This is a genomic window from Pseudomonas sp. AU11447 (genome assembly GCF_001672555.2).
Lineage (GTDB): Bacteria > Pseudomonadota > Gammaproteobacteria > Pseudomonadales > Pseudomonadaceae > Pseudomonas > Pseudomonas nitroreducens.
In genome coordinates, this window is record NZ_LZDG02000018.1 from 115,344 (window position 1) to 226,785 (window position 111,442).

104 protein-coding genes and 1 pseudogene (1 of these 105 running past the window's edge) are annotated in these 111,442 nt (G+C 64.9%); 42 read left to right on the forward strand and 63 right to left on the reverse strand.

Annotated features, from left to right (window positions below; translation table 11 throughout):
* Positions 1-803, forward strand: the 3' portion of a protein-coding gene (locus A6723_RS04105) for a histone deacetylase family protein (RefSeq protein ID WP_045215578.1). The gene continues 229 nt to the left of window position 1, outside the view; the window shows 803 of its 1,032 coding nt (coding positions 230-1,032); the start codon falls outside the window, past its left edge; it ends in the stop codon at positions 801-803.
* A 164-nt stretch (positions 804-967) separates the two neighbouring features.
* Here the strand turns inward: A6723_RS04105 and A6723_RS04110 are convergent, their stop codons facing one another.
* The 4 genes from A6723_RS04110 to A6723_RS04125 form a co-directional block, all read right to left on the reverse strand.
* Positions 968-1,348 (reverse strand): NirD/YgiW/YdeI family stress tolerance protein, encoded by a 381-nt coding sequence (locus A6723_RS04110; protein WP_054908120.1) that lies wholly within the window; start codon positions 1,346-1,348, stop codon positions 968-970.
* A gap of 119 nt (positions 1,349-1,467) precedes the next feature.
* The gene (locus A6723_RS04115) at positions 1,468-2,385 is read right to left on the reverse strand and encodes an SdiA-regulated domain-containing protein (protein ID WP_054908121.1); all 918 of its coding nucleotides are present in this window, start codon (positions 2,383-2,385) and stop codon (positions 1,468-1,470) included.
* Positions 2,386-2,470: 85 nt separating this feature from the next.
* A complete protein-coding gene (locus A6723_RS04120; protein ID WP_054908122.1) occupies positions 2,471-3,136 on the reverse strand; it encodes a fumarylacetoacetate hydrolase family protein in 666 nt (221 codons plus the stop codon).
* A 160-nt stretch (positions 3,137-3,296) separates the two neighbouring features.
* The gene (locus A6723_RS04125; protein WP_139092891.1) at positions 3,297-4,691 is read right to left on the reverse strand and encodes an FAD-binding oxidoreductase; all 1,395 of its coding nucleotides are present in this window, start codon (positions 4,689-4,691) and stop codon (positions 3,297-3,299) included.
* 190 nt (positions 4,692-4,881) lie between these two features.
* Between A6723_RS04125 and serA the strand changes: the two genes are divergently transcribed.
* Positions 4,882-6,111, forward strand: coding sequence for a phosphoglycerate dehydrogenase (gene serA, locus A6723_RS04130; protein ID WP_045215566.1), 1,230 nt, complete (start codon positions 4,882-4,884; stop codon positions 6,109-6,111).
* Between the two features lie 103 nt (positions 6,112-6,214).
* Here the strand turns inward: serA and A6723_RS04135 are convergent, their stop codons facing one another.
* On the reverse strand, positions 6,215-6,646 hold the full coding sequence (locus A6723_RS04135) for a DUF4399 domain-containing protein (protein ID WP_054908124.1): 432 nt from the start codon (positions 6,644-6,646) through the stop codon (positions 6,215-6,217).
* Positions 6,647-6,786: 140 nt separating this feature from the next.
* A complete protein-coding gene (locus tag A6723_RS04140) occupies positions 6,787-7,281 on the reverse strand; it encodes a DUF523 domain-containing protein (RefSeq protein ID WP_045215561.1) in 495 nt (164 codons plus the stop codon).
* A 256-nt stretch (positions 7,282-7,537) separates the two neighbouring features.
* On the opposite strand from A6723_RS04140, the gene A6723_RS04145 reads away from it, so the two are divergent.
* On the forward strand, positions 7,538-8,086 hold the full coding sequence (locus tag A6723_RS04145; protein WP_054908125.1) for a DUF6160 family protein: 549 nt from the start codon (positions 7,538-7,540) through the stop codon (positions 8,084-8,086).
* 12 nt (positions 8,087-8,098) lie between these two features.
* On the opposite strand, the gene A6723_RS04150 is transcribed toward A6723_RS04145, so the two are convergent.
* Positions 8,099-8,710 carry a 2OG-Fe(II) oxygenase gene (locus A6723_RS04150; RefSeq protein ID WP_371914039.1) on the reverse strand — a complete coding sequence of 204 codons (612 nt, stop codon included), beginning with the start codon at positions 8,708-8,710 and terminating at the stop codon, positions 8,099-8,101.
* 127 nt (positions 8,711-8,837) lie between these two features.
* Here A6723_RS04150 and A6723_RS04155 point away from each other — a divergent pair, with 127 nt between their 5' ends.
* The gene (locus tag A6723_RS04155; RefSeq protein ID WP_054908127.1) at positions 8,838-9,578 is read left to right on the forward strand and encodes a hypothetical protein; all 741 of its coding nucleotides are present in this window, start codon (positions 8,838-8,840) and stop codon (positions 9,576-9,578) included.
* Positions 9,579-9,731: 153 nt separating this feature from the next.
* Here A6723_RS04155 and A6723_RS04160 read toward each other — a convergent pair whose 3' ends face one another.
* Positions 9,732-10,670 carry an alpha/beta hydrolase gene (locus A6723_RS04160; RefSeq protein ID WP_054908128.1) on the reverse strand — a complete coding sequence of 313 codons (939 nt, stop codon included), beginning with the start codon at positions 10,668-10,670 and terminating at the stop codon, positions 9,732-9,734.
* Positions 10,671-10,793: 123 nt separating this feature from the next.
* Between A6723_RS04160 and A6723_RS04165 the strand changes: the two genes are divergently transcribed.
* The gene (locus A6723_RS04165; protein WP_054908129.1) at positions 10,794-11,369 is read left to right on the forward strand and encodes a DUF6436 domain-containing protein; all 576 of its coding nucleotides are present in this window, start codon (positions 10,794-10,796) and stop codon (positions 11,367-11,369) included.
* Positions 11,370-11,457: 88 nt separating this feature from the next.
* A complete protein-coding gene (locus tag A6723_RS31620) occupies positions 11,458-11,970 on the forward strand; it encodes a transcriptional regulator (protein ID WP_024762149.1) in 513 nt (170 codons plus the stop codon).
* A 3-nt stretch (positions 11,971-11,973) separates the two neighbouring features.
* Here the strand turns inward: A6723_RS31620 and A6723_RS04175 are convergent, their stop codons facing one another.
* Complete coding sequence (locus A6723_RS04175; protein WP_054908130.1) at positions 11,974-13,023, reverse strand: AraC family transcriptional regulator; 1,050 nt, start codon at positions 13,021-13,023, stop codon at positions 11,974-11,976.
* 107 nt (positions 13,024-13,130) lie between these two features.
* Between A6723_RS04175 and A6723_RS04180 the strand changes: the two genes are divergently transcribed.
* A complete protein-coding gene (locus A6723_RS04180) occupies positions 13,131-15,518 on the forward strand; it encodes a penicillin acylase family protein (RefSeq protein ID WP_054908131.1) in 2,388 nt (795 codons plus the stop codon).
* A gap of 411 nt (positions 15,519-15,929) precedes the next feature.
* Here A6723_RS04180 and A6723_RS04185 read toward each other — a convergent pair whose 3' ends face one another.
* The 8 genes from A6723_RS04185 to A6723_RS04220 form a co-directional block, all read right to left on the reverse strand.
* The gene (locus A6723_RS04185) at positions 15,930-16,802 is read right to left on the reverse strand and encodes an ABC transporter permease subunit (protein ID WP_024762146.1); all 873 of its coding nucleotides are present in this window, start codon (positions 16,800-16,802) and stop codon (positions 15,930-15,932) included.
* A complete protein-coding gene (locus tag A6723_RS04190; RefSeq protein ID WP_139092896.1) occupies positions 16,799-17,680 on the reverse strand; it encodes an ABC transporter permease subunit in 882 nt (293 codons plus the stop codon). The genes A6723_RS04185 and A6723_RS04190 overlap by 4 nt, the downstream gene beginning before the upstream one ends.
* 26 nt (positions 17,681-17,706) lie before the next feature.
* The gene (locus A6723_RS04195) at positions 17,707-18,861 is read right to left on the reverse strand and encodes an ABC transporter ATP-binding protein (protein WP_054908133.1); all 1,155 of its coding nucleotides are present in this window, start codon (positions 18,859-18,861) and stop codon (positions 17,707-17,709) included.
* Between the two features lie 151 nt (positions 18,862-19,012).
* Complete coding sequence (locus tag A6723_RS04200) at positions 19,013-20,080, reverse strand: polyamine ABC transporter substrate-binding protein (protein ID WP_139092897.1); 1,068 nt, start codon at positions 20,078-20,080, stop codon at positions 19,013-19,015.
* A gap of 255 nt (positions 20,081-20,335) precedes the next feature.
* On the reverse strand, positions 20,336-21,436 hold the full coding sequence (locus tag A6723_RS04205) for a polyamine ABC transporter substrate-binding protein (protein WP_054908135.1): 1,101 nt from the start codon (positions 21,434-21,436) through the stop codon (positions 20,336-20,338).
* 117 nt (positions 21,437-21,553) lie between these two features.
* Positions 21,554-22,921 carry an aspartate aminotransferase family protein gene (locus A6723_RS04210; RefSeq protein WP_054908136.1) on the reverse strand — a complete coding sequence of 456 codons (1,368 nt, stop codon included), beginning with the start codon at positions 22,919-22,921 and terminating at the stop codon, positions 21,554-21,556.
* A gap of 61 nt (positions 22,922-22,982) precedes the next feature.
* On the reverse strand, positions 22,983-24,341 hold the full coding sequence (locus A6723_RS04215) for a glutamine synthetase family protein (protein ID WP_024762141.1): 1,359 nt from the start codon (positions 24,339-24,341) through the stop codon (positions 22,983-22,985).
* A gap of 40 nt (positions 24,342-24,381) precedes the next feature.
* Positions 24,382-25,131 carry a gamma-glutamyl-gamma-aminobutyrate hydrolase family protein gene (locus A6723_RS04220; protein ID WP_054908137.1) on the reverse strand — a complete coding sequence of 250 codons (750 nt, stop codon included), beginning with the start codon at positions 25,129-25,131 and terminating at the stop codon, positions 24,382-24,384.
* 278 nt (positions 25,132-25,409) lie between these two features.
* On the opposite strand from A6723_RS04220, the gene A6723_RS04225 reads away from it, so the two are divergent.
* The 4 genes from A6723_RS04225 (at position 25,410) to aguA (ending at position 30,114) form a co-directional block, all read left to right on the forward strand.
* Positions 25,410-26,789 (forward strand): glutamine synthetase family protein, encoded by a 1,380-nt coding sequence (locus A6723_RS04225; RefSeq protein WP_054908138.1) that lies wholly within the window; start codon positions 25,410-25,412, stop codon positions 26,787-26,789.
* Between the two features lie 244 nt (positions 26,790-27,033).
* A complete protein-coding gene (locus A6723_RS04230) occupies positions 27,034-28,095 on the forward strand; it encodes a polyamine ABC transporter substrate-binding protein (RefSeq protein ID WP_024762138.1) in 1,062 nt (353 codons plus the stop codon).
* 55 nt (positions 28,096-28,150) lie between these two features.
* Positions 28,151-28,786 carry a TetR/AcrR family transcriptional regulator gene (locus A6723_RS04235; protein WP_054908139.1) on the forward strand — a complete coding sequence of 212 codons (636 nt, stop codon included), beginning with the start codon at positions 28,151-28,153 and terminating at the stop codon, positions 28,784-28,786.
* A 218-nt stretch (positions 28,787-29,004) separates the two neighbouring features.
* Positions 29,005-30,114 carry an agmatine deiminase gene (gene aguA, locus A6723_RS04240; protein ID WP_054908140.1) on the forward strand — a complete coding sequence of 370 codons (1,110 nt, stop codon included), beginning with the start codon at positions 29,005-29,007 and terminating at the stop codon, positions 30,112-30,114.
* A gap of 215 nt (positions 30,115-30,329) precedes the next feature.
* Here aguA and A6723_RS04245 read toward each other — a convergent pair whose 3' ends face one another.
* The 17 genes from A6723_RS04245 to desA form a co-directional block, all read right to left on the reverse strand.
* Entirely contained in the window at positions 30,330-31,709 is a 1,380-nt protein-coding gene (locus A6723_RS04245) for an OprD family porin (protein WP_054908141.1), read from the reverse strand.
* Between the two features lie 853 nt (positions 31,710-32,562).
* Positions 32,563-33,681: a polysaccharide biosynthesis/export family protein gene (locus A6723_RS04250; protein ID WP_024762136.1), complete on the reverse strand. Its 1,119-nt coding sequence runs from the start codon at positions 33,679-33,681 to the stop codon at positions 32,563-32,565.
* Positions 33,682-33,712: 31 nt separating this feature from the next.
* Complete coding sequence (locus A6723_RS04255) at positions 33,713-35,113, reverse strand: undecaprenyl-phosphate glucose phosphotransferase (RefSeq protein ID WP_054908142.1); 1,401 nt, start codon at positions 35,111-35,113, stop codon at positions 33,713-33,715.
* A gap of 108 nt (positions 35,114-35,221) precedes the next feature.
* Entirely contained in the window at positions 35,222-36,097 is an 876-nt protein-coding gene (gene rfbA, locus A6723_RS04260; RefSeq protein WP_054908143.1) for a glucose-1-phosphate thymidylyltransferase RfbA, read from the reverse strand.
* Positions 36,094-37,212 (reverse strand): glycosyltransferase family 1 protein, encoded by a 1,119-nt coding sequence (locus tag A6723_RS04265; protein ID WP_054908144.1) that lies wholly within the window; start codon positions 37,210-37,212, stop codon positions 36,094-36,096. The genes rfbA and A6723_RS04265 overlap by 4 nt, the downstream gene beginning before the upstream one ends.
* A gap of 20 nt (positions 37,213-37,232) precedes the next feature.
* Complete coding sequence (locus A6723_RS31085; RefSeq protein WP_054908145.1) at positions 37,233-39,848, reverse strand: hypothetical protein; 2,616 nt, start codon at positions 39,846-39,848, stop codon at positions 37,233-37,235.
* Positions 39,817-41,049: a glycosyltransferase family 4 protein gene (locus A6723_RS04275; RefSeq protein WP_054908146.1), complete on the reverse strand. Its 1,233-nt coding sequence runs from the start codon at positions 41,047-41,049 to the stop codon at positions 39,817-39,819. Before A6723_RS04275 ends, A6723_RS31085 begins: the two co-directional genes overlap by 32 nt.
* Positions 41,046-42,044: a glycosyltransferase gene (locus tag A6723_RS04280; RefSeq protein ID WP_054908147.1), complete on the reverse strand. Its 999-nt coding sequence runs from the start codon at positions 42,042-42,044 to the stop codon at positions 41,046-41,048. The genes A6723_RS04275 and A6723_RS04280 overlap by 4 nt, the downstream gene beginning before the upstream one ends.
* A gap of 29 nt (positions 42,045-42,073) precedes the next feature.
* Positions 42,074-42,601 carry a transcription/translation regulatory transformer protein RfaH gene (gene rfaH, locus A6723_RS04285; protein WP_054908148.1) on the reverse strand — a complete coding sequence of 176 codons (528 nt, stop codon included), beginning with the start codon at positions 42,599-42,601 and terminating at the stop codon, positions 42,074-42,076.
* Positions 42,598-43,347, reverse strand: a complete 750-nt coding sequence (locus A6723_RS04290; protein ID WP_024762129.1) for a WbqC family protein — start codon at positions 43,345-43,347, stop codon at positions 42,598-42,600. Before A6723_RS04290 ends, rfaH begins: the two co-directional genes overlap by 4 nt.
* Before the next feature lie 27 nt (positions 43,348-43,374).
* Complete coding sequence (locus A6723_RS04295) at positions 43,375-45,588, reverse strand: polysaccharide biosynthesis tyrosine autokinase (RefSeq protein WP_054908149.1); 2,214 nt, start codon at positions 45,586-45,588, stop codon at positions 43,375-43,377.
* A 31-nt stretch (positions 45,589-45,619) separates the two neighbouring features.
* Positions 45,620-46,549 carry a glycosyltransferase gene (locus tag A6723_RS04300; protein ID WP_024762127.1) on the reverse strand — a complete coding sequence of 310 codons (930 nt, stop codon included), beginning with the start codon at positions 46,547-46,549 and terminating at the stop codon, positions 45,620-45,622.
* A gap of 2 nt (positions 46,550-46,551) precedes the next feature.
* Positions 46,552-48,072, reverse strand: coding sequence for a lipopolysaccharide biosynthesis protein (locus tag A6723_RS04305; protein ID WP_054908152.1), 1,521 nt, complete (start codon positions 48,070-48,072; stop codon positions 46,552-46,554).
* A 10-nt stretch (positions 48,073-48,082) separates the two neighbouring features.
* A complete protein-coding gene (locus A6723_RS04310; RefSeq protein ID WP_024762125.1) occupies positions 48,083-49,177 on the reverse strand; it encodes a DegT/DnrJ/EryC1/StrS aminotransferase family protein in 1,095 nt (364 codons plus the stop codon).
* A 58-nt stretch (positions 49,178-49,235) separates the two neighbouring features.
* A complete protein-coding gene (locus tag A6723_RS04315) occupies positions 49,236-50,645 on the reverse strand; it encodes a hypothetical protein (protein WP_065348184.1) in 1,410 nt (469 codons plus the stop codon).
* 1,045 nt (positions 50,646-51,690) lie between these two features.
* Positions 51,691-52,659, reverse strand: coding sequence for a sensor domain-containing diguanylate cyclase (locus A6723_RS04320; RefSeq protein ID WP_024762123.1), 969 nt, complete (start codon positions 52,657-52,659; stop codon positions 51,691-51,693).
* Positions 52,660-52,797: 138 nt separating this feature from the next.
* Positions 52,798-53,979, reverse strand: coding sequence for a delta-9 fatty acid desaturase DesA (gene desA, locus A6723_RS04325; protein WP_024762122.1), 1,182 nt, complete (start codon positions 53,977-53,979; stop codon positions 52,798-52,800).
* Between the two features lie 179 nt (positions 53,980-54,158).
* On the opposite strand from desA, the gene A6723_RS04330 reads away from it, so the two are divergent.
* From A6723_RS04330 to A6723_RS04360, 7 genes are all read left to right on the forward strand, one after another.
* Positions 54,159-56,432, forward strand: coding sequence for a bifunctional diguanylate cyclase/phosphodiesterase (locus A6723_RS04330; protein ID WP_054908150.1), 2,274 nt, complete (start codon positions 54,159-54,161; stop codon positions 56,430-56,432).
* 140 nt (positions 56,433-56,572) lie between these two features.
* Positions 56,573-56,755 (forward strand): sulfur starvation response protein OscA, encoded by a 183-nt coding sequence (gene oscA, locus A6723_RS04335; RefSeq protein WP_017520779.1) that lies wholly within the window; start codon positions 56,573-56,575, stop codon positions 56,753-56,755.
* A 155-nt stretch (positions 56,756-56,910) separates the two neighbouring features.
* Positions 56,911-57,909: a sulfate ABC transporter substrate-binding protein gene (locus A6723_RS04340; protein WP_024762120.1), complete on the forward strand. Its 999-nt coding sequence runs from the start codon at positions 56,911-56,913 to the stop codon at positions 57,907-57,909.
* A gap of 120 nt (positions 57,910-58,029) precedes the next feature.
* Positions 58,030-58,848 (forward strand): sulfate ABC transporter permease subunit CysT, encoded by an 819-nt coding sequence (gene cysT, locus A6723_RS04345; protein ID WP_017520777.1) that lies wholly within the window; start codon positions 58,030-58,032, stop codon positions 58,846-58,848.
* Between the two features lie 10 nt (positions 58,849-58,858).
* Positions 58,859-59,731 carry a sulfate ABC transporter permease subunit CysW gene (gene cysW / locus A6723_RS04350; RefSeq protein WP_045215472.1) on the forward strand — a complete coding sequence of 291 codons (873 nt, stop codon included), beginning with the start codon at positions 58,859-58,861 and terminating at the stop codon, positions 59,729-59,731.
* Between the two features lie 14 nt (positions 59,732-59,745).
* Positions 59,746-60,735 carry a sulfate/molybdate ABC transporter ATP-binding protein gene (locus A6723_RS04355; RefSeq protein WP_065348185.1) on the forward strand — a complete coding sequence of 330 codons (990 nt, stop codon included), beginning with the start codon at positions 59,746-59,748 and terminating at the stop codon, positions 60,733-60,735.
* 132 nt (positions 60,736-60,867) lie between these two features.
* Complete coding sequence (locus A6723_RS04360) at positions 60,868-61,617, forward strand: sulfite exporter TauE/SafE family protein (protein ID WP_054911330.1); 750 nt, start codon at positions 60,868-60,870, stop codon at positions 61,615-61,617.
* 210 nt (positions 61,618-61,827) lie between these two features.
* On the opposite strand, the gene A6723_RS04365 is transcribed toward A6723_RS04360, so the two are convergent.
* Positions 61,828-62,391: a TetR/AcrR family transcriptional regulator gene (locus tag A6723_RS04365; RefSeq protein ID WP_065348186.1), complete on the reverse strand. Its 564-nt coding sequence runs from the start codon at positions 62,389-62,391 to the stop codon at positions 61,828-61,830.
* A gap of 104 nt (positions 62,392-62,495) precedes the next feature.
* Between A6723_RS04365 and A6723_RS04370 the strand changes: the two genes are divergently transcribed.
* On the forward strand, positions 62,496-63,224 hold the full coding sequence (locus A6723_RS04370; RefSeq protein ID WP_054910817.1) for an SDR family oxidoreductase: 729 nt from the start codon (positions 62,496-62,498) through the stop codon (positions 63,222-63,224).
* A gap of 34 nt (positions 63,225-63,258) precedes the next feature.
* Entirely contained in the window at positions 63,259-63,849 is a 591-nt protein-coding gene (locus A6723_RS04375) for a 2-hydroxychromene-2-carboxylate isomerase (RefSeq protein WP_054910818.1), read from the forward strand.
* Between the two features lie 147 nt (positions 63,850-63,996).
* Here A6723_RS04375 and A6723_RS04380 read toward each other — a convergent pair whose 3' ends face one another.
* Positions 63,997-64,398 carry a hypothetical protein gene (locus A6723_RS04380; RefSeq protein WP_054910819.1) on the reverse strand — a complete coding sequence of 134 codons (402 nt, stop codon included), beginning with the start codon at positions 64,396-64,398 and terminating at the stop codon, positions 63,997-63,999.
* A gap of 143 nt (positions 64,399-64,541) precedes the next feature.
* Here A6723_RS04380 and A6723_RS04385 point away from each other — a divergent pair, with 143 nt between their 5' ends.
* Positions 64,542-65,330 (forward strand): helix-turn-helix domain-containing protein, encoded by a 789-nt coding sequence (locus tag A6723_RS04385; protein WP_054910820.1) that lies wholly within the window; start codon positions 64,542-64,544, stop codon positions 65,328-65,330.
* Positions 65,331-65,336: 6 nt separating this feature from the next.
* Here A6723_RS04385 and A6723_RS04390 read toward each other — a convergent pair whose 3' ends face one another.
* Entirely contained in the window at positions 65,337-65,861 is a 525-nt protein-coding gene (locus A6723_RS04390) for a DUF962 domain-containing protein (RefSeq protein ID WP_054910821.1), read from the reverse strand.
* 74 nt (positions 65,862-65,935) lie between these two features.
* Here A6723_RS04390 and A6723_RS04395 point away from each other — a divergent pair, with 74 nt between their 5' ends.
* From A6723_RS04395 to A6723_RS04405, 3 genes are all read left to right on the forward strand, one after another.
* On the forward strand, positions 65,936-66,625 hold the full coding sequence (locus A6723_RS04395; protein WP_054910822.1) for a Crp/Fnr family transcriptional regulator: 690 nt from the start codon (positions 65,936-65,938) through the stop codon (positions 66,623-66,625).
* 189 nt (positions 66,626-66,814) lie between these two features.
* Positions 66,815-67,312: an outer membrane beta-barrel protein gene (locus A6723_RS04400; protein WP_054910823.1), complete on the forward strand. Its 498-nt coding sequence runs from the start codon at positions 66,815-66,817 to the stop codon at positions 67,310-67,312.
* 225 nt (positions 67,313-67,537) lie between these two features.
* Positions 67,538-68,305: a hypothetical protein gene (locus A6723_RS04405; RefSeq protein WP_054910824.1), complete on the forward strand. Its 768-nt coding sequence runs from the start codon at positions 67,538-67,540 to the stop codon at positions 68,303-68,305.
* A 4-nt stretch (positions 68,306-68,309) separates the two neighbouring features.
* Here A6723_RS04405 and ppk2 read toward each other — a convergent pair whose 3' ends face one another.
* The gene (gene ppk2, locus A6723_RS04410; protein ID WP_175405523.1) at positions 68,310-69,203 is read right to left on the reverse strand and encodes a polyphosphate kinase 2; all 894 of its coding nucleotides are present in this window, start codon (positions 69,201-69,203) and stop codon (positions 68,310-68,312) included.
* Positions 69,204-69,476: 273 nt separating this feature from the next.
* Positions 69,477-70,442 (reverse strand): magnesium transporter CorA family protein, encoded by a 966-nt coding sequence (locus A6723_RS04415; protein WP_054910826.1) that lies wholly within the window; start codon positions 70,440-70,442, stop codon positions 69,477-69,479.
* An 87-nt stretch (positions 70,443-70,529) separates the two neighbouring features.
* On the opposite strand from A6723_RS04415, the gene A6723_RS04420 reads away from it, so the two are divergent.
* From A6723_RS04420 to A6723_RS04430, 3 genes are all read left to right on the forward strand, one after another.
* Complete coding sequence (locus tag A6723_RS04420) at positions 70,530-70,811, forward strand: hypothetical protein (RefSeq protein WP_054910827.1); 282 nt, start codon at positions 70,530-70,532, stop codon at positions 70,809-70,811.
* Between the two features lie 81 nt (positions 70,812-70,892).
* Entirely contained in the window at positions 70,893-71,126 is a 234-nt protein-coding gene (locus A6723_RS04425; protein ID WP_054910828.1) for a TIGR02647 family protein, read from the forward strand.
* Between the two features lie 92 nt (positions 71,127-71,218).
* On the forward strand, positions 71,219-74,068 hold the full coding sequence (locus A6723_RS04430) for a class I adenylate cyclase (protein ID WP_054910829.1): 2,850 nt from the start codon (positions 71,219-71,221) through the stop codon (positions 74,066-74,068).
* 45 nt (positions 74,069-74,113) lie between these two features.
* Here the strand turns inward: A6723_RS04430 and rnk are convergent, their stop codons facing one another.
* From rnk to A6723_RS04450, 4 genes are all read right to left on the reverse strand, one after another.
* Positions 74,114-74,518 (reverse strand): nucleoside diphosphate kinase regulator, encoded by a 405-nt coding sequence (rnk, locus tag A6723_RS04435; RefSeq protein WP_045215433.1) that lies wholly within the window; start codon positions 74,516-74,518, stop codon positions 74,114-74,116.
* Between the two features lie 183 nt (positions 74,519-74,701).
* Positions 74,702-74,908 (reverse strand): DUF1289 domain-containing protein, encoded by a 207-nt coding sequence (locus A6723_RS04440; RefSeq protein WP_045215430.1) that lies wholly within the window; start codon positions 74,906-74,908, stop codon positions 74,702-74,704.
* Complete coding sequence (gene cyaY / locus A6723_RS04445) at positions 74,886-75,221, reverse strand: iron donor protein CyaY (RefSeq protein WP_024762102.1); 336 nt, start codon at positions 75,219-75,221, stop codon at positions 74,886-74,888. Before cyaY ends, A6723_RS04440 begins: the two co-directional genes overlap by 23 nt.
* Positions 75,218-76,279: an AraC family transcriptional regulator gene (locus A6723_RS04450; protein ID WP_054910830.1), complete on the reverse strand. Its 1,062-nt coding sequence runs from the start codon at positions 76,277-76,279 to the stop codon at positions 75,218-75,220. Before A6723_RS04450 ends, cyaY begins: the two co-directional genes overlap by 4 nt.
* A 153-nt stretch (positions 76,280-76,432) precedes the next feature.
* Between A6723_RS04450 and A6723_RS04455 the strand changes: the two genes are divergently transcribed.
* The 6 genes and pseudogenes from A6723_RS04455 (at position 76,433) to A6723_RS04480 (ending at position 80,096) form a co-directional block, all read left to right on the forward strand.
* Positions 76,433-76,573, forward strand: a complete 141-nt coding sequence (locus tag A6723_RS04455) for a lipoprotein (RefSeq protein WP_017520757.1) — start codon at positions 76,433-76,435, stop codon at positions 76,571-76,573.
* 91 nt (positions 76,574-76,664) lie between these two features.
* Positions 76,665-76,891, forward strand: a pseudogene (locus A6723_RS31090) (diaminopimelate decarboxylase); the annotation flags it as partial.
* 13 nt (positions 76,892-76,904) lie between these two features.
* Positions 76,905-77,735: a diaminopimelate epimerase gene (gene dapF / locus A6723_RS04465; RefSeq protein WP_054910832.1), complete on the forward strand. Its 831-nt coding sequence runs from the start codon at positions 76,905-76,907 to the stop codon at positions 77,733-77,735.
* Between the two features lie 11 nt (positions 77,736-77,746).
* Entirely contained in the window at positions 77,747-78,448 is a 702-nt protein-coding gene (locus A6723_RS04470; RefSeq protein ID WP_045215418.1) for a DUF484 family protein, read from the forward strand.
* Positions 78,449-78,501: 53 nt separating this feature from the next.
* Entirely contained in the window at positions 78,502-79,407 is a 906-nt protein-coding gene (gene xerC, locus A6723_RS04475) for a tyrosine recombinase XerC (RefSeq protein ID WP_024762097.1), read from the forward strand.
* Entirely contained in the window at positions 79,404-80,096 is a 693-nt protein-coding gene (locus A6723_RS04480; RefSeq protein WP_024762096.1) for an HAD family hydrolase, read from the forward strand. The genes xerC and A6723_RS04480 overlap by 4 nt, the downstream gene beginning before the upstream one ends.
* A 177-nt stretch (positions 80,097-80,273) precedes the next feature.
* Here A6723_RS04480 and sutA read toward each other — a convergent pair whose 3' ends face one another.
* The 4 genes from sutA to glnK form a co-directional block, all read right to left on the reverse strand.
* Positions 80,274-80,606 carry a transcriptional regulator SutA gene (gene sutA, locus A6723_RS04485; protein ID WP_054910833.1) on the reverse strand — a complete coding sequence of 111 codons (333 nt, stop codon included), beginning with the start codon at positions 80,604-80,606 and terminating at the stop codon, positions 80,274-80,276.
* Between the two features lie 78 nt (positions 80,607-80,684).
* Entirely contained in the window at positions 80,685-81,110 is a 426-nt protein-coding gene (locus A6723_RS04490; RefSeq protein ID WP_054910834.1) for a secondary thiamine-phosphate synthase enzyme YjbQ, read from the reverse strand.
* 106 nt (positions 81,111-81,216) lie between these two features.
* Entirely contained in the window at positions 81,217-82,551 is a 1,335-nt protein-coding gene (locus A6723_RS04495) for an ammonium transporter (protein ID WP_045215404.1), read from the reverse strand.
* A 41-nt stretch (positions 82,552-82,592) separates the two neighbouring features.
* On the reverse strand, positions 82,593-82,931 hold the full coding sequence (gene glnK, locus A6723_RS04500; RefSeq protein WP_003457590.1) for a P-II family nitrogen regulator: 339 nt from the start codon (positions 82,929-82,931) through the stop codon (positions 82,593-82,595).
* A 403-nt stretch (positions 82,932-83,334) separates the two neighbouring features.
* On the opposite strand from glnK, the gene A6723_RS04505 reads away from it, so the two are divergent.
* On the forward strand, positions 83,335-83,616 hold the full coding sequence (locus tag A6723_RS04505) for an accessory factor UbiK family protein (protein ID WP_054910835.1): 282 nt from the start codon (positions 83,335-83,337) through the stop codon (positions 83,614-83,616).
* A 39-nt stretch (positions 83,617-83,655) separates the two neighbouring features.
* Positions 83,656-85,146 carry a YifB family Mg chelatase-like AAA ATPase gene (locus tag A6723_RS04510; RefSeq protein WP_065348187.1) on the forward strand — a complete coding sequence of 497 codons (1,491 nt, stop codon included), beginning with the start codon at positions 83,656-83,658 and terminating at the stop codon, positions 85,144-85,146.
* Here the strand turns inward: A6723_RS04510 and A6723_RS04515 are convergent.
* Positions 85,143-85,631 carry a RidA family protein gene (locus A6723_RS04515; RefSeq protein WP_054910840.1) on the reverse strand — a complete coding sequence of 163 codons (489 nt, stop codon included), beginning with the start codon at positions 85,629-85,631 and terminating at the stop codon, positions 85,143-85,145. The two genes, A6723_RS04510 and A6723_RS04515, sit on opposite strands and share 4 nt — an antisense overlap.
* A 28-nt stretch (positions 85,632-85,659) precedes the next feature.
* A complete protein-coding gene (locus A6723_RS04520; RefSeq protein WP_024762090.1) occupies positions 85,660-85,890 on the reverse strand; it encodes a DUF1127 domain-containing protein in 231 nt (76 codons plus the stop codon).
* Positions 85,891-86,074: 184 nt separating this feature from the next.
* Here A6723_RS04520 and A6723_RS04525 point away from each other — a divergent pair, with 184 nt between their 5' ends.
* The 3 genes from A6723_RS04525 (at position 86,075) to A6723_RS04535 (ending at position 90,020) form a co-directional block, all read left to right on the forward strand.
* Positions 86,075-87,523: a PLP-dependent aminotransferase family protein gene (locus tag A6723_RS04525; RefSeq protein WP_054910841.1), complete on the forward strand. Its 1,449-nt coding sequence runs from the start codon at positions 86,075-86,077 to the stop codon at positions 87,521-87,523.
* An 82-nt stretch (positions 87,524-87,605) separates the two neighbouring features.
* Complete coding sequence (locus A6723_RS04530; RefSeq protein WP_054910842.1) at positions 87,606-88,409, forward strand: TlpA disulfide reductase family protein; 804 nt, start codon at positions 87,606-87,608, stop codon at positions 88,407-88,409.
* A 534-nt stretch (positions 88,410-88,943) separates the two neighbouring features.
* Complete coding sequence (locus tag A6723_RS04535) at positions 88,944-90,020, forward strand: hypothetical protein (protein WP_139092893.1); 1,077 nt, start codon at positions 88,944-88,946, stop codon at positions 90,018-90,020.
* Between the two features lie 118 nt (positions 90,021-90,138).
* On the opposite strand, the gene A6723_RS04540 is transcribed toward A6723_RS04535, so the two are convergent.
* The 4 genes from A6723_RS04540 to A6723_RS04555 all read right to left on the reverse strand — a co-directional run bounded on the left by A6723_RS04540 (position 90,139) and on the right by A6723_RS04555 (position 94,431).
* On the reverse strand, positions 90,139-90,579 hold the full coding sequence (locus tag A6723_RS04540; protein WP_054910081.1) for a hypothetical protein: 441 nt from the start codon (positions 90,577-90,579) through the stop codon (positions 90,139-90,141).
* Positions 90,580-91,316: 737 nt separating this feature from the next.
* Positions 91,317-92,369, reverse strand: a complete 1,053-nt coding sequence (locus tag A6723_RS04545) for a hypothetical protein (RefSeq protein ID WP_054910080.1) — start codon at positions 92,367-92,369, stop codon at positions 91,317-91,319.
* 184 nt (positions 92,370-92,553) lie between these two features.
* Positions 92,554-93,462, reverse strand: coding sequence for an AraC family transcriptional regulator (locus A6723_RS04550; protein ID WP_054910079.1), 909 nt, complete (start codon positions 93,460-93,462; stop codon positions 92,554-92,556).
* A 48-nt stretch (positions 93,463-93,510) separates the two neighbouring features.
* Positions 93,511-94,431, reverse strand: a complete 921-nt coding sequence (locus A6723_RS04555; protein ID WP_054910078.1) for a LysR substrate-binding domain-containing protein — start codon at positions 94,429-94,431, stop codon at positions 93,511-93,513.
* A 137-nt stretch (positions 94,432-94,568) separates the two neighbouring features.
* On the opposite strand from A6723_RS04555, the gene A6723_RS04560 reads away from it, so the two are divergent.
* Entirely contained in the window at positions 94,569-95,963 is a 1,395-nt protein-coding gene (locus A6723_RS04560) for a NorM family multidrug efflux MATE transporter (RefSeq protein ID WP_054910077.1), read from the forward strand.
* Here the strand turns inward: A6723_RS04560 and A6723_RS04565 are convergent.
* A complete protein-coding gene (locus A6723_RS04565) occupies positions 95,960-97,636 on the reverse strand; it encodes a bifunctional diguanylate cyclase/phosphodiesterase (RefSeq protein ID WP_054910076.1) in 1,677 nt (558 codons plus the stop codon). The genes A6723_RS04560 and A6723_RS04565 overlap by 4 nt on opposite strands.
* Before the next feature lie 292 nt (positions 97,637-97,928).
* Between A6723_RS04565 and rep the strand changes: the two genes are divergently transcribed.
* Positions 97,929-99,938, forward strand: a complete 2,010-nt coding sequence (gene rep / locus A6723_RS04570; RefSeq protein ID WP_054910075.1) for a DNA helicase Rep — start codon at positions 97,929-97,931, stop codon at positions 99,936-99,938.
* Positions 99,939-100,282: 344 nt separating this feature from the next.
* Positions 100,283-100,858 carry a xanthine phosphoribosyltransferase gene (locus A6723_RS04575; RefSeq protein WP_024762083.1) on the forward strand — a complete coding sequence of 192 codons (576 nt, stop codon included), beginning with the start codon at positions 100,283-100,285 and terminating at the stop codon, positions 100,856-100,858.
* A gap of 151 nt (positions 100,859-101,009) precedes the next feature.
* On the opposite strand, the gene A6723_RS04580 is transcribed toward A6723_RS04575, so the two are convergent.
* The 9 genes from A6723_RS04580 to A6723_RS04620 form a co-directional block, all read right to left on the reverse strand.
* A complete protein-coding gene (locus tag A6723_RS04580) occupies positions 101,010-102,785 on the reverse strand; it encodes an acetyl-CoA hydrolase/transferase C-terminal domain-containing protein (protein ID WP_139092898.1) in 1,776 nt (591 codons plus the stop codon).
* A gap of 265 nt (positions 102,786-103,050) precedes the next feature.
* On the reverse strand, positions 103,051-103,479 hold the full coding sequence (locus A6723_RS04585; RefSeq protein WP_054910073.1) for a cytochrome c5 family protein: 429 nt from the start codon (positions 103,477-103,479) through the stop codon (positions 103,051-103,053).
* Between the two features lie 172 nt (positions 103,480-103,651).
* Positions 103,652-104,200 (reverse strand): cupin domain-containing protein, encoded by a 549-nt coding sequence (locus A6723_RS04590; protein WP_037009703.1) that lies wholly within the window; start codon positions 104,198-104,200, stop codon positions 103,652-103,654.
* 303 nt (positions 104,201-104,503) lie between these two features.
* Positions 104,504-105,583: an alanine racemase gene (alr, locus tag A6723_RS04595; protein ID WP_054910072.1), complete on the reverse strand. Its 1,080-nt coding sequence runs from the start codon at positions 105,581-105,583 to the stop codon at positions 104,504-104,506.
* 82 nt (positions 105,584-105,665) lie between these two features.
* Positions 105,666-106,019, reverse strand: a complete 354-nt coding sequence (locus tag A6723_RS04600) for a RidA family protein (RefSeq protein ID WP_024762078.1) — start codon at positions 106,017-106,019, stop codon at positions 105,666-105,668.
* A complete protein-coding gene (dadA, locus tag A6723_RS04605; RefSeq protein ID WP_024762077.1) occupies positions 105,994-107,289 on the reverse strand; it encodes a D-amino acid dehydrogenase in 1,296 nt (431 codons plus the stop codon). Before dadA ends, A6723_RS04600 begins: the two co-directional genes overlap by 26 nt.
* Positions 107,290-107,650: 361 nt before the next feature.
* Positions 107,651-107,995 (reverse strand): YdbL family protein, encoded by a 345-nt coding sequence (locus A6723_RS04610; protein ID WP_024762076.1) that lies wholly within the window; start codon positions 107,993-107,995, stop codon positions 107,651-107,653.
* Positions 107,996-108,009: 14 nt separating this feature from the next.
* The gene (locus A6723_RS04615) at positions 108,010-108,201 is read right to left on the reverse strand and encodes a YnbE family lipoprotein (protein WP_024762075.1); all 192 of its coding nucleotides are present in this window, start codon (positions 108,199-108,201) and stop codon (positions 108,010-108,012) included.
* Positions 108,202-108,218: 17 nt separating this feature from the next.
* Complete coding sequence (locus A6723_RS04620) at positions 108,219-110,783, reverse strand: YdbH domain-containing protein (protein WP_054910071.1); 2,565 nt, start codon at positions 110,781-110,783, stop codon at positions 108,219-108,221.
* Between the two features lie 163 nt (positions 110,784-110,946).
* Here A6723_RS04620 and dadR point away from each other — a divergent pair, with 163 nt between their 5' ends.
* Positions 110,947-111,435 (forward strand): transcriptional regulator DadR, encoded by a 489-nt coding sequence (dadR, locus tag A6723_RS04625; RefSeq protein ID WP_015479539.1) that lies wholly within the window; start codon positions 110,947-110,949, stop codon positions 111,433-111,435.
* Positions 111,436-111,442: the final 7 nt, after the last annotated feature.

Here is a 111,442-nt window from a genome sequence, read left to right on the forward strand (position 1 = left end):
ACTGGCTGGCCACCGGCCGGACCCACGACATGCTGCCGATCTGCTGGCCGACCCGCCGCCTGCGGCAGAAGGAGCCGGACAGCATCGACGGCCGCCTGGGCTACTACAGCCTGGACGCGGGCGCACCGATCACCGCCGGCACCTGGCAGGCGGTACTCAGCTCGGTGAACGTGGCGATGACTGGCCAGGCCGAGCTGGCCAAGGGCGCGCGCTCGGTGTTCTCGCTCTGCCGTCCGCCGGGCCACCACGCCTCGGCGGACTTCATGGGTGGCTACTGCTTCTTCAACAACGCGGCTATCGCTGCCCAGTCGATCCTCGACCAGGGCGCCAACCGCGTGGCCATCCTCGACGTCGACTACCACCACGGCAACGGTACCCAGGACATCTTCTACGACCGTGCCGACGTGCTGTTCACCTCGATCCACGGCGACCCGCGCTTCGAGTATCCCTACTTCCTCGGCTACGCCGACGAGAAGGGCCAGGGCGTGGGCGAGGGTTTCAACTTCAACTACCCGCTGGCCTCGGGCAGCGACTGGTCAGTGTGGAGCCTGGCGCTACAGGCGGCGATCCGGCAGATCTCGGCGTACAAGCCAGACGTGCTGATCGTGTCGCTGGGCGTGGACACCTACAAGGAAGACCCGATCTCCCAGTTCAAGCTGGACAGCCCGGACTACCTGCGCATGGGCGAGGCCATTGGCAAGCTCGGCCTGCCGACCCTGTTCGTCATGGAAGGGGGTTACGCGGTGGAAGAGATCGGCATCAATGCGATCAACGTGCTGCAGGGCTTCGAAAGCATCGGTTGAGGGCTGTTCTGTAGGAGCGAGCTTGCTCGCGAAAATCCGACCGAGCACGCCGGGAAAATCGGCGAAACGCCAGGGTTCGCGAGCAAGCTCGCTCCTACAGTAGAGCCACAAAAAAGCCGCGCCGGGGATGAGGTTCCCGGCGCGGCTTTTTTATCGAGAGTGGATTACTGGAGGATTTCCACGCGATCCACATCGATGTCCGTGGGCTTCTGCTTGTGGTGGTCAACCTCACCGGTCAGGCGCACCTTGGTGTTCTCGGAGACCGAAGTACCCGCCGGCCAATCGTCGTGGTCGATCTCGACCTGGATGCTGCCGGTGGCGTCCTTGAACTCGTAGTGCTCGCTGCTGATGCGCTTGGTGATGGTGCCTTCGAGCACGACCTTGGTGTCATCGGCGGCGGCCTGGGCCTGCTTCACCGTAGTGATCTGGCCGGCAGCGGCGGCGGGTTGGGCATCGCTGCCCGGGCCGGTGTAGCCGCCAGCGGCCAGGGTAACGGTGGAGAACAGGCCAACGGCAGCGATCAGGGGGAGATGACGGAGTTTCATGGAAGTGCCTCCTTGGGCGTTTTCGATGGATTCAGCTTAGTGTCCACGGCTGAAACCAGCCTGAATCAGGACTTAACCCAAGCTTAAGACCCCAGAGCCGCCATTTACTCCGAGCTGAATCAATCCTTGGCCGGCTGCGCCTCACGCTTGAACACGTAGAACAGGTCCGGCTCGCTGACCATGTAGATGGTGCCCTGCTCATCGATGGCCACGCCTTCGGCGCGCGGAATCCGGTCGTGCAAGCCGTTCAGGCCACCGAGCAGGCTGATGAAGCTGACCGGCTCGCCCTTCTCGTCCAGCTCCAGCAGCAGGTGCGACTCCGCCGACAACACCAGGGTATGGCCGGTGCGCGGGTCGATGCTCAGTGCCGAGACGTTGGTCATCAGCAGGTCGCTGGACATGGGCTGGAGTGCGCCACTCAGGCTCACCCCGCCATCGCTGGCCAGGCTGAACAGCGCCATCGGGTCACGCTCCTGCCCCAGCACCAGGCGATGCTGGCGGGGATCCCAGGCGATGCCCTCGATGCCCTTGTTCTTCTTGCCGCGCGGCCCGAGGTCGAAGCTGGACAGCTTCGCGGTGCTCAGCTCGCGGGTTTGCGGATCGACGTGGAAGATGGTCAGGGAATTCTTGCGCTCGTCAGTCACGGCAATATTGCCGTTCTCCAGCACCGCCACGCCTTCCGGGTTCGACATGCCCAGCAACGGAATCACCCGCAGCACATCGCCGGTGAGCGACAGTTCGGCCAGCAGCGGCTTCTTGCCGGTCACGGTGAACAGGGTGCGGGTCACCGGGTTGTAGGCCAGGTCGGAGGTCTCCTGCCCCTCGATGCCGCCCTTGAGCGGCTTGGCCTGGATGACCGCCCGGTAACCGGGCAACCAGATGCTTTCCGAGCGCGCCTGAGTGCTGGTGTCCTGCTCGCGCAACCAGAGACGCGCACGGTCATCCCAGTGGAAGCGGGATGTCAGGTAGCCGAGCACAATCAGAATGAACAGCAAGGCCAGCAGCAGCCAGCGAGGACGAAGGACGGACATGGTCATGGCGACTCTTGTTGATCAGCACGGGCAAGGCATCCCGCAACAAGCGAAGGCCGCACAATCGGCGGCCTTCGGCGGGACAACGGTGTTAAAGCACGCGGCTTTCGAAGCGACTGGCGCCGGGAAGTTCCAGCACCACCTCGCTACCGCTCGTGAGCGGACCGACGCCGACCGGCGTGCCGGTGGACACCACGTCGCCCGGCTGCAGCGAGAAATGCCCGCAGATGTGCTGGATCAGCGGCACGATGGGGTTGAGCATGTCGCAGCTGTTGCCATCCTGGCGGACTTCGCCGTCGATGGTCAGGCGGATGCCGATGTCGGTCGGGTCCGGGAAGTGGTCAGCGCTGACGAAGGGCGCCAGCACGAAGGCGCCGTCGAAGGACTTGGCCAGTTCCCACGGCAGGCCCTTTTCCTTCAGCTTCGCCTGCACGTCGCGCAGGGTCAGGTCCAGGGCCGGAGCGTAGCCGGAAATGGCGTCCAGTACTTCCTCGGCACTCGGCTTGCGCGACAGCGGCTTGCCGATCAGCACGGCGATTTCCGCCTCGTAATGCACCGAGCCGCGATCCTCGGGAATGGAGAAACCGCCAGCCTGGGAAACCGTGCAGGAACCGGGCTTGATGAACAGCAGCGGCTCGGTCGGCACCGGGTTGTTCAGCTCCTTGGCGTGCTCCGCGTAATTGCGGCCGACGCACACCACCTTGCCCAGGGTGAAATGGATCGGGGTGCCATCGACATACTGATGCTGGTAACTCATGACCGACTCCTGCAACGGATGGAAGAGATGATCCGCGCGGGGCTCGTGATCCCGCACAGTTGCCCGCATCCTGCCGGCGTACGCGCCATTTCCCGTGACGCTGACGTGCAAAGGGCCGGCCCCTCTATCCCAAAGAGCCGGCCCTTCTGGATACCGCAGCTTATTCGGCGAAGATCTTGCCGGGGTTCATGATCCCGTTCGGGTCGAACACCGCCTTGACCGCCTTCATGTAGCCGATTTCAGCCTCGGAGCGAGAGTAACCCAGGTAATCGCGCTTGGTCATGCCCACGCCGTGTTCGGCCGAGATCGAGCCGTTGTACTTCTGCACGGTCTCGAACACCCACTTGTTGACGGTCGCGCACTTGGCGAAGAACTCGTCCTTGCTCAGGTTCTCGGGCTTGAGGATGTTCAGGTGCAGGTTGCCGTCGCCGATGTGGCCGAACCACACCACTTCGAAGTCGGGGTAGTTGGCTTCGACGATGGTATCGATGTCCTTGAGGAAGGCCGGGACCTTGCTCACGGTGACCGAGATGTCGTTCTTGTACGGCGTCCAGTGGGAGATGGTCTCGGAGATGTACTCGCGCAGCTTCCACAGGTTCTGCAGCTGCTGCTCGCTCTGGCTCATCACGCCGTCCAGCACCCAACCCTGCTCTACACAATGTTCGAAAGTCGCCAGCGCCTCGTTGGCCACTTCCTCGGTAGTCGCTTCGAATTCCAGCAGCGCGTAGAACGGGCAATCGGTCTCGAAGGCCGGCGGCACGTCGCCGCGGGCCATGATCTTGGCCAGGGCCTTGTCGGAGAAGAACTCGAAGGCGGTCAGGTCCAGCTTGCTCTGGAAGGCATGCAGCACCGGCATGATCGAATCGAAGTCCGGGGTGCCGAGGACCATCGCGGTGAGGTTCTTCGGCTGGCGCTCCAGGCGCATGGTCGCCTCGACCACGAAGCCCAGGGTGCCTTCGGCGCCGATGAACAGCTGGCGAAGGTCGTAGCCGGTGGCGTTCTTGATCAGGTCCTTGTTCAGCTCCAGCAGGTCGCCCTTGCCGGTGACGACCTTCATGCCGGCCACCCAGTTGCGGGTCATGCCGTAGCGAATGACCTTGATCCCGCCGGCATTGGTGCCGATGTTGCCGCCGATCTGGCTGGAACCCGACGAAGCGAAGTCCACCGGGTAATAGAGGCCGTGCTCTTCGGCGAAGGTCTGCAGCTGCTTGGTGATCACGCCCGGCTGGCAGACCGCGGTACGGTCGAATTCGTTGAACTCGACGATCTTGTTCATGTAGTCGAAGGCCACGACCACTTCGCCATTGGCGGCGACGGCGGCGGCGGAGAGCCCGGTACGGCCGCCCGAGGGGACCAGCGCGACCTTGTGCTCGTTAGCCCAGCGGACGACGGCCTGGACCTGCTCGGTGCTCTTGGGGAAGGCGATCGCCAGGGGTGCCGGGGCGAAATGCTTGGTCCAGTCCTTGCCATAGGTGTCGAGGGAATCGGCGTCTGTCAGCAGCTTCCCGGCATCCAGCAGGGGCTTGAGCGATTCGATCAGGGCGTCGCGGGTCATTGGAGGAACTCTCAAATGGTTCATGGTCGTCCTGAGAACAGCTCAGGTCGCAACCGGGCAAGGAAAAGGGAGAACATGCTAGCATACGCACCCCACGCAGATCGCCACCTGGCGCCAAGCTTGGCACCGGCCGGTCCGGCCTGAGCTGTTCAATTTCTCGCCACATCCCGGGACTACAGGTTCAAAGCAGATGAGCAAGACTTCTCTCGACAAGAGCAAGATCAAATTCCTTCTCCTTGAAGGCGTGCACCAGAACGCCGTCGACACCCTCAAGGCGGCCGGCTACTCCAACATCGAGTACCTCAAGACCGCACTGTCCGGTGACGAGCTGAAGGAAAAGATTGCCGATGCACACTTCATCGGTATCCGCTCCCGCACCCAGCTGACCGAAGAAGTCTTCGACGCTGCCAAGAAGCTGATCGCCGTTGGCTGCTTCTGCATCGGCACCAACCAGGTCGACCTGAACGCAGCCCGCGAGCGCGGTATCGCCGTGTTCAACGCGCCCTACTCCAACACCCGCTCGGTCGCCGAACTGGTGCTGGCCGAAGCCATCCTGCTGCTGCGCGGCATTCCGGAGAAGAACGCCTCCTGCCACCGCGGCGGCTGGATCAAGTCCGCAGCCAACTCCTTCGAGATCCGCGGCAAGAAGCTGGGCATCGTCGGCTACGGCTCGATCGGCACCCAGCTCTCGGTCCTGGCCGAGGCCCTGGGCATGCAGGTGTTCTTCTACGACACCGTGACCAAGCTGCCGCTGGGTAACGCCCAGCAGGTGGGCAACCTGCACGAGCTGCTCGGCATGTCCGACATCGTCTCGCTGCACGTGCCGGAGCTGCCGTCCACCCAGTGGATGATCGGCGAGAAGGAAATCCGCGCCATCAAGAAAGGCGGCATCCTGATCAACGCCGCCCGTGGCACCGTGGTCGAGCTGGACCACCTGGCCGCCGCGATCAAGGACGAGCACCTGATCGGCGCCGCCATCGACGTGTTCCCGGTCGAACCCAAGTCCAACGACGACGAGTTCGAAAGCCCGCTGCGCGGCCTGGATCGCGTGATCCTGACCCCGCACATCGGCGGCTCCACCGCCGAAGCCCAAGCCAACATCGGCCTGGAAGTGGCCGAGAAGCTGGTCAAGTACAGCGACAACGGTACCTCGGTATCTTCCGTCAACTTCCCGGAAGTCGCCCTGCCGTCGCACCCGGGCAAGCACCGCCTGCTGCACATCCACGAGAACATTCCGGGTGTGATGAGCGAGATCAACAAGGTGTTCGCCGACAACGGCATCAACATCTCCGGCCAGTACCTGCAGACCAACGACAAGGTCGGCTACGTGGTGATCGACGTCGACGCCGAGTACTCGGACCTGGCGCTGGAGAAGCTGCAGCACGTCAACGGCACCATCCGCAGCCGCGTTCTGTTCTAAGCGCTGATTGCGGTAAAGAAAAAGGAGGCCTTCGGGCCTCCTTTTTTGTTTCTGCGGTTTGGAATCTCGGCGCGGTTGAAAGCCCCACTCCCGAGCTCAGCCATCACTTCACATTGACGGTGATCTGCTGCGACTCCACCGGCGGGTCGAACGGCACGTGGTTCTTGTCGCCCACCAGCAGTTGCAGGGTGTGCTTGCCTGGCGGCAGGGTCACCTGGGTTTCGGTCTGGCCCTTGCCGAAGTGCTTGATATTGTCGGTCATCGGCAGCGGCAGGTTCATCGCCGGCTGCTCCTTGAGGTCGATCAGCAGGTGGTGGTGGCCGGTGGCCGGCGAGTCCACGCCAGCGGGCGCGACGCCCATGCCCTTGAGGCCGAATTTGACGGTGAAGGTCTTGTCCACCGTGGCGCCGTCGGCCGGCTCGATGAAGTACACCTTGGCACCTTCCGGAGCCGGGGTGCGCGGGATATCGGCGGCGACTGCGGAAGTGCCGGCGAGCAGCGCGGCAAGGCCCAGGCAAGGCAGCAGGGTTCTCATGTTCTTCTCCTTCTACTTGGATGACGAAAAGGCGAAGGACCGCTCAGGCCGCCTTCGCCTCCCGCATGGAACGCACAAGCATAGGCGCCCAGGCGCGAGGCTCAAGGAAAATAGTGCGTCTTCGAGTGTCGCCGGGCGCTCTAGCCTCCGGCTTCCAGCCCGGCCAGGCAGACGGCCGCGGCGTCCAGTTCTTCCTCGCTGAACACCAGCACGCCCATGCGCTTGAGCGCGGCGGCGGTCACACCTTCACCGGCGACCTTCTGCCCGCTGAAGCTGCCGTCGTAGTTCTCACGATTGCCGCAGGAGGGGCTGCGCGCCTTGAGCACCGCCAGGCGGATATCGTGGCGACGGACCAGCGCCATGGCTTCCTCGGCGCCGAGCAGGAAGGCGTCACTGACGTCCTCGCCTTCCACCGTCATCACTGGGCGCGCCCGTTCCAGCACGGCCATGCCCTGGCCTCCCGGGATCTCCGCCGGGGCACGGGGCGTCGGCAGGCCGCCGGCGACTTCCGGGCACAGCGCCACCACCCGCCCCTGGTCCAGCCAGCGCGATAGCAGGTCGAACGGCCCGTGCGCGCCGCCGTCGTAGCGGACGCGATGGCCAAGCAGGCAGCGGCTGACGAGAACCTTCTGCATGGGCGAATCACTCCCTTTTGGAAGGGGACAGACTAGCCGCTCGCTGTTTGGCGGTCACGCCGGGTAACGCAACTTTCATCGGACCGTATGTCGCAACAGGTTTCCGCCCCGCCGAAAGTCGGGTCCTTGAGCGGCTCGCCGGCCGTCGGCACAGCGCTGAAACACAACCTTCGACGGGAACAGCCGCCCGGCACTGGCTGCCCGGCAGGCCGCCGCCCAGACTCGCGCATCGGCCAATCGCCATGGAGCCTCCCTCATGCCTCGCCTCTTGCTCTGCACCGCCACCTTCGCCGCGCTGTCCTACCTGCCCTTGGCCTTCGCCGAGCTCCAGGCTCTGGACAATGAACACCTGGGCGCCGTCACCGGCCAGGACGGCATCAGCATCCGCGCCGACGTGCTGGCGCACATGGACAGCGTGGCGTGGAAGGACGACGGCGGCAGCGTCTCGCTGCGCAACGTGTTCATCGACAACGGTTGCGTGAATGCCGGCGACTGCCCCGATGGCCGCGGCGGCAGCCTGCCGTACGGGGCCGCGCAGCTGGGCCTGAGCCTGCCGATCTTCGGCGTCGAGCAGCCGACCCTGCAGGTGGATGTGGTGCAAGGCGCCGGCGGCCAGCAGCAATTGGCGCTGACCCTGCCCGACCTCACCACCATCAACCAGCAGCTGAACGCCAGCGGGCTGCCGTCGCAGACCATCCGCCTGCGCGTGGCCGGCGATCTCTACGTGGGCGGCGGAAAGCTGGGGAGCATCGAAGTGCGTGACATTCAGGACATCAGCGGCACCCTGAAGATCTGGGGGCACTGACGCCTTACGGGCTCAGAGCAGCGCATCACCGCGGCGGCGGAACCAGCCGGTGAGCGACAGGCGCTCGTGGCTGGCCGGCAGCACTTCGTGGGGGAAGTCACCGGAGAGGAACACCACCAGCCGGCCGGCCAGCGGCGGCAGGTCCAGTGTCCGTTCGTCGGGGAGGTACATCCGTAGTTCGCCGCCCTGCGCCACTGGCCAGTCGCGATTGAGGTAGAAAACCACCGAGACGGTGCGGCGATCATCGTCGCGGAAGCGGTCCAGGTGCTTCTGGTAGAAAGCCCCCGGCGGGTAGAGCGCGAAGTGCCCTTCGAAGTCTTCCAGACCGAGGAAAAGCGCGCGGTTGATCTGCCGGCGCAGCGCATCCAACGCGCCCAGGTACAGGTCGCAGGCCTCGGACTGGCCGGGCTCGAGCCACTGAATGCGGTCGCCGCGGATAGCTTCGCGCACGGCCTGCCCCTCTCGCCGCCCGATGGCCGCGGCGGCCAGCTTGCCGGCCGCGTCACGGGCACGGCATTCCGCCGCCAGCTGGGCGATCAGGGCATCGGGAAGGAAGGCGTCCTGCTGCGACCAGCCCTTGTCGGCGAGGCCGTCAACGATGCTTTGCAGAAGGGGGCCTTGCATGAATGGCGAAAGGGCGTCGAAATGCATGGCGTATTGTAACGTCCGGCGCCAGTGTCTCGACAAGCAGGGCAAGCCTTGCCGACAATAGCCCCCGGCGAGCGAACCCTGCCGCCCAAAAGGAGTTGCAATGCGCGTACTGCTGGCCCTCACCCTTCTTGTACTGGGCATGCCTGCCCTGGCCGACGACTACCAGCGCCTGTACCAGGCTGCGGGCTGGCCGGAGCAGCGAGCGCACTTCAATGACGCCCTGCACGCCGCGCAGAAGCGCTACCAGGGCAACCTGCCGCCAGCGCTGTACCAGACGCTGGTGGACAACAGCAACCAGCGCTTCGCCCCTGCCGATATCGACCAGCGCGCCCTGAATGGCCTGCGCCAGAACCTGCCGGACAGCGCGGCGGCGGTGAACTTCTTCGAATCCCCGCTGGGCCGCAAGGTGGCCGGCGCCGAGACCCTGGCTACCCGCAGCGACCAGCTGCAGAAATACGCCAACGGCCTGCCGCGCCAGCAGGCCAGCGATGCGCGCAAGCAGATTGCCCACCGCCTGAGCCAGGTGCTGCCGGCCCGCGAAGCCGGCGCCGAAGTGAGCCTGGCGCTGGCCAGCGTGGCCGCCGACAGCCTCAGCCAGATGCTCCCCGGCCTGCTCGGCGGCGGCACTACCCAAGGCATGCTCGAAGGCCAGCGACAGAAGCTGATGGGACAGATCGGCGCCGATCTCGACAACACTCTGCTGTACGTCTATCGCGGCCTGAGCGATGCCGAGCTGGGCCAGTTCGCCGATTTCAGCGAGTCGCCAGCCGGGCGCGATTATTACCGCGCCGCGCTGGCCGCCCTTAAAGCCGGATTAAGTGTTCCCTCCAGCGGGCAATGATAGGAATAACCTTACCGTCCTAGCGGACCACTCCGAGAGGCCCTCACCCTAGAATTGCGCCCGCTGTACAGAGGGTGGCGCCTGAGGATCATGGCGCATGGAGTGAAGGACACACCCTCGACTACAGCGGCTCCCATCCCCGCATCTCCCCTGCTATGCCATCCGCTCACTGAGAAAATCGAAGTAACGTCTGCGCAGCGCCTCGCTCTCGTTCGCCAGATGGTGGCGCGCGCCGGTCAGCAGCAGGCATTCGATCTTCTCGAACTTCTCCTCCAGTACCTTCAGGTTGTAGCGCCAGTCCACCGTCTCGTCGGCGTCGCCCTGTACCACCAGCAGGCTCTGCGCGCCGTGGCCGGCGGCCTCGATGCGCGGAATCCAGCGCGACAGTGCGCCCACCCAGGCCGTCGGCAGGATCTTCGGCTGCAGCGGATCGCGATCACGCAGGAAGGCGAGGAATTCGGCGTCGCTGGAGTTCTCGCTGAACCGTCGCGGAATCGAGTCCACGAACGGCCGCAGCAGTTGGTAGCTGAATTTCGACCAGCCCCAGGCCCGTGGCCGCACCAGTGGCGCCAGCAGGATGGTCCGTCCGAGTTCCGGACGGGGCGCGCCAGTGAGCAGGTAGTCCAGCAGGATCGCCCCGCCGGTGCTCTGCCCACAGAGGTGCCAGGGTTGCGGCAGGTCCAGCGCCTGCGCCTGATTAAGCAGTGCGCCCAGCACTATCTGGTACTCGGCGAAGTCGCCGATGCTGGCAGCGGCGCCGCCGGACAGGCCGTGGCCCGGCAGGTCGCAGGCCAGCACCGCGAAGCCCATGCCCAGCGCCCAGTCGATCACATGGCGGTACAGCCCCATGTGATCGTAATAGCCATGCAGCAGCACCACCGTCCCGCGCGCCAGCACCGGCCGCCAGTACTGCGCGGCGATCTGGTAGCCCCCGGCCTCGAAGGTGCCCAGGCGGCTCTGCAGCCCCGGGTGGCGCCCATGCAGGTCCAGGCCATAGAAATGCTGGTACAGCGCGATGCCGACCTCGTTCGCCTCTGCGGTCAGTGGTCGCAGCAGGGTACGCAGCAGATCGGGCTGGAAGGCTTCAGGCATGGGCGTTTCGCTTCTGGCAGGCAGGTAACGGAAGGAGCGCACGGAGCAGCGGGATATTCTGCCGCGCCCGCCCCCGTGGCAAGCTTGTCGGCTATCTTACCGACTCTGTCACTGGTCGCTGCCATGTCCTCACGCCAAAAGTCGCTGCTCACCTGGCTGATTGCCGCGCTCTGCCTGGGCGCGCTGCTCGCCACCTACTGGTGGTACGAGAACCGCTTCATCCGCCCCTTCAGCCATCAGCCGCAGCTGTTTTCCGGCGACCACCTGATGCTGCCCGCGCAACTGGCCGGTCCTGGGAAGATCCGCCTGGTGCATTTCTGGGATCCGGCCTGCCCCTGTAACGTCGGCAACCAGCAGCACCTCGCCGAGCTGATCCAGCGCTTCGGCCCGCAGGGCGTGGAGTTCTTCGCCGTGCAGAAGCCCGGCACCCGCGGCCACCTGCCCGACACCCTCAGCGCCATGCGCGCGCTGGACTCCCTGCCCGGCGCCGGGCAATTGCCGGCGAGCCCTGCCGTGGCGATCTGGGACGCCCAGGGCAAACTGGCCTATTTCGGCCCCTACAGCGAGGGCGCGGTGTGTACCTCGGGCAACAGCTTCATCGAGCCGATCCTCGACGCGCTGGTGCAGGGGCGCCAGGTGAATGCGACCCACACCCTGGCCGTGGGTTGCTATTGCCCGTGGGACGAAACGAAGCACTGAGCCGCATCAACGAAGACGATGGCCAATCCGTGACTACACTTGGTTCGCCGGCCCATGAAGGGCTGATCGTCACCAAGGAGCTTTTCGCATGCGTCTTCATTCCGCCCTCGCCTTCTGCGCCGCTCTCTCCACCGGGTTCGTCCTGCCCCTGGCCGCCCACGCCGAAGATACCCCCAGCAGCAGCCAGGTCATGGAGCAACACAAGCAGGCCATCAACAACCGCATCGCCGACATCGACTACAAGCGCAAGCGCATCGTCGAAGCCAACATGAAGCTCACCCCGCAGGAGACCGAGAAGTTCTGGCCGATCTACAACAGCTACCGCACCGAGGCGGATAAGCTGAGCAAGCAGACGCTGGCGATCATCATCGACTACGCCAACAGCTATAACACCGGCTCGGTGAGCAACGACGAGGCAGCGAAACTGCAGAAACAGGTGCTGGAGTTGCAGGACGACCGCCAGGATCTCAAGGAGAAATACCTCAAGCGCATCGCCAAGGAAGTCTCGCCGCAGCGCGCGCTGCGCTTCCTGCAGATCGAAGACCAGCTGGACGCCATGGCGCTGCTGGAAGTCAGCCGCGAAATCCCGCTGGCCGAGTAGCCTTCAGCCTTCGGTGCCGCCTCGCAGGCGCTGGCGATAGCGCTCGGGCGGCACCGAATACCAGCGCCTGAAGGCACGATAGAACGGCGACACCTCGGCAAACCCACAGGCCCGCGCCACCTCGCGAATCGCCACTCCCTGCTCCAGCAACTGCGCCGCACGCTGCCGGCGCACTTCCTCTCGCACCTCCCTGAACGTCTGCGCCCGGCTCGCCAGGTTGCGCTGCAGCAGCCCTGCGCGCACGCCCAGTTCGCGAGCACAACTTTGCAGGGTGCACTCCCCCTCCCCCAGGCGGATGCCGATCAGGTAGCGCAGGCGATTGAGCAGGTCGTTCTCGTCCAGCGTGCCCAGTTGTTCGCGCGCATGCTCGGTGAGCAGGCGGTGCAGCACCGGGTTGCCGGTACGCGATGGCCTCGCCAGCAGGGCCCGGTCGAAGAGCAGTGCGTCATTGGGTTTGCCGAAGCTGGGCGTCAGGCCAAACAGCCGCCGGTGCTCGCTCAGGCGGCGCGGCTGGGGGTGGCGGAACTCCACGGCCTGGACGCGGAACTCATCGTCGGTGATCAGCGCCAGCTGCTTGAGGAACAGCAGCATCAGGCACTCCATCTGCTGCCGCAGGTTGCTGATGCCCAGGTAGTTGAGGTCGAGGATCAGCCGTACCCGGTCGCCTTCTTCATGCATCTGTGCGGCGAAGCCACCGGAGAGGATGTGCTGGAAACGCAGGAAGCTGTGCAGCGCCTCGCGCAGGTCGCTGCTGGCCATCTGCAGGTAGCCGACCACATCGAGCAGACGCGGCTTCATCGCCTCCCCCAGGTGCAGGCCGATGTCGGGATCGCCGGTGATGTCGTCGAGGGTCGTCCAGAACAGCGGGGCATCGTCATGTACCAGCCGGCCACTCTGCGCTGGTGGCGGCAGGCGGACCTTCTGCAAGGCCTGGCGATAGATGTCGGTCGGATCGAAGCCCAGCACGGACAGCGCCTCGTACAACTGGCGGCGCAGGGTGGCGGACTGGGTCATGGCTGGCGCTGCCGGGAAATTCAGCTCTGGGGCGGACATGCTTCCTCCTGGAATTGACCAAAGAGTTCCAGCCATGAGGCATTTGGTCAATGAACGCAATGCAACTTCCTTTGCAGAATCGCCGCATAACAACAAGGAGTTGCCCCATGAAACGCACTTTGACTGTCCTCGCTGTCGTTGTCGCCGCTACCGCGGCGGGCGCTGGCTGGTACCTGCACGGCAAGCAGCCGGTACGCGACGGACAACTGTCGCTGGCCGGCCTCGCCAGCGAAGTCACGGTTCGCTACGACGAGCGTGGCGTGCCGCACATCAAGGCCGGCAGCGAGGAGGACATGTACCGGGCGATCGGTTACGTGCATGCCCAGGACCGGCTGTTCCAGATGGAAATGCTCCGGCGCCTGTCCCGCGGCGAGCTCGCCGAAGTGCTCGGGCCCAAGCTGGTGGACACCGACCGCATGTTCCGCAGCCTGCGCATCCGCGACCACGCGGCGGAGTATGTGAAGACGCAGGACAAGAATTCCCCGGCCTGGAAGGCCCTGGTCGCCTACCTCGATGGCGTCAACCAGTTCCAGGACAGCCACCCGCGCCCAGTGGAATTCGACATCCTCGGCATACCCAAGCGCCCCTTCACGCCCGAGGACACCGTCAGCGTTGCCGGCTACATGGCCTACAGCTTCGCCGCCGCCTTCCGTACCGAACCGGTGCTGACCTACGTGCGCGACCAACTGGGCGCGGATTACCTGAAAGTCTTCGACCTCGACTGGCACCCCAACGGCGTACTCACGCCGTCCCCGTTGGCCGCCGCCGACTGGCAGGACATGAGCGCCATCGCCCAGCTCAGCCACGCGGCCCTGGAGAAGGCCGGCCTGCCGCAGTTCGAAGGCAGCAACGCCTGGGCCGTTTCCGGCAGCCGCACCAAGAGCGGCAAGCCGCTGCTGGCGGGCGACCCGCACATCCGCTTCGCCGTGCCGGCGGTGTGGTACGAGATGCAGGCCAGCGCGCCGGGCTTCGAGCTGTACGGCCACTACCAGGCGCTCAACCCGTTCGCCTCGCTGGGCCACAACCTGCAGTTCGGCTGGAGCCTGACCATGTTCCAGAACGACGACGTCGATCTGGTCGCCGAGAAGGTCAACCCGGACAACCCCAACCAGGTCTGGTACCACGGCCAGTGGGTGGACCTGAAGAACGAGGAGCAGAGCATCGCCGTGAAGGGCGAGGCGCCGGTGAAGATCACCCTGCGCAGCTCGCCCCACGGTCCGCTGGTCAACGACGCGCTGGGCACCGCCGCGGGCAAGACGCCCGTGGCCATGTGGTGGGCCTTCCTGGAAACCCAGAACCCGATCCTCGATGCCTTCTACGAGCTGAACCGCGCCGACACCCTGGCCAAGGCGCGCACCGCGGCTTCGAAGATCCAGTCGCCGGGCCTCAACGTGGTATGGGCCAACGCCCGCGGCGACATCGGCTGGTGGGCCTCGGCGCAATTGCCGGTACGCCCGGACGGGGTCAACCCGAACTTCCTGCTCGACGGCGCCAGCGGCCAGGCCGACAAGACCGGCTTCTACCCCTTCAGCGAGAACCCGCAGGAAGAAAACCCGGCGCGCGGCTACATCGTCTCCGCCAACTTCCAGCCGGTGCCGGCCAACGGTCGCCCAGTGCCGGGCTACTACAACCTGCCCGATCGCGGTCAGCAACTGAACAAGCGCCTGTCCGACGATTCGGTGAAATGGGACCTGCAGAACAGCCAGCCGCTGCAACTGGATACCGCCACCGGCTACGGCCCACGTTTCCTAAAGCCGTTGCTGCCGATCCTGCGCGAAGCCGCCGCAACCGACGAAGAAAAGGCACTGGTGGAAAACCTGGCCAACTGGCAGGGCGACCATCCGCTGGATTCGGTGACAGCCACGGTGTTCAACCAGCTGATCTACCAGGTGGCAGACGGCGCCATGCGCGACGAGATGGGCGACGCCTTCTTCGACAACCTGCTGTCCACCCGTGTGCTCGACGTGGCCCTGCCACGCCTGGCCGCCGACGAGAACTCGCCCTGGTGGGACAACCGCAAGACGCCGCAGAAGGAAACCCGCACGGATATTGTCAAGGCGGCCTGGAAGGACAGCCTGGCACACCTGCGCGCCATCCTCGGCCAGGACTCGAAGCAATGGCAGTGGGGCAAGGTGCACACCCTGACCCACGGCCACCCGCTGGGTATGCAGAAGCCGCTGGACCGCATCTTCAACGTCGGCCCGTTCGCCGCGCCCGGCGGCCACGAGGTGCCGAACAACCTCTCCGCTCGCGTCGGCCCTGCGCCGTGGCAGGTGGTCTACGGCCCGTCCACGCGCCGCCTGATCGACTTCGCCGACCCCGCCCACAGCCTGGGCATCAACCCGGTGGGCCAGAGCGGCGTGCCCTTCGACAAGCACTACGACGACCAGGCCGAAGCCTACATCGAAGGCCAGTACCTGCCGCAGCACTACGATGACAACGAGGTGAAGGCCAACACCAAGGGCATTCTGCGGCTGATCCCCGTCCGTCGCTGAATAGCCCTGCCGGAAATGAAAAACCCCGCTCCTGCGGGGTTTTTCATGGGTGCATGGTAGAGAGTGTTGCGGGAGATGCCGAAGCTCCCTGGCGCGTTATTTCCCCAAGGGATAACGATCGGGGTGTTGTATTGGGCGCCGTCTCCCGCACGGAGTGCCATAAGGCGTCACTGGAAGTTTGCCGGCTACGCGGCCCGGTCCTGGTTCGGGGGGGTGACCGGACAACGCATCCGAACACTTCAAGCGTAGTTGGCAATCGGCCGGGAGCGAGCCTTTGCGACCCACGGATTTTTCCGATAAATCCCGATTTTCCAAGCACTTCGGAATAACGTGTGAGCAAAAAAACACGGGCCACCCGAAGGTGGCCCGTGGTTCGACAATCGCCGGATACTACCGGCCGACAAGACGGCGTCAGGCGGTGGCTGTCGAACCCTTCTGCCAATCGGTCGCGTTGGACTCCATGGCTTCCTGGATCGCGCGCTTGCGACGCTCCTCGGCCTGGCGGGTGAAGTACCAGGCGAAGAAGGTGAACAGCGAAACGGTCAGCAGGATCAGGCTGGCTACGGCGTTGATCTCCGGCTTCACGCCCAGGCGCACGGCGGAGAACACTTCCATCGGCAGGGTGGTGGAGCCAGGCCCGGACACGAAGCTGGCCAGTACCAGGTCATCCAGCGACAAGGCGAAGGACATCATGCCGCCCGCCGCCAGCGACGGAGCGATCATCGGGATGGTGATCAGCATGAACACTTTCCAGGGCTTGGCGCCCAGGTCCATGGCCGCTTCCTCGATGGACAGGTCCAGCTCGCGCAGGCGCGCCGACACCACGACCGCTACGTAGGACGAGCAGAAGCTGGTGTGGGCGATCCAGATGGTCACGATGCCGCGTTCCTGTGGCCAGCCGATCAGCTGGGCCATGGCAACGAACAGCAGCAGCAGCGACAGACCGGTGATTACCTCGGGCATGACCAGCGGCGCAGTGACCATGCCGCCGAACAGCGTACGGCCACGGAAGCGCGGGATGCGGGTCAGCACGAAGGCGGCCAGGGTACCCAGGGCTACCGAGGAGATCGCGGTGTAGCAGGCAATCTCCAGCGAGCGGAACACCGAGCCAACGAGCTGCTGGTTGTCCAGCAGGCCGACGTACCACTTCACCGACCAGCCACCCCACACGGTCACCAGCTTGGAGCCGTTGAACGAGTAGATGACCAGGATGATCATCGGCACGTAGATGAAGAGCAGGCCCAACACCAGCATGATGTTGGAGAACGACCAACGCTTGTTCATACCTTGCCCTCCAGCTCTTTAGCCTGGTTCTTGTTAAAGAGGATGATGGGAATGATCAGGATCGCCAGCATCACGACGGCGAGGGCGGAAGCCACCGGCCAGTCACGGTTGTTGAAGAACTCCTGCCACAGCACCTTGCCGATCATCAGCGTCTCGGGGCCGCCCAGCAGTTCCGGGATCACGAACTCGCCCACCGCCGGGATGAACACCAGCATGCAGCCGGCGATGATGCCGTTCTTGGACAGCGGCACGGTGATCTTCCAGAAGCTGGTGAAGCTGCGCGCGCCGAGGTCGGACGCGGCTTCGAGCAGGCTCATGTCGTGCTTCACCAGGTTGGCGTAGAGCGGCATGACCATGAACGGCAGGTAGGAGTAGACGATACCGATGTACACCGCGAAGTTGGTGTTCAGGATCGTCAGCGGCTCGTTGATGATGCCCAGCCACATCAGGAAGCTGTTGAGCAGGCCGTTGTTGGACAGGATGCCCATCCAGGCGTACACGCGGATCAGGATCGCCGTCCAGGTCGGCATCATGATCAGCAGCAGCAGGACGGTCTGCATTTCCTTGCTGGCGCGAGCGATGGCGTAGGCCATCGGATAACCGATCACAAGGCAGAGGAACGTGCTGATCGCCGCCATCTTCAGCGAGCCCAGGTAGGCGTCGATGTAGAGCGGGTCGTCCGTCAGCATCAGGTAGTTGCCCAGGTTCAGCACGACCTGAAGGGTCTGGTCGGCGTACTGGAATACTTCGGTGTACGGCGGAATGGCCACGTCCGCTGCCGCCAGACTGATCTTCAGCACGATGGCGAAGGGCAGCAGGAAGAACAGGAACAGCCAGAAGAACGGCACACCGATCACGGCATGCCGGCCGTTCGGCAGGCGTTTCATGAGCGATTTGCTGATGTTCATGATTGCAGTACCACACCGCTGTCGTCGTACCAGCTGATGTAAACCGGCTGGTCCCAGGTCGGGCGCGCCACGTGGCGCTCGGCGTTGGCCATGAAGGCCTGGACGATGAAGCCCGAAGCCAGCTTGATGTAGTACACCGAGTGGCCGCCCAGGTAGGCGATGTCATGCACGGTGCCCTGGGCAACGTTGAAGCCTTCGTGCTCGAGGTTTTCCGGCTTCTGCGCGCTGACCATGACCTTTTCCGGACGCAGCGCGTAGGTGATGCGCTTGTTCTCGGCACGGGTACTGATGCCGTGGCCGATGTAGATCGGGTTTTCCAGGTGCGGGCAGGCGATCACGGCGTGATCCTGCAGGTCCTCTACCAGCTCGCCATCGAACATGTTGACGTTGCCGATGAACTCGCAGATCAGGCGGCTGGCCGGGGTCTCGTAGATGTCCATCGGGCTGCCGATCTGCTCGATGCAGCCCAGGTGCATGATGGCGATGCGCTGGGCCATGGTCATGGCCTCTTCCTGGTCGTGGGTCACCATCACGCAGGTCACGCCCACGCGCTCGATGATCTCCACCAGTTCCAGCTGCATCTGCGAACGCAGCTTCTTGTCCAGCGCGCCCATGGGCTCGTCGAGCAGCAGCAGCTTCGGACGCTTGGCCAGGGAGCGGGCCAGGGCCACGCGCTGACGCTGGCCGCCGGAGAGCTGGTGCGGCTTGCGCTTGGCGTACTGGGTCATCTGTACGAGCTTGAGCATCTCGTCGACGATCTTGTCGATCTCTGCCTTGGGCAGGCCGTCCTGCTTGAGGCCGAAAGCGATGTTCTGCGCCACGCTCATGTGGGGGAACAGGGCGTACGACTGGAACATCATGTTGATCGGCCGCTCATAGGGCGGCAGGTCGGTAATGTCCTGGCCATCGAGGAAGATGCGACCTTCAGTGGGACGCTCGAAACCAGCCAGCATACGCAGCAGGGTCGACTTGCCCGAACCCGAGCCACCCAGCAGGGCGAAGATCTCACCCTTCTTGATGTCCAGGGACACGCTGTCCACAGCCAGCGTTTCATCGAACTGCTTGCTGACCCGGTCGATTTTTACCAGAACCTCTTTGGGTTTCTGGTCGCCACTCAAGGCTTTCTTGTAGGCACCGGAGGCTATTGCCATTACCACAACTCCCAAATCATAGAGGCCCGGCCCCCGCGGCCGGGCATGCTTGGTATTACTCAGGGCTGGCGCAGTTTACGTGCGTCGGAAAACCTTTCGAGAGGCTCTCCGACGCTCCGTGCCCGCGCGGACGAATTCCGTAGGAACCGTCTTACTTGCCCGACTTGATCTTGGTCCAGGAACGGGTCATGAGGCGCAGGATCTTCGGCGGCAGCTCATGCTGCACGAAGAGTTTGTCGAGAACCTCCTGGGATGGGTACACCTCAGGATTGTTGCGCACGGACTCATCCATGAATTCGCCAGCCTTGGGGTTCGGGTTGGCGTAGCCGACGTAATCGCTGACCTTGGCGATCACTTCGGGTTTGAGCAGGTAGTTGATGAACGCGTGGGCCGCCTTCGGGTTGGAGGCATCCTTCGGAATGGCGAGGATGTCGAACCAGAGGTTGGCGCCTTCCTTGGGAATGGCGTAGGCGATGTTCACGCCCTTGCCGGCTTCCTTGGCGCGGTTGGCGGCCTGGAATACGTCACCGGAGAAACCGGCCGCGACGCAGATGTTGCCGTTGGCCAGGTCGGAGATGTACTTGGAGGAGTGGAAGTAGGTGACGTACGGACGCACCGCCATCAGCTTCTCTTCCACCTTCTTGTAGTCGTCCGGGTTGGTGCTGTTGGGGTCCAGCCCCATGTACTTGAGCACAGCCGGCATCATCTCGTCGCCCGAATCGAGGAAGGCGACGCCACACTGGCTGAGCTTCTTCATGTTCTCGGGCTCGAACAGCATGGCCCACGAATCGATCTTGTCGACACCCAGCACGGCCTTGACCTTGTCGACGTTGTAGCCGATGCCGTTGGTGCCCCACAGGTACGGCACGCCGTACTCGTTGCCCGGGTCGTTGGCCTCGAGCTGTTTCATCAGGTGCGGGTCGAGGTTCGACCAGTTCGGCAACTGGCTCTTGTCCAGCTTCTGGAACGCACCGGCCTTGATCTGGCGACCGAGGAAGTGGTTGGACGGCACGACCACGTCATAGCCGGTGCGACCGGCCAGGAGCTTGCCTTCCAGGGTTTCGTTGGAGTCGAAGACGTCGTACACCGGCTTGATACCGGTTTCCTTCTCGAAATCGGCGAGGGTGGTTTCACCGATGTAGTCCGACCAGTTGTAGATGTGGACGGTCTGTTCCGCCTGGGCCAGCGAAGTCAGGCCGAGGAGGGAGACTGCAGCGATCAGGGTTCTGCGGAAGGGAATGCGCACACGTGAGTCCTCTCGTTGTTTTTTACTACTTCAGTCGGTTGCTGCCGGGGTTTCGACGGCCGGTCCGTGGGTAGCGCCGAACCCTTCATCAGCACGAGAGCGCCAGGGCTTGCGCAGCCATTCCACCGATGGAAGCTGTTTGTTGCTGCCGGTAGCGGCGAGGGAGGGCACTCCCCCGCCGCAGTCCCGGACCATCCGCTGCCGCGTCAGGCGGCAGCGACTACCCGATTACTTGCCGGACTTGATGGTGGTCCAGCTGCGGGTCATCAGACGCTGGGTCTTCGCCGGCAGATCCGGGAAGGCGTACAGCTTCTTCATGGTTTCCGGAGTCGGATACACGCCCGGGTCGTTGCGGATCGCATCGTTCACCATCGGAGTGGCCGCGGCGTTGCCGTTCGGGAACTGCACGACGTTGGTGATCTCGGACATGACCGCCGGCTCAAGCAGGAAGTTGATCCACTTCAGCGCGGCTTCCTGGTTCTCGGCATCTTTCGGAATGGCGACGGTGTCGAAGAACGCGCCAGCACCTTCCTTCGGAATGTTGTACTTCACAGTGACCTTGTTCTTGGCTTCTTCAGCGCGGGACTTGGCCTGGTACACGTCACCCGAGTAACCGATGGCCACGCAGATGTTGCCGTTGGCGATATCGGAAATGTACTTGGAGGAGTGGAAGTAGGAGATGTACGGACGAATCTTCAGGAACAGCGCTTCGGCTTCCTTCAGCTCTTTCGGGTCCTGGCTATCCGGCTTGTAACCCAGGTAGTGCAGGGCCGCCGGGAGCATTTCGGTCGGCGAGTCGAGGAAGCTCACGCCGCAGGCCTTCAGCTTCTGGATGTTTTCCGGCTTGAACACCAGGTCCCAGGAGTCCACCGGGGCGTTGTCGCCCAGCGCGGCCTTGACCTTGTCCGGGTTGTAGCCGATGCCGATGGTGCCCCACATGTAGGGGATCGCGTACTGGTTGCCCGGGTCGCTGATCTCCAGGGTCTTCATGATGTCCGGATTCAGGTTCTTCCAGTTCGGCAGCTTGGACTTGTCCAGCGGCTGGTAGACGCCCGCCTTGATCTGCTTGGCCAGGAAGGAGTTGGACGGCACCACGATGTCGTAGCCCGACTTGCCGGCCAGCAGCTTGGCTTCCAGCACTTCGTTGCTGTCGTAGACGTCGTAGACGACCTTGATACCGGTTTCCTTGGTGAACTTGTCGACCGTGTCCGGCGCGATGTAGTCCGACCAGTTGTAGACGTGCAGCACCTTGTCATCAGCCTGCGCCATACCAGCCACAGCGCCTGCCAGCGTTACAGCGAGCAGGGATTTGCCGAAGGTCTTGAACATGCGGGTAGCTCCGTTTGTTTTTTTGATGTTCCGGGTGGCGTGGACATCTCCTTCCGTCACCACCCGGTGAGCCTGGCCAACGCACAGGCGCAGTCTGTCAAAGGTCTGGTGAAAGACTCAAGACAGAACGGCTGCGGCGGTTTGATCGAGGCACTTGCGCGCCAGAGTGATCAGGTCATCGATCTGCGATTTCTCGATCACCAGCGGCGGCGAGATAATCATAGTGTCTCCCACCGCGCGCATGATCAGACCGTTGCGGAAGCAGTGCTCGCGGCACAGCATCCCGAGACCCTTGCCTTCGAAGCGCTCGCGGGTCTTCTTGTTCTTCACCAGCTCCAGTGCTGCCACCAGGCCTACCCCGCGGGCTTCGCCTACCAGGGGATGGTCGGCCAGCTCTTGCCAGCGTTGTTGCAAATACGGTGCCGTTTCGTTCTTCACTCGCTCGACGATCTTCTCTTCGCGCAGGATGCGGATGTTTTCCAGCGCCACCGCAGCGGCTACCGGGTGACCAGAGTAAGTGAAGCCGTGGTAGAACTCGCCACCCTCATTCAGGGTATGGACGATCTCGTCGCGAACGATCACACCGCCCATGGGGATGTAACCGCTGGTCAGGCCCTTGGCGATCGGCATCAGGTCCGGGGCGTTGCCGAAGTACTGGCTGCCGAACCATTCGCCGGTACGGCCGAAACCACAGATCACTTCGTCAGCGATGAACAGGATGTCGTACTTGGCGAGGATCTCGCGGATCTTCGGCCAGTAGGTTTTCGGCGGAACGATCACGCCACCCGCGCCCTGCAGGGGCTCGGCGATGAAGGCAGCGACCTTGTCTTCGCCGACTTCGAGAATCTTCTTCTCCAGCTGCTCGGCAGCCCAGACGCCGAACTCTTCCGGGTCCATGTCGCCGCCTTCGCCGAACCAGTAAGGCTGGGCGATGTGCTCGATACCCGGGATCGGCAGGTCACCCTGCTCGTGCAGCGCCTTCATACCGCCCAGGCTGACGCCGGCGACGGTGGAGCCGTGGTAGCCGTTCCAGCGGCCGATGACCACTTTCTTCTGCGGCTGACCCTTGATCGACCAGTAGTGGCGGACCATGCGCAGCACGGTGTCGTTGGACTCCGAGCCCGAGCCGGTGAAGAACACGTGGTTCATGCCTTCGGGAGCGATGTCGGCGATGGCCTTGGACAGCTCCAGTACCGGCGGGTGTGCGGTTTGGAAGAACAGGTTGTAGTAGGGCAGTTCCTGCATCTGCTTGTAGGCGGCTTCAGCAAGTTCCTTGCGACCGTAACCGACGTTCACGCACCACAGGCCAGCCATGCCGTCGAGGATCTTGTTGCCCTCGCTGTCCCACAGGTACACGCCTTCGGCCTTGGTGATGATGCGCGCACCCTTCTCGTTCAGCTGCTTGTAATCGGTGAACGGAGCCAGGTGGTGATCGCGGCTGAGCGCCTGCCAGTGTTGGGTGTTGGCGCTGGTCTGGTTAGTCATCTTGATAAAACCTCTTCTCTAAGAAACACGGGGCCCGGCCACGCGCCGGACCCCACGCCGATCAGACAGAAAGCAGGAGGAACTCGCGCTCCCAGGAACTGATTACTCGCTTGAAGTTCTCGTGCTCGGCGCGCTTCACCGCGACGTAGCCTCGAATGAACTTGTCACCCAGGTATTTCTCCAGGGTCTTGCTGCCTTCCATGCACTCCAGTGCAGCCTCGATGGTCAGCGGCAGGCGCAGGTTACGCCGTTCATAGCCGCGGCCCTTGACCTGCGCACTGGGTTTGAGGCCTTCGACCATGCCGATGTAGCCACACAGCAGGCTGGCGGCGAGGGCCAGGTAGGGGTTGGCATCGGCGCCGGCCAGGCGGTTTTCCACGCGGCGGTTGTCCGGGGTGGAATCCGGTACGCGCAGGCCCACGGTGCGGTTCTCTTCGCCCCATTCCACGTTCACCGGCGCCGAGGTGTCGGGCAGGAAGCGGCGGAACGAGTTGACGTTCGGCGCGAACAGCGGCAGCGCCTCGGGGATCAGCTTCTGCAGGCCGCCGATGTGATGCAGGAACAGCTCGCTCATGCTGCCGTCGGCGTTGGAGAAGATGTTCTTGCCGGTCTTGATGTCGACGATGCTCTGGTGCAGGTGCATGGCACTGCCCGGCTCGCCGGTCATCGGCTTGGCCATGAAGGTCGCGGCCACGTTGTGCTTGAGGGCGGCCTCGCGCATGGTGCGCTTGAACACCACGATCTGGTCGGCCAGGTCCAGGGCATCGCCGTGACGGAAGTTGATCTCCATCTGCGCGGTGCCTTCTTCATGGATCAGGGTGTCCAGATCCAGGCCCTGCAGTTCGCACCAGTCGTACATATCTTCGAACAGCGGGTCGAATTCGTTCGCCGCGTCGATGGAGAAGGACTGGCGACCTGTCTCCTGGCGGCCGGAACGGCCCACCGGAGCCTGCAGCGGGTAGTCGGGGTCGTCGCTGCGCTTGGTAAGGTAGAACTCCATCTCCGGAGCCACGATCGGCCTCCAGCCCTTTTCGGCGTAAAGCTGGAGGACGCGCTTGAGGACGTTGCGCGGCGACAGCTCGATGGGGTTGCCCAGCTTGTCGTAGGTATCGTGGATGACCATCGCGGTCGGCTCGATGGCCCAGGGGACGAGGAACACGGCATTCTCGTCCGGGCGGCAGACCATATCGATGTCGGCCGGGTCCAGCAGATCGTAATAGATGTCATCCTCGACGTAGTCACCGGTCACGGTCTGCAGGAGAACGCTCTCCGGCAGGCGCATGCCCTTCTCGTTGAGGAATTTCGCAGTCGGCGCGATCTTGCCCCGGGCGATCCCGGTCAGGTCGGCGATCATGCATTCCACTTCAGTGATCTTGCGTTCCTTCAACCAGCCACTGAGCTGGTCTAACTTGCTAGTCATAAAGACCTCAGGGTTTGAGAGCCCGGCCCCAACGCCGGACTCAGCGGTTCCCCGCCCTCTTGCTGCAGGCTTTGCCGAATGCCTGGAAGATAGCGAGATAGTTGGGGTTCGTTTCGACCTGCCATTCCGGGTGCCACTGCACCCCGACGGCGAAGGCCGTGCCTTCGACGGAGAAGGCTTCAACCAACCCGTCAGGCGCCAGAGCTTCTACACGAAGGCCGGGCGCCAGACGATCAACGCCCTGGCCGTGAATAGAGTTGACCTGGAACTGCGAGGGTAGCCCGATACCGGCGAAAACGCCGCCCGGCTGCACGTCAACGACGTGCCGCAGACCATATTGGATTTCGATCGGCTCACCGGCAGGTTCGCGGTGATCCATGAAGCCCGGGGCCTCGTGCACCTTCTGGTGCAGCGAACCGCCGAAGGCGACGTTCATTTCCTGGAAGCCGCGGCAGATGCCCAGCACCGGAATCCCGGCCGCGACGGCGCGGCGGATCAGCGGCAGCGTCGTACTGTCGCGCTCGGGATCATGAGGGGTGCCTGCAATGCTGGCGGAGCCACTATAATGATGGGGCTCGACGTTCGACGCCGAGCCTGTGAAGAGCAGGCCGTCGAACGCGGCCAACATGTCTTCCTGGTCGATGGCATCGCCCAGGGAGGGAATGATCAAAGGAATGCCCGAGGCCCCGGAGATCAGCGCTCTGAGGTATTTGTCGCCAGCAACATGGTAGGGTTTGGAACCGATCTGCTTGATGCAGGCGGACACGCCGATTAACGGCAGGCGAGACATGGGACACCCGTGTTTGTAAGTGTTATGGGCTTGAGGCCGAGCTTAGCCTTGTTCATTTTTTTACACAATAGCCATGTAAAAAATCAAACACGCCCCACTGAACAGCCCGCCAGCAAAGGCTCTCCGCGAATCAAAAGCGGCTCGAAACGCCCCAAAAACGGCCCATCAGGACTGATGCGCCCCACTTTGGTGCGACATTGACAACCCTTGCCAATTCGGATTGACTCACACCTCAGCTTTCGAATGATTGAAATTTTTAACAATAAAGGTGTGACATCATGTCGGTACCCCAGAGTGCCGTGTCGCTCGAAGAAGCGAGTGAGTTCCTGAAGGAACACCCCGAGGTCCAGTTCGTCGACCTCCTTATTGCAGACATGAATGGTGTGGTCCGCGGCAAGCGCATCGAACGCACCAACCTGCCCAAAGTCTATGAGAAGGGCATCAACCTCCCCGCCTCTCTCTTCGCTCTCGACATCACCGGCTCCACCGTGGAAAGCACAGGCCTCGGCCTGGACATTGGCGACGCGGACCGCGTCTGTTTCCCGATCCCCAACACTCTCTCCATGGAACCCTGGCAGAAGCGCCCGACCGCGCAGCTGCTGATGACCATGCACGAAATGGAAGAGCGCCAGCCGTTCTTCGCCGACCCTCGTGAAGTACTGCGTCAGGTCGTACAGAAATTCACCGATATCGGCCTCACCATCGTCGCGGCCTTCGAACTCGAGTTCTACCTGATCGACCAGGAGAACGTGAACGGCCGTCCGCAACCGCCGCGCTCGCCGATCTCCGGCAAGCGTCCGCAGTCCGTTCAGGTCTACTCCATCGATGACCTCGACGAATACGCCGATTGCCTACAGGACATCATCGACGGCGCCCGCGCCCAGGGCATCCCGGCCGACGCCATCGTCAAGGAAAGCGCCCCGGCCCAGTTCGAAGTCAACATGCACCACGTTGACGACGCCCTGAAGGCCTGCGATTACGCAGTCCTGCTCAAGCGCCTGATCAAGAACGTCGCCTACGACCACGAGATGGACTCGACCTTCATGGCCAAGCCCTACCCGGGTCAGGCTGGCAACGGTCTGCACGTCCACGTCTCGCTGCTCGACAAGGACGGCAGGAACATCTTCACCAGCGAGGATCCCGAGCAGAACGCCGCGTTGCGCCACGCAATCGGCGGTGTGCTCGAGACCCTGCCGGCGTCGATGGCGTTCCTCTGCCCGAACGTCAACTCGTACCGCCGTTTCGGTTCGGCCTTCTTCGTGCCGAACGCACCGAGCTGGGGCCTGGACAACCGTACCGTCGCCCTGCGCGTACCTACCGGAGCACCGGAAGCGGTGCGCCTGGAACATCGCGTCGCCGGTGCCGACGCCAACCCGTACCTGCTGCTCTCGGCTGTACTGGCTGGCGTCCACCACGGCCTGACCAACAAGGTCGAGCCGGGCGCGCCGATCGAAGGCAACGCCTACGAGCAGTTGGAACAGAGCCTGCCGAACAACTTGCGCGATGCCCTGCGCGAGCTGGACGACAGCGACGTGATGAACAAGTACATCAGCCCCGAGTACATCGACATCTTCGTCGCGTGCAAGGAGCATGAGATGCAGGAGTTCGAGTATTCGATTTCCGATCTCGAGTACAACTGGTACTTGCACACCGTATAAGTGGTAAACGAAACGCCGGCCCTCGTGCCGGCGTTTCCTTGTGCCTCTGGCACACCCGGGGAACTGCGACATCGCAACGGCGAGGAGGGGCGCCAGGGCGAGTCACATCCGTCGTTCCTTCCTGCTCGCGATGTCTCCATCCGCCCGCCCGGGCGCCATCGCGTCTGTCGTGTCTTTGCTGTCGCGCTATCGAGCGGCGAATGCCGCATCCGCTGATTACGTGGTTCATTCAGGGAGATCGCCAATGCCACGCCTGTACGCCTTGATTCTGATGCTGTTGTGTCCGCTTTCCGCCTGGGCGGAGCAAGTCATCCATGTCTACAACTGGAACGACTACATCGCTCCCGAAGTGCTCAAGGACTTCGAGAAGGACACCGGCATCCGTGTCGACTACAAGACCTACAGCACCGCCGAAGAGGTCAAGAAGGCCCTGGAGAGCGGTGAGAAGATCGACGTCGCCGTGCCTTCGCACAACGACCTGCCGGCACTGATCCGCGACAAGCGCATCCAGGCCCTGGACTTCAGCAAGCTGCCCAACCGCAGCCACCTCGACACCCAGTTGCTGAGCAAGCTGGCCGCCGTCGACCCCAACAACCAGCACGCCATACCTTATCTGTGGGGTGCCGTGGGCCTGGCAATCAACGAACCCGAAGCGGAGAAGGCCTACGGCGGCAAGCTGCCCGACAGCTGGAGCGTGATGTTCGACCCGCAGCAGAGCCAGCGCCTGAAGGCCTGCGGCATGAGCCTGCTGGACGCTCCGGACGAGGCCTTCTCGGTGCTGATGAACTACCAGGGCCGCAACTTCGCCCGCAGCGCGCCGTCGCAGATCCGCCGTGCCGGCGAGGTGCTCGCACAGCTGCGCCCGAACCTGCGCTACATCGACAGCGAGCGCTACATCCAGGACCTCAACGCCGGCAAGCTGTGCGTCGCCATGGCCTGGGTCGGCGATGCCCTGGGCGCCGCCAACGCCGGCCAGCCGGTGCGCTTCGTGGTGCCGCAGGAAGGCTCGGTGCTGTTCATCGACAACCTGGTGATCCCCAGCGCCTCCGAGCATCCGGACCTGGCCCTGAAGTTCATCGACTACCTCATGCAGCCCAAGGTCGCCGCGCAGATCACCGCCGCCACCCTCTACCCCAACGGCAACAAGGACTCCGCGCAGTTCCTCGATGCCGCCCTGCGCGACCAGCCGGGCCTGTACCCGGACCAGGAAACCAAGCGCCGCCTGTTTGCCCTGGAAACCGCGCCGGAGAAGACCGCCCCGGTGATCACCGAAGTCTGGGCCAAGCTGCGCGACGGCGGCAGCTGACTTGCCGAGCGCACCGGAGCTGGCGTCCAATAGCCGCCCAGCTCCGGAGACAGCCATGCCCGCTCCCACCCGCAAACCTCGCGCCAGCAGCCAGGCAAGAATCGCCGTGATCCTCGACGCGGCCCGCGCCCTGCTGGCCGAAAGCGGCGCAGCGGGGCTGTCGATCTACGCGGTGGCCGAACGCGCGGACATTCCCCCCTCTTCCATCTATCACTTTTTCCCCAGCGTCCCGGCGTTGCTGCAGGGCCTGACCAATGACGTCCACGCCGCCTTCCGCGCTTGCCTGGAACAACCCGTCGATCACGCTGCCCTACGCGACTGGCGCGACCTCGCACGACTGGTCGAACAACGCACCCTGGCCGTGTACGCCGAAGACGCCGCCGCACGCCAGCTGATCCTCGCCAGCCACGGCCTTGCCGAAGTCACCCAGGCCGACAGCCAGCATGACGTGCAACTCGGCCAGGCCATGCGCGCCCTGTTCGAGCGGCATTTCGAGCTGCCACCGTTGCCGCAGGATATCGAGGTGTTCAGCCTCGCCATCGAACTGGGTGATCGCGTTTACGCCCTCTCCGTGCAGCGTCACGGGCTGATTACCGAACGCCTGGCTGAAGAAGGCATGCGGGTGATCGATGCCTACCTCTCGCTGTACCTGCCGCCCTGCCTGCCGAAGCGCCCCTCACCCCTTAAATAAATCGATTTATATCCGATTAAAATCCGGATATACGGGCATTTCCTGAGAATAATTCACTTCATAAATCGATTTTTATCGGATATAAAATCAGACACTGCCCGCGGCGACCTATACTGGCCGCTCGTGACGCACTCTCGAATGACACAACCCAAAGCGCAGGATGGGGCGACGCGCATAGCGCCCTACGTCCCCAACTGAGCAGCCCCCAGGATCGCCCCATGACTACGTTGACCAGCACTCCCCGCGCCGATGGCTTCCGCATGCCGGCGGAATGGGAACCCCACACCCAGACCTGGATGGTCTGGCCCGAGCGGCCGGACAACTGGCGCCTGGGCGGCAAGCCGGCGCAGGCCGCCTTCAGCGCCGTGGCCCGCGCCATCGCCCGCTTCGAGCCGGTGACCATCGGCGTCTCCGCCGGCCAGTACGAAAACGCCCGCGCGCAGTTGGCCGACGCGGCCAACATCCGCGTGGTGGAAATCAGCAACGACGACGCCTGGGTGCGCGACACCGGCCCGACCTTCGTCACCAATAACGACGGCGAAGTACGCGGTGTGGACTGGACCTTCAATGCCTGGGGCGGCCTGGAAGGCGGCCTGTACTTCCCGTGGCACCGCGACGACCAGGTGGCAAGCAAGATCCTCGGCATCGAGCGCAGCGACGGCTACCGCACCGAAGGCTTCGTGCTGGAAGGCGGCTCGATCCATGTGGACGGCGAAGGCACGGTGATCACCACCGAAGAGTGCCTGCTCAACCACAACCGCAACCCGCACATGAGCCGCGAAGAGATCGAGGCCGTGCTGCGTGAGCACCTGGCCATCGACACCGTGATCTGGCTGCCGGACGGCCTGTTCAACGACGAGACCGATGGCCACGTCGATAACTTCTGCTGCTACGTGCGCCCCGGCGAAGTCCTGCTGGCCTGGACCGACGATCAGAATGACCCGAACTACGAGCGCTGCCAGGCCGCCATGCGCGTGCTGGAAACCGCCCGCGACGCCAAGGGCCGCCAGCTCACCGTGCACAAGATCGTCATCCCCGGCCCGATCCACGCGACCGAAGCCGAGTGCGAAGGCATCGACCTGGTGATCGGCACCCAACCGCGCGATCCGTCGATCCGCCTGGCCGGCTCCTACGTCAACTTCCTGATCGTCAACGGCGGCATCATTGCGCCGCGCTTCGACGATCCGGCGGATGCCGAGGCCGAAGCCACCCTCAAGCGCATCTTCCCCGAACACGAAGTGGTGATGGTGCCGGGCCGCGAGATCCTCCTGGGTGGCGGCAACATCCACTGCATCACCCAGCAGCAGCCGGCGCCGCAGAAGCGCTGAGTCGCTGAGTAATGAAAAGGCCGTCGCCCCTAACGGAGCGACGGCCTTTTTCATTGGCAGAGAGATGAGTCCGTAGGAGCGAGCTTGCTCGCGAACGACTTCGCGACGGGACTTGTTCGCGAGCAGGCTCGCTCCTGCTAAGAGCCCTCGTGCGCACCCATGAAAAAGCCGCCGCCTCTTGCGAGGTCGGCGGCTTTTTCGTTATCCCACGAGAATTACAGCAGCGGGATGGTGTAGCTGACGATCAGGCGGTTTTCGTCCTGGTCGCGCTGGGTCGCGGTGCCCGGCTGGCTGGCGGCCGGCAGGCCACTGCGCAAGGCAGCATTCTTCCAGGTGAAGCCCAGGCCCTTGAAGGTGCCATCCGGAATAACGTAGGCCAGGGAGATATCACGCTCCCATTCGCTTTGGTTACCCTGCTTGGTGTCGATGCTGTCGCCGTGCAGGTAGATGGTCTGGAAGGTCAGACCCGGAACACCAGCCTTGGCGAAGTCGTAGCCATAACGGACCTGCCAGGTACGTTCGCCAGCGCGCTGGAACTTACCGATCTGCACATCGGTGATCAGGTAGGCGGTGGAGCCTTCGCCGTCGCCACGGTTGAGGAACGGGAAGTCACTGTCGCCGTTGAGCACCTGGTAGCCGGCACCGAAGCTGTGGCCACTGACGGAGTAGGTGAACAGGCCGCTGAAGGCGCGGTTATCCACTTCCCCCTTGAGGGTATTGCCACCGTAGTAGCCGCTGCTGACAAAGCCATCGGCACGGCCGGAGGCGCTGCCGTTCTTGCCGTCGGAGCTGCTGTCGAAGGCACGCAGGTCGGTTTTCAGCACGCCCGGACCGATCGCCCAGTTGTGCTGCAGGCCGAGGAAATGCTGCTGGTAGAAGTCGGTGAGCTGACCGTAGTAGTACTGCAGGGTCAGGTCTTTGTTCAGTTTGTAGTCACCACCGGCGTAGTAGAACTTGTTGCTGTCGCGGGAGCTAATGCTCGAACCGTTGGCGCCAGCGATGCTCAGACTGCGGTTGTCGGTGGAGTTGCGGCCTTTGGAATGCTCCAGTTGACCGGCCACCAAGGTGAAGTCCTTGAGGTCGGTGGAGGTAACTTGGCCACCCTCGAAGGTCACGGGCAACAGACGGCCATCGTTATAGGTCACGACTGGCAGCTTGGGCTGCAAAGTGCCGTAGCGGAACTCGGTATTGGAAACCTTGGCCTTAGCAGTCAGGCCCAGGCTGCTGAAGTCATTCACCGCATCGCCGTTGCTCTTAGACGGGAACACGGTACCGCCCTGCTGCGAGGCCGACTCATAGTGCGTGCCGCCACCGCTGTCCAGGCGCACACCCAGCAGACCAAGAGCGTCAACACCAAAGCCTACGGTGCCTTGAGTAAAACCGGAGGTGTAGTTGAGCAGGAAGCCCTGGCCCCACTCTTCCTGCTTGCTCGGCTCGGCGGTGCCGTTGCGGTTGTCCGTGTTGATGTAGAAGTTGCGCAGGGTCAGGCTGGCCTTGCTGTCTTCGACGAAACCACCGGCGAAGGCCGACTGGGCCAGGCCCGCGGCGGCGATGGCGAGCGCGAGGCTCGATTGCGTGAGAGTGCGGCTTTTCATTGGAATTTCCCCATTTTATTGATCTTGGAAACACGCCATTCGCAACAACGACTGGCTCCCCCGGGAGTCCGACCGAATGGCAGGCAGCGGCCACGGCGTGACGAGCACGACGGGCATGCAGGATTCGTTGGTTGTTTCGACGCCCCGCTAGGCGGGAGCGAAGCGCAGGCAGGCGGACAGGGATACGGCAGAAGATGGGAAGGGCATGGATCGATTCTCGTGTCTTGTTGTTGTGGCGATGCGCTGGGCATTCGCCACCTGACAAGGCAATCCCCAGGCCAACCGGCCTGCCCTGTCCGACACCCCCGTCTTTCCGGCCTCCAGCTCGTTCGTCGAGCCACTCCCCAGGGCCGGATCAGCGGAAAACCGCCATCCCACTATCTCTGGCTGGCGGTAAACCGCCACCCTCTTCCGCTCTGTCCGAAACAGCTCGCGGCAGCGCAGGGCAACGATAAAAGAACCGTCATAAATCCAAAAAGAATTAATTCTTAATATGTAATTTCTTTATGGAATATATGATACGCCTCTCAACGGCGTTCGACTGCTCATCGCTGGAGGTACCTCCAAAGGCAACTCAGGCGTAGGAATCCCTGCATCGTGAAACGCCGGGCAAAAAAAACCCGCCGACGCTGCAACGCTGGCGGGTTCGGGGCCTTGTGCTAGGGGAAGACCCCAAAGGAGAGGGGCGGAATCGCTTCCGCCAGTTGGAGTGGTGCGGCTTGGCACCGGATGGCAGCGATGATGACCAGCCGGCGTTGATGAGTCGATTCCAAAGAACCGCCCGCAGCCGTAGGAATATTCGCGACTGCTGCGGGCGGAGCCAGGGCTTTCCCGTTGATGTCAGGCCTGGGGGTCAGTTACCCACGGCCGCGCTGGTGGCGACGATCGAGGCCGACGGCAGCAGTTGGCTGATGAAGCGGTTCCAGCGGGTGATGTTGGCCGGGCCGATGAACACCACGTCCTGCGGCTGCATGGCGAAGTCCTTGGCCAGGGCGTAGGCGGTCGGACGCTTGGCTTCCAGGTGGAAGACCTGCGCCTGGAAGGTGCCCTGCCCCTTGCCATCAGCTTGCTGCGGGTTGCCGCGGATCACGTAGACCGAATCACCATCGGAGGTTTCCGGGGCCAGGCCGCCGGCGTTGCCCAGCACTTCCAGCAGCGACAGACCAGTGGTGCGGTAGGTCACGACCTGCGGGCGCTCTACCTCGCCGACCACATAGACTTTCTTGCGGTCGTTGTAGGGCAGGTGGACCTGGTCGCCGTTCTTCAGGTAGATGCCGCTGAGCGTCGAGCCGGAGCGGTTCAGCGCGTCGACGTCGATCACGTATTCGCGGCCGTCACGCTTGAGCGTCAGTCCGGACAGGTCCGCCTCGCCGGCAATCACTCCCGCCTTGCTGACCGCCTGCACCAGGGTCGTGGGCGTGTTGTTCAGCTCGACCTGGCCGCCGTTCTGGAAGGCGCCGGAGAACACCACGTGCTGGCTGGCATAGCGCAGCACGGTGACATCCACCTGCGGGTCGACGATGCCCTTGTTCGCCAGCCGGCGGGCCAGGCTCGAACGCAATTGTGCCGGGGTCTGCCCTTCGGCTCGCACTACGCCGGCGTAGGGGAAGAAGATGTTGCCGTCGGCGCCGACCACGCGGCCGTTGGCTTCCATCTGCTGGGTCGAGCCGGGGCTGGTCAGTTCCGGGTGGTCCCAGACGGTCACCAGCAGCACGTCGCCGCCGCCGATCACGTAGTCCTGTTGCGGCGGGCGGTAGTTCAGCAGTTCCGCGGGCACACCGGGCCTGGCGGCAAACGAGGCCTCCTGGCGCTGCAGCACCTGTGGCGTGATAGGCACGAGGGTAATGTTCATCCCCTGCTTCTGCGCCTCGCGCTGGACATCGGAATCCGTCATGTACTGACCGGGGGAGAACACGCAGCCTTGTAGCGCCAGACTGCCGACTACAAAGCTGAAAGCGAGCAGGTTTTTCATGGCAATCCTTCCTTGAAACGAGTGTGAAAACTCAGTAGGCGTTGCGGTGTACGAAACCCTTGAACAGGGTCAGCAGGACGATCTTCAGGTCCCACCAGACGGACCAGTTCTCGATGTAGTCCAGATCGAACTCGATGCGTTTCTGCATCTTCTCCAGGGTGTCGGTTTCGCCGCGCCAGCCGTTCACCTGGGCCCAGCCGGTGATGCCCGGCTTGACCTTGTGACGCAGCATGTAGCGGCTGACCTGACGCCGGTATTGCTCGTTGTGCGCCACGGCGTGGGGGCGCGGGCCGACCACGGACATGTCGCCGAGCAAGACGTTGAAGAATTGTGGCAGCTCATCCAGCGAGGTGCGCCGCAGGAAGGCGCCCAGCGGGGTGATGCGGCAATCATTGCGCGAGGCCTGGGTGACGGCGGCGCCGTCTTCCATCACCGTCATGCTGCGGAATTTCCAGACGCGGATCGGCCGGCCATCCATGCCGTAGCGGGTCTGGCGGAACAGCACCGGGCCGCGCGAGCTGAGCTTCACGGCCACCGCGATGAAGAGCATGGGCACGGCGATCAGCAGCAGGATCAGCGAGGCCAGCACCACGTCCTCGATGCGCTTGAGCACGGCGTTGGGGCCGTCCATGGGCGTGTCGAAGATGCTGATGGTGGCCAGGCCGTTGATGCTCTCGCTGCGCGCGTGCAGCAGGTCGAACATGAACAGGTCGGGGATCAGGTACACCGACACGGTGGTATCGGACAGCTCGCGAATCAGCTCGTTGAGCAGCGGCTCGCGGGACAGTGGCAGGGTCAGGTAGACCTTGTCGATCTGCCCGGAGCGTGCGGCTTCGATCAGCGCCAGGCGATCCCCCTTTACCGGCACCCGCTCGCCCAGCTCCATCTGCTGCGGGCGGTCGTCGTAGAAGCCGATCAGGCGCAGCCCCATCCACGGGGCATTGAGGATGGTTTCAGCGAGCCGCGCACCAACCTCGCCAGTGCCGTAGATGGCCACGTTGCGGCTGTTGAAACCATGGCGCCGGGCGACGCGCAGCAACATGCGGATTGCCAGGCGATAGCCGCACATGATCAGCAACGCGGCGGCGAACCACCCCAGTCGGCGCGGCTCCTCCAACACCACATGGCGCAGCGAGATGTCCAGCAGCAGCACGGCGAAGAACGCCAGCGACCAGTACAGGGTGACACTCAACGATTCGCGCAGCAGCGACTCGCCGCGCCAGGAGCCGTAGAGCTGGTTCAGCTCGCCGAGCCAGTGGAACAGCATGACGCAGAGCAGCACCGAGACCCAGATCTGTGCGTCCAGTACGCCATTGCCGGCGCTGAGCAGTATCACCCCGGTGAGCACGATCACCAGGATGTCGCTCAGGCGGTGCGCCAGCGAAATCAGTGACTGGTGAGCACGCAGAATTCCTTTTGTCTTGTTGGGCATGATGACCTCGCGATGTCCGGCATCGCTCCTTGTGCCGCTGCTTCGTTATCGCAGTCCGTTAACGGGCGCAGGGCCGGCGAACCCGCCTCGGGTTCGCCGGGTGCGAATTCACTGTCGCTTGTCCAGCAGCAGCTGCTGCAGGTAGCGGCCATAGCCGGTCTTGCTCAGCCGCTCGGCCTGCAGGGCCAGGTGCGTTTCGCTGAGCCAGCCCTGCTGGAAGGCGATTTCCTCCAGGCAGGCCACCTTCAACCCCTGACGCTGCTCGATGGTCTGCACGAAATGGCCGGCTTCCATCAGCGATTCGTGGGTGCCGGTGTCCAGCCAGGCAAACCCACGACCGAGCAGGCTCACGTGCAATTCGCCCCGCTCCAGGTAGAGGTTGTTGATGTCGGTGATTTCCAGCTCGCCACGGGCCGAAGGGCGGATCTGGCGGGCCATCTCCACCACGCGGTTGTCGTAGAAGTACAGGCCGGTGACGGCGTAGTTCGAACGCGGCACGCGCGGTTTCTCCTCGATGGAGAGCACGCGCCCCTGGCCGTCGAACTCGACCACGCCGAAGCGCGCCGGGTCCGCCACCTGGTAGCCGAACACGGTGGCGCCCTGGGTGCGCGCCGCCGCTTCACGCAGGGTTTCGGTGAAGCCCTGGCCGTAGAAGATGTTGTCGCCCAGCACCAGGCACACCGAGTCATCGCCGATGAACTCGGCGCCGATCAGGAAGGCCTGGGCCAGGCCATCCGGCGAAGGCTGCACGGCGTACTGCAGATGCACGCCGAACTGCTCGCCATCACCCAGCAGGGCGCGGAAGTTCGGCAGGTCGGTGGGTGTACAGATCAGCAGGATGTCGTCGATGCCGGCGAGCATCAGTACCGAGAGCGGGTAGTACACCATCGGCTTGTCGTAGATCGGCAGCAGCTGCTTGGACACGCCCAGGGTGATCGGGTGCAGGCGGGTGCCGGAGCCGCCGGCGAGGATGATGCCCTTCATGATCTGCCTCCTTGCTTGGCGATCTGTTTGGCGTCGAAGCGCGCCGGGTAGCCCGAGCGCTCCATCAGAAAGGTGTCGATCAGGCTCGACAGGCGCAGGGCGGAGATGTCCCAGGAGTAGCGCAGGACATTCTCCTGCCCCAGCCGGCGCAGTTCGGCGCGCAGCTGGTGGTCGAGCAGCACGCGGCGCAGGGCGGCAGCGATGCCGGGCGGGTCGAGGGGGTCGAAATACAGCACCGAGTTGCCCAGCACTTCGGGAATCGAGGCGCTGCTGGCGGCCACCACCGGGCAGCCGCAGGCCTGCGCTTCCAGCGGTGGAATGCCGAAACCTTCATACAGCGACGGAAAGGCGAAGACGGCCGCGTGGCGGTACTGCTCGATCAGCTGGTCGTCGTCCAGCCGTCCCAGCCAGCGCACGCGATCGCCCTGCCCGCTCTGCTGCAGCTGCGCGTCGACGAAGCTGCGGTTGGCGGCGCCGACGATGCGCAACTCCACGTCCAGCTCACCCAGCAGGCGGAAGGCTTCGATCAGCCGCTGGAAGTTCTTGTGCGTGGCCGGCGAGGACACCGCCAGTACATAGGGGCGCTCGGGCGTCGTCGGTTCTAGGCCGGTACAGAACTCGGCGGACACCGCGTTGGCGATCACATGGATGCCCTTGGGGTCGACGCCGTAGTGCGTGGCGATCTCCTGGCGGGAGAATTCGCTGACCGTGACCTGCGCCAGCGAGCGGCGCAACAGCAGGGGAATCATCACGCGGTACAGGGCGCGGAACTTCCAGGAAAAGCTTTCCGGGTGGCGCACGTAGGTGATGTCGTGGTGCGTCATCACCTGCCGCGAGTACGCCAGTGGCGCCGTGCTGCACAGCGAGACCAGCAGCGGCCGACCGTGGCGCGCCAGCCATAGCGGCAGGTCGACCTGCTCCCAGAGGTGCCCGCCGTTGCGCCCGATCTGCTCGACGTTCAGTTGGCGGGCGATCTCCGGGCGGAGGATTTCCCCCGGCGGCGCCACGAAGTGCAGGTCGCTGCGCAGGCGTGCCAACGACAGCGATATCTGCTCGGCGAAGCGCTGCACACCGCTCAACTGCTGGGTGAGGAAACGCGCGTTGATCACGATCATCAAGGGTTCTCCGCGAGGGGTCAGCGCAGCGACAGTTGCGGGGCCGACGCGCTGCGCACCAGGGTGGGCGACTCGTCGATGCGGATGCTGGCCTGGCAATCGCCGCCGCCTGCGGGGCATTGCCAGGGCACCGGCCGGCCCTCGCGGCGGGCGATGCCCTCCACGGCGTCGAGGCGCCAGAGGGTGTCGCTGCTGCCGGGCTTGCTGGTGATGTTCAGGGTCTGTTCGTGGCCCAGGGTCCAGGCCACCAGGATTTCCTCGCTGGCCTTGGCGAAGCGCAGCAGGTAGACGTTCGGGTCCTGGTTGGGCACGCGGCCGACGAAGCGGTAGCGGCCGATGATGTCGGCGACGCTGGCCATGGCGTGGTAGGCCGGCTTGGGTTGGCCGCTGGCGGTGAGCAGGCCGAAGTTGTGTTCCATGTCCGTGCGGTCGATGCCGTCGTCCACCAGGTCGTACCACCAGGCGCCCTTCACATTGGGCAGGCTGCGCACCAGCACATAGGCGCGGGCCAGGTACGCGGCCTGGCGTTCGCGGCTGATGCCGCAATCGCCTTCATGGGCCGGCCAGCTGAATTCGGTGAAGTACAGCGGCACCGGCTTGCCGGCGGCGTTTTCCAGCTTCTGGTTGACGCCCTGGAACCAGTTGAGCCAGGCCTCGGGCGTGGACATCTCGCCTTCGCAATACACCGACGGGTGCAGCGAGATGCCGTCGGCCACATCGAGCACGCCACCACCGGCGATGCGTTCGGCGAAGCCCTGGCGGATGCCCTTGAGGGTGACGGCGCCGGCGAGCACCTTGGCCTGCGGGTCTTCCTCGCGGATCACCTTGGCGGCGGCGCGCACCAGGGTCAGGTAATCGTCGCTGAAGTCCTTGTCGGTGGCGTTTTCCGAGTCCCACTCGTTCCACACTTCGTAGAAGGCGACCTGCCCCTTGAAGCTGCGGACCACGTAGCGCACGTAGCGCAGGTAGCCCTCGCGGGAGGCGTCGTCGCGCGGCTTGGCATTGCCGTAGAACTGGTTCTCGTTGCCCAGGATCAGCAGCGTGCTGATACCCAGGCTGCGCGTGCTGCGCAGCTGTGCGCGCCACGCGGCATCGATGGCCAGCTTGCCGCGCTCGCGCTCGACGCTGGACCAGTAGGCGTCGTCGCGGAACGAGGTGATGCCGGCCTCGCGTCCCAGGCGATTGATGCCGTCGCGGTTGCCGGCGCGGATGTTCTGGTGGGTGCTGGCGCCGACGATGAATTCCGCTGCACCGGGGTTTTCCACCGGCGCCTGGTTGGCCAGGGTGCGCGGCGATTGCAGCAGGCCACCGATCAGCAGCGCGCAGGCCAGCAGGCTGAGCATGCCGCCCTGCAGGCGCAGGGTGCGCGGCGCCGGTTGCGGCGCGGCCTCGCCCGGCAAGCGCAGGGCGCGACCGATGGCCAGGCCGAGGAACAGGCTGGGTATGGGCGATTCGAGTACGTCGCTGGTCCAGCCGATCAGCAGGATGCAATAGGCGATCCCCAGCAGCGCCCGGGCTTCCTGGCCGGGCTGGCGCTGCAGGCGCATCAGCATCGGCACCCCGAGCAGGTAGAGGGCGACGCCGGCCACGCCGAACAGGCACCAGAGGTAGAGCAGCGAATTGTCGGCCACCGCCAGCTGCTCGACACCGAAGATCGGGAAGGCGGCGTAGGCGCTGCCGGTCATGCCCAGCCCGGCGCCGGTGTAGATCCAGCCGTTGTAGTCCATCACCTTGATCAGGTTCGGCCAGGTGTTGACCAGGCGATCCACCATCGACCCCATCAGGTTGTCGCCAGTGGCGCTGGCCAGGTAGGGGTCGACCTGCGCATACAGGCCATACAGCGGCAGCAGCAGCGCGCCGAGCACCACCAGCAGCGCGGCGAACAGGAACAGCAGGCGCTGGCGGGCAATGCTCATCACCATGAGGGCGAGGAAGAAGGCGCCGGCGGAGGACTTGTTGGTGGTGAGCACGATGCCCACCAGCGCCACCGCGTAGAGCAGACCACGCGCCAGCAGGGGCAGGCGGAACGACCCCAGGTAGAGGCTGAACACCGCCAGCATCATCGCCAGGCTGGAGGACATCCGCGAGAAGCCGGCGATGCGATCCAGGCCGTAGGCGCTCCAGGAGCGGTTGGCGCTGACCTCGACGCCGCCCATGGAGTAGGTGTAGCCCTTCCACGGCACATTGATCAGCAGGTCCAGCGCGATGCCGATGAGGGAGGCGACCAGGCAGAAGGCGATGATCCAGCCCACCGCCTTGCGATGCATTTCCAGGTAGGGGCCGCAGAGCAGGCCGAACAACAGCGGCGCGTAGATGAACACAGCGAAGAAGCCGCTCTTGAACTCGGCGCCATGCAGCCGCCCGAGCAGCAGCGAAGCCGCGGCGAGGATCAGCAACAGCCACAGCCCGCGCTGCTGCGGGCGGGTGATCAGCTCCCAGGCCACGGCGATGATGCAGGCCACCTTGGGCAGGTAGACGATCGCCGACAGCCCGGCCTGATCGGTGTAGAAGCGCAGCGCGCCGTTGAAGGTCTCCACCAGCAGCAACGCCACCAGCACCCCGAGCGCCAGCAACGAGCGGTCGAAGGTCACGCGACGGTCGAGCTCAAAGCGTGGATACGGGGATTGCAGTTCCATGCTGGACTCCGCGGGTAAGCAGGGTGTGGCGCAGGATGGTTTCGTACTCGTCGAGCATCCGCTCCAGGCTGAGCATCGGCGCTACGTATTCATGGGCTCGCGAGGCGAGGCGCTGGCGCAGCGCCGGGTCCCGGGCCAGGCGCTGGATGGCATCACCGAGCGAGTCGGGTTGCTCGGGCGAGCAGAGCAGGCCGTTGATCTCGTCCTGGACGACTTCCACCAGCCCGCCCATGCGCGAGGCGATTACCGGCAGGTGATGCGCGCAGGCCTCCAGCGCCACCAGGCCGAAGGACTCCGGCGACAGACTGGGGACCACGGCGACGTCGATCTCGGCAAAGAACTCGGAGGCCTTGCGGTAGCCGACGAAGTGCACGCGCTGGGGGTCGGCGGCGGACTTCAGCTGGTTCACGTAGGCCGCGTCGCCGCGTCCGGCGATCAGCAGCGAGGCATCGTCGCCGCGCGCCTGGAACTGCTCGATCAACCACTCCACGCCCTTGTTCGGCGTCAGCGCACCGATGAAGCCGAAGCGCAACGGGCGGCGCCCGGAAGCCGGCGGTGCCACAGGCACCTCTGCCATCGGCGAGCCGTTGTAGACCACGTGGGTCTGACTGCCGGAGAAGTAACCGGCGTCGAGCAGTGTATTGAGCTGGTAGCGACTGACACCGACCACCGCGTCGACATCGCTCGAAGCCGCAGCATGGGAGCGCCGCAACAACGCACAGGGTGCGCATTGCTGCTCGCAATGGCGGCCCTTGTTGAAGCGCACACCGCGCGGGCAGGTCAGGTACTGGTCGTGCAAGACCTGCACGATGGGCAGGCCGGCGGCACGGATCGCATCCCAGGCGGAGATCGACCAGCCCGACAGGTTGTGGCAGATCACCACGTCCGGCTCGACCTCTTCGAGCACCTTCGCCAGCAGACTGCGCATGCCGCGGTTGTAGCGGTCCAGCCCGTGCCAGGCGAGGCGTTTCAGGGCGCCTTGGCTCTTGTCGTCGAAGGGCCAGTAAAGGTTGTGCAGGCCGGCTCGCAGCACCGGCACACCGTTCACCGTCTCGCGTTGCAGGCCGGCGTCCGGTCCGGTGCAGAGCACCTGCACCTCATGGCCGCGTACGCGCAGGCCCTCGGCCATGTGCTGCAGCATGACCTCCGCCCCGCCGCCGATGTGCGGGGCGTAGAGGGTGTTGAGCAGCAGCAGTCTCATAGCGGGTAGGCCCGGTTCATGCCGAGCGCACCGGCTTCGCCATCGCGGATCGCCTGCAGCAGCAGGGCCAGGCGGCTTTCGCGCTGGTGGCGGCGGGCGAAGAAGTGCAGCAGGCGGATGAACACCCAGCGGTTGAAGCGGTACATCAGCGGCGAGGTCACCCACAGGTTCTTGTCGAACCACGCCTGGTTGCGCGCGGCGTAGTAGGCGCGCAGGTCGGAGCTGCCCAGCAGGTAGGTCTCGTAGATGTTCGAGGTGCGCGCCTTGATGTTCCAGGAGTTCTCCAGGTCATCCAGGCTCGCCTCCGGCACCAGGTAGAGGTGGCCACCCAGGTTGCCGATACGGAAGGTGTATTCGGTGTCGTCGGCGTACAGCACCAGGTCACGGCGCGGCAGGCCGATGCGGCGGAACAGGTCGGCATGCCCGAGCAGGCCGCCGTAGTAGGCGAACGGCAGCTCCAGCAGCGGCTGCGCCGGGCGCGGCTTCGGCTTGCCCCAGGGCGTGCGGCGCCAGAGCTTGTAGGGCAGCTGGCGAACGTGGAAGCCGAAGTAGCTGGAGCGCGGCGGGGTGATGAAACGGGTCGGCACTCCGGAAGCGACGTCGGCCTGGTGGGTCGGGCGGAAGCCCAGCACGGCCGTGTTGTCGGTGCCATGGCGCAGCGCGCAATCGATCAGGCGCTGCTTGAGCAGCGGGAACGAGCCCGGCGTCGGCGCGTTGTCGTCATCCATCAGCCAGATGAAGTCGCAGCCGCTCTTCAGCGCGGCCTCGATGCCCACGGCATAGCCATTGGCCGAGCCGGTGTTGCTGTCCAGCTCGATCACCTGCACGCGGTTGGGCCAGAGCATGAACAACTGGTCCAGCTCAGCCACCGAGGCATTGCTGACGACGATGGCGCGGGTGATGTCCTTCTCGCGGAAGGCGCGGGCCAGCAGCTCTTCCAGATACTCCAGGCGATCGCCATAGGTCAGCGTCACCAGCACGGTCGATCCATTCATTTCGCCACTCCTCCTTGCAGGCGTGCCCATCAGGCGCGCCAGCCGTCATTCCCGCTCGCTGCCGAGAGCTGGCTGAGCGGGACCCGGATGCGTTGTTCGCGTTGCAGCAGGTTGAGCAGGATCAGCCCGCGCTCGGTGCCGTCGTCGCTGAGGAAGATCGCGTCCACTTCGCAATCGCCTGCGCACTTCACGCGCACCATCTGCCCTTCGTGGAAGCCGCTGGCACGGCGCTCCGGCATGGCGGCCAGGCGCTGGCGGATGCCTTCCACCAGGTCGTCGGCCACTGCCAGCGGCTGCGCGCCAAAGCTGACGAGGCGCGCCACGCCCCGAGTCGAGCGGATCGGGAACCAGTTGTCGTGCTGCTGATCGAGGCGGATGAACAGGTAACCGGGGAACAGCGGTTGCGCCCGGCCGCCCTGCCCCACCACCGGGCGGTAGCAGGAGAAGCCCTGGCGCCCGAGGTTCTCTTCGGCACGCAGTTCCTGGTGCGGCTTGGTCTGGATCAGGTACCAGCGGTATTGCGCGGCTTCCAGGTCCACGCCAATCACAGCATTCATGACTCGTACTCCCCGAGGATGTCGGACGACGGAGCAGGTCGCTCCACGGTGTAGCGGCCCAGCAGGCGCTGCAGTTCGTCTGGCGGGTTGAACATCAGCACGTCGATGATCGACAGGCTGGGGACGAAATCCGGGCTGAACTGCGGGTAGCTCACCGGCTCCATGCGCAGGAACTGCAACTCCAGGCCGTGGGCGTTGAACACGTCCGGCGAGTACAGGTGGCGGCCACCTTCGGGATTGAGGTAGACGTCGCCACCGGTCTGCTTCACCGCTTCGATCAGGCGCTGGTCGCGGCCGATGTCGTCGGCCAGGTCCAGCTCGGAGACACGCGTCATCGGCGTGTCGATCTCCATGTACTGGCAGATGCGGCGGATCGAGTGCTCGGCGAAGTGCGACAGGTTGCGCTCGGGGTGTTCGAGGATTTCCTCCAGCAGCGGCATCACCTGCTCGTAGCACGGCGCACGGTGGTAGGCATGGCGGATCGTGTGCAGCAAGCGCTGGTTGGTCAGCCGCATCTCGTCACTCAGGCGTCGTTCGTTGATCGCCTGGGTCTGCGAGCCCTGTTCCAGGGGAAAACTGAACTGCCAGATCTTGCCGCCGACCAGCACCCGATTGCGGTTGATCCAGCCGCGCCGGGTGTACTGCAGGCTGTCGCCGAGAATGAACAGACTGCTCGCGGCGATCAGCTGGAAGTACCCCAGGTAGGGGAACAGGTACGGCTGCATCAGGCTGACGATATGGACCATGTCGGTACTCCTTCCCTGCCTGCGGCTTCAGTCCTTGGCGTCGTAGCGATAGGCGTAGGCACCGTAGTCGTAGGCTGCGGTGGAGGCCTTGCGCTTCACGCCATTGAGGATCGCGCCCTGCAGGTGGATGCCGCTCTGCCCCAGGCGGCGGCGCGCGGTGTCGATCTCGCTGGCCGGGCTCTGGCCGAAGCGGGTCACCAGCAGGCAGATACCGCACAGCCGGCCGACCAGCGCGGCGTCGGTCACCGCCAGCACCGGCGGGGTATCGACTATCACCAGGTCGTACATCGACGAGGCATCGCGCAGCAGCTGGGCGAAGTTGTCGTGCATCAGCAGCTCGGACGGGTTCGGTGCGGCGAAGCCGCAAGAGATGAAGTCCAGCTCCGGCACCTCGGTGGGCAGGATCACTTCGCTCAGCGGGCGGTGCGCGCTCAGCGCGTCGGACAGGCCGTGGCGCGGGGTCAGGCCGAACACCCGGTGCAGGTAGCCCTTGCGCATGTCAGCGTCGATCAGCAGGGTGCGCAGGCCCGATTGCGCGACGATGGCCGCCAGGTTGCTGGAGACGAACGACTTGCCGGCGCCCGGCGCGGGGCTGGTGAGCATCACGACGTTGTTGCGCGCTTCGAGCAGGGCGAAATGCAGGTTGGTGCGCAGGCTGCGGATGGCCTCGTTGGCCAGGTCGCCGGGGGTGGAGGCGGCGAGCAGCTTGGGCGTATGGCCGAGGATGTCACCCTTGCGTTCCTTCTCCAGGCGCTCCTGCTGCCGCGAGTAGGGAATCGCGGCGAGCACCGAGAGGCCGAGCTGTTCGATCGCCTCGGGGTTCTCCACGCCACGGTAGAAGGCCTGGCGCAGGAACAGGATGCCCAGGGCGACGCAGAAGCCGAGCAGGGTGGCGAGCAGCACGATGACCTTGCGCATCGGCTTGGCCGGCTGCTCGACGTTGGCCTGGGCGGTGTCGATCACCCGCACGTTGCCGATGGTGCCGGCGCGGATGATGTCCTGCTCCTGGGCCTTGTTCAGCAGGTTGGTGTAGGTCTGCCGGGTGACCTGCATGTCACGGGACAGGCGCAGCAGTTCCTGCTGGGTAGCCGGCAGGCTCTGGATGCGTTTCTGCAGCTGGGCCTTGCGGTCCTCCAGGCTGCTCATCTGCTTGTTCAGCGCCTGGTACAGCGGGTGGGTCGGGGTGTACAGGCGGTCGTACTCGGCACGCTTGAGCTTGAGTTCGGAAAGCTGGTTGTCGATGCCCACCACCTGGTCCAGCACACCGCGGGTCTCGACGCTGATGTCGGCCGACTTGGCGGTGGTCTGGTAGGCGTTATAGGCAGCCTCGGCCTTCTCCAGGTCCAGGCGTACCACCGGCAGTTGCGAGCGCAGGAACTGCAGGCGCTGGGAGGCTTCGGCGGAGCTGCGTTCGACGTTCTGCAGCACGTAGAGCTGGCTGATCTTGTCGAGGATGCGGTCGGCCTGCAGCGGGTTGGGGTCTTCCAGGGTCATGTAGATGATCCCCGAGTCCTTGCCCGCCTCGGCCACCTTGAGCAGCTTCTGGTAGTTCAAGGTGGTGGTCAGCAGACGGTTCTTCGCCACGATGAACTCGGTACCGGGGCGTGCCACCAGTTCGTCCACCTCGATGCTGAAGCCTTTCTCCAGCACCGGTTTCTTCAGCTCGCCGCGCAGCAGCAGCTGGCCATCGGCGTTGAGCAGGTGATAGGCGTCGCCGCCGTCGGCCACCAGGGTCAGCGGCTCACCCAGGTATTCCTCCGGCACGTCGAGAGAGAACACCTTGATCTGCTCGCCGCCCCAACCATAGGCGCCCATGCCTAGCCAGGGCGCAGCAAGGGTCTGGCCGGCTTCCGGCTGGTAGCGCCGCGCCAGGTAGTCACCGATCAGCGGCATGCGCTTGGGCTTGGCGACGATGTCCAGCTTCAGCAGTTCGACCGCCTTGCCGAGCACCGCGCGGGATTTCAGCAGCTCGATCTCGGTGGAGGCGATCGACACCGAGTCGGGGCGATTGATCACCTCGGGCGTGCCGTTGAGGCCGTTCTTCTTCTGCTCGATCTGGATCATCGCGCCGGAGACATAGATGGGCGTGGCGACCACTGCATAGAAGAGCCCGAGTACGGCGAACAGGCCAGTGACGGCGAGGATCATCTTCTTGTGATCGAACAGCAGGCGCAGCAGGCCGGCGACATCGATGCGGGTGTCCTGAAGCGTTTCCAGGGACGAGCGGGGCATGACACTCATGGACTTCCATCCTCCATTGAGGTAGCGCGGCTCAGCGCGCCTGAATCGGGTTCAGCCGCTTGAGCAGGTTGACGCCGTGGTTGCCGATCAACATCAGGAACGCCTGTACCTTGCGCATGGGCGAAATGGCGGCCATGGACATCCGGCAGACCTGCATCAGGAAATACTCGTTGAGCTCCTGGTTCCCCAGGCGCTGGTAGTAGCGCGACAGGCAGTAGTAGGTGTGCAGGGTCATGTGCTGCTGCACGCGGTCGGCCTGCATGGAGAAGATCCCGCCCTTGTGCACGCGGTAGGCGGCGGGACGGATTTCCTCCATGAAGCGGCCCTTGCCGTAGGCACCCAGCAGCGACCACCAGCAGAGGTCGACCATGCGCGTGGTGAGCAGCTCCTCGGGCATTTCGGTGAGCACGTTGCGGAACACCGTGGTCAGCGTGGAGATCGCCCGCGCCTGCTGCAGCTCCAGGCGACTGGCGTCGCGGCGGAACTTGCCGGTGAGCTGCATCGGCTTGATCACGCCGTCCTCGTTGAAGGTGTAGGCATCGTGGTAGGTGATGACGTAGTCGGGATTCTTCTCGAGGAAATCGACCTGGATCTGCAACTTGCGCGGGTCGGTCCAGTAGTCGTCGCCCTCGCAGTAGGCGATGTAGCGGCCGCGCGCCTTGCGGAACACCGGCAGGCCGTGGGACAGGCCCTTGGAGTACTGGTTTTCCTTGTGGAAGATCGGCTTGATGATGTGCGGATAGCGCGCCGCGTAGTCGGCGATCACTTCGCTGGTGCCGTCGGTGGAGGCGTCATCATTGACCAGGACTTCGATGCGGAAGTCGGTGACCTGCTCCAGGAAGCTGTCCAGCGTGCGGCCGATGTAGTTGACCTGGTTGTAGGCCAGGCAAACGACGCTCAAGAGAGGCTTCGGGTCTTCCGGCCAGTTGGAGAGGATCTGCAGCTCGGAGCGGATATCCATGTCTAGACACTCGGCTTGTGGGACGGTTTGAACAGGCGCAGCAGAGCCGGGGCAGAGCCCGCGCCAACGAGGAACAGGGTGATCAGGCCGCACGCGGCGAGCGCCGCCAGCAGCCACAGGCGCTCACCCGAGCGGGCCAGCAGCGTGTAGAAGGGCTCGCTGAGCAGCAGGCCGGCGGCGCTGAGCGCGGCGATCTGCAGGGTGTCGCGCAGCCAGGTGCCGTGCAGTTCCGGAGCGAAGGTGCGGTGCACGATCAGCGGCCAGATCAGGAACGACACCAGGCGCAGGCCGAACCAGCACAGCGCCACGCCAACGACGCCGTACAGGTAGGCGCTGGCGATCACCAGCGGCACGCTCACCAGGGTGGAAACGACGCTGTACCAGACGTGCATGCGCAGCTGGCCATGGGCGTACTGCAGGTAGAACTGGAAGCTGGCAACAGCCAGCAGGCCGGAGCCCAGCACGTACCAGACGAGGATCGGCCGGCACCAACTGGCGGCCACGGCATCGCCGCTCCAGGCCAGGACCAGGTCATGACCATGAGCGGCGATCACCGCGACCATCGGGAACAGCAGCACACAGACGAAGCGGTTCGCCTTGAGATAGAGCTGCTGCATGTCGTCGTGGCGCCCTTCGGCGACCAGCATGGTCATGCGCGGCAGCAGCGACTGCGCCAGCGGGTTGACCAGGCTGAGAATGCCGCCGGAAATCAGCGCCACCAGGGAGAAATAACCGTACTGCTGCAGGGGCAGCAGGTTCGACAGCAGGACCTTGTCCAGCTGGGTGAGGACGATCCACAGGCAGGAGGTGAGCGACATGCCCAGGGCGAAGGGCAGCACCGGGCGCACCGTGTCCCAGCAGAAGCGGGTCAGCAGGCGCACGTCCATCCACAGGTAGGCCTTGCCACCCAGCAGCAGCGCCTCGATCAGCGATACCGCAACCTGGAACTGGAAGAACACCAGCGGGTCCTGGCTGATGTGCGCCACCAGCAACAGGCCGCCGAAGTAACGCAAGGTGGTGATGAACACGTTCACGCCATTGATGTAGGCGTGCAGTTCCTGGCCCTGCAGTGCACTGCGGTAAAGCGTGGCGTACAGACGCAGGGCGACCAGCAGCCCCATCAGGCTGATGCACTGCGCCACCAGTTCCGGCGACAACTGCTGCACGTTCAGCCACTGCCCGGCGATCCAGCCGCTGCCGCCGAACACGGCCAGGGTGCTGGCGGCCGTCAGCGGCAGCAGGATCAGCTCGAACGAACGCAGCAGGCGCGCCTGATCCTGACCTTCGCCGTTGACGCCACGGCCGTGGGCCACCTGGCGCACCAGCGCCGGCGACAAGCCGACATCGAGCAGCAGCAACCAGGTCTGCAACACCGCGAAGAAGCCGATCAGGCCGTAGGCCTCGGCGCCCAGGTGGCCGAGGTAGAACGGCTGGATCAGGATGCCGATGACGATGGCGTACGCCTGCCCTGCATAGTTGAGCAGGGTGTTGCGGACCATCGACAGCGAGCGTGCGGTGCGCATCATCGTCCCCTTACACCGCGACCGCGACGCGGCCGCTTTCCAGCAGCAACACTTCGATCACTGCGCGCTGGATTTCCTGCGGCAGGCCCGGGTACAGGGGCAGGCAGAGGATGCGCTGGCTCAGTTCGCGGGACTGCACCTGCGGCACCTGCGGGGCGAGGTAATCGAGGGTGTCCAGCGACGGGTAGAAGTAGCGCCGCGGGTTGACGCCGATCTCGTTCAGCGCAGTGCGCACGCGCAGCACCTGGGCTTCGTCACGCAGCCCGATGGGGTAGTAGCTGTTGTTCAGCCGAGCATAACTCTCGCTGGCCTGCAGGTCGTAGTAGCCACTGAGCGACGCGGTGTAACGGGCGGCAATTTCCTCGCGCTGGGCGAGGATGTCGTCGATCTCGTCGAGCACGCACAGGCCCATGGCCGCGGAGAACTCGTTGAGCTTGGCGTTGATCCCCAGGCCGACGATCTGGTCGACGCCGGCAATGCCGAAGTTGCACATCAGGCGGATCTGCTTCGCCAGCTCGTCATCGGAGGTGACGATGGCGCCGCCCTCGATGGTGTGGAACAGCTTGGTAGCGTGGAAGCTCAGGGTGGTCGCGTCGCCCCAGGCCAGGACCGAGCGGTCGCGGTAGCGCGAACCGAAGGCGTGGGCGCCGTCGTAGATCACCTTCAACCGGTTGCGCTGGGCCACCGCCTGAATCTCCTCCACCGCACAGGGATTACCGAACACGTGGGTGGCGACGATGGCGGTGGTATCCGGCGCAAGGCTGGCTTCGATGCGCGCAGGGTCGAGGTTCCAGGTCCGCGCATCGATGTCGGCGAAGCGCGGGCGGATGCTCTCCCACTGCAGCGTGCTGCTGGTGGCAACGAAGCTGAAGGGGGTGGTAACGGCACTGCCGGTCACGCCCAGGGCGCGGTAGGCCACCTGCAGGGCGATGGTGCCGTTGTTGGTGAGAATCACATGGCGAACACCGAAGTAATCCTGCAGGCGCTCTTCCAACTCCGTGACGAAGGGGCCGTGGTTGGTGATCCAGCCGGAGGCGTAGATCTGTTCCACATAGGCCTTGAACTTGTCCAGGTTGCCCAGGTAGGTCTTGGTCACATTGATCACGGTCGCATCCCTCTGTTGGATGGAAAATCCGTTAGCTCGCAGCTGGCGTACGCGCCGCTCAGCCCAGCGCCGACAACGCGAAAGGTGCGTCGTCGAGGCCGCTTTCCATGGGTTGCGCGGCAGGCGTCGCGCGGCTGGCCAGGTGCTCCTGCAGGGCCTCGATGACCCGGCCGCTGGCGTCGTGGTGGAACTGCCAGACGCCATAGATGCGGCTGTCGAAGGAGCGCTCGCTGCCCAGCATCGGATTGGCCGCGAGGCCCGAGCCGAGGCCGAAGCTGTAGAGGCCGGGGATGGGCCGGCCATTGAGGTCACGCAGGCAGCCGGCGGCGTCCGAATCCAGCCCGCCCTTGCTCTCGCGCACCTGCAACGGCTCGCCGTTGGCGCGGCGCAGCGCCGGCAGGCAGGGCTGGTAACCGATGGCCTGGACGATCACGCCGTCTTCGCTGCAGACCTGCGCCAGACGCTCGCGCACGGCGGGCGAGCGGTCCTCCAGACACAGCAGCTCGACCTTCACCCGCGTGCCGCTGACGATCCCGTTGCCCAGCACGTCGGTGCCGACCTGGTGGGCGCGGTAGCGCAGGCCGCCGGAACGGTTGACCCGGCCGGAGACCGGGCAGACATCCATGCCCTCGTCGACCACGTAGCCAGCCGCGCGGGCTTCCTCGGCGCTCTCGAAGAACAGGCGGATCGGCGCGCGGTGCAGTAGGGTGATCTGCTCCAGCCCCAGGCAGTCCAGCGCGCAGGCGAGGTTGTCGAGGATCGAGAAGGCACTGTGGGAACCGCCGACCACGGTAAAGCGGGTGCCCGGGGTGACCCGGTCGCCGAACAGCTCCACCAGCTCGGCAGGGTTCAGGCTGAGCAGCGCGTCGGAGGAGTAAACCGTCGGGCCGTCGTGGGCCAGGTGCAGGTCCTGCTCGGCCAGGCTCCAGTTCAGGTACTCGCGGTTCTGCCGCCCGCCGAGGTTCATCACCAGTGTGCCGGCACCGATCTGCACACCATGGGAGCCACTGCGCAGCGCCAGCTGGAAGCTGCCGTCGTCCTGCGCGGTGATCTTCTCGATGCGGGTACCCAGCGCCACTTCGACGCCCAGGTGCTCGGTGACGTAGCGCATGAACAGGGTCGAGGCATGGGCCAGCAGCTCGCCCACCTGCGTGAGCATCGGCGCACCATGGGGGTCGTTCTGCAGCGCGCGAAACGCCGGCGAATGCGCCAGCGGCGCGAAGATGGGCAACAACGCCGGATCGCGCAGGCAGTCGAGGAACACATCGCCCACCGAGTTCGCGGTGATGTGATAGTCCCCCAGGCGGCCACGGCCGACCGCCAGTGCAGCGTCCACGACCAGCAGGCCATCACGGGCGAGGCTCGCCAGCGCGCCGGTCTTGTAGGCGTTGAAGAGGAACCCCATGCCTGCCGGGCCGGCGCCGCCGACCACACAGGCATAGTTGGAACGAAGAGATTGCTCGGCCATCAGCCTTGACTCCCAGCGCGACGGGGCGCGCGGCTTTCGTGATACCGGCACTGTCGGCCGGCAGGGTGGCAGCGCTCGCGCCGGAATTCCGTCACTCGCGGCGCAGCCGCAGGCACGCGCACCCTCTTCGAGAAGGCGGCGGGAGAGTCTTCGGAATTGATGGCGGATGCCGGCGAGGTAACTTCGGGGATAAATGGAAGTGAGTGTTTCGGCAATGAAACAGGCACTGAAGGATGCAGGGAAAGTTTCGACGAAAGTTCAGCATCGTTACACCCTGGATACATGGCATAACTCATCGCTAAATTAACTAAGCGGGCGAAAGCATATTGCTCATGAGTACCGCAAAGTTTGACGCCAGACTTTCGCAGCCCCGTGAAAGAAAAACTTTCCGAGTGCAACGGGCTGTTCTTTCTACCTGCTTCGAGGGAACGCAAAGTTCCGTCGTTATCCATTCTTCGAGCGGCCATCGTCACTGACTCCAATCCAGGAGAAGCTCTGTACCGGGCCTTTCACAAAATTCGAAGACAAGGCTACCGCCCGAGTTCGAATGACCCGATTCAAACAACGACAATCAACTGTTCGTCCCTGGAGTGGCCGCTAGTTTTCGCTGGGCAAAGCTACCGCCCTTCGGCCTGTTCCGAAAATCTGGAAAAACAACAGCAAAAAACTATCGCGCTTCCGCAGCGAAGAAGGCTGGCGAAAGTTGTCAGGCAGCGATAGGAAAATGACAGGAAGAAGAGGGGGGCAGAATCTTCCTTGACCTTACTGCTCTTGCGACTACTCCCTGAGGTGTCTCATCCGGACACCACACGATATTGCTATGTGGATAGTAATAGAGGGGGGGACAAAGGCATGTCAACGTAGGAAGCACTCCTACGCCGGGAATCCGACAGAAGGCAAATCATACTTTGTAACTTATTGATTTATAAGGCGCCATAAACCCGACACAGGCGTTTTGACAGCATAAACGTACACCTTCGTATCTGCGTTAAAAGTATTAGTCGGAAAGTATTAATGTATCCGCCGCGGACACGGCGGATGTGTTTCATCCCTGAACAATGCGGTCCTTGCCGGTGCGTTTTGCCTGATACAGCGCCGCGTCGGAGCGGCTGTAGAGTGCAGAAAGATTCTGGTCATCGGGCTGCAACAGGGTGAGCCCCTGGCTGATGGTCACGCTGAAGAAATGCTCGGCCTCATTGAAGCGCAGGCGCTGCACTTCCCGCTGCAGGCGCTCGCCGATCTGCCGCGCCATGTTCTCGTCGCAGCCGGGCAGCAGCACGGCGAACTCCTCGCCACCGATACGCCCGAACAGGTCGCCGCGGCGCAATGCGCCAGCGCCGCTCTGGGCGATGCGTTGCAGCACCACGTCGCCGACCTGGTGGCCGTAAACGTCGTTGATCTTCTTGAAGTCGTCCACGTCCAGCAGCAGGAAGGCCAGCGGCGTGGAGGTCGCCTTGCAGTCGCGGAAGGCCTGCTCGGCGCTGTCGAAGAAGTAGCGGCGGTTGCTGCTCTGGGTCAGCACGTCGGTGGTGGCCAGGCGGTGCAGCTCGGTTTCCAGGTGCTTCTTGTCGGTGATGTCCTCGGCAATGCCGACGATCATCAGCGGCAAGCCGGCATCGCTGTGCTGGCTGACGAAGCATTTGTCGCTGAGCCAGCGCACCTCGCCGTCGGCACGCAGGATGCGGTACTCGCGCTGCTCGATGGCGCCGCGCTCGAGTACTTCCTGCAGGGTGCTCTGGGCGTAGTCCAGGTCATCGGGATAGATGCAATTGCGCCACTCGTTGTAATCCGCCAGCAGCAGCGCGGCGGAGCGACCGAAGATGCGCTCGTACGCCGGGCTGACATAGACCATGCGCTGGGCCTGCCAGTCGAAGGCCCAGAGCACCGAGTTCACACTGGCCAGCAGTGCGCTGAAAAGCTGTTCGCGCTCCTTCAGGCGCGTCACCTCGGCGCGACTGTGCAGCAATGCCAGCAAGGCCTCTTCCTGATCGGCCGGCAATTTATTCTCATCCATGTATCAGCGTCCTCCCGCTCATTGACCGGGGCTATGACCGCAAACTACGCCAGGCTGCTGCAAATTAAACGAAAAGCCCGCCGAACGGCGGGCTTTTCTTGAGACGCATCTCTCAACGTCCTAGGACGCTTCCGTCATTCAGACGGCCGGGCGCAGGGAGTAGGTCTTCAGCTGCTCGGCGAATTCGCGCAGCGACTGGATGCCGCTGGCTTCCGCCTCGTGCACCCACTGCTTGATCGCGGCGAGCATGTCGTGGCCGTTGGCGCTGGTTTTCACCCAGATCTGTTGCAGGGCCAGGCGCTTCTCGTAGATCACCTGCAGGGACTGGCTCTGCGCGAGCAGGTCCTGGATGCGCGCGTGATGGCGCTCTTCCAGCAGGCTGGTCTCCCGCGACAGCAGGCGCTTGGCGCGGCGGAACAGGTGACGCACCGACTCGTCGGCCTTGGCCAGTTCCTGCTTCACCAGCGGGCCGATCACCAATTTGCGGTACTGGGCCATGATCTGGAAGCGGTTGTTGAGGATCGCCATGGCGGTGTCCATGTCCAGGCTGCCCTTGCCTTCCACGCGGTGGGCGATGGGCGCCACGCGGGCCACCTTGGCCAGGCGGAGGAAGCTGAACACCTTGATCCAGGCCCAGCCCAGGTCGAACTCCCACTTCTTCACCGACAGCTTCGCCGAGTTCGGGTAGGTGTGGTGGTTGTTGTGCAGCTCTTCACCACCGATCAGGATGCCCCAGGGCACCAGGTTGGTGGCAGCATCGCGGCACTCGAAGTTGCGGTAGCCGATGGCGTGGCCCAGGCCGTTGATCACGCCGGCCGCCCACACGGGGATCCACATCATCTGCACGGCCCAGACGGTCATGCCGAGTACGCCGAACAGGGCGAGGTCGATGATCGCCATCAGCACCACGCCGCCGATGGGGAAGCGCGAGTAGAGGTTGCGCTCGATCCAGTCTTCCGGGCAGTTCTTGCCGTAGATACGCAGGGTGTCGGCGTTCTCCGCCTCTTTGCGATAGAGCTCGGCGCCGGTACGCAGCACGGTGCCCAGGCCCTTGAACACCGGGCTGTGCGGGTCTTCGGCGGTCTCGCACTTGGCGTGGTGCTTGCGATGGATGGCGGTCCACTCACGGGTGTTCATGGCCGTGGTCAGCCACAGCCAGAAGCGGAAGAAATGCTTCAGCGCCGGGTGCAGCTCGAGCGCCCGGTGCGCAGAATAGCGATGCAGGTAGACCGTGACACCGACGATGGTGATATGGGTCAGGATCAGGGTGACCGCCACCAATTGCCACGGCGACAGATCAAGGAAACCGTTGTACCACATAGGCGATACTGTACCTCGGAAGGGGTGTGGGCAACGCCTTGCTGGGCATGCGTTGCCGGGAAAAGCCAGCCCGCATTATCACTAAGCAGGTCCGGATTACCATCCGGTCTTTTAGATACGAACAAGGCCAAGTGGCCATCATTTATACTGCTCAGCCAATAATTCCAACCCACTACCGCATGAATCCACGCCTCAGCGCCCTGCGCATCAGCTTCCTGTACCTGGTCGCCGCCACCCTCTGGGTCTGGCTGGGTGACCAATGGTTACAAAATGTCCTGCGCGACCCGGCCTCGCTGGCGCGGGCACTGGAGCTGAAGAAGTACGTCTTCCTCGCGATTACCTTCCTGGTGCTGTTCTTTCTGCTCTGCCGGCACTTTCGCCAGCAGCACGCCGCCCTCGCCGCGCTGACCGACAGCGAGCAGCGCCTGAGCCGCGCCTTCGCGGTGGTCGAGGACGGCATCTGGGACTGGGACCTGGAAACCCAGCGCGTCTACTACTCGCCCGGCTACGCCAACCTGATCGGCCTGCCCCTGGAGCACCTGAGCGATGACCTGCTGCTCTGGGAGAACCGCCTGCACCCGGACGACCGCGCGCGCATCCTCGCCCTCCACCAGGACTGCATCCAGGGCCTGCGCACCCACCTGGAGTGCGTCTACCGCATCCGCCACGGCGACGGCAGCTATCGCTGGGTACGCAGCAGCGGCCGCCTGACCCGCGCCGAAGACGGCCGCCCCCTGCGCCTGACCGGCATCAACCGCGACATCACCCACCAGCGCAGCAACGAAGACCACCTGCGCCAGGCCGCCGCCGTGTTCGAGGCGACCCAGGAAGGCCTGCTGGTCACCGATGCTCGCGGCGTGATCGTGCACATCAACCCCTCCTTCTCGCGCATCACCGGCTACAGCGCCGAAGACGTGCTCGGCGGCCAGCCCTCGCTGCTCAAGTCCGGCCGCCAGGATGCCGCCTTCTACCAGCGCATGTGGACCGCCCTGCATGAACAGGGTGTCTGGAGCGGCGAAATCTGGAACCGCCGCAAGAGCGGCGAGGTGTACCCGCAGTGGCAGCACATCCGCGCCGTGCGCAATGACGAAGGTGAGCTGACCCATTACGTCGCGGTGTTCTCCGACCTCAGCAGCCTCAAGCGCTCCCAGCACGAGCTGGACTTCCTCGCCCACCACGACCCGCTCACCGGCCTGCCCAACCGCCTGCTGCTGCGCGAGCGCATCGAGCAGGCGCTGGCCCGCGCCGAACGTGAAGGCAGCGGCGGCGCGCTGCTGAGCATCGATCTGGACCACTTCAAGCACATCAACGACAGCCTCGGCCACAGCATCGGCGACCTGCTGATCCGCGCCGTGGCGGAGCGCCTGGAAGACTGCCTGGACGAGCGCTGCTCCCTGGCGCGCCTGGGCGGCGACGAGTTCGCCGTGGTCCTCGAAAGCCAGCAACCGCATCACGCCAGCAGCCTCGCCCAGCGCCTGCTGGAGGCGATGAGCGCACCCTTCGAGGTCAATGGCCAGCTCATCTATATGTCGGTGAGCCTGGGCGTCAGCCTGTTCCCCGAGGATGCACGCAACGTCGATCACCTGATGCAGCACGCCGACGCCGCGCTGTTCCAGGCCAAGGCCAGCGGGCGCAACCTCTACGCCTTCTATACCCCCGAGCTGACCGCCCGCGCGCGCTCCCACGTGCAGGTGGAGTCGGCGCTGCGTCACGCGCTGGACCACGACGAACTGCGCCTGTACTTCCAGCCGGTACACGACCTTGCCAGCGGCCGCATGGTCGGCGTCGAGTCGCTGGTGCGCTGGCAGCACCCACAACACGGCCTCATTGCCCCCAGCGAATTCATCCCGGTGGCCGAGGAAAGTGGCCTGATCACCGCCATCGACGCCTGGGTACTGGAGCGCGCCTGCCGGCAGATGCGCCAGTGGCTGGACGACGGAATCCACCTGGACTTCATCGCAGTGAACGTCTCCAGCCGACTGTTCGGCCGCGGCGGCCTGGAGGAGCGCGTGGCCTTGGCCCTGGAACAGAGTGGCCTGGCGCCCCACCACCTGGAGCTGGAAATCACCGAAAGCGCCGTGATGGAAAACTTCGACCAGGCGCTGGAGCTACTCTGCCAGTTGCGCCTGCTGGGTGTGCACCTGGCCATCGACGACTTCGGCACCGGCTATTCCTCGCTGATGCGCCTCAAGCGCATGCCGGTGCACAAGCTGAAGATCGACCAGGGCTTCGTCGCCGGCCTGCCGGACGAGTCCGAGGACGCCGCCATCGCCTGCGCGGTGATCGCCCTGGGCCAGAGCATGGGCCTGCAGGTGGTCGCCGAGGGCATCGAGCGCCCCGACCAGGCCGCCTTCCTCCTCACTCATGCCTGCAACTTCGGCCAGGGTTACTGGTACGGCGCACCGCAGCCGGCCAGCATTCTGCTGGCACAGCTGCCGCGCGGCAGCGCATGAAACCTCGCTAAAAACTTTCGGATATATAAAAATTCTTAAACAGTATTTTTAAGAATATCCAGCTCCTGCCTAAGATGCGCTCACACCGCACGCGCCGTTGGTGAATCGGCCGGTGGTCAACCCATTAGGAGCAGATACCCATGAGCGCAACCCTCCGTAGCCTGGACGGCCAGGACGAAGCCAACATCCTGCGCGAAGTGCAGAGCGCCCTGCGTGGCCTGCGTTTCGGCGCCGTCGAGATCACCGTGCACAACGGCCAGGTCGTGCAGATCGAGCGCAAGGAAAAATTCCGTCTGCAACAGAGCCCGGGCAAGCCTGCCTGAGCCTCGAGCGAACCGTCTGGACACCCGGAGCGTCGCCATGACCGTACTGCCCCACCGGTACTGCAGCTGCCAGCCACGAATGCGTGGCTGACATCGCCCCCCGAAAGACCCTGCCAAACAAACATAAAGAACTGCATTTTTTTCAGGAGCTGCACATGTCCATCCGCCGTTTCGCCCTGGCCGCCCTCGCCAGCGCCTTGATTGCCGGCCCGGTTTCCGCCGCCACCCAACTGCTGAACGTTTCCTACGACCCGACCCGCGAGCTGTACCAGGCCTACAACGCCGCCTTCATCAAGCACTGGAAGGCCCAGGGCGGTGATGACCTGACCGTGCAGCAATCCCACGGTGGTTCGGGCAAACAGGCCCGCGCCGTGATCGACGGCCTGAAGGCCGACGTGGTGACCCTGGCCCTGGCCGGCGACATCGACGAACTGAACAAGCTGGGCAAGCTGCTGCCCGCCGACTGGCAGGCGCGCCTGCCCGACAACAGCACTCCCTATACCTCGACCATCGTGTTCCTGGTGCGCAAGGGCAACCCCAAGGGCATCAAGGACTGGGGCGACCTGACCAAGCAGGGCGTGGAAGTCATCACCCCGAACCCGAAGACCTCCGGCGGCGCCCGCTGGAACTTCCTGGCCGCCTGGGCCTGGGCCAAGAAGCAATACGGTAGCGACGAGAAAGCCCAGGAATACGTGCAGAACCTGTACAAGCACGTCCCGGTTCTGGACACTGGCGCCCGCGGTTCGACCATCACCTTCGTCAACAACAACATTGGCGACGTGCTGCTGGCCTGGGAAAACGAAGCCTTCCTGGCCAAGAAGGAACAGGGTGGCGAGAACTTCGAGATCGTCGTTCCGTCCATCTCGATCCTGGCCGAACCGCCGGTGGCCGTCGTCGACAAGACCGTCGACAAGAAGGGCACCCGCAAGGTCGCCGAGGAATACCTGAAGTACCTGTACAGCGAAGAAGGCCAGCGCATCGCCGCGCAGAACTTCTACCGCCCGCGTGATGCCAAGGTCGCTGCCGAGTTCGCCAGCCAGTTCCCGAAACTGAACCTGGTGACCATCGACAAGGACTTCGGCGGCTGGAAATCCGCACAGCCGAAGTTCTTCAACGACGGCGGCATCTTCGACAAGATCTACCAGGCGCAGTGATGTGCCACCCGCCCGGCACTGCGCCGGGCGGTCCGATCCGGCGGGCGGTGCACAGCCCGCCGGAACGAAAACCCCCGCCCCATGGCGGGGGCTTAACGCGTTCACGAGAAAGGACAGACAATGTCGCGACGCATCTCCCCGGTCATACCCGGCTTCGGGCTGACTCTGGGCTACACCCTGGTGTACCTCAGCCTGTTGGTGCTGATTCCGCTGGGGGCCATGTTCCTCAAGACGACCCAGCTTTCCTGGGATCAGTTCTGGACCATCATCACCGCGCCGCGCGTCATCGCTGCGCTCAAGCTGAGCTTCGGCACCGCGCTGATCGCCGCCCTGATCAACGGCGTGATCGGCACGCTGCTGGCCTGGGTGCTGGTGCGCTACCGCTTCCCCGGCCGCAAGATCATCGACGCGATGATCGACCTGCCCTTCGCCCTGCCCACCGCCGTGGCCGGCATCGCGCTCACCGCGCTGTATGCGCCCAACGGCCTGGTCGGGCGCTTCGCCACCGAGATCGGCCTGAAGATCGCCTATACCCCGCTGGGTATCACCCTGGCGCTGACCTTCGTGGTGCTGCCCTTCGTGGTGCGCACGGTGCAGCCGGTGCTGGCCGATATCCCGCGTGAAGTCGAAGAGGCTGCCGCCTGCCTGGGCGCCAAGCCATTGCAGGTGTTCCGCCACGTGCTCCTGCCAGCGCTGCTGCCCGCCTGGCTGACCGGTTTCGCCCTGGCGTTCGCCCGCGGTGTCGGCGAATACGGCTCGGTGATCTTCATCGCCGGCAACATGCCGATGAAGACCGAGATCCTGCCGCTGCTGATCATGGTCAAGCTGGACCAGTACGACTACACCGGCGCCACCGCCATTGGCGTGCTGATGCTGGTCGTAGCCTTCGTCCTGCTGCTGCTGATCAACCTGCTGCAGCGCCGCATCGAAACGCCTTGAGGAGCGCGCCATGAGTACCGCAAGCCTTTCCGCCGCGGCCGCTGCCAACGCTGCTCGCCGGGGTAATGTCTGGGGCCGCCGCGCCCTGATCGCGCTGGCCTGGCTGGCCTTCGCGCTGTTCCTGCTGCTGCCGCTGTTCGTGGTCCTGAGCGAGGCACTGAAGCAGGGCTTCGGCACCTTCTTCGAAGCCATCCTGGAGCCCGATGCGCTGGCCGCACTGAAGCTGACGCTGATCGCCGTGGGCATCTCGGTGCCGCTGAACCTGGTGTTCGGCGTGGCCGCTGCCTGGTGCGTGACCAAGTTCGAGTTCCCCGGCAAGAGCATCCTGGTCACCCTGATCGACCTGCCGTTCTCGGTCTCCCCGGTGATCGCCGGTCTGATCTACGTGCTGCTGTTCGGCGCCCAGGGCTACTTCGGCGAGTGGCTGTCGGACCACGACATCCAGATCGTCTTCGCCGTCCCCGGCATCGTCCTGGCCACCCTCTTCGTCACCTTCCCCTTCGTCGCCCGCGAACTGATCCCGCTGATGCAGGAACAGGGCACGCAGGAAGAAGAAGCCGCACGCCTGCTCGGCGCCAACGGCTGGCAGATGTTCTGGCACGTGACCCTGCCGAACATCAAATGGGGCCTGATCTACGGCGTGGTGCTCTGCACCGCGCGGGCCATGGGCGAGTTCGGCGCCGTGTCGGTGGTCTCCGGGCACATCCGCGGCGTCACCAACACCCTGCCGCTGCACGTCGAAATCCTCTACAACGAGTACAACCACGTCGCCGCTTTCAGCGTTGCCACCCTGTTGCTGTTGATGGCCCTCGTCATCCTGCTGCTCAAGCAGTGGAGCGAGTCGCGCCTGTCCCGCACCAAAGTCAAAGCTGACGATGAATAAGTGAGAGCCCAGCCATGAGCATCGAGATCCGTAACGTCAGCAAGAACTTCAACGCCTTCAAGGCGCTGAACGACATCAACCTGGATATCCACAGCGGCGAACTGGTCGCCCTGCTCGGCCCGTCCGGCTGCGGCAAGACCACCCTGCTGCGCATCATCGCCGGCCTGGAAACCCCGGACGCCGGCAACATCGTGTTCCACGGCGAAGACGTCTCGCAGCACGACGTGCGCGATCGCAACGTCGGCTTCGTGTTCCAGCACTACGCGCTGTTCCGCCATATGACGGTGTTCGACAACGTCGCCTTCGGCCTGCGCATGAAGCCGAAGAAGGAACGCCCGAGCGAAGCGCGCATCGCCGAGAAGGTCCACGAGCTGCTCAACATGGTGCAACTGGACTGGTTGTCCGACCGTTACCCGGAGCAGCTCTCCGGCGGCCAGCGCCAGCGTATCGCCCTGGCCCGCGCGCTGGCGGTGGAACCGAAGATCCTGCTGCTCGACGAACCCTTCGGCGCCCTCGACGCCAAGGTGCGCAAGGAGCTGCGCCGCTGGCTGGCGCGCCTGCACGAGGAGATCAACCTGACCTCCGTGTTCGTCACCCACGACCAGGAAGAAGCGATGGAAGTCGCCGACCGCATCGTGGTGATGAACAAGGGCGTGATCGAGCAGATCGGCTCGCCGGGCGAAGTCTATGAGAACCCGGCCAGCGACTTCGTCTACCACTTCCTCGGCGACTCCAACCGCCTCCACCTGGGTGGTGACGAGCACGTGCTGTTCCGTCCGCACGAGATATCGCTGTCGCGCTCCGAAGTGGCCGAGCACCGCGCCGCCGAGGTCCGCGACATCCGCCCGCTGGGCGCGATTACCCGCGTGACCCTCAAGGTCGACGGCCAGGACGAGCTGATCGAGGCCGAGGTGGTGAAGGACCACGACAGCCTGACTGGCCTGGCGCGTGGCGAGACGCTGTACTTCAAGCCGAAGGCCTATCAGCCGGTGGCGAATATCTGATCCAGCAAACCGCTTTTCTGTAGGAGCGAGCTTGCTCGCGAGCAAGCTCGCTCCTACAGAGAGCCTCTCGCGCTTCCCCATGGCTTTCAAACCCTCGTATCCTGCCGACCTTGCTTTCAACAAGGCCCGGCCATGTTCGACGCCCTCCCCCAACACCTCGAACTGATCATCCTCACCTTCCTCCTCGCCGGCCTGGTGAAGGGCGTGGTGGGTCTCGGCCTGCCCACCGTGGCCGTCGGGCTGCTCGGGCTGGTGATGCCGCCGATGCAGGCCGCCGCGATCCTTGTCGTCCCCTCCACCGTCACCAATGTCTGGCAACTCGCGGCCGGCCCGCGCTTCCTCGGGCTGCTCAAGCGGCTCTGGGGCATGCTCGTCGGCATCGTCGTCGGCACGCTGCTAGTGGGCTGGCTGCTGGCAGGCGAAAGCTGGTCGGCTGCCACGCCGCTGCTGGGCGTCGCGCTGATCCTCTATGCGCTGCTGGGGCTGTCGAACAAGCGCTTCAGCGTGGCGCCGCGGCATGAACGCTGGCTGTCACCGCTGATTGGTCTGATCACCGGCGGCGTCACCGCCGTGACCGGCGTCTTCGTGATTCCCGCCGTGCCTTTCCTGCAGGCCCTCGGCCTGGAGAAGGATGATCTGGTGCAGGCGCTGGGGCTGTCGTTCACCGTCTCGACGCTGGCCCTGGCGATCACCCTCAGCCAGCACGGCTCGCTGTTGCAGGCAGACGTGCTCGGCCTGTCGTTGCTGGCCTTGCTGCCGGCGCTGGCAGGCATGTACCTGGGCACCTGGCTGCGTTCGCGGATCAGCCCGCTGGCGTTCCGCCGCTGCTTCTTCGGCGGCCTGTTGCTGCTGGGCGCGGACCTCGCAGTTCGCGGCCTATAACTGCTCTTTTGTAGGAGCGAGCTTGTGACCCACAGGGATGTGGGGAATGCCGTTATCCGAAGGGAACGGATTCGGCCTCGCGAACCCAGCCGCGTAGGGCGCATAACGCCTAGGGCGTTATCCGCCATTCCGGCGGATAACCCGTGCCGGGTTATTCGCCCTACCAGAGCTGGTGAACAACGCCGAGATTGCGCCCCGAAGGGAAGTAGCTCACTTCTCGTCCAGATGACGGATCAGGAAATCCCGGCTCGACTCGACGATCGCCTTCTGCGCCTGTTCGCTGGCCACCATCCGAGCCAGCACCAGCGCGCCGACACATTGCGCCAGCAGGGCCCAGGCGTCTTCCGCCGAGCCCAGCACTTCAGCCCAGGCCTGCTGCAATTCCAGCAGCGCATCCTCGGCACTTTGTCGCACTGACTCGTCGGCGCGGGCAATCTCCGCACCCAGCGCCGGAATCGCACAACCGGCAGCCGAATCCTGCACATGGGTGACGTTCAGGTAGCGCTTCAACCCGCGCTCCAGGCGCGCGCGGTCGAGCACCTTGCCCTTCGCCGCGAGGCGCTCGACGCTCTGGCTCAGCTCGCGCTCGACGATGGCGGCGAACAGTTCGTCCTTCGAACCGAAGTGGTTGTAGAACGCCCCGCCGGACAGCCCCACGGCCTTCATCAGCCCGTCCACGCCGGTGGTGGCGAAACCGCCCTGCTTGGCGAGCGAGCCGCTGCTGTCGAGCAGGCGCTGGCGGGTTTCTTCCTTGTGGGTTGCTGAGTAGCGCATGGAGCGCCTCCGTCGAAGCGGTTGACGATGCGTCGGATATTAACATAACGTTCGTTTACCTAACGACCGTTTACCAAATTTCGCGCACCCCTGAGGAAACGAGAATGTCGAACAAGAAAGTCGTCCTGGTCATCGGCGCCGGCGATGCCACCGGCGGCGCCATCGCCCGCCGTTTCGCCCGCGAAGGCTACGTCGCCTGCGTCACCCGGCGCTCGGCGGACAAGCTGCAGCCGCTGGTGGATTCCATCCGCGCCGAAGGCGGCGAGGCCCACGGCTTCGCCTCTGACGCCCGCAAGGAAGAAGCGGTGATCGAGCTGGTGGAGACCATCGAGCGCGACATCGGCCCCATCGAAGCCTTCGTCTTCAACATCGGCGCCAACGTACCCTGCAGCATCCTCGAGGAGACCGCGCGCAAATACTTCAAGATCTGGGAAATGGCCTGCTTCTCCGGCTTCCTCACCGGCCGCGAAGTGGCCAAGCGCATGGTCAAGCGCCAGCGCGGCACCATCCTGTTCACCGGCGCCACGGCCGGCCTGCGCGGCGCCTCGGGCTTTGCCGCCTTCGCCGGGGCCAAGCACGGCATCCGCGCCCTGGCGCAGAGCATGGCCCGCGAACTGGGGCCGATGGGCCTGCACGTCGGCCACGTGGTGGTGGACGGCGCCATCGACACCGAATTCATCCGCGAGAACTTCCCGCAGAAATACGCGCAGAAGGACCAGGACGGCATCCTCGACCCCGAGCACATCGCCGACAGCTACTGGTATTTGCACTCCCAGCCGCGCGACGCCTGGACCTTCGAACTCGATCTCCGTCCCTGGATCGAGCGCTGGTAATCCCCTCATAACGACAACAAGAAGAGAGCCACTCATGAGCAAATCCGTCGAGTTCTACTTCGACTTCGGCAGCCCAACGTCCTACCTGGCGTATACCCAACTGCCGGGCATCTGCGCCGAAACCGGCGCCGAGCTGGTCTATCGTCCGGTGCTGCTGGGCGGCGTGTTCCAGGCCACCGGCAACGCCTCACCCATCGCCGTGCCGGCCAAGGGTCGCTACACGCTGATCGACATGACCCGCTTCGCCCGCCGCTACGGCGTGCCGATGAAGATGAACCCGCACTTCCCGATCAACACCCTCACCCTGATGCGTGCGGCCACCGGCGTACAACTGCGCCAGCCGGAGCGTTTCGAGGCGCTGCTGGCCTGCGTGTTCAGGGGCATGTGGGTGGATGCGCTGAACCTGGGCGACCCGGCGGAGCTCGGTCCGCTGCTCGCCGAGGCGGGCTTCGACCCGCAGGCGTTGCTGGCGCTGACCGCCGAGCAGGAAGTGAAGGATGCGCTGAAGGCCAACACCGAGGCGGCCATCAAGCGCGGCATGTTCGGAGCGCCGACCTTCTTCGTCGGCAACGAGATGTTCTTCGGCCAGGATCGCCTCGACTTCGTTCGCGAAGCGCTGGCGTAAAGCGGTTCTCGAGTACCGTAGGGCGCATAACCTGGAACAAGTTATCCGCCGGCAGGAAGCGGTTCGCGAGCAAGCTCGCTCCTACGAAAAGCGCACCGATGCAGCCCTGTAGGAGCGAGGGGGACGCCTAGTTCTTGCTCGCGAACATCACAGCGCCAGGACAGCCGAGCGACGCAGGCCGAAGAACTCCAGTTCGGCGAACAGCAGGACTACCAGCGCCTGGCCGATGACGAAGGCATAGCCCAGGGCGGTCGGCTGCACATAGCCGGTCACCAGCAGGGCAGCGCTCTCCACCACCCACAGCGCGTTCAGCGCGATCACGGCCCAGACTCCGGTGCGCGACAGCGCCGGCTGATTGGACATCCAGTAGAGCACCAGCGCCAGCGGTAACAGGACGATACCGGCCACCAGCAGCAGGACGAACGGTAGGCCCAGAAGCTGGCCTAGCGGTTGTGCGGCCAATGCCATCAGCAGGCCCATGGCGCCGCCGGCCAGGGCGTCGGCCTTGAGGGTGAGACGAAGCAGCGGGGACGGTTGCAGCAGGGTCATGGCGGAGCTCCTTCAAGGGTCGCCACCGGTTGGCGGCGTGTGGCTGAAGAATCCGCCTGGGACGTAGGTGCGTCGATTACCTGACAGGTAATGGCCGTTACGGGGTGGGAGGTCTATCGTTCGAAACCATGAACAGTCCAGCCATGAACAGTCCAGCCCAACCGGTCGGCGCCCTGCTCCGCCAATGGCGCCAGCGCCGCCGGCTCAGCCAGCTCGACCTCGCCTGCGACGCGGAGATTTCCACGCGCCACCTGAGCTTCGTCGAAACCGGACGCGCCCTGCCCAGCCGCGAGATGCTCCTGCACCTGGCGGAACAGCTGGACATTCCGCTGCGCGAGCGCAACCGCCTGCTCAGCGCGGCGGGCTACGCCCCGGTGTATTCGGAGAAAGGCCTGGACGATCCGGCGCTGACCGTGGCGAAACAGGCCATCGACCAGTTGCTCAAGGCCCACGAGCCGAACCCGGCGATGGTCGTGGACCGCCACTGGAACCTGCTGGCGTCGAACCGCACGGTGGATATCTTCCTGCTCGGCGTCGCCCCGGAGCTGCTGCAGCCGCCGATCAACGTCCTGCGCATGAGCCTGCACCCCAAGGGCCTGGCGCCGCGCATCCTCAATCTCGGGCCGTGGAAGGCGCATGTAGTGGAGCGCTTGCAGCGCGACTACGAGGCCAGCGGCGACCCGGCATTGGCGGCGTTGCGCGACGAGGTGGCAGCCTATCCGGCGCCGCCCTACGACGAGGCAGCCAGCGGCGACATGGTGCTGATCCCGGTGCAATTGCAGACCGAACTGGGCGTGTGCAGCCTGATCGGCACCATCACGGTCTTCGGCACGCCGGTGGACGTGACGCTGTCGGAGTTGGCGCTGGAAACCTTCTTTCCCGCCGATCCCGACAGCGCCCGGATCCTGCGCCAGCTCAGCGGCACAGAATGAGCTGAATCAGGCGGTCGCCTTCTTCTCGCGGATGCAAGTGGGGCCGGCGCGCTCTTCCACGGCGTGGCGCACTTCATCGCGCAGGCCAAGCAGGAAGGCCGCTTCGGCAGCGACGAACAGCGGGCCGACGATTAGCCCGGTGAGGTCATCGACGAACGCCGGCTTGCGCCCCTCGTACCAGTGGCCGACGAACTGGATGATCCAGCCCACCACGAACAGGCCGATACCCCAGGTGAGCCAGGACGCCGTGGTACCGGCTGCGAATGCGGCGCCGACCCATAGCGACAGCGCCAGCAGCGCAGTCATCAGCAGGCCGAAGCGCAGGTCCAGGCGCAGGTAGAAAACGACAGAGGCAAGTGCCAGCAGCGTGGCCGGTGAGACCAGCAGGCCGGCCAGCTCGAAGCCGGGGCGCGACAGCAGGGTAGCGATGGCCAGCACGATCATTGGGATGCCGATGAAATGGCTGACGATGTTCCGCCGGTCACGGTGGTAGGCGGCATATTGGGCAAGGTGGTCGACGAGCGTTTTCATTGTTGTTCTCCCGCAAGGTACTGGCATCATGGCGATGTGCGCCTCGCCACTCTGTCAGCTAGCCGACATTACCCATGACCGACGCCAAGCCCTACCTCTCCCGCCTGCCGGAAGGCCGCTGGTTCCAGACCCTCCCGGAGGGCCTGCGCCAAGCGCTGTGCGACGCCGCCCTGGTGCGCCGCCTGCCCGCCGGCCAGCGTCTGTTTGCCCGCGGCGATGCGCCCTGCGGCCTGTACTGCGTGGTGGAAGGCGCGATGCGCGTCAGCGTGGTCGGCGAAAGCGGCAAGGAAGCGCTGCTGGCCCTGGTGGAAGCGCCCAACTGGTTCGGCGAGATCTGCCTGTTCGACGGCCAGCCGCGCACCCATGACGCCTACGCCGAAGGCGCCACCGTGCTGTTGCAGGTTCCCCTGGCGCCGCTGCAGGCGCTGCTGGCGCTGCACCCGGAATACTGGCGCGACTTCGCCCTGCTGATGAGCCACAAGCTGCGCATCACCTTCGCCGTGCTGGAAGAGCTGTCGCTGTTGCCCGCCGCGCCACGCCTGGCCCGGCGCCTGCTGATGATCGCCGAGGGCTACGGCGAGTCGGCCACCGCCAAGCGCGAGTTGCACCTGCCCCAGGACCAGTTGGCGGCCATGCTCTCGCTGTCGCGGCAGACCACCAACCAGATCCTCAAGGACCTGGAAGCCCAAGGCATCGTGCGCCTGAGCTACGGCGGCATCGAGATCCTCGACCGTGAACGCCTGCGCCAGGCAGCCCACGCTTGACCTCTGCCAGCCCGTCTAGAAAAAAAGCCAGGCGAGTCTCGACAACCTACGATGGTCGAGCCCGTCACCCCCTCGCTCTAATGCACCCGCCGCCGCGCTGGCCCCCATCCGTCAGCGCCGAGCCGGCACCCGAACCTTCAGCATGACAGCAAGGCGGCCAGCGCCACGCGCCGGCCGCAAGGGAATCCTATGCGCCTTTCGAAACTCCTCTGCGCCCTCGCCCTGACCGCTCCGGCCCTGGCGATGGCCGACGACAGCGGCCTCTACGTCGGTGGCGGCGTGACCCGCCTCGAGATCGACGACCGGTCCTTCGATGACCACGACAACAGCTACAAGCTGTACGCCGGCTACCGCTTCAACAATTACCTGTCCCTGGAAGGCGCGGTGGTCGACTTCGGTGACATGAGCGACGGCAAGAAGCACTTCGACGGCGAGTCGCTGCAAGCCAACGTCCACCTGGGCTTCCCCATCGGCCAGCGCATCCGCCTGTATGGCATCGCCGGCGTGCATGCCTGGCACGCCGATGACGATGCCGCCGGCAAATCCGACGACGTGGACGCGCTCTACGGTTTCGGCGGTGAAATGGATGTGATCGGCGGCCTGGGCGTGCGCCTGGAGCAGGAGTACCTGGACGTCGGCGACATCGACCTCGACCAGACCACCCTTTCGGCCTACTGGCGCTTCTGACGCCCGTCTGCCCCGCAAAGCCCGGCGGAGGTTCGGCTCTCCCCAGAGCAGTCCTCCCCCTCCCGAACCTTCCGCCGGCACCGGTTCAGCTGCACAAATCACTCTTTCGGACGGTTGCAGCGGCAAGGTTCGCAGCTAGCCTAGGGATAGCTGCATTTCTGGCGCCAGAGAACACGCGCCCGGGCGAATCAGGCAGCTCACAATAACAAGAAGGACGCCTCCGCCATGTTCCGAAAGCTCGATGTCTATCGCGGTTTCCTGCTGTGCTGTTTCGGACTCCTCTCCCTCGCCGCCCAGGCCAACCTGCCCAGCGAGGAACTGCAATTGCAGACCCTGCAGGTCTACACCTGCCGCTCGATCAACAGCCTGTTGCTGCTGCGCGGCGAAGGCTTCCAGGAAACCCACGCCGCCCAGCTTGAGAAGGACCTGGCCACCCTGGACAAGGCGGTCAAGGGCTACCCCAAGGCCGACGACGCCCTCAAGAAGGCCCATGCGGAATTCGTAACGCAGATTCGCAATGGCGTTTCCTACGGCCCCAAGGAAGAAGACCTGCCCTGGCGCTACAACCAGGACCTGAGCCGTGCCCTGCGCGAGCTGCTCAACCAGGTCGAGCGCTTCGTGCCGGCTACCGCCGACGCCAATCAGATTCCGCTGTGGGAACTGCCGGTGCGCGTCGAGTACCTGGCCACCCAGTACCTGGGCCGCGCGTACATCAGCGGCCTGGAGCTGGCCCGCGAACAGCCGCAGGAATACCTCGGCCAGGACGAGAGCGTGCTGGTGCCGCTGCTGACCCAGCGCATCGATCAGTTGCCCGATAGCGATGCGACCAAGAAACTGCGCACCCGCTGGGAATACCTGAGCAAAGCGCTGCTGGACATGAACAGCAAGAGCAACAGCGGCGTCAGCGCTTCCGGCCGGCCCTGGGCGCCGATCATCGTCGACCGCAACGCCCGCGCCGTTTCCGGCCAGCTCATGCTGATCAGCCAGCAGTAGCGCCTCAGGCCGGAATCGCCTCGGGTTCCGGCTCCGCCACGGGTACCGCGGCAGCGCTCTCCACCACAGGCGGCGCCTGCATCTCGTCACGGTCCAGGTCGGCGGCCCGGCCGACCAGCAGCGGGTCAGGCGCGTGGGCGATCTTCTCGTCCTTGCCGGGGTAATCCAGCGTGTGCAGGAAGTGCCGCAGGCAGTTGAGGCGCGCACGCTTCTTGTCGTCGGACTTGATCACCACCCAGGGTGCATCGGCGGTGTCGGTGTGGAAGAACATCGCTTCCTTGGCCTGGGTGTAGTCATCCCACTTGTCCAGCGACTGGATGTCGATGGGTGAAAGCTTCCAGTGCTTGAGCGGGTCGTCGCGGCGCGAGACGAAGCGGCGCAGTTGCTCCTCGCGGCTCACCGAGAACCAGTACTTGAAGACCAGGATGCCGTTGCGCACCAACATGCGCTCCAGCTCCGGGGTCTGCTGCATGAACTCCAGGTACTGGCGCGGCGAGCAGAAGCCCATCACCCGCTCGACGCCGGCGCGGTTGTACCAGGAGCGGTCGAAGAAGACGATCTCCCCGGCCGTGGGCAGGTGCTGGATGTAGCGCTGGAAGTACCACTGGCCGCGCTCGGCGTCGCTGGGTTTCTCCAGGGCGATGACCCGCGCGCCACGCGGGTTGAGGTGCTCCATGAAGCGCTTGATCGTGCCGCCCTTGCCCGCGGCGTCACGGCCCTCGAACAGCACGACAACGCGCTGGCCGGTCTCCTTCACCCAGCTCTGCACCTTCAGCAACTCGACCTGCAGCTGCTCCTTGAGATGTTCGTACTCCCTGCGCTGCAGCCGCTTGCGGTAAGGGTAGAAGGCCGGCAGTTCGGCGGACGTGGAGTCCTCGTTGCTGCCGCGCGGCGCCATGGCCACTTTCAGCGCAACCGGGCCATGGCTCTGGGCGCGGATTTCCTCCGCGCCATCGGTTATCGGTGGCTTGGCGGCGGCCGGCGCCCGGCTGGCAGTCTTGTTGGCACGGCGTACCGGGGCGGTTCTGCTGGTGACGGTCTCGGACATGGTCTCCTCCGGTGAGACATTGAGTGGTCAGGGGACTTCCCACTCTCTGCCCCAGCGGGGCGAGCCTTCTTGACCGGCATCAATCTCATCGAGCGAGCTCGTCTCAATCCACCCAGCAACCGGCTACAGCCAGCCTTTGTACTTGAACCAGTAGTAGGGAATGATCGCCGAGATCACCATCGCCACCAGCGCCATCGGGTAGCCGGCCAGCCACGCAAGCTCGGGCATGTGCGCGAAGTTCATGCCGTACACCGTGCCCACCAGGGTCGGCGGCAGGAACAGCACCGCGGCGATGGAGAACACCTTGATGATGCTGTTCTGCTCGATGTTGATCAGGCCCAGGGTGGCGTCCAGCAGGAAGGTGATCTCCCCGGCCATCTTCGTCTGGTACTCGCTGAGCGAGCGCACGTCGCGCTCCACCGACTTCATGCCCAGCTTCACCTCGTCGCTGATCCAGCCGTTGCTGCCCTGGCGGAAATAGCTCAGCGGCCGGCTGATGCTCAGCAGGCTCTCGTTGAGCTTGGACAGCAGCGAGTTCTTGCGCCCGAGCTGCTTGACCACTTCCTGCAGGTCGGCCTTCTCGTTGGCCGGGCCCTCACGGAAGATGCTGGTGCCCAGGCTGTCGAGCTGCTTCTGAACGTTCTCCAGCACATCGGCGATGCGGTCCACCACGCTGTCCATCAGGGTCACGAACAACTGGTCGCTGCGCCCCTCGCAGCCGCCGCGCTGGGTGCGCGTCTCGAAGGTGCGGAAGGCCAGCAGGTCGGTGTAGCGCACCGTCACCAGCCAGTGCGGCGTCAGTACGCAGGTGACCTCCGAGGTGCTCGGCTTGTGCTCGCGGATGCCACCGACCACGGTGGTGGTCATGTACAGCGCGCCCTTGCTCTCGTAGAAGCGCGAGGAGTCCTCGATCTCGGCCATCTCCTCCTGGGTCGGCACGTCGACCTCGATGATCGACTCCAGCAACTGCTCCTCTTCCGCCGTGGGCTGGAACAGGTCGATCCACAGCGTTTCCTTGGGCATGCCATGGCATTCGCTGCCGTTGTGGCGCACCAGGCGGTCGCCGACCAGGGTGTAATAGGTGATCATGTCGCCCGACAATCCTTTACAGCCAGAAGTTGATCCGCAGGTTGGCCAACTTCCCGGCGCTTCACAAGCCCATCGGAGAACACTGTGATGAGCGAACACGACGACAGCGAAGAGTCCTTCGCCGAAGACACCCTGATCCAGGCCATCGAGAACCAGATCGAAAGCGAGAATCCACCGGCGGCCCGCGCAGTGTTCAACAAGCTGACCCTGGTCGGCTACGAGCGCGAAGATGCCCTGCACCTGATGGCCCTGGTGCTCGCCCACGAGATCGAAGCGATGCTGGCCGATGACCGCCCCTTCAACGGTGAGTGGTACGAACAGGCACTGCGCGCGCTGCCGACACTTCCGGACGGTACTGTTGCCGAATGAGACAGCGGCATAACACCGCTTGCCGAACCGGCGGGACTTGAGACTACACTGGAGCCTCATTGACCATCGGGAGTTATAAGAATGGCTTTCACCAAAGAAATGGTTGAAGAACTTGATCTGCTGGCGCTCTACGACCTGGAAAACAGCCAGGCCGGGTTGAAAGTGCACCACGACGCTTCCGCCGAAACAGTGGCTGCCGCCGAACGGCTCCACGCCAAGGGCCTGATCGACCAGCAGGACGGCGGCTATCTGACCAGCCTGGGCCTCGACGCCGCCGAGCACGCCCAGGTCCTGCTCGGCATCCTGCGCGGCTGACCTCAAGTTCCCCTGCGAGCGGGCGATAAACTGGCACATTTCCGAGCGCCGCATTCCCTTATGCGGCGCCGCTGGCCAGGCAGCAGTACGCCATGACGCTCACTCCCGAAATCCGCCCGGACATCGACGACGGCATCGACCGAAAGGTGCTGACGCAGCTGCGTCAGCGCTTCCTGAAGGTCAATGCCGCGCGCCTGAAACGGGCCAGTGAAGCGCTTTCCACGCGGCAGCAACTTGTTCTCAAGTTGCTGCCGCTGCTGCTGGACGTGAACCATCCGCTGCTGCCCGGCTACGTGTCGGCCAGTACACCCGCAGGGCTGTCGAACTTCGTCCCGGACGACGACATCCTCGCCGAAGCCCAGCGCCTGACCCGCTCCTTCAGCTACAAGACCCGGCGCGGCAACCCGCCGCTGCCGATCCACGGGCTGTTCCTGATGGGCAGCCTGGGCACCGTCGCCCAGGCCGAGCAGAGCGACCTGGACCTGTGGGTCTGCCACGCCTCCGACCTCTCCGAGCGGGAGCTGGCGGAACTGCGCCGCAAATGCGAGCTGCTCGAACAATGGGCCGCCACCCAGGGCGCCGAGGTGCACTGCTTCCTCGTCGACCCGCAGCACTACACCCAGGGCGCCCGCGAGGCGCGGCTGACCTCCGACGACTGCGGCACCAGCCAGCACTACCTGCTGCTCGACGAGTTCTACCGCACCGCCATCTGGCTTGGCGGCCGCACGCCGCTGTGGTGGCTGGTGCCGGTGTACGAGGAGAACCGCTATGCCGAGTACTGCCAGACGCTGCTGAGCAAGCGCTTCATCCGCGCCGAGGACGTCCTCGACCTCGGCCACCTGGCGCGCATCCCGCCGGGCGAGTTCATCGGCGCCGGCATGTGGCAGTTGTTCAAGGGCATCGAGTCCCCCTACAAGTCGGTGCTCAAGCTGCTGCTCACCGAGGTCTACGCCAGCGAACACCCACAGGTTTCCTGCCTGAGCCTGCGCTACAAGCAGGCAATCTACGCCGGACGCCTGGACGTGGAGGACCTCGACCCCTACGTGATGCTCTACCGCCGCCTGGAGGAATACCTCAAGGCGCGCGAGGAAACCGAGCGCCTGGAACTGATTCGCCGCTGCCTCTACCTCAAGGTCGGCAAGAAGCTCAGCCGGCCGCCGCGCCAGGGCCACAAGAGCTGGCAGCGCAAGGTGATGGAGCGCGTCTCGGCGGAATGGAAGTGGGACAACCGCGCCTTCGCCCAACTGGACAGCCGCAGCCAGTGGAAAGTGCGCCAGGTGCTGCTGGAGCGCCGCGCGCTGGTCAACGAGCTGACCCACAGCTACCGCTTCCTCTCGCAATTCGCCCGCCTGCAGCATGCCGCCAGCGGCATCAACCCGCGGGACATGGGTATCCTCGGCCGGCGCCTGTACGCCGCCTTCGAGCGCAAGGCCGGCAAGGTCGAATTCATCAACCCGGGTATCGCCCCAGACATGGCCGAAGACATCCTCACCCTCGCCCAGCTGCCGGGTGGCGACGCCGGCAAACCACCGTTCTGGGCGCTGTATGGCGGCAACCTGTCGTTGCAGGAGATGGCCGACTTCGCCCCGCTGCGCCGCGCCCGTGACCTCATGGACCTGCTCGCCTGGAGCCATCGCAACGGCGTGATCGATGCGACCACGCGGCTGTCCCTGCAGCCGGGCGCCAGCGACCTGAGCGAGTTCGAACTGCAGAACCTGCTGGGCAGCCTGCAGCAGGCCGTCCCGCTACCGCTCAACGAGGTGCCGGAAAGCGCCCTGCTGCGCAGCGCGGTGCCGTCGCAGGTGTTGCTGCTGGTGAACGTCGGCATCGACCCGCTGCGCCAGCACAGCCAGATGAACGTGCACATGACCACCGAGCGCACCGACTCGCTCGGCTACTCCGGCGTGCGCGACAACCTGGTGCTGACCCTCGACCAGATCACCCTCAACAGCTGGAACGAGCTGCTGGTCAGCCGCTACTCGGGCCCCCACGCGCTGCTCGACTGCCTGCGCGAGTTCCTCAACACGCTGCCCTCCGACGCCCCGCCGCCGCGCCTGCTGGTGCGCTGCTTCTGCCGCAACCGCGCCGCGGCCATCGCCCAGCGCGTGGAAGACCTGTTCCGCGATGCCCATGCGCAGCTCGCCAGCGGCAAGGGCGGGCGCTATTTGCTGCAGGTGCGCCAGCATTTCCACCTGCTGCACCTGGTGCCCGGCAGCGTCAGCCACCGGGTGATCGAAGGGCTGCCTGCGCTCGTCGAGCACCTGGGCGACACCCAGGACGACAGTGGCTTCCTGCAGTTGGACCGTCACGCGCTGGAGGGCGACGACCTCGCCATGATCCTGCCGCTGGGCCGGGCCAATACCGTGCAGGTGTTCTACCGCCTGGACGAAGGCAGTGCGGAAATCACTATCCTCGACGAACGCAACGCCCTCTGGCGGCGCCGCCAGGAGTACGACACCGAGGAAGGCCTGCTGCTGCCGCTGCAGCGCTTCCTGCAGTCGGTGCAGTACCGCCGCAACGCCGTGATCTCGCTACTGGAAAGCCAGGGACCGGTGGGTGCGGACATCCTCTTCTACGAAGTGGTGACCAACGGTCACCAGCGCGCGCAACGCATCGAGCGGCGCAACACGCCGCAGCCGCTGGAAGCGCTGCCGTTCTACAACGTGCAGGCGATCGTCGAACCCGGAGAAGGCCAGCGCGCGCGCACCACGCTGTTCTGCAACCACCGCGAGTTCTCGGAACTGGAGTTCGGCAACGAGCTGTTCCAGGCCGTGGCCAGGCACATCCTGGACCGGCGCCGAGGACAGGAGCGCTACCCCTGCTACATCACCGACCTGGACCTGTCGGCCATGCGCGAGGGCGGCGAGCTGCAGACCGTGCACTTCCTGCGCTACAAGCAGAGCCTGGAACAGGCGCTGAACCGGGCGCTGGCCGAGGCCTGAAGGCCAGACCGGACGCCCGGGGAGGGAAAGTCCCGGAGGGGGAACTCAGCGATCGAAGTCGCCGGCCGCTTCGGGCTGGTATTCGACTTCCAGCAGGGTCAGCTTCAGCGTCTTGCCGCTGGGCGCCGGCCAGTCGATGCTCTGGCCCGTGGTCAGGCCCAGCAGCGCGGTGCCCACCGGGGCGAGGATCGATACCTTGCCTTCCCCGCCGACATCGGCCGGGTAGACCAGCGTCAGGTGGTATTCCTTGCCACTGCTTTCCTCGCGGCAGCGCACGGTGGAATTCATCGTGACCACGCCCGGCGGTATCTCGTCGTGGCCGACGACCGTGGCACGGGCCAGCTCGGCCTCCAACGCCTCGGCAGCGGGGCCGTACTCATCCAGGCTGTCGAGCATGCGCTCCAGACGTTGCAGGTCGAGTCGGGTGACGGTGATGGGAGTCGTGGTCATGATGGTTGGCAGTCTCCTTACAGGAGAGCCCCGGACGCTCGCGCGTCCGGGGCCCTGGGTGTTCTGGCAGTAAAGACGTTCGGGAAACGAACGCGCAATGAATTCCAAAAAAAGAAAAACCCCGCCCAAGGCGGGGTTTTCCCGGACACTAACACAGCACAGAAAATAAGCAACACCGACCAGTCACCACTTCGGCAGGTGGTTGTTTCGGCGCTTTTCGCAGTCCGCCAGGATCGCCCGGCGACGCTCACCGTCCGCCTCGTTCCACTCCAGGATTTCGCCCAGGGTGCGGCCGCAGCCGACGCAGACATCCGCGTCGTCCAGGCAGCAGCGCCGGCAGCAGGGCGAGGCGACGCTCGCCTGCGCGTCAGATGCCGGGGAAGTCGACATCCTCGCCAGCCTGTTCCAGCGTGGCGCGATTGAGCAGCGCGCCCAGCGGTTCGCGGGTGCTGTCGCAGATCCACAGCGAGCCGGATTCGTCGTAGTCGAAGTGGAAGCCGCCGGAGCGCGCCGCCACCCACAGCTGGCGCAGCGCCGGCTGGCGGCTGAGGATCAGCTGGGTGCCGTTCTCGAAGCGCACGGTCAGCACGCCGCTGGAGTTCTCCAGGTCTAGGTCCAGATCGCTGTCGTCGAAGGCGTCCTCCACCGTTACCTGTACGGCGTCCACCAGGTCATGGAAGCGGGCTTCGCTCAAAGTGCTCATGCATCGTCCTCGGGATCAGTCAAAGGCACCAGTTTACGCCGGTATTCGCCCAGACTCTGCCCCGTCCAGCGCCGGAACGCGCGGGCGAGCGAACCGGCTTCGCTGAAGCCCAGCAGGTAGGCGATGTCGGCGGTATCCAGTGCCGAGTCGCGCAAATAGTGGAGCACCAGCTGCTGGCGGGTTTCGTCCACCAGTTGGCTGAACGACAGGCCGGTATCGCGCAGGCGGCGCTGCAGGGTGCGAGGGCTCAGGGCGAGCGTCAGTGACAGGCGCTCCAGGTCGGCGCCCTGCTCCGGCAACTGGCGCGCCAGCTCCAGGCGCGCGCGGTCGAGCACGCTGTCGCCCTTGTTGATCTCCACCAGCAGGCGTTCGGCGTAGGCATCCAGGGTGCGCTGCACCTGGGCGTCGGCCTGGCCGAGCGGCAGCGCCAGCAGGCGTTTGGGGAAGACCAGGGCATTGTCCGGCTGATCGAAGAGTACCGGGCAGCGGAAGATGCGTGCGTGTTCGCTGACGTCCGCCGGGGCACTGTGGCTGAAGCGCACTTCGAATGGCGCCTCGTCCACGCCACTGACCCAATGGCCGAAGCTGACCCAGCCGGCCAGCGTCTCCTCGCTCATCTGCCGCTGCTGTTGCGGCAGCAGCGCCTCCCAGCAGTGTTTGACCAACGGTTCGCAACCGGCGCGCGGCGGCTCGTCGGCCAGCTCGACGCGGCCCAGGTTGCCCACCAGCGCGGCATAGCGCGCCTGGCGATGCAGGGCGTCGGAAAGGGTCGCGCAGCTCATGATCAGGTAGCCGAGTACGCCGTAGTAGCCAGGGCGCACCGCCTCGCCCAGATGCAGGCCGAGGTTGGCGTCGCCACTCAGGCGTACGCCGGCGCCGACCAGTTCGAGGTAGGCACTGGCGGCAATACGCTGGTCGCGCTGGGCGAGGATCGAGGGCTCCAGATGCACCGTCGCCAGCAGCTGCGCCGGCTCCACGCCGTGGCGCTGCAGATGCTCCACAAGGCCCTGCAGGTAGGCCACCGACACCGAACTGGGCAGGGGATCGCGATAGTCCATCGAGCTTTCCATTTTTTGCCCGCCATCATAGGGCCAGTGGCCCGCCGGGCGCGAGCCGAAAGCCCCGCCGGGCGGGAGCCGGCTCGCATAGGCAAGCCGGCGGGGGGCCGGTATACTCCGGCCCCATTGACGCTTTATTACAAGGATTCCGCCATGAAGCGACTGCTGCTTCCCTTCGTCGCGATCGCCCTGCTGACCGCCGCCATCGCTGGCTGCGGGCAGAAAGGCCCGCTGTACCTGCCGGACGACGAAAAGGCCAAGAACGAACACAGCAAGGACCGCTACGGTCTCTGAAGGCGTTCCCATGGACGCCTTCGACGTCCGCGGCGGGCTACTGCTCGCGGCAGACGTGCCAGCGTCGGCGATTGCCGAGCGCTTTGGCACGCCGCCCGGCGAAACCGGCGACTTCCCTGCCGGCTTCGCGCTCCCGCCCGGAAAGAAGGTGACCTGCTGGCCGTTCATCCGGCCGGCGCCTATGGTTTCGTCATGAATTCCAACGACAACACCCGGGGCCGCGCCGCCGAGGTGCTGGTGGATAGCTTGGCCGCGCACGGGGTGCGTTGCCGCAAGAGACAAGAGCTGTTCGCCGGCGAAAGCCTGCTGCCGGACTGAGGCCGAGACGACGATGCTTCTGCGCTTTACCAAGATGCACGGGCTGGGCAATGACTTCATGGTCCTGGACCTGGTCAGCCAGCACGCCCATGTGCAGCCACGCCACGTCAAACAGTGGGGCGACCGCAATTTCGGAGTCGGTTTCGATCAACTGCTGATCGTCGAGCCGCCGAGCACACCGGACGCGGACTTCCGCTACCGCATCTTCAACTGCGACGGTACCGAGGTCGAACAGTGCGGCAACGGCGCGCGCTGCTTTGCCCGCTTCGTGGTCGACAAGCGCCTGACCGCGAAGAAGACCATCCGCGTGGAAACCAAGGGCGGCATGATCGAGCTGACCATCGCCAACGATGGCCAGGTCACCGTCGACATGGGCCCGCCGCGCCTGGTGCCCGAGCAGGTGCCGTTCAAGGCCGAGAGCGAGGCGCTGAGCTATCCCCTGGAAGTGGACGGGCAGAGCTACGAGCTGGCCGCCATCTCCATGGGCAACCCGCACGGCGTGCTGCGCGTGGATGATGTCGACAGCGCACCGGTGCGCACGCTGGGCCCGAAACTCGAAGTCCACGAAAGCTTCCCGCAGAAGGCCAACATCGGCTTCCTGCAGATCGTCAATCCGCACCAGGCACGCTTGCGCGTCTGGGAACGCGGCGCCGGCGAGACCCTGGCCTGCGGCACCGGCGCCTGCGCCGCCGCCGTCGCCGGCATTCGCCAGGGCTGGCTGCAATCGCCGGTACAGATCGACCTTCCCGGCGGACGGTTGTCCATCGAGTGGGCAGGACCGGGTCAGCCCGTTATGATGACCGGGCCCGCCGTGCGGGTGTTCGAAGGCCAGGTACGTCTATAACCGGGACGCTTATGACCGATACTCCGCAGGACCCCACCGTTACGCTCGAAGCCGAACAGGTCGCCGACTATCTTCGCCGGCACCCTGAATTCTTCGTCGACCATGACGAGCTGATCCCGGAGATGCGCATTCCGCACCAGCCGGGCGATGCCGTGTCGCTGGTGGAGCGCCAGGTGCGCCTGCTGCGTGAGCGCAACATCGAGATGCGCCATCGGCTGTCGCAACTGATGGACGTAGCCCGCGACAACGATCGCCTGTTCGACAAGACCCGCCGCCTGGTGCTCGACCTGCTCGACGCCACCAGCCTCGAGGAAATCGTCAGCACGGTGGAAGACAGCCTGCGCCACGAATTCCTCGTGCCCTACGTCAGCCTGATCCTGTTCAGCGACAACAACCTGCCGGTGGGCCGCTCGGTGAGCAGCGCCGAAGCGCACCAGGCCATCGGTGGCCTGCTGTCCGGCGGCAAGACCGTCTGCGGCGTGCTGCGCCCCCACGAGCTGGCCTTCCTGTTCTGCGAAAGCGAACGCGAGCAGGTCGGCTCCGCCGCCGTCGTGCCGCTGACCTTCCAGGGTCTGCACGGCGTGCTGGCAATCGGCAGCCCCGATCCGCAGCACTACAAGAGTTCGCTGGGCACCCTGTTCCTCGGCTACGTCGCCGAAGTCCTCGCGCGCACCCTGCCGCGCTTCTCCACGCCACTGCGCTCGGTACGCTGACCTTCGCAACGCGGTAAGCTGCTAGCCTGGCTGTATCACTGGGAGCTTTCCGCGTGTCGCTCGAAGCCGATCTGGAATCCTATCTGGAACACCTGCGCAGCGAGCGCCAGGTGTCCGTGCACACGCTCGACGGCTACCGCCGCGACCTGGCGCGGCTCGCGGCGCTGTGCGAGAAATCCTCGATCAACGAATGGTCGGCGCTGCAGGTGCGCGACCTGCGCCTGTTCGTCGCCCGCCTGCACCAGCAGGGCCTTGCCAGCCGCAGCCTGGCCCGCCTGCTGTCGGCCACCCGCGGGCTGTACCAGTACCTGATTCGCGAAGGCCGCTGCCGACACGATCCCGCCGACGGCCTCGCCGCGCCCAAGGGCGCCCGCAAGCTGCCGCGCACGCTGGATACCGACCGCACCGCGCAACTGCTGGACGGCGGCGTCGAGGACGACTTCATCGCCCGTCGCGACCAGGCGTTGCTGGAGCTGTTCTATTCCTCCGGCCTGCGCCTCTCCGAGCTGGTCGGCCTCGACCTGGAATGGCTGGACCTGAAAGACGGCCTCGTACGCGTCCACGGCAAAGGCAACAAGGTCCGCGAACTGCCGGTCGGCCGCGCCGCGCGGCAGGCCATCGAAGCCTGGCTGCCACTACGGGCCAGCGTGTCGCCGCAGGACAACGCCGTCTTCATCGGCCGCAGCGGCAAGCGCCTGACGCCGCGCGCCATCCAGCTGCGGGTGCGCGAGGCCGGCGTGCGCGAGCTGGGCCAGCACCTGCACCCGCACATGCTGCGGCATTCGTTCGCCAGCCATATGCTCGAATCCTCCCAGGACCTGCGCGCGGTACAGGAGCTGCTCGGCCACGCCGACATCGCCACCACGCAGATCTACACCCACCTGGACTTCCAACACCTCGCCACGGTCTACGACCAGGCGCACCCACGGGCACGCCGTAAACCCGGAGCAGAAGAATGAGTATCCGTCTGGTCACCTTCGATCTCGACGACACGCTGTGGGACGTCGCCCCGGTGATGAACAGCGCCGAAGCCACCCTGCGTGACTGGCTCGCGGTGCACGCTGCACAGCTCGGCCCGGTGCCCATCGAGCACCTGTGGGCAATCCGCTCGCGGCTGATGGAGCAGGACCCGATGCTCAAGCACCGATTGAGCGAGCTGCGCCGGCGCATCCTGTTCCACGCGCTGCTCGACGCGGGTTATCCACAGCCCGAGGCGACGGAGTTGGCCGAGGCCGGCTTCCAGACCTTCCTCCAGGCGCGGCACCAGGTGGCGCTGTTCCCCGAGGTGCACCCGACCCTGGAGCAACTGGCCAACCGCTTCATCCTCGGCGTGCTCACCAACGGCAACGCCGACGTGCGCCGGCTGGGCCTGGCCGACTACTTCCAGTTCGCCCTGTGCGCGGAAGAACTGGGCGTCGGCAAGCCCGATCCGCACCCGTTCCAGGAAGCGCTCAAGCGCGGCGGCGTCGCCGCCGAACACGCCGTGCACATCGGCGACCACCCCAGCGATGACATCGCCGGCGCGCGCCGCGCGGGCATGAAGGCGATCTGGTTCAACCCCGCACGCAAGCAATGGGACGGCGAAGAAGCGCCCAGCGCGATCATCCACAACCTGGCAGAGCTGCCGGGCGTCCTGGCAAAGCTCTGATACTCCTGCTCTTCGCAGGAGCGAGCTTGCTCGCGAACCAGGGCTCCCGGCTGCCGCTGGTTCCAGGTGATTCGCGAGCAAGCTCGCTCCTACAGCACGGCACGCCGCAATAATCGGACATGAAAAAGCCCCGCCGTTCCAGACGGAGCGACGGGGCTTTTCGTATTGCGTCAGATATCAGATAGGGCGGCTGCCGTATTTGCTATCCGGCTTCTTGGGCGGGTCGGCCACGACGTTGGGCTCGATCTCCTGCACCTTGCCGCCGCGAGTGAGGAATTCCTCCATCGCGCGAGCCAGTGCATCACGATCCTTCTGCTTGGCTTCGACCGAGGGCAGTTCCTCTTCTTCCGCAGCGGCCTTGGCTTTCTTGCCACCGCCCTTGGAAGAAGGGGCTTCATCCCCATCGCTGCTGTCTGCTTCGGCGTCGCCGTCGTCGGCTGCGGCGAGTTCCTCGCCATCATCCTCGTCAGCGCCGTCCAGCTCGTCCTGTTCCAGTTCTTCGTCGCTCATCGTTCAACCTCTGTGGTGCTGCAAAGCACGTTAGTTATAGCCCAGCTGCGCGCTTTGACGAACGCCGCCGGAAAAAATTCATACAAGCTCGCCCTGCCAGGTCGCCACTATCCTGCGCGGGCCGCCGTGGTCACGGTGCTCGCCCAGATAGATACCCTGCCAGGTGCCCATTGCCAAGCCTCCCTGCTGTATCGGCAGCGTCAGCTGACAGCCCAGCAGGCTCGACTTGAAATGCGCCGGAAGGTCATCCGGCCCCTCGTAGTCATGCTCGTAGCCGCCTTCACCCTGGGGCACCAGGCGATTGAAGAACCGCTCGAAGTCGCGACGCACCGAGGGATCGGCATTCTCGTTGACCGTCAGCGAGGCGGAGGTGTGCTGCAGCAGCAGGTGCAGCAGGCCTACCCGGCACCTCGACAGCTCCGGCAACGCAGCCAGGATCTCGTCGGTGACCAGGTGGAAACCTCGCGGGCGAGGGCGCAGGGTGATGGACTTCTGCTGCCACATGGCGGGCACTTCTCCGTCGCTAACGGTGATGCGCGCGCATTCTAGCGTGCTGATCGAAAAAGCAAAGGGCGCCCGAGGGCGCCCTTCGTCGAACTTGCGCGAACCCTTACAGGTTGTAGCCGCGTTCGTTGTGCAGGGAGAGGTCCAGACCCACGGTTTCCTCTTCCTCGGTGACGCGCAGGCCCATGACCAGGTCCAGGACCTTGAGGATCACGAAGCTGACGATACCGGTGTAGACGATGGTGAACGCCACGCCCTTGAACTGGGTGAACAGCTGGGCGCCGATGTCGGTCACGGTGCCGAAGCCGCCCAGGGCCGGCGCTGCGAACACGCCGGTGAGCAGGGCGCCGACGATACCGCCGACCGCATGTACGCCGAAGGCGTCCAGGGAGTCGTCGTAACCGACGGCACGCTTGAGGCTGGTGGCGGCGAAGAAGCAGATCACGCCGGCCGCCAGGCCGATCACGATGGCGCCCATCGGGCCACAGGTACCGGCGGCCGGGGTGACGGCAACCAGGCCGGCAACCACACCCGAAGCGATACCCAGGGCGCTCGGCTTACCGTGGGTGATCCACTCGGCGAACATCCAGCCCAGGGCAGCGGCGGCGGTGGCGATCTGGGTGACCAGCATGGCCATGCCGGCAGTGCCGTTGGCAGCAGCGGCGGAACCGGCGTTGAAGCCGAACCAGCCCACCCACAGCAGCGCGGCGCCGATCAGGGTGTAGCCCAGGTTGTGCGGCGCCATGGCAGCGGTCGGGTAGCCCTTGCGCTTGCCCAGCACGATGCACGCCACCAGGCCGGCGATACCGGCGTTGATGTGCACCACGGTGCCGCCGGCGAAGTCCAGCACGCCCCAGTCCCACAGCAGGCCGCCGTCACCGCTCCAGACCATGTGGGCGATCGGTGCGTAGACCAGGGTGAACCACAGCGCGGTGAAGATCAGCATGGCCGAGAACTTCATGCGCTCGGCGAAGGCGCCGACGATCAGGGCCGGGGTGATGATCGCGAAGGTCATCTGGAACATCACGAAGATGCTTTCCGGGAACAGCGCCGCGGCGGAGGTCAGGCCGGTGCTGGTCAGGCCACTGAGGAAGGCCTTGTCCAGGCCGCCGACGAAGGAAGCGAAGTTGACCACGCCCTTCTCCATACCGACGGTATCGAAGGCCAGGCTGTAGCCGTAGACGACCCAGAGGATGCTGATCAGCGCGGTGATCGCGAAGCACTGCATCATGATCGACAGGACGTTCTTGGCGCGCACCATGCCGCCGTAGAACAGGGCCAGGCCGGGGATGGTCATCAGCAGCACCAGGGCACTGGAAATCAGCATCCAGGCGGTGTCACCGCTGTTCAGGACGGGGGCCGCAGCCTCGTCGGCCAAGGCCAGACCGGGCATTGCGAGGGGCAATAGGGCGCCTAGCCCTGCGTATTTGCGCAGAGTCATTGTTGTTTCTCCTGGGGCGTGGGGTTCGGTGTGGGCTTGGCTTAGATCGCGTCGGTGCCGGTTTCGCCGGTACGGATACGAATGGCCTGTTCCAGATTTACGACAAAGATCTTGCCGTCACCGATCTTCCCGGTGTTGGCGGCCTTGGTGATGGCTTCGATAACACGATCCAGCTGGTCATCGGCAATGGCGACGTCGATCTTCACCTTCGGCAGGAAATCGACAACGTATTCCGCGCCACGGTACAGCTCGGTGTGGCCCTTCTGCCGGCCGAAGCCTTTGACTTCGGTCACAGTGATGCCCTGCACGCCGATCTCGGACAGCGACTCACGAACGTCGTCCAGCTTGAACGGCTTGATGATGGCTGTGACTAGCTTCATGTAACTCTCTCCCGTGTTTTGGTGGACCCGCCCCAGGAAGAACGAACCCGGAGACAAGTCTAAGCGCAGTGTCTGGCTTTTGTAATGCGCCGGCCGCCCTACCTCAGCACTCCGACTGCGTTGATCGAAGCGATCCCCTGCCTCGCCTGCCGCACCGGAACTGCATCGGTGCACGCCATGTATGCCCCAAAGCATGAAGCTTGCCAGTTCGTGGAAATGCCCGCGCCATCAGGCACTTGGCGTAAAAGAGGAGTTTCTGGCGATTCGCCAGCGCCGCCCGGGCGCACCGAAAGCGCGCACGGCGAGCGGGCACACTGCTCAAAAAGCGTGCAACCCCGCACGCCGCAGCCGGCGACGGCTGCGTGATAGACTGCGCTCTGATTCAATCCGGAACCCATGAACCATGCTGCCGCCCAAAGCCTTCCTCGATGCCATCAGCCAACAAGCCGGTCGCCTGTTCGGTGGCGAATCGCCCCTGCCGAAGGCCGAGCTGGAAGCCCAGTTCAAGGTTCTGATGCAGAGCGCCTTCAGCAAGCTCGACCTGGTCAGCCGCGACGAATTCGACAGCCAGATGGTCGTCCTCGCGCGCACCCGCGCACGCCTCGAGGCCTTGGAAGCCAAGGTCGCCGAGATGGAAGCCCGCCTCTCCCCAGCCGATACAGCCGCCTCCGCCTCCGAAAACTGATCCCCGCCTGGCGGGCGGCATGCGATTCAGGAGTGATCCATGTCCCTCGCCATCGTCCATAGCCGCGCCCAGGTCGGCGTGGAAGCGCCCGGCGTCATCGTCGAGGCACACCTGGCCAACGGCCTGCCTTCCCTGACCCTGGTCGGCCTGCCCGAAGGCGCCGTGAAGGAGAGCAAGGACCGCGTGCGCAGCGCCCTGCTCAACGCCGGCTTCGATTTCCCCAACCGACGCATCACCCTGAACCTCGCCCCGGCCGACCTGCCGAAGGATGGCGGGCGCTTCGACCTGGCCATCGCCCTGGGCATCCTCGCCGCCAGCGGCCAATTGGCCGACGCTGCCGGGCTGGATGAACTGGAATGCCTGGGCGAACTGGCGCTGTCCGGCACTTTGCGCCCGGTCCCCGGAGTACTACCCGCCGCCCTGGCTGCCCGCGCCGCCGGCCGCGCCCTAGTGGTGCCGAAGGAGAACGCCGAAGAGGCCAGCCTCGCCAGCGGCCTGACCGTCTACGCCGTCGGCCACCTGCTGGAACTGGCCGCGCACTTCAGCGGCCAGGAGCGACTGCGTCCTTATGAGGCGAACGGCCTGATGCGGGTGACGCCGCCCTATCCGGACCTCTCGGAAGTCCAGGGCCAGGCCGCCGCCAAGCGCGCGCTATTGGTCGCCGCTGCCGGGGCGCACAACCTGCTGTTCAGCGGTCCGCCCGGCACCGGCAAGACCCTGCTCGCCAGCCGCCTGCCCGGCCTGATGCCGCCGCTGGACGAAGATGAGGCGTTGCAGGTTGCCGCGATCCATTCCGTGGCAGGTCGCGGGCCGCTGACTCACTGGCCACAGCGCCCCTTCAGACAACCGCACCACACCGCCTCCGCACCGGCGCTGGTCGGCGGGGGAAGCCGCCCGCAGCCGGGCGAGATCACACTGGCGCACGAGGGTGTGTTGTTCCTGGATGAATTGCCGGAGTTCGATCGCAAGGTCCTGGAGGTTCTCCGCGAACCGCTGGAAGGGGGCGAAATTGTCATCGCCCGCGCCAACGGCCGTGTGCGCTTCCCGGCACGCTTCCAGTTGGTGGCAGCGATGAACCCCTGCCCCTGCGGCTATCTCGGCGACCCCAGCGGGCGTTGCCGCTGCTCCCCGGAACAGATCCAGCGCTACCGCGCCAAGCTCTCCGGGCCGTTGCTGGACCGCATCGACCTGCACCTCACCGTCAACCGGGAAAGCACCACCCTTGCCCCCAGCGGGCCCAGCACCAGCAGCGCGGAACTGGCCACTCAGGTCGCCGCTGCCCGCCAGCGCCAGCTCGCCCGCCAGGGCTGCGCAAACGCGTTTCTTACGCTGAAGAAGATGCACCAATATTGTGCATTAAGCCCGGAAGACCAGGCCTGGCTGGAAAAGGCCGGCGAACGCCTGAACCTGTCACTGCGCGCCCTGCACCGGATTCTCAAGGTCGCCCGCACCCTTGCCGACCTGCAGCAGGAAGACCGCATCGAGCGCCCGCACCTGGCCGAAGCGCTGCAATACCGCGCAGGGCATTAACGCGGCGGGTCCTCGGCGATGGCGAGGAGATTCAGCTCGACCGTCGCATTCTTCGGCAACTGATAGACACCCACCGAAGTGCGCGTATGCACGCCAGCCACGCCCAGCACCTCATACAGGACTGCCGAGGCGCCGTCGGCCACCTCGCTGTGCTGGGTAAAGTGCTCCGCCGACTGCACGAACACATTGAGCTGCAGCACCTTGCGCACCCGCTCGAGATCCCCCAGCGCCTGCCGCAGCAGCGCCAGCGCCCGCATCACGCAGACTTTGGCGGCCAGTTGGGCGTCGGCCAGCGACACCTCACTGCCCGCCCGACCGGTGACGACGATTTCATCGCCTACTCGCGGAATCTGCCCGCTCAGGTGCACCTGGTTTCCCTCGATGAGGAAAGGCACGTAGTTGCCGCCAATCTTGATCTCGCCGCTGAAGTCGTAGCCGAGTTCGGCGGCGATTCGTTCAAACGCAGCAGCGCGCGTCTCGCTCATAAGCACTCCCTGATAGGTCAATGGCTGATCAACAACGCCAGAACGGCCGCATCGCTTCCAGCTTCGCCTGCTCGCGGCTGATGCCGATGTCGCGCAGTTGCTCGTCGGAGAGCTCCAGCAGTTGCTTGCGGGTGCGCACACGGCGCCAGAACTGCTGCCAGCGGCTTTCGCCGTGCTCACGCGGCGCCACGCGGGTGCCGGGGATTTCCAGCAGTTCCTGTTGATAAAGGGTCAGCCGCACATCGCTCAGGCCGCTCATGTCGTCGCTCCTCCAGTCGGGTTCTTCGGACGTGGGGCTAGCGTGGCGAATCGGGAAAAATCATTACAGATTCAACAAGACAGATTTTTTTCCATACAGAACCGAGCGAAATCGGTCTGAATGGCGTATTTTTTCCCGATCTGTACTGTATCGAGCCGAACCGACCCGGCACGGGAGATCTGTCATGAAACGCTACGCGCAGTTGGCCGCCACCCTTGGCGAACGCATCGAGCAAGGCCTGTATCGCCCCGGCGATCGCCTGCCCTCGGTGCGCGCACTGAGCGAAGAGCACGGCGTCAGCATCAGCACCGTGCAGCAGGCCTACCGCGTACTGGAGGATGACGGCCTGGTGGAGCCGCGGCCGAAGTCCGGCTACTTCGTGCCGGAACGTCGCGAGCTGCCGCCAATGCCGGCGATGACTCGCCCGGCGCAACGGCCAGTGGATGTCTCGCAATGGGACCAGGTACTGGAACAGGTGCGCCGCGCGCCGGGCGGCGACTTCGTCCAACTCGGGCGCGGCACCCCGGATATCGCCAGCCCGTCGCTCAAGCCGCTGCAACGGGCGATGGTGCATGCCGCGCGGCGGACCGACCTGCAGAGCCTGGGCTACGAAGGCATCCAGGGCTCGCTGCCGCTGCGCGAGCAGATCGCCCGGCTGATGCTCGACTCCGGCTGCCAGGTGCCACCCAGCGAGATCGTCATCACCACCGGCTGCCAGGAAGCGCTGGCCATCACGCTACGCGCCATCTGCGAACCGGGGGACATCATCGCCATCGACTCGCCGAGCTTCCACGGCGCCATGCAGGCACTCAAGGCGTATGGCCTGAAGGCGCTGGAAATTCCCACCGACCCCACCAACGGCATCAGCCTGGAAGCGCTGGAACTGGCGATGGAACAGTGGCCGGTAAAGCTGATCCTGCTCACCCCCAACTGCAACAATCCGCTGGGCTACATCATGCCCGACACCCGCAAGCGCGCCCTGCTGACGCTGGCCGCGCGCTACGACGTGCCGATCCTCGAGGACGACGTCTACGGTGAACTGGCTTACGCCTTCCCGCGTCCGCGCAGCATCAAGTCCTTCGACACCGACGACCGCGTGCTCCTGGCCAGTTCCTTCTCCAAGACGGTCGCGCCCGGCCTGCGCACCGGCTGGGTGGTGCCGGGGCGCTACCTGGATCGCATCCTGCACTTCAAGTACATCGCCAGTGGCACCTGCGCGCCGCAGCCGCAGATGGCCCTGGCCGAGTTCGTCGGCGGCGGCCACTACGAGCCGCACATCCGCCGCATGCGCGCGCAGTACCAGCGCCACCGCGACCTGATGACCGAGTGGGTCGGCCGCTACTTCCCCGAAGGCGCGCGGGTCACCCGGCCGCGCGGCGGTTTCATGCTCTGGGTCGAGTTCGACCCGCAGTTCGACAGCGTGCGGCTGAACCAGGAGCTGCGCCGTGACAACGTGCAGGTGGCGGCGGGCAACATCTTTTCCGCCTCGGGCAAGTACCGCAACTGCATCCGCATGAACTACTCCAACCGCGACCTGCCGCTGATCGAAGCGGCCGTGCGCAAGGTCGGCGCCTGCGCCGGGCGGCTCACCGCCGAGTTGCGCGAGCAGCAGGCCGAGCCGCTGCCAGCCTGAGGCGAAACATTTATCCACAGCCCGGCGCTGCCGCACGGCCGCGCCCTGCTGTACCTTGGTTTCCTTTTGCCGGGCTCCTGCCTTGACCAGTCTGACCCTCGGCCCACTGGCCATTCCCCTACCCCACGTCCTGCTCTACCTCGGCTTCTTCGGTGCGCTGCTGGCCGGCTGGCTGGCCGGGCGCAGGCGCGGTGCCAATCCAGAAGGTGCGCTGTTCGCCATGTTCCTCGGCGGCCTGCTGGCGGCACGGCTGGCATTCGTTGCGCGCTATGCCGAGCAGTACGCGGCAACGCCCCTGAGCATTGTGGATATCCGCGATGGCGGGTTTCTCGCGCTACCGGGCGTGATCGCCGCTGCGCTGATCGGCGCCGTGCTGGCCTGGCGCAGGGCCGCACTGCGTCGCCCGCTGGCCGTCGCCGCCGTGGTCGGCGTATGCCTGTGGGGCGGCGGCAAGGCAGTGACTTCGGCGCTGGATCGCAGCCAGCAGCTTCCAGAACTCACGGTGATGGACTTGCGCGGAGCGGCCGTGGACCTGCGCGCGCGGGATGGCCGGCCCATGGTGGTGAACCTATGGGCCACCTGGTGCCCACCGTGCCGGCGCGAAATGCCGGTGCTGGAGGCCGCCCAGAAGCAGCGCAGCGACGTGCGCTTCCTGCTGGTCAACCAGGGCGAGAACGCCGAAGCCGTGCAGCGTTTCCTGCGCGACCAGGGCCTGAGCGAAGCGGCAGTATTGCTCGACAGCGGCAACCGCCTGGGCCAGCTCACCGGTTCCTACGGCATGCCCACCACGCTGTTCTACGACGCCCAGGGGCGCCTGAAGCACAGCCAGATGGGCGAGCTTTCTGCTGCCAGCCTGGAGTACGGGCTGGGCCAGCTCAAGGAGTGATCCCTCCACTCCGTGGGAGTCTGGCGGAGAGTAATCCCCGCCAACTTACAAGAAAGTTGGTTTATCAACCGAGGGAAATCGCCGCGGCATAAGTTCAATTGTTTTAATACTGCCCGAGACAATTCAACTTCATATAACTGACAACTTCTTTATCAAAAACAAATTCCAGGCAATTGAAATCACCGAGACGCCTCGGCTCCACCTGCTTTGCTACGAAACCTCCGTTAGACCCTGAGAATATTCCGATTTCCTTCCTGAGCACGAACGCCCTGCGAAGCCATTCACTACGATGGCTCGGCATCAATTCACTTGATGACTTGCCGTCCGCGGCCCCGTCTGCGGCGGTACTGTTTTGCACTTTATTGAAGGAAATCCATGATGGGTCTTTTTAATATTTTTGGACTGGGCACAGGCACTTCGAGCTCATCTTCGTCCAAATTGAACTTCAACCTTAACGTCGCCACCGCGAATACCGAAGTTGGTATCAGCAGCATTGTGGACAAGGCCGCTGGAACAGCGCAGACGGACGTTCAGGTGAAAACCCAGGATGCCACTGGCAAGGCTCTGGACCTCGCGATCAATTCCCTGTTGAACAGCTCGCAGGCAGGTACCACCGGCAAGCTCGACCTGGGCCTGGTGACGCAGAACGGCGTCAAGACCACCGCCGCCGCGTTCGATGGCCTCTTCAATGCCAGCAAGGCCGGCCTGACCGGCCAGGCGGATGTCGGCGTCAAGGTGCAGGATGGCCTGAGCAAGGCACTCGACTTCGCCAACAGCTCGATCTTCAACCTCAACAAGGATGGCGCTGCCGGCCAGACCGCACTGGACGTGGCCACCCAGAATGGCACCAAGTCCTCCTCCTCCCAGTTCGACGGCATCGCCAGCRTCGGCAAGGACGGCGCCRCCGGCCAGACGAACCTGGACGTCAAGGTGCAGGATGGCCTGAGCAAGGCACTCGACTTCGCCAACAGCTCGATCTTCAACCTCAACAAGGATGGCGCTGCCGGCCAGACCGCACTGGACGTGACCACCCAGAATGGCACCAAGTCCTCCTCCTCCCAGTTCGACGGCATCGCCAGCGTCGGCAAGGACGGTGCCGACGCCCAGACGAACCTGGGCGTGAAGGTGCAGGACGGCCTGAGCAAGGCATTCGACTTCGCCAACAGCTCGCTCTTCGACGCCAGCAAGGACGGCGTGACGGGCAAGACGGCCCTGGGCCTGGCTGTCCTGAACGGTGCCAAGGCTTCCACCGCACTGTTCGATGGCCTGTTCAGCGCGGACAGCCATTCGCTGGCTGGCAAGTCCAGCATCGATGCGCAAAGCCAGGACGCCCAGGGCAAGTTCAACCTTGCTGGCACTTCGCTGTTCAGCGCCGACAGCTCCGGGGCGACTGCGCAGTCTGATCTCGGCATGGTCATTCAGAACTCGCAGAAACTTGCCGCCCTCAAGCTGAGCGACCTCCTGCAGGTCGGCCGCGACACCCTGTCGTTCTCCGGCGATCACACCGTGCAGGTACAACAAGTGGAAGGCGGCTCCTACCATACGGTGTTCAACACGGCCCTGGCGCTGGAGTCGGTTCTACCCTTGCACCACGAAGCCGCACTGGCCTGACCGGGCCTGATGCTGCCAGCCGGTAGCGGTGGCAGCAGGCAACCGCCCAGCATCCTTGCTGGGCGGTTTCTTTCCGGCCCTCGGCAGTGGGCCGCCAGGCCATGAAGCGCAGCCGGAATCAGGCGCGCAGGTGGTTTTCCATCAGCCCTACGGCATCACGCCAGCGCACCCACAGGCTGCCCTGCCAATCCATCACCGGCAACGCTTCGCCCAGCAGATGCTGCATGCGCCGGCGCGGCAGGCGCGCGTCGTGGTTGGGCTGGTCGCGCAGGCTGCGGTTCTCCGGGTGGTAGCAATAGACCAGCAACAAGGCGTAGAAGCCGCTTTCACTGACCAGTAGCTCCGGTTCGGGATTACCAACGAGACGTTCATGGCGGCTCAGGTCGCCGTCGAGACGGGCAATGAAGGGCGCGGAAATCTTGTAGCTGAGCAGCTTGCCGAGGTCACGTACTACGAACCACGCCTGCTGCTCGATCATCAGGCCGCGCAACTGCCGGTTATGGCGGACGAAACAGATCGGGGTCAGGCCTTGGTCGGCCAGAGAAATCGAAAGGTTCATGCAGAAGCTCCTTGCTCATTCAGGAAGCCGCCGCCCGGAACTGCCGAAAGAGGGAGGCGGACCGTGCAAGGGTGGAAAACCAGCTCGACTTCCAAGACCGGCCGGGCCGAAGCCCGCCTCACACGGTCCGCCATAGACTGCCAGAGCCAACCTGGCACGAAGGGGGTGCCAGGCAAGCTCCGCTATGACGATTAAGAAGTCGAATACAGGTTTCCACACCTGGCCACGATGACGCCGTGGCAGGGCGAAACGCTAAGCAGTGAACTTGTAGGACCGCAACGCCGCGGCAGTGTAGGGACCTTCCCAAGCATCCCGCAGCCGCTTTACCGCCCCAGCGTGATGACTTTCGGGAACTGCGAGGCTGTCGGGAAATTCACCGGGAAACACCCTGCGCCAGCGTTCGCCTGAAGGAATGGCGCCAAGCGGTTCGCGAGCAAGCTCGCTCCTACAGGTGTGCACCGCTCCTTGTAGGACCGAGGGGGACGCCCAGTCCTTGCTCGCGAACCTATCTGCCCGGCAGCGCAGGAGCCGGGCAATAGCAATAGGGCGCATCACCCGGAACGGGTTATCCGCCGGCCACTTCGCGGCGGATAACGCCGGCGCGTGATGCGCCCCGCGAGAGCGACCGTGGTGCAAGAACCGGAAAGCGGCGTAGGAGCAGACCCCGTCCGCGATGGCATCCGACGCGATGCGGACCTATCGCGGACGGAGTCCGCTCCTGCACAGGCGCAACGCGCTTACTGGATCTCCTCCGGCGTGACGATCACCCAGTTCTTGTCGGCGGTCACCGGCTGGCCGAGCTTGGCCTGGGCTTCGGCGTTCTTCTTGATCATGCCGTTGAGCTGGTCCATGTACTTGGCCTTGCGGTTGATCCACAGGTGCACGCCGTTCTCGGCGGTTCCGTTGAAGAGCATGTAGCCGTCGCTGCTGGGCGTATCGCCGCCGACCAGGATGGGCTTCTTCCACTGGTCGATGTAGGTGAGGATCGCCGCCTGCTTGCCGGCCATCCAGGTCGCCGGAGTCCACAGGTAGGGGGTGATTTCCAGGTCCACGTTGGCCTTGGGATCGTACTTGCCCTCGCTGATCTGCTTGCGCGCGGTGGTCAGCGCGCCACTCTGGCGGTCCTTGAGCAGGGTGGTGACGCCGATGACGTTCTCCGGCTTCACGTTGTAGCCGTACTTGGGATCGCTGGCGACCATGCGCACCAGTTCCTCGTGGGCGGCGGTCATCACATAGACCTCGATGCCGTTCTCCATCAGCTTGTTGTACAGCTCGGTCTGGCCGGTGAAGACCTTGGGCGGGTTGATCGAGAGGGTCTTGACCACGTCACCTTCGTAATAGGTGCTGGGCACCGGCTTGCCATAGGCCATCAGCTCGTCGACATAGCCCTTGAGCTCCTTGAGGGTGAAGCCGGAGAACACCTGGGCGACCCAGGGGTAGCAGACCAGGTCGTCGACTTCGCAGAGGCGGTAGTAGTAGCTGTTGAGGCTTTCCTTGTGGCCGTTCACGTCCTTGAAGGGGATCAGCTTGAGCGAGGGGTCGAGCTTCTCGCGGGTCAGCACGCCTTTCATTTCCAGGAAGGGCAGCAGCGATTCCTCTAGGTCGTAGCGGTAGCTGGTGTTGTCCATGTCGAAGACCGCGAAGGCGCCCTTGTTGGCATTGGCAGCGATCAAGGCGTCGAGCTGCTTGGCGGCGGGCGCCGGCCAGTGCTTCAGCTCAGTGGCGGCAAACGTGGTGCTGGCGAGGCCGGCCAGGATCAGGCCGGCGAGCAAGGTGCGCATGGGCTTCATGGAATTCCCCCGAGTGGTGTTGTTGGAATGGGGAAGGCCCGAAACGGGCCCTCGCTGGACTAGTCCAGCAATGACCCTAGCAAAGCGCTGTTTCAGCTCTGCGACGGCAGCGACGCGAACCGTCGCGAAGGCGGCAGGACATATCCATACGCGCCACGCGGCTTTGCCGGCAGCGACGACTGGTCTAGTTCACCGCACGGCGCAGGCGGCCGGGGGCCTCGCCGTAGGTGTCCCTGAACTTCTTGGTGAAGGAGGCCTGGGACTGGTAGCCGACCTGGGCGGCAATGTCGGAGAGGCTCAGCTGCGAGGTGCTCAGCAGGCGGTAGGCCAGTTCCATGCGCACTGTGGTCAGCAGCGCCCAGGGCGATCGCCCTGCAACCTGGGTGAACAGGCGCGTGAAAGTGGCGCGGGACATGTTCGCCCGCTCGGCCAGGGCCTCGATGGTCCACTCGTGGGCAGGATCGTCGAGCATGGCCTGCCAGGCGCGGCTCAGGCGCCTGTCGGCGAGCAATGCCAGGGTGCCGCTGCTGGGGGTGTGCTCCTGCAGGTAGACGCGCAGGATCAGGGTGAACAGCGCCGAAGACAATGCATCGACCAGGAAGCGCGCGCCGGCCTGGTTACCCTCCGCCTCGGCGCGCAGCAGGCCGACCAGTGCGGCCACGGCATCGCCCAGTCCATTGTCCTGGCAGGACACCTTCAGGGCGCTCGGCAAGGAGCCGATCAGCAGCGAGCCGCGCTGGTAATGGAAGCTGCCGCAAAGCATGTCCAGCTCGCCTTCGCCCGTGCCAAGGCGATGGACCGGCAACAGGCCCGCCTCGTGGACTTCCGGCGACTGCGCGGCCACCCGCGTGCCTTGGCTGCGCAACAGGTGGGCTGCACCATCGGGCAGGACCAGTACCTCGCCTGCCTTGAGGTCCAGGGCCTGCCCGTCGGGCATTTCCGCCCGGCAGCTGCCGGACAGCACCACGTGGTACTGCGCCGTCCCCTCGGGCAAGGGCTCGTGGTCCAGCGCCCAGTCGCCGAGGAAGCGGCAACGCAGGTCGAGACTGCCGCGCAGGCCGGCGAGCTGGATGAGGTGGTCGATGGAGTTCATGGGATTCCCGGCGAAGGCAACGGTTGACAGATTATCCGCAGCGACAGGTCATTCGAAGTAGTCCACCACTGGCATCTGCATCGCCTGCATCTCGGCCTGGAGGAATTCACGCAGCCGCCGCAGGCGCCCCTGGTCTCGGCGCGCGCGGGGCCAGACCAGGTAGTAACTCTCGCCACTGGCGACGGCGCTGGGCCAGGGCAGTGCCAGGCGGCCCTGATTGGCATCCTCGGCGACCATCACCAGGTCGCCGATGGAAACGCCGTAGCCGCGGGTCGCGGCGACTATGCCCAGTTCGAGGGTATCGAATACCTGTCCGCCCTTGAGCGAGACCTGCTCCCCCAGACCCATGCGCTGCAACCAGCGCCGCCAGTCGCGACGGTCGGGGGTGGGGTGCAGCAGTTCGGCGCCGGCCAGCCGCTCGGCGTCCCAGGCGCCATCCGCCAGCAGCGCAGGCGAGCCGACGGGAATCAGCCACTCGGGAAACAGCAAGGCGGCCTCCCAGTCCGGCGGAAAGTGCCCCGAGCTCAGCAGCACCGCGCAATCGAAGGGCTCATGCACGAAGTCGACGCGATCCACGTCCATCCAGGCGCTGGTCAGCTGCACCTCGATATCGCTGTTCTGCATGCGGAACTTGCTCAGCCGCGCCAGCAACCAGCGCATGGTCAGGGTCGACGGCGCCTTCAGCCGCAGCACGCCCTCGTCCGCGCGCAGGCTGGCACAGGCGCGCTCCAGCGCATCGAAACCGTCGCGCAGGCCGGGCAGCAACATCCGCGCGGTTTCGGTCAGCTCCAGCTGGCGGCCGCGGCGCTGGAACAGCCGGCAGGCGAAGTGTTCTTCCAGGGTCTTGATGTGCCGGCTGACCGCGCTCTGGGTGATCGCCAGTTCCTCGGCGGCGCGGGTGAAGGACGCGTGCCGCGCGGCGGCCTCGAAGGCGCGCAGGGCATAAAGGGGCGGCAACTGGCGGTTCATGGCGGGCTCCGGCTGTCTTAAACATGAGTATGACTCATGGATGGCATCGCATTTTTCCTTTTGTGCCCGCGTCCACAACGGCCGGAGAATGGGCCACTCCTACCGATGCGGCGCCTGCCGCTTGCTGAGCCTGACTCATGAAACGCCCGTACCGTGACGAACTCGCCGCCATCCTGCGCCTGGCCGGCCCGCTGATTGCCGCCCAACTGGCCTACGTCGCCATGGTGTTCACCGACACCGTGATGATGGGCAAGCTCGGCCGCGAGGCACTGGCCGCCGGCGGCCTCGGGGCTTCGACTTACGCCTTGGTTTCGACCTTCTGTGTCGGCGTGGTCGCGGCCACCGGCAACCTGGTGGCGATCCGGCATGGCGCAAAAGACGCCCGCGGCGTGGTCGAAGCGACCCAGGCCGGCCTGTGGATCGGTGGCGCGCTGGCGCTGCTGGCGGGCCTGTTGCTGTGGAACCTCGGGCCGATCCTGATCGCTTTCGGCCAGGCCCCGGAAACGGTCGCCGGCACCATGAGTTTTCTGCACAGCATCGTCTTCGCCCTGCCCGGCTACATGGCCTTCATGGTGCTGCGCGGTTTCACCAGCGCCATCGAGCGGCCCGGCCCGGTCATGGCCATCAGCCTGATCGGCGCGCTGGCCAACTTCGCCCTCAATTACGCCTTCATTGAGGGACTGTTCGGCCTGCCGCGCCTGGGGCTGGCGGGAATCGGCATGGTCACCGCGGTGGTGATGAATGCGCTGCCGGTGATCTTCGCCCTGTACCTGCGCTGGCACCGGGCCTACGCGCCCTACCCGCTGCTGAAGGGATTGTCGAAGCCGGACTTCAAGGTGATCGGCGAATCGCTGCGGCTGGGCATTTCCATCGGCGGTACCTACGCCGTGGAGTCGGGCATGTTCACCGTGGCGACGCTGTGCATGGGCGTGATCAGCAGCACCGCGCTGGCGGCGCACCAGATCGCCATCCAGTCGGTGTACGTGGCGTTCATGGTGCCCATGGGGCTTTCCTACGCAGTGACCTTCCGCATCGGCCAGCACTACGGCGCCGGCCGGCTGGTCGAGGCACGCCGCGCCGGGCGGCTGGGCATCGGCTTCGGCGCCAGCTGCATGTTCGCCTTCGCCGCGCTGTTCTGGCTGGCGCCGGAGCTGGTCATCGGCCTGTTCATCGACCACAACGACCCGGCCAACCGCGATGTGGTGCAACTGGCGGTCAGCCTGCTGGCCATCGCCGCGTGGTTCGAGTTGTTCGACGGCACCCAGTGCATCGCCATGGGCGCGATCCGCGGCCTGAAGGATGCGCGCACCACTTTCCTCGTCGGGCTGGCCGGCTACTGGCTGGTGGGCGTGCCGATGGCGTTGCTGCTGGCCTTCCCGCTGGGCTGGGGGCCGAGTGGCGTGTGGTGGGGGCTGGCGTCGGGCCTGGCCTGCGCGGCCATCGGGCTGACGCTGGCCTTCGAGGCGAAGACGTCGCGCTTGCTGCGTCCGCGCACGGCTAACGCGGCGCTGGCCGTGCCAGCTGGTCGCTAGCTGACCGAGTCCTGCAGGCGCAGCGCACGGTTGGCGCCGAAGACCAGGAAACGCGCCAGCTCCGACAATGGCAGCGGGCGGCTGATCCAGTAACCCTGGACCTGGTCGCAGCCGAACTGGCGCAACTCGTCCTGCTGGGCGGCGGTCTCGACACCTTCGGCGACCACTTCCAGATTGAGGTTGTGCGCCAAGTTGATCATCGCCCGCACCAGTTGCAGGTTTTCCGTGCGTTCGTGCATGCCGCCGACGAAGCTCTTGTCGATCTTCAGCAGGGTGATCGGCAGGCTGTTGAGGTGCACGAAGGACGAGAAGCCGGTGCCGAAATCGTCCAGCGAGAAGCGCACGCCGAGCCGGCCAAGGGCCTGCATGGTCTGCAGGACCTGGTCGCTGCGGCGCATCACGGCGGTTTCGGTGAGTTCGAACTCCAGCCACTGGGCATCGACGCCGCGCTCGCGGATCAGGCGCTCCAGGGTCGGCAGCAGCTGGCTGTCCTGGAACTGGCGGAACGACAGGTTCACTGCCATGTGCAGCGGCGGCAGGCCGCGCCCGCGCAGCCACTGCATGTCGCGCAGGGCGCGGGAGATGACCCAGTAGCCCAGCGGCACGATCAGCCCGCTTTCCTCGGCCAGCGGCACGAAGTCGCCCGGCGTCAGCAGGCCGCGCTCGGGATGGCGCCAGCGCACCAGGGCCTCGAGGCCGACGATCTGCCCGGTGTGCAGGTCCAGGCGCGGCTGGTAGTGCAGCTCCAGCTCGTCGCGACGCAGCGCCCGGCGCAACTCGCTCTCCAGGTCGGCGAGGCTGCGGGCGCCACGGTTGATGCGCTCATCGAAGATGTGGAAGGTGCAGCCTTGGCGCGACTTGGCCTGTTGCATGGCGATGTGCGCGTGCCACAGCAGCGGGTCGGCGGCCTCACCGGCGCGGGCGTGGGCCATGCCCAGGCTGCAGCCCAGCAGCAGGCTTTCGCCCTCGACCCAGTAGGGTTCGCCCAGGGACTCGACTATCAGTTCGGCGACCTTCTCCACCCGTGCCGGGTCGCGGCGGGTGTCCAGCAGCAGGGCGAACTCGTCGCTGCCCAGGCGGGCGATGTGGTCGCCGTTGTCCAGGTGCGCCTTCAGCCGTGCCACCACCTGCAGGATCAGGCGGTCGCCGGCCTGGTGGCCGAGGGCGTCGTTGACGTGGCGGAAGTTGTCCAGGTCCAGGTGGCCCAGCGCCAGGCCGCGCCCTTCGCTCTCGCTCAGCCGGGCGGCGAGCAGGGTCTGGAAACCCTGGCGGTTGGCGATGCCGGTCAGCGGGTCCTGTTCGGCCAGGCTCTGCAGGGTGTTCTGCAACGAAGTGCGCTCGCGCACGTAGCGCAGGGTACGGCGCAGGACTTCGACACTGAGGGACTCGGCCACCAGGTAGTCGGCGACGCCGACGGGCTCTTCCGCGGGCTCGCGCTCCAGCAGCAGGATCAGCGGCAGGTGGCACTGGTGGGCGGACGGCAACTTGGCGGGCGTGGTGAGCACCAGGCCGACCTGATCCTCGTCGAACAGGGCGCTGGCGGCTTGCCAGGACGGGGCCGTGATCAGCGAATAGCCCGGCCCCAACGCGGCCAGATGCCCGCGCAGTAGCTGGGCCCACTGCGGCGCTTCCGCCAGCAGGAGCAGGCGCGTTGGTTCGACCGACGCTGCCAAGCGACCCCCATGTATCTCTAGAAAGGGGAGAAACTCCAGGCACCATCCCTGCGCCCATTTCCCCCGGTTTTGAAGCGACGCCATCCGGACATCCCACGGATGTAGACGAAACTTCAGAGAAACTCTTAAGAGTTTTCTTCAAGTAATGCTGTCACAAGCCTAATACATGTACAGATTTATCCAAAACACATAAGTACGATCGTGTCACAGATCGCCGCTATTCCGAGCGGCACCCCGACGCCCGGCACGGCCTGCTAGAATACGCCCCCGCTTCACTACAGACCCCGCCTTCATGTCCCGACTCAATCCCCGGCAGCAAGAGGCCGTGAACTACGTCGGCGGCCCGCTCCTGGTGCTGGCCGGCGCCGGCTCCGGCAAGACCAGCGTGATCACCCGCAAGATCGCGTACCTCGTGCAGCAATGCGGCATCCGCGCCCAGTACATCGTCGCCGTGACCTTCACCAACAAAGCCGCCCGCGAGATGAAGGAGCGCGTCAGCACCCTGCTGCGCCCGGGCGAAGGCAAGGGCCTGACCGTCTCGACCTTCCACAACCTGGGCCTGAACATCATCCGCAAGGAACACGCGGCCCTGGGCTACAAGCCCGGCTTCTCGATCTTCGACGAGAGCGATGTGAAGGCGCTGATGACCGACATCATGCAGAAGGAATATTCCGGCGATGACGGTCTGGACGAGATCAAGAACCTGATCGGCAGTTGGAAGAACGACCTGATCCTTCCGGAAGAGGCGCTGGAAAAGGCGCGCAACCCCAAGGAACAGACCGCGGCCATGGTCTACCTGCATTACCAGCGCACGCTCAAGGCGTACAACGCGGTGGACTTCGACGACCTCATCCTGCAGCCGGTGAAGCTGTTCCAGGAGCACCCGGAGATCCTCGACAAGTGGCGCAACCGCGTGCGCTACATGCTGGTGGACGAATACCAGGACACCAACGCCAGCCAGTACCTGCTGGTGAAGATGCTGGTGCAGCAGCGCGCGCACTTCACCGTGGTGGGTGACGACGACCAGTCAATCTACGCCTGGCGCGGCGCGCGCCCGGAAAACCTGATGCAGCTCAAGGATGACTTCCCCTCGCTGAAGGTGGTGATGCTGGAGCAGAACTACCGCTCCACCAGCCGTATCCTCAAGTGCGCCAACATCCTCATCGCCAACAATCCCCACGTGTTCGAGAAACAGCTGTGGAGTGAGATGGGCGAAGGCGACCCGATCCGGGTGATTCGCTGCCGCAACGAGGAATCCGAGGCCGAGCGGGTGGCCATGGAAATCCTCACCATCCACCTGAAGACGCAGCGGCCCTACAGCGAATTCGCCATCCTCTACCGGGGCAACTATCAGGCGAAGCTGATCGAGCTGAAACTTCAGCACCACCAGATTCCCTATCACCTGTCAGGCGGCACCAGCTTCTTCGGACGCCAGGAAGTGAAGGACCTGATGTCCTATTTCCGCCTGCTGGTGAACCCGGACGATGACAACGCCTTCCTCCGGGTGATCAACGTACCGCGCCGGGAAATCGGCTCCACCACCCTGGAGAAGCTCGGCAACTACGCCACCGAACGCGGTTGCTCGATGTTCAATGCTTCCGGCGAGCTTGGCCTTTCCGAACACCTGGACGCCCGCTACATCGAGCGTCTGCAGCGCTTCAAGCGCTTCATCGACAAGGTCCGCGAGCAGTGCGCCGGCAGCGACCCGATCGGCGCGCTGCGCAGCATGGTGATGGACATCGATTACGAGAACTGGCTGCGGCAGAACGCGTCCAGCGACAAGGTCGCCGATTTCCGCATGGGTAACGTCTGGTTCCTCATCGAAGCGCTGAAGAACACCCTGGAGCGCGACGAAGAAGGCGACATGACCATCGAGCAGGCCATCGCCAAGCTGGTGCTGCGCGACATGCTCGAACGCCAGCAGGAAGAGGAAGACGGCGCCGACGGCGTGCAGATGATGACCCTGCACGCCTCAAAGGGCCTGGAATTCCCCTACGTGTTCATTCTCGGCGTGGAAGAGGAAATCCTCCCGCACCGCTCCAGCATCGAGGCTGACACCATCGAGGAAGAGCGGCGCCTGGCCTATGTGGGCATCACCCGGGCAAAGAAGAACCTGGCCATGACCTTCGCCGCCAAGCGCAAGCAGTACGGCGAGATCATCGACTGCTCGCCCAGCCGCTTCCTCGACGAACTGCCGCCCGAAGACTTGGTCTGGGAAGGCCAGGAGGACGCGCCGCAGGAGGTGAAGGTGGCCAAGGGCAATTCGGCGCTGGCGGATATCCGGGCGATGCTCAAGCGCTGAGCTCCTCGGTCAGTCTCGTGCCGGAGCACCCTCTCCCCCGCCCTCTCCCTGAAGGGAGAGGGAGCCGTCCGGCGTCCGCTGCAACTAAGACGTCAGCCGGCGAGCACCGGTAGCCCGCCCCACTCGGACCAGCCCCCTCTCACTTCGGAGCGGGGCGCGCAGCCAGGGTCAGGGAGAGGGCCAAGCACAGGCAGGTTTCCCCCGGCAGGCGATCCGTGTACTTCCGCCCATCGAAAAACTGTCCATTCGATCAGCAATTGCATTGGTCGGAACGTCGCGCAGATGGCCACTGGCGTTGTAGAATTACGCGCTTCATCAGCGACAGCCGCTCCGGAAGCACCCCCGTGAACACTCTCAAAGACAAAATTCGCAGCGAAGGCATCGTTCTTTCCGAACAGGTCCTCAAGGTAGACGCCTTCCTCAACCACCAGATCGACCCGGCGCTGATGAAGCAGATCGGCCATGAATTCGCCGAACGCTTCAAGAACCAGGGCATCACCAAGATCGTCACCATCGAGGCCTCCGGCATCGCCCCGGCGATCATGGCCGGCCTTGAGCTGGGCATCCCGGTAATCTTCGCCCGCAAGTTCCAGTCGCTGACCCTGAAGAACGACCTGCTGATCTCCAAGGTCTTCTCCTTCACCAAGCAGACCGAAAGCACCATCGCCATCTCGGCCAAGCACCTGACCGCCGCCGACCACGTGCTGGTGGTGGACGACTTCCTCGCCAACGGCCATGCCGCCAAGGCGCTGATCGACCTGATCCAGCAGGCGGGCGCCAGCATCGCCGGCCTGGGCATCGTCATCGAGAAGTCCTTCCAGGAAGGCCGTTCCCTGCTGGAAAGCGAGGGTTATCGCGTGGAATCCCTGGCTCGGGTGAAGTCCCTGGCCAACGGTCAGGTCGAGTTCCTCGAAGACTGATCCACCGCACCACGAAAAAAGGCGGGCACCGACAGGGCCCGCCTTTTTTCATGCCTGAAAGCCGACCTTGCGTAGGGCGCATAACCTGGAACAGGTTATCCGCCGACTCCCTGGCGGCGGATAACGCTGGCGCGTTATGCGCCCTACGCGTCTACAAGGTTTGTTCGGCGCTGGCTTTCAGGCCGGCCAGTACCAGGCGCTGGTACAGCTCCTCGCGCAGCCCCTCCGGATTCGCCAGCCCCATGCGCTCCAGGTGAGCCGGGTAGGCCTCCGGCGCCGGCGCATCGAGAGTCGCCTTGCCCAGTTCGAGAATCTCGCTCAGCTTCAGCTTGCTCTTGAGCCAACCCAACGCGCGCAGCAACTCGCGCTCCTGCTCGGTGAAGTCGCAACCCAGGGGGAACTCCGGCAGCAGATGACGATGCTGTCGCGCCGCGTCCCGCAAGCGCTCCGGGGTATTGTCGCGATAGCGCTGGTCCAGCTCGAAGTCCTTCGGCAGCTTGCCGGCCTCCTGGGCCTGGGCGATCAGCGCATCCTGGAAGCGCGAGTCGGCGATGGACAGCATGGCGGCGATCACCTCGGCATCGTTACGGCCGCGGAGGTCAGCGACGCCGTACTCGGTCACCACCATGTCGCGCAAGTGTCGGGGAATCGTCGTGTGGCCGTAGCTCCAGACGATGTTGGAGCTCAGCTCACCCTCGGACTCACGCCAGCTGCGCAGCATCAGGATGGAGCGCCCGCCTTCCAGCTCATGGGCCTGGGCGACGAAGTTGTACTGCCCGCCGACACCGCTGAGTACCCGGCCGTCCTCCAGTTGGTCGGCCACGCCAGCGCCCAGCAGGGTAACGGTGAAGGCGCTGTTGATGAAGCGCGCATCTCGGCGCTGCTCGCGCTTGAGCTCCTCGTCGCGGTACAGGTTATTGACGAAGCCGATGCCGGTCATGCCGATACCGGCCAGCTCCTCGCGGGGCATCTCGCGCAGGCGCCGATAGAAGGCCTGCGGACCGAGGAAAAACCCGCCGTGCAGCCAGACGCCCGGCTCGGTCGGCGCGGCGCCGGGGCGCGCCGCTACCCGGCGGTTGAGCACCCCCGCCTCGGCCAGGGCCAGCAGGCCGGGAACGAACATTTCGCTGCAGCCATACAGCCCGTGCTGGAAAGCGCCCAGCCCGCCGTCGCGCTCGATCAGCGCGGCGTGGCGGGCGGTGGAGTCGAGGCCGTCGAGCAGCGCACGATAGCCATCGTTGTCGCGCTGGCGGATCAGCAGCGCCGAGGTCAGGGCATCGCCCATGGAGCCGATGCCGATCTGCAGGGTGCCGCCGTCGCGCACCAGGGCGCTGGCATGCAGGCCGATGCAGTGGTCCTGAAGGCCCACTGGCAGGTTGGGGGTGGAAAACAGCGTGCTGCTGTCGCCCGGCGCATCCACCAGCAGGTCGAAGAAATCCTCATCCACTTCGGCGTCGCCGGGCATGTACGGCAACTGGTCGTGGACGACGCCGATAATGACGATGGTTTCGCCTGCCGCACGGCGACGCTGCAGCATCGGCAACAGGTCGAGGGTGATGTCCGGATTGCACGCCAGGCTCAGCTTGCCCGGCCGCGCCGGATCACGCGCAACCAGTTGGGCAACGGCATTGACGCCCTTGGCGTTGATGTCCCGCGCCACGTGGCTGTAGTTGCAGCTGATGTAGTTCTGCTGCGCCGGGGCGCTGTCCAGCAGGCTGCCGGGCTGCAGGTAGAACTCTTCGACGCGGATGTTATCCGGCACGTTGCCGCTGCGCAGGTCGTGCAGGTAATCCAGTTCCGGGTAGTCGCCGTAGATGCGCTCGACGAAGGGGTCGAGGAAGCGCCGCTGCAGCTCGCCGCCGGCCTGCGGGCGGCCGAGGGACAGCGCCGTGTAGAACGTCAGTTGCCGGCGCGGGTTCTCGCGCATGTGCCGGTACAGCGCATTGGCCAGTCGGTTGGGCTTGCCCAGGCCCAGCGGAAGCCCGAGACGGATGTGCCCGTCCAGGCGGTGCAGCAGTTCTTCAACAGCGGTTTCGATCGAGCAGGATTGCACCGGGCATCCCTCCGGGTTCGTTGTTCACGACTGGAGTTTGGACCGGCTTTACGCAAAAGTTGCTCCCGCTACATGCGCAGCGACAAATCGCGGGCATGAAAAAGCCGCCCTTGGGCGGCTTTTTCGCACAGGTCGGCTGTTACAGGCCGGACATGTGGTGAATCGCAGCTTTCAGCTCATCATCGGAGCAATCAGCGCAGGTGCCTTTGGGCGGCATGGCGTTGATACCCGAGATAGCCTTGGCCAGCAGGCCGTCGAGGCCGCCCTGCTCTTTCGCGCGCTTGCCCCACTCGGCCTTGTCGCCAACTTTCGGCGCGCCCAGCAGGCCGCTACCGTGGCAGTTGGTGCAAACCTTGCCGACAATCTCTTCGCCCGAACGCGGGGCACCGCCACCACCGGCAGCTGCTACGGCGCCAACGCCTTCGCATTCCTTGCCCTGGACGCAGACTTTGCCGACAGGTTCGAGACGCTTGGCAATGGCGTCATCGTTGGTCGCGGCCTGAACGCTCACTGCCCACAGGGCCAGTACGGCAGCTTGGGCTGCCAGGATTTTTCTAATCAGGTTCACCCTTTCACCCTCATCGTGGCTTATCACGCCCGGTCGCGGTGCAGTCACAGTCTCGGGCCGCGCGAGCGGGCGCAAGTATAACGGCAAAGCCGGGAAGCTCGAAACAATTGCGCCACCTTGCCGGCCTTTGCGGCATTAGGTCGCAGCTGATCTGGCCGGTCCTACCGGCTGTTCAAAAATTTGCCGGTGTGGTCGCGCTGATCAGTCGTGCCGGGGTTTCGAACGGATTACGGAAGCGGTGCGGCTTGGTGCTGTCGAAATAGTAGCTGTCGCCACATTCGAGGACGAAAGTCTCGTCGCCGACGGTCAGTTCCAGACGGCCTTCGACCAGTACGCCGGTCTCTTCGCCTTCGTGGGCATACATGTCGTCACCGGTGTCGGAACCCGGCGGGTAGGTCTCGTCGAGCAGGGTGATGGCACGGCTGGGATAGTCCTTGCCGATCAGCTTCATGATGATCGAGCCACTGGACAGGTCGCTGAGTTCGTCTGCCTTGTAGACCACAGGAGTGTTGCTGCTCTGCTCAAGATCGAGGGAAAAGAACTCGACCAGGGACATCGGAATACCACCCAGCACTTTCTTCAGCGAACTGATGGAGGGGCTGACGCTGTTCTTCTCGATCATCGAGATTGTGCTGTTGGTCACACCCGCCCGTTTGGCGAGTTCGCGCTGGGACAAACCTTTGAGCTTACGGATGGCTTGCAGACGAGCACCGACGTCCAAGGGTGGGGTCCTCCTTATTTTTGTATCAGGCAGGCTCAAGAACCTGTCTTTGATCTGCTGCGCGTCGGCATCACTGCGTTGAAAGCGCCTCCGGGATGCTCATTTACTGGCGTAAATTCCGCGCCCTCAACCACTTTCGCCTTGGTCTGCTCTAGCTCGCGAGATCAAAAACAGGCTCTGAAAGGCAGAACCCGCAGCGGCTTGAGCCGAGCGGGTTCCAAGTGCCACGTATCATGGCAACACCGTTCAGTATTTACAACAGATCGCCCGACGATCCTGCGCAAACTTTACGGGCGGTATCCGTCACTCGCCGCTATAGACCCGCGGGACGCGCTTGAGGTTGCAGAACAGCTGGTAGGGAATGCTGCCGCACAGGGAAGCCAGTTGGCTGGCGGGGACGTTCGGGCCCCAGAGTTCGACGCGGCTGCCCAGGCCTGCCTGCGGCAGGTCGGTCAGGTCCACGGTGAGCATGTCCATGGACACACGGCCAATGATGCGGCTGGGCTTGCCGTCGATGAACACCGGCGTACCGTCCGGCGCGTGGCGCGGATAGCCGTCGGCGTAGCCCATGGCGACCACGCCGACGCGTACCGGGCGGTCGGCGATGAAGCGCGCGCCGTAGCCCACCGGCTCGCCGGCCGGCAGTTCGCGGATGCTGATGACCTGGGATTCCAGGGTCATCACCGGGCGCAGTTGGTCCGCCAGCGGATGGGCCTGCTCGAACGGAGTGGCGCCGTAGAGCATGATGCCGGGACGCACCCAGTCACTGGGCACTTCGGACCAGCCGAGGATGCCGGGGGAATTGCGCAGGCTGATCTCATGGCCCTGGCCTGCGGCTTCGCGCACGGCCTGGAAAGCGGCAACCTGCTCTTCGGTGCGGGCGCAGTCCAGCTCGTCGGCGCGGGAGAAGTGGCTCATCAGCACGACCTTGGCCACGTGGGGCAGCGCCTTCAGGCGTGCCAGAGCGGCGGCGTAGTCCTGCGGGAAGAAGCCGACTCGGTGCATACCCGAGTCCATCTTCAGCCAGACGGTCAGCGGCTTGCTCGGGCGGGCACGCTCGATGGCCTCCAGCTGCCAGGCCGAGTGCACCACGCACCAGAAATCATGGGCGTCGATCAGTTCCAGTTCGCTGGCCTCGAAGAAGCCTTCGAGCAGCAGGATTGGCGCACGGATGCCGGCTTCGCGCAGCTCCAGCGCTTCCTCGATGCACGCCACGGCGAAGCCGTCAGCCTCGCCTTCCAGGGCGCGGGCGCAGACCACTGCACCGTGGCCGTAGGCGTCGGCCTTGACCACGGCCAGCGCTCGCGCGCCGGTGACTTCACGGGCCAGGCGGTAGTTGTGGCGCAGGGCGGCGAGATCGATCAGGGCACGGGCGGGACGCATGGCGAGGCTCTCTTTTTATCAACGTGGTACGAAACTGCAGACGAAAAAAACCCGGCGCTCCGGCCGGGCCACGCAAAAACGATCAGGGCAGTGCGGCGACGATGGAGATCTCGACGAGGATCTCCGGGTAGCACAGCGCCGCCTGGACGGTGGCGCGCGCCGGGGCGCAGCCCTGCGGGACCCACTGGTCCCAGACGCCGTTCATGCCGGCAAAGTCGGCGGCGACGTCCTTGAGGTAGATGGTTGCCGAGAGGACACGCGACTTGTCGGTGCCGGCCTCGTCGAGCAGGCGCTCGACGCTGGCGAGGACTTCGCGGGTCTGTTGCTCGACGTCGGCGGTGAGGTCGTCCGCCACCTGGCCGGCGAGGTACACCGTGCCATTGTGAACGACGACCTGGCTCATCCGCTGATTAGTGTGCAGGCGCTGGATGGCCATTCTGAGCCTCCGAAGTGGAACCGTAGCGGGAGATATCCAGACCTTCGGTGCTGATCTGCGGACGCTTCTTGGCCATCAGGTCGGCGAGGTAGCGGCCCGAGCCGCACGCCATGGTCCAGCCCAGGGTGCCGTGGCCGGTATTGAGGAACAGGTTGCGATAGCGGGTGGCACCGACGATCGGTGTGCCGTCCGGGGTAGCCGGGCGCAGGCCGGTCCAGAATTCCGCCTGGCTGACATCGCCGCCTTCCGGATAGAGGTCGGTGGTGATCATTTCCAGGGTGGCGCGGCGACGCGGGTTCAGCGACAGGTCGAAGCCGGCGATTTCCGCCATGCCGCCGACGCGGATGCGCTGGTCGAAACGGGTGATCGCGACCTTGTAGGTCTCGTCGAGAATGGTCGAGGTCGGCGCCATGTCCGGGTTGGTGATCGGCACGGTCAGCGAGTAACCCTTGAGCGGGTAGACCGGGGCGTCGATGCCCAGCGGCTTGAGCATCTGCGGCGAGTAGCTGCCCAGCGCCAGCACGTAGCGGTCGGCGGTGACCAGTTGGCCATCGACCCAGACGCCGTTGATACGGTCACCGGCGAAGTCCAGGCGCTGGATGTCCTGGCCGAAGCGGAATTCCACGCCCAGGGCCTTGGCCATCTCGGCCAGCTTGGTGGTGAACATCTGGCAGTCGCCGGTCTGGTCGTTGGGCAGGCGCAGGGCGCCGACCAGCTTGTCGGCCACCTTGGCCAGGGCCGGCTCGACGCGGGCAATGCCGGCGCGGTCCAGCACTTCATAAGGAACGCCGGTGCTTTCCAGGACGGCGATGTCCTTGGCGGCGGAATCCAGCTGAGCCTGGGTGCGGAACAGCTGGGTGGTGCCCAGGGAGCGGCCTTCGTAGGTGATGCCGGTCTCCGCGCGCAGCTCGTCGAGGCAGTCGCGGCTGTACTCGGACAGGCGCACCATGCGCTCCTTGTTCACCGCGTAGCTCTTGGCGTTGCAGTTGCGCAGCATCTGCCACATCCAGCTGTACTGGCTGGGGTCACCAGTCAGCTTGATGGCCAGCGGGGCGTGGGTCTGCAGCAGCCATTTCATGGCCTTGAGCGGGATGCCCGGGGCGGCCCAGGGCGAGGCGTAGCCAGGCGACACCTGGCCGGCGTTGGCGAAGCTGGTTTCCAGGGCCGGGCCGGGCTGGCGGTCGACGACGACCACTTCGAAGCCGGCACGGGCGAGATAGTAAGCACTGGCGGTACCGATCACACCGCTGCCAAGCACCAGAACGCGCATCTTTGCCTCCTACGTCGCGCCAGGGGCGCAGACGTTTCTTATTCTGAACGTAGATGCGCGCAGTATAGGAAGTCAGGCTCAGCGATATTCACTGATTGCGATGCGGTATTTGACGAAAATTCCTGGCAAAAGTCGCTTTCACGGAGGGACATCCACCAGGATTACGGCATTTTCACCCGAGACCGAATGGTCGAGGATCTGGCGAAAATTTCACCAGATCCAGAGTAAATAGCGAACGAAATGGGATTGACCAGAACTTCTCGCGCCGGACCATTCCCCGACGGGAATTACCTGCTCTCGCCGCCAGCCCCCGGACTCGCCGCCACAAGTGGCGGCGAGCAGGGAATTCCCCTTGACGCGGCTACTTGCGTACCCACTGACCATTGACCTGCACGTACTGCCCCGATGGCGTACGTTCGATGGCCTTCTTGCCAGCCAGCGCTTCGACGTCAGCCAGCTTGGCGCCGCTCTGCCCGGCAACCTTCTGGTATTCGGCGCGGCGTGCCGCGTTGATCTGCGCGGCGATATCGGCGGCGTCACCGCCATTCTTCACGACGCCCAGGTAGCCGTCGGTCTGTTCACCGACCAGACCCTGGGACTTGGCGCCACCCAGGGCAGACATCGCCTGCTCCAGGCTCATGGCCATGACCGGCAGGCTCAGGCAGAGGGCGACCAGCGCGACGCCCAGTTTGCGGTGCAATCTCATGCAAAGGCTCCTTCTCAGAACAGGCCACTGTTCTCGTTGATGATGCCGTCGAGCGCCTTGTCGACCTTGATATAGATCTCGTGCTCGATCTTCACGTTGAGGTTGATGTTGATCGGCTCCTTGGGCGCGGCCAGCTGCACGGTAGGCGTGCAGCCCTGGACGACGCCTGCCAGGAGCAGGAAGGGTAAAACGGCGCGAAGGCGCATCGGGGTTCTCCTTGCGGTCATGGCGCGGCGGCCGGGTCGTTGCGCAGGCGTTCCTGCACGCGCTTGCGAATGGTGTCGCTGACCCGGTCGCTCAGTTGCAGGCTGGTGAGCAGCTTGGGCACGTTCTCCTCCAGATTGACATTGAGGTTGATCGGCCGGCCCTGCTCCAGCGCCGGGTTGCGCCCGCTCAGGCTCAGGGCGAGGAGCAGCTTGCCCGATTCATCATAATCCACGCGGCTGCTCAGTTTGTCGTAGCGGAAATCGTCGATGGCCGTGGCCACCAGTTGCATGGCCGGGTTGCTCTGGCCCAGGGAGCGGATCTTCTCCGAACGGAATTGCAGCACGCCGGGCTGCCGTGCGGCGACTTCTCCGCCGTGGATGACCAGCTTGCCTTCGTGCAGGCCCAGCGGCAGGTTGCCGTCGATGATGCCGTTGCCGGACAGCCCTTCCGCCGGGTAGGCCGTCAGGATCACCTCCAGCGCCAGCCCTTCCAGTTTCAGCGTCAGACCCTCGCGGCGCGCGGAAAGATCCACGCCCCCCGGCGGTAGCCATGCGCGACCGTTGAACATACCGAGCTCCGCCTGCTGCCAGTCGACCCGCCCGGCCAACGGTGCGGCCAGCGAGCCCCTGTAGTTGCCCTGCAGCGACAGCGGCCCCAGTGTCACGCCGGGGTTGAGCGAGGCGACTTTCACCTGCGGCAGTTGCAGCTCCATCTGCGAGCCGTTCAGCGCGAACTTCGCCTGCAGGTCGAGGCCATGGACCTCGCTGCGGTCGTACACGCCCTCCAGACCTTGCCCGCGCAGGTTCAGGCCCAGGCTCTGCGGCGCGCTACCCGGTGGCAGGCGCCAGTTCAGGTCGAAGCTGGCCTTGCCGTTGTTCAGGCTGAGCAGCGCCGGCCAGTCGCCAAGGGACTTCTCCAGCGGGTTGCCGGTGCGCAGGAAGAACTCCGGCTGGCGCGCAACCAGCGCAACGCCCTGCCTGGCGGAATTGTTCAGATCGACTTCGGCATTCAGCCCGCCGCTGTTCAGCAGGCGGCCCTTGAACTGCTGGCTGTCGAGGCTCGCCGCCAGCGTCCCCAGGGCATTCCAGGAAAGCGGTTTGACGTGGGGCTGGCGCAGTTCGCCCACGGCCAGTTTCAGCGGCGCACTCAGTTGCAGGGTGGCCGGCGCATCGGCCGCATAGCCCAGGTCGAGCGCGCCCTTGCCGAGAACGGCGCTGAGCTTGCTCGCCTTGAGCGACTGCGGCCCGGCCAGGGTGCCGACCTGGAGTTGCGCGCCATCCGCGAAGGCGACGTTGGCGGACTGCTGGTCGATGCGCCCCTCGAAGCTCAGGTCGAGACGGCTGCTGTCGCCACGCAAGCCGGCCAGCTCAAGGTGCGGGACCTTGCCTTCGAGCCGCGAATCCATCAGTTGCAGCGCCAGCGGCGTCGCTTCCAGCAATGCCACACGGGAACGCAGGCGCAGATCGGCGGCGCCCACGGCGTGCAGCTCGGCGCGAACACTACCGGCCTCTTCATCCACGCCGGGCTCCATGTGCAGCGTCAGTCGTGCCGGGCGCAGGCCCACTGGCAGCGCCTGCAGCCAGTCGCCGTAGAGGTCGGACAGGCGCAGATCGCCGCTGAGCACCGAGGGCCGCCAGCCAACGTCGGTGCCGCTGGCGATCAGCCGCAGGTCGCCCTGCAGGTTGCCCAGGCCCGGCAGCGGCCAGGGTTGCGGCAATTGCAGGGAAAGATCGATGTTGCCGCGGCCATCGCGCAGGCCGGGCCAGTCCGGCCACGCGGCGTTGCCAGCCAGCTGCGTATTCCAGCTCAGGCGCAGGCGGCCGGCTTCGGGGATAGGCAGCGGCAGGTTCGGCGTTGGCAACCACATGCCCAGCCAGTTGCGCACCGCCTGCACCGGCGGCACGGCGGGGCTGGCAAGGCTGCCGCTGAGCTGGCGGGCGCCCGGCGCCCAGGTCGAATCCAGCGACAGCAGCTGTTCGTTGTCGAGGAAGCTGTCCAGTTGCAGGCGCCACTGCCCGTCGCCGGGCTGCAACAGGCCATTGAAGGCGAGCTGCTGCCCGCCCTGGCGCAACTCGCCGCCCAGCGCTGCGGCGCCGCCCGGGATCTGCTGCCAGTGGGCGCTGCCGTTGAGGGTGCAACGCTGCTCGCGGGCACAGGGCAGCTCGAGGAAAACCTGTTCCAGCGCCAGGCGTCCGGGCAGCAGCGCCAGCCAGCGATTGAGTTGCGCCAGGTCCGGCAGCGCGACCTCCTCGCCTTCCGCGCGCTCTCCCGGCCATTGGCGGACAGCGATCCTGCCGGCGGCCAGCTCCTTCAAGCGCCAGCGGCCATCGGCATGTTCGGGCCAGCCGACGCGGACCTCGCGCAACTGGATGGCCAACCGCGCACCATCGGGTGTCTGCCGCTGAAGAGCCATCTGCTCCAGGGTCAGCCCTTGTCGCGAAACGCTCAGGCCCTGCCACTGTTCGATGCTCACCCCGGCGTTGGCCAGCAGCCTCGGAATCGCCAGCCACACCGCGCCGACCGCCAGTGCCAGGAGCAGCAACAGCAGCAGGAGGACGGTGCGCAGGCGGGGGAACGACATGCGAAGGCTCCGGAAAAAACAGGCGATTGCAGCCGGAAATGGCAGAACTCTGGCCTACAGGCTGGCCGCCCGGCGCGGGAAGTTCAAGGGTTGCCAGTGATATTCCCTACACAACCGACTATATTGCCGATATTCCCCCAAAGCTCATCCCAGAGTCTTTCCCATGAGAACCCAGCACCAAAGCCGCCGCGAACTGGACAAGATCGACCGCAATATCCTGCGCATCCTGCAGGAAGAGGGTCGCATCTCCTTCACCGAACTGGGCGAGCGCGTCGGCCTCTCCACCACGCCGTGCACCGAGCGCGTGCGCCGGCTGGAGCGCGAGGGGATCATCATGGGCTACAACGCCCGGCTGAACCCGCAGTACCTGAAAGCAAGCCTGCTGGTGTTCGTCGAAATCAGCCTGGACTACAAATCCGGTGACACCTTCGAGGACTTCCGCCGCTCGGTGCTCAAGCTGCCCCACGTGCTGGAGTGCCACCTGGTGTCGGGCCACTTCGACTACCTGGTGAAGGCGCGCATCTCGGAGATGGCCTCCTACCGCAAGCTGCTGGGCGACATCCTGCTCAAGCTGCCCCATGTCCGCGAGTCCAAGAGCTACATCGTGATGGAAGAGGTGAAGGAAAGCCTCACCCTGCCTATCCCCGACTAAATAGCCG

What these genes read in the sequence shown, in the direction of transcription:
- A6723_RS04620 (WP_054910071.1), bottom strand. Translation starts at nt 110,783, where the DNA reads ATGTCGTTCCCCCGCCTGCGCACCGTCCTCCTGCTGCTGTTGCTGCTC.
- A6723_RS04155 (WP_054908127.1), top strand. Translation starts at nt 8,838, where the DNA reads ATGCGCGTACTGCTGGCCCTCACCCTTCTTGTACTGGGCATGCCTGCC.
- A6723_RS04540 (WP_054910081.1), bottom strand. Translation starts at nt 90,579, where the DNA reads ATGAACCTTTCGATTTCTCTGGCCGACCAAGGCCTGACCCCGATCTGT.
- A6723_RS04295 (WP_054908149.1), bottom strand. Translation starts at nt 45,588, where the DNA reads ATGAGTGTCATGCCCCGCTCGTCCCTGGAAACGCTTCAGGACACCCGC.
- A6723_RS04330 (WP_054908150.1), top strand. Translation starts at nt 54,159, where the DNA reads ATGAATCCACGCCTCAGCGCCCTGCGCATCAGCTTCCTGTACCTGGTC.
- A6723_RS04440 (WP_045215430.1), bottom strand. Translation starts at nt 74,908, where the DNA reads ATGTCGACTTCCCCGGCATCTGACGCGCAGGCGAGCGTCGCCTCGCCC.
- A6723_RS04265 (WP_054908144.1), bottom strand. Translation starts at nt 37,212, where the DNA reads ATGATCGTGATCAACGCGCGTTTCCTCACCCAGCAGTTGAGCGGTGTG.
- A6723_RS04160 (WP_054908128.1), bottom strand. Translation starts at nt 10,670, where the DNA reads ATGCCTGAAGCCTTCCAGCCCGATCTGCTGCGTACCCTGCTGCGACCA.
- glnK (WP_003457590.1), bottom strand. Translation starts at nt 82,931, where the DNA reads ATGAAGCTAGTCACAGCCATCATCAAGCCGTTCAAGCTGGACGACGTT.
- A6723_RS04215 (WP_024762141.1), bottom strand. Translation starts at nt 24,341, where the DNA reads ATGACTAGCAAGTTAGACCAGCTCAGTGGCTGGTTGAAGGAACGCAAG.
- A6723_RS04290 (WP_024762129.1), bottom strand. Translation starts at nt 43,347, where the DNA reads ATGGTCCATATCGTCAGCCTGATGCAGCCGTACCTGTTCCCCTACCTG.
- A6723_RS04515 (WP_054910840.1), bottom strand. Translation starts at nt 85,631, where the DNA reads ATGAGCGAGACGCGCGCTGCTGCGTTTGAACGAATCGCCGCCGAACTC.
- A6723_RS04140 (WP_045215561.1), bottom strand. Translation starts at nt 7,281, where the DNA reads ATGCAGAAGGTTCTCGTCAGCCGCTGCCTGCTTGGCCATCGCGTCCGC.
- A6723_RS04305 (WP_054908152.1), bottom strand. Translation starts at nt 48,072, where the DNA reads ATGCGCACCGCACGCTCGCTGTCGATGGTCCGCAACACCCTGCTCAAC.
- A6723_RS04120 (WP_054908122.1), bottom strand. Translation starts at nt 3,136, where the DNA reads ATGAGTTACCAGCATCAGTATGTCGATGGCACCCCGATCCATTTCACC.
- cyaY (WP_024762102.1), bottom strand. Translation starts at nt 75,221, where the DNA reads ATGAGCACTTTGAGCGAAGCCCGCTTCCATGACCTGGTGGACGCCGTA.
- A6723_RS04180 (WP_054908131.1), top strand. Translation starts at nt 13,131, where the DNA reads ATGAAACGCACTTTGACTGTCCTCGCTGTCGTTGTCGCCGCTACCGCG.
- sutA (WP_054910833.1), bottom strand. Translation starts at nt 80,606, where the DNA reads ATGAGCGACGAAGAACTGGAACAGGACGAGCTGGACGGCGCTGACGAG.
- serA (WP_045215566.1), top strand. Translation starts at nt 4,882, where the DNA reads ATGAGCAAGACTTCTCTCGACAAGAGCAAGATCAAATTCCTTCTCCTT.
- A6723_RS04580 (WP_139092898.1), bottom strand. Translation starts at nt 102,785, where the DNA reads ATGCGCGAGAACCCGCGCCGGCAACTGACGTTCTACACGGCGCTGTCC.
- A6723_RS04555 (WP_054910078.1), bottom strand. Translation starts at nt 94,431, where the DNA reads ATGAACCGCCAGTTGCCGCCCCTTTATGCCCTGCGCGCCTTCGAGGCC.
- A6723_RS04425 (WP_054910828.1), top strand. Translation starts at nt 70,893, where the DNA reads ATGGCTTTCACCAAAGAAATGGTTGAAGAACTTGATCTGCTGGCGCTC.
- oscA (WP_017520779.1), top strand. Translation starts at nt 56,573, where the DNA reads ATGAGCGCAACCCTCCGTAGCCTGGACGGCCAGGACGAAGCCAACATC.
- A6723_RS04150 (WP_371914039.1), bottom strand. Translation starts at nt 8,710, where the DNA reads ATGCAAGGCCCCCTTCTGCAAAGCATCGTTGACGGCCTCGCCGACAAG.
- A6723_RS04390 (WP_054910821.1), bottom strand. Translation starts at nt 65,861, where the DNA reads ATGAAAACGCTCGTCGACCACCTTGCCCAATATGCCGCCTACCACCGT.
- A6723_RS04380 (WP_054910819.1), bottom strand. Translation starts at nt 64,398, where the DNA reads ATGACCCTGCTGCAACCGTCCCCGCTGCTTCGTCTCACCCTCAAGGCC.
- A6723_RS04125 (WP_139092891.1), bottom strand. Translation starts at nt 4,691, where the DNA reads ATGACCCGCGACGCCCTGATCGAATCGCTCAAGCCCCTGCTGGATGCC.
- cysW (WP_045215472.1), top strand. Translation starts at nt 58,859, where the DNA reads ATGAGTACCGCAAGCCTTTCCGCCGCGGCCGCTGCCAACGCTGCTCGC.
- A6723_RS04195 (WP_054908133.1), bottom strand. Translation starts at nt 18,861, where the DNA reads ATGGCAATAGCCTCCGGTGCCTACAAGAAAGCCTTGAGTGGCGACCAG.
- A6723_RS04385 (WP_054910820.1), top strand. Translation starts at nt 64,542, where the DNA reads ATGAACAGTCCAGCCCAACCGGTCGGCGCCCTGCTCCGCCAATGGCGC.
- A6723_RS04550 (WP_054910079.1), bottom strand. Translation starts at nt 93,462, where the DNA reads ATGAACTCCATCGACCACCTCATCCAGCTCGCCGGCCTGCGCGGCAGT.
- A6723_RS04505 (WP_054910835.1), top strand. Translation starts at nt 83,335, where the DNA reads ATGCTGCCGCCCAAAGCCTTCCTCGATGCCATCAGCCAACAAGCCGGT.
- A6723_RS31620 (WP_024762149.1), top strand. Translation starts at nt 11,458, where the DNA reads ATGCGTCTTCATTCCGCCCTCGCCTTCTGCGCCGCTCTCTCCACCGGG.
- A6723_RS04175 (WP_054908130.1), bottom strand. Translation starts at nt 13,023, where the DNA reads ATGTCCGCCCCAGAGCTGAATTTCCCGGCAGCGCCAGCCATGACCCAG.
- ppk2 (WP_175405523.1), bottom strand. Translation starts at nt 69,203, where the DNA reads ATGGCGCCGCGCGGCAGCAACGAGGACTCCACGTCCGCCGAACTGCCG.
- A6723_RS04430 (WP_054910829.1), top strand. Translation starts at nt 71,219, where the DNA reads ATGACGCTCACTCCCGAAATCCGCCCGGACATCGACGACGGCATCGAC.
- A6723_RS04520 (WP_024762090.1), bottom strand. Translation starts at nt 85,890, where the DNA reads ATGAGCGGCCTGAGCGATGTGCGGCTGACCCTTTATCAACAGGAACTG.
- A6723_RS04360 (WP_054911330.1), top strand. Translation starts at nt 60,868, where the DNA reads ATGTTCGACGCCCTCCCCCAACACCTCGAACTGATCATCCTCACCTTC.
- A6723_RS04230 (WP_024762138.1), top strand. Translation starts at nt 27,034, where the DNA reads ATGCCACGCCTGTACGCCTTGATTCTGATGCTGTTGTGTCCGCTTTCC.
- A6723_RS04340 (WP_024762120.1), top strand. Translation starts at nt 56,911, where the DNA reads ATGTCCATCCGCCGTTTCGCCCTGGCCGCCCTCGCCAGCGCCTTGATT.
- A6723_RS04510 (WP_065348187.1), top strand. Translation starts at nt 83,656, where the DNA reads ATGTCCCTCGCCATCGTCCATAGCCGCGCCCAGGTCGGCGTGGAAGCG.
- A6723_RS04395 (WP_054910822.1), top strand. Translation starts at nt 65,936, where the DNA reads ATGACCGACGCCAAGCCCTACCTCTCCCGCCTGCCGGAAGGCCGCTGG.
- A6723_RS04420 (WP_054910827.1), top strand. Translation starts at nt 70,530, where the DNA reads ATGAGCGAACACGACGACAGCGAAGAGTCCTTCGCCGAAGACACCCTG.
- A6723_RS04490 (WP_054910834.1), bottom strand. Translation starts at nt 81,110, where the DNA reads ATGTGGCAGCAGAAGTCCATCACCCTGCGCCCTCGCCCGCGAGGTTTC.
- desA (WP_024762122.1), bottom strand. Translation starts at nt 53,979, where the DNA reads ATGTGGTACAACGGTTTCCTTGATCTGTCGCCGTGGCAATTGGTGGCG.
- A6723_RS04470 (WP_045215418.1), top strand. Translation starts at nt 77,747, where the DNA reads ATGACCGATACTCCGCAGGACCCCACCGTTACGCTCGAAGCCGAACAG.
- A6723_RS04610 (WP_024762076.1), bottom strand. Translation starts at nt 107,995, where the DNA reads ATGAGATTGCACCGCAAACTGGGCGTCGCGCTGGTCGCCCTCTGCCTG.
- A6723_RS04525 (WP_054910841.1), top strand. Translation starts at nt 86,075, where the DNA reads ATGAAACGCTACGCGCAGTTGGCCGCCACCCTTGGCGAACGCATCGAG.
- cysT (WP_017520777.1), top strand. Translation starts at nt 58,030, where the DNA reads ATGTCGCGACGCATCTCCCCGGTCATACCCGGCTTCGGGCTGACTCTG.
- A6723_RS04455 (WP_017520757.1), top strand. Translation starts at nt 76,433, where the DNA reads ATGAAGCGACTGCTGCTTCCCTTCGTCGCGATCGCCCTGCTGACCGCC.
- A6723_RS04255 (WP_054908142.1), bottom strand. Translation starts at nt 35,113, where the DNA reads ATGCCCAACAAGACAAAAGGAATTCTGCGTGCTCACCAGTCACTGATT.
- A6723_RS04365 (WP_065348186.1), bottom strand. Translation starts at nt 62,391, where the DNA reads ATGCGCTACTCAGCAACCCACAAGGAAGAAACCCGCCAGCGCCTGCTC.
- A6723_RS04400 (WP_054910823.1), top strand. Translation starts at nt 66,815, where the DNA reads ATGCGCCTTTCGAAACTCCTCTGCGCCCTCGCCCTGACCGCTCCGGCC.
- rfaH (WP_054908148.1), bottom strand. Translation starts at nt 42,601, where the DNA reads ATGAATGCTGTGATTGGCGTGGACCTGGAAGCCGCGCAATACCGCTGG.
- A6723_RS04615 (WP_024762075.1), bottom strand. Translation starts at nt 108,201, where the DNA reads ATGCGCCTTCGCGCCGTTTTACCCTTCCTGCTCCTGGCAGGCGTCGTC.
- A6723_RS04110 (WP_054908120.1), bottom strand. Translation starts at nt 1,348, where the DNA reads ATGAAACTCCGTCATCTCCCCCTGATCGCTGCCGTTGGCCTGTTCTCC.
- rep (WP_054910075.1), top strand. Translation starts at nt 97,929, where the DNA reads ATGTCCCGACTCAATCCCCGGCAGCAAGAGGCCGTGAACTACGTCGGC.
- A6723_RS04495 (WP_045215404.1), bottom strand. Translation starts at nt 82,551, where the DNA reads ATGACTCTGCGCAAATACGCAGGGCTAGGCGCCCTATTGCCCCTCGCA.
- dapF (WP_054910832.1), top strand. Translation starts at nt 76,905, where the DNA reads ATGCTTCTGCGCTTTACCAAGATGCACGGGCTGGGCAATGACTTCATG.
- A6723_RS04235 (WP_054908139.1), top strand. Translation starts at nt 28,151, where the DNA reads ATGCCCGCTCCCACCCGCAAACCTCGCGCCAGCAGCCAGGCAAGAATC.
- A6723_RS04545 (WP_054910080.1), bottom strand. Translation starts at nt 92,369, where the DNA reads ATGAAGCCCATGCGCACCTTGCTCGCCGGCCTGATCCTGGCCGGCCTC.
- A6723_RS04280 (WP_054908147.1), bottom strand. Translation starts at nt 42,044, where the DNA reads ATGAATGGATCGACCGTGCTGGTGACGCTGACCTATGGCGATCGCCTG.
- A6723_RS04320 (WP_024762123.1), bottom strand. Translation starts at nt 52,659, where the DNA reads ATGGATGAGAATAAATTGCCGGCCGATCAGGAAGAGGCCTTGCTGGCA.
- rnk (WP_045215433.1), bottom strand. Translation starts at nt 74,518, where the DNA reads ATGACCACGACTCCCATCACCGTCACCCGACTCGACCTGCAACGTCTG.
- A6723_RS04115 (WP_054908121.1), bottom strand. Translation starts at nt 2,385, where the DNA reads ATGACCATGTCCGTCCTTCGTCCTCGCTGGCTGCTGCTGGCCTTGCTG.
- dadR (WP_015479539.1), top strand. Translation starts at nt 110,947, where the DNA reads ATGAGAACCCAGCACCAAAGCCGCCGCGAACTGGACAAGATCGACCGC.
- A6723_RS04220 (WP_054908137.1), bottom strand. Translation starts at nt 25,131, where the DNA reads ATGTCTCGCCTGCCGTTAATCGGCGTGTCCGCCTGCATCAAGCAGATC.
- A6723_RS04355 (WP_065348185.1), top strand. Translation starts at nt 59,746, where the DNA reads ATGAGCATCGAGATCCGTAACGTCAGCAAGAACTTCAACGCCTTCAAG.
- A6723_RS04275 (WP_054908146.1), bottom strand. Translation starts at nt 41,049, where the DNA reads ATGAGACTGCTGCTGCTCAACACCCTCTACGCCCCGCACATCGGCGGC.
- A6723_RS04480 (WP_024762096.1), top strand. Translation starts at nt 79,404, where the DNA reads ATGAGTATCCGTCTGGTCACCTTCGATCTCGACGACACGCTGTGGGAC.
- A6723_RS04205 (WP_054908135.1), bottom strand. Translation starts at nt 21,436, where the DNA reads ATGTTCAAGACCTTCGGCAAATCCCTGCTCGCTGTAACGCTGGCAGGC.
- dadA (WP_024762077.1), bottom strand. Translation starts at nt 107,289, where the DNA reads ATGCGCGTTCTGGTGCTTGGCAGCGGTGTGATCGGTACCGCCAGTGCT.
- A6723_RS04210 (WP_054908136.1), bottom strand. Translation starts at nt 22,921, where the DNA reads ATGACTAACCAGACCAGCGCCAACACCCAACACTGGCAGGCGCTCAGC.
- A6723_RS04370 (WP_054910817.1), top strand. Translation starts at nt 62,496, where the DNA reads ATGTCGAACAAGAAAGTCGTCCTGGTCATCGGCGCCGGCGATGCCACC.
- A6723_RS04145 (WP_054908125.1), top strand. Translation starts at nt 7,538, where the DNA reads ATGCCTCGCCTCTTGCTCTGCACCGCCACCTTCGCCGCGCTGTCCTAC.
- A6723_RS04185 (WP_024762146.1), bottom strand. Translation starts at nt 16,802, where the DNA reads ATGAACAAGCGTTGGTCGTTCTCCAACATCATGCTGGTGTTGGGCCTG.
- A6723_RS04165 (WP_054908129.1), top strand. Translation starts at nt 10,794, where the DNA reads ATGTCCTCACGCCAAAAGTCGCTGCTCACCTGGCTGATTGCCGCGCTC.
- A6723_RS04250 (WP_024762136.1), bottom strand. Translation starts at nt 33,681, where the DNA reads ATGAAAAACCTGCTCGCTTTCAGCTTTGTAGTCGGCAGTCTGGCGCTA.
- A6723_RS04600 (WP_024762078.1), bottom strand. Translation starts at nt 106,019, where the DNA reads ATGGCCATCCAGCGCCTGCACACTAATCAGCGGATGAGCCAGGTCGTC.
- A6723_RS04315 (WP_065348184.1), bottom strand. Translation starts at nt 50,645, where the DNA reads ATGGCCGAGCAATCTCTTCGTTCCAACTATGCCTGTGTGGTCGGCGGC.
- A6723_RS04415 (WP_054910826.1), bottom strand. Translation starts at nt 70,442, where the DNA reads ATGATCACCTATTACACCCTGGTCGGCGACCGCCTGGTGCGCCACAAC.
- A6723_RS31085 (WP_054908145.1), bottom strand. Translation starts at nt 39,848, where the DNA reads ATGGAACTGCAATCCCCGTATCCACGCTTTGAGCTCGACCGTCGCGTG.
- A6723_RS04560 (WP_054910077.1), top strand. Translation starts at nt 94,569, where the DNA reads ATGAAACGCCCGTACCGTGACGAACTCGCCGCCATCCTGCGCCTGGCC.
- A6723_RS04450 (WP_054910830.1), bottom strand. Translation starts at nt 76,279, where the DNA reads ATGGACTATCGCGATCCCCTGCCCAGTTCGGTGTCGGTGGCCTACCTG.
- A6723_RS04245 (WP_054908141.1), bottom strand. Translation starts at nt 31,709, where the DNA reads ATGAAAAGCCGCACTCTCACGCAATCGAGCCTCGCGCTCGCCATCGCC.
- A6723_RS04405 (WP_054910824.1), top strand. Translation starts at nt 67,538, where the DNA reads ATGTTCCGAAAGCTCGATGTCTATCGCGGTTTCCTGCTGTGCTGTTTC.
- A6723_RS04225 (WP_054908138.1), top strand. Translation starts at nt 25,410, where the DNA reads ATGTCGGTACCCCAGAGTGCCGTGTCGCTCGAAGAAGCGAGTGAGTTC.
- rfbA (WP_054908143.1), bottom strand. Translation starts at nt 36,097, where the DNA reads ATGAAGGGCATCATCCTCGCCGGCGGCTCCGGCACCCGCCTGCACCCG.
- aguA (WP_054908140.1), top strand. Translation starts at nt 29,005, where the DNA reads ATGACTACGTTGACCAGCACTCCCCGCGCCGATGGCTTCCGCATGCCG.
- alr (WP_054910072.1), bottom strand. Translation starts at nt 105,583, where the DNA reads ATGCGTCCCGCCCGTGCCCTGATCGATCTCGCCGCCCTGCGCCACAAC.
- A6723_RS04300 (WP_024762127.1), bottom strand. Translation starts at nt 46,549, where the DNA reads ATGGATATCCGCTCCGAGCTGCAGATCCTCTCCAACTGGCCGGAAGAC.
- A6723_RS04375 (WP_054910818.1), top strand. Translation starts at nt 63,259, where the DNA reads ATGAGCAAATCCGTCGAGTTCTACTTCGACTTCGGCAGCCCAACGTCC.
- A6723_RS04135 (WP_054908124.1), bottom strand. Translation starts at nt 6,646, where the DNA reads ATGAGAACCCTGCTGCCTTGCCTGGGCCTTGCCGCGCTGCTCGCCGGC.